This window comes from Nocardia sp. NPDC003183 (assembly GCF_053590715.1).
The window spans coordinates 55614-168129 of record NZ_JBSFTG010000012.1; the positions used below are offsets into that span (position 1 = coordinate 55614).

A 112516-nucleotide genomic window follows, 5' to 3' on the forward strand; every position below is an offset into this window, starting at 1 on the left:
CGGGAGTGTGGGGCGCGCGCAGTCGATCTGTGGATGAATCGGGCAGTTGTGGACAACGTCGGTGTCAGAGCACGGGAAGCTCGGTGTTCGCTCCGCACAGCACCACGATCGGCCGTACGCCGGGCTCGGGTGTGTACACACCGCTCTGCACGGCGGCCAGCGCGGCGGCACCTTCGAGCTCGACCACCACGCGGAACTCCCGCCAGAGGTATTCGCGGGCGGCGGCGACCGCGTCGTCGGCCACCGCGATCGCGGGCATCTGGTGCCGCTGGGCGATGTCGAAGGCGATGTCGCCGACCCTGGTCGCGCACAGCAGCTCGGTGGCGCACGAGGCCACGTCGATATCGACCGGCGTGCCCGCCGCGAGTGCCGCCGAGAGCACGGGTATGTGCTCGGATTCGATGCCGACGATCTCCCTGCGCTTGCCCAGTGCCGCCCCGAGGCCCGCGATCAGCCCGCCGCCGCCGACCGCGGCCAGCACCGGCGGCCTGCCGCGCACCTGTTCTTCCAGCTCGAGCCCGATGACGCCGGCGCCCGCCACCACGGCGGGCATGTCGTAGGCATGCAGATGGTCGGCCCCGCGCTCGGCGGCCAGGGTGAGCGCCCGGCGTTGCGCCTCGGCGTACGTCGTTCCGTGCCAGAGCACTTCGGCGCCGTGCGCCCACATCGCGGCCACCTTGGTGTGCGGCGCGGATTCCGGCACGACAACCGTGCATTCCTTGCCGAGCTGTGCCGCGGCCAGCGCCACCGCGATGCCCGCGTTGCCCGCCGAGGCGACAACCACGTGATCGGCGCCGCTGCCTGCCGACAACAGGGCGTTGAGCGCGCCACGCACCGTGAATGTGCCGCCGTGCTGCAGGAATTCCATTTTCAGTGACACCGGCACCGGCCCGTTCGGCCCGTCCACACTCGTGTGGAACACCGGTGTCTTGCGTACCCGCCCGGTCAGCCGCCGCCGCGCCGCCCGCACATCGGTGCGCAGCACCCGCTCCGGTTCGGCCCGCTCGGTCGATTCGCTCGACGGCACACCGAATCCGCTCACCGGCGGACCTCGCCGTCACGCCGCGCCAGCTCGGCGTACATCGCGTTGTAGGCGGTCAGGTCGGCGTCGTTGTCGCGATCGGCGGCCCGGTCGGTGCGCTTGGCCAGCTTGGTGTCGCTGCGTGACCACTGGATCAGCAGGGCGAGCATCACCACCACCAGCGGCACCTCACCGCTGGCCCAGGCGAAACTGCCGCCGTTACGCTGGTCGGCGAGCAGGTCGATGTTCCAGCCGAGGTCGAGGGTGCGATAGAACCAGTCGCCCAGCACGGTGGTCATGCTCATCAGCGCGATGCCGAAGAACGCGTGGAACGGCAGCGTGCCGAACACCATCGCGAGCTTGGTCAGCGGCGCGACCTCGCGCGGCTTGGGATCGATGCCGATCACCACCCAGTAGAACAAGTAGCCGCTGAGCAGGAAGTGCGTGTTCATCATCAGATGGGCGGCGTGCGAGTCGACGTAGGTGTCGAAGATTCCGCCCAGATACAGCGCGTAGAACCCGGCGACGAAGATCAGCGACGCCACCACCGGCTGGGTGAGGAACCGCGAGACCGGGTTGTGCACGGCCGCCAGAATCCACTCGCGCGGCCCCGGCACACCACCGCGGCCCGCGGGCGGGAGCGCGCGCAATGCCAGGGTCACCGCGCCGCCGAGGGCGAGCAGGATCGGCGCCAGCATCGACAACGCCATGTGCGCGCCCATGTGCACGCTGAACATCGCCGGCGCGTAACGACCGACCCCCGACGACGTGGCCAGCAACAACACCAGGCAGCCACTGCACCAGGCGATGGTCCGCCCGATCGGCCAGGCATCGCCGCGCTTGCGCAGCCGGTGGACGCCGAGCAGATAGAGCGCGGCGAGCACGATCGCCAGGGTTCCGAAGATCAGGTCGAAGCGCCAGTCGAACAGCAGGCGACTCACCGTCGGCGGGCCCGCGAGGGTGTAGCCCAGCTCCACTTCGACCGGCGTCGGCACCGTGGTCGGCGGCGGTGGCGGGGTGCGGCCGAGGCCGACTGCCAGGCCGATGGTCGCCGCGAAGATCAGCATCTCCACGCCGGCGAAACGGATGAGCGCGCCGCGGTCGCGCGAGTCGGCGGCCAGTGCGGGCAGCGCGGCCCGGCGCTGCAGGTAGCCGATGGCGCCCAGCACCAGCAGCGCGGCCGCTTTCGCGAGCACCAGCCTGCCGTACGTCGTGGTGAACAGGTCCGAAACGGGCACCCGCACCCAGGCATTCACGACGCCGCTGAGGCCGATCACCACGATCGAGATGGTCGCGGCCACCGAGAACCGGCGGGCGGCGATATCGGTGTTCGCGCCGCCACGCATCGCGTGCGCCAGCACCGCGATCAGCCCGCCGACCCAGACCGAGGCCGACACCATGTGCAGGATCAGGGAGTTGGTCGCCACGTCGTGGGAGCCACCGGAGGACGAGTGCCCGGTCAGCGCCAGCGGCATCATGGTCACCAACGCGCCTGCCAGCAGCACCGGCGTCCAGCCCCAGCGCAACGCGCACCGGCAGCCGATCGCCACGATCAGCGCGAACAACACTGTTGTCCGCCAGGCGCCCGCGACCTCGACCTGCGTGATCACCGGCCACAGCACTTCGGGTCGCCAGATGGCACTCACCGGCTGACCGGTCGTATCCGACACGGTCAACGGCACCAGCAGCGCCGCGCTCGCGGCCCACACCAGCGCGGCGTCGGAGGCGCGGCGCACCGCCCGATAACCGCCGACCTCGAGCAGCCCGCCGTCGCGCGGGGGCAGCAGGAACGCCGCGAACAACAGGGAGCCGACGGTCATCGCGGCGGCCAGATCGGCCACCGCGCGCAACGCGGGCAATCCATATGTTGTCAACGCCCCCGGATCGGGTATACCGAGCAAACTGAGCGCATGCGCCGCCGACAACCCGACCACCATGGCCGCGACAACCGCGGCGATACACCCGGCCACAACGCTGAGTACACCGAACGGCGCCGCCGGACCCGTATCCGCCGACGGTCCGCCGTCGACGGCGGGTCCAGCGGTGGGGTCCTGCGATAACGACATGACAACGAGGGTAGTTCGACGTGCCCAGCGACGCCCCGAGGGGGCGCTCACCCGAGCCTGCGCTCGACGATCCGGTCGGTCGCTATACTTTTCGAGCTGGACAGCGTGGCCGACTTCGGCCAAGGTTGATGCGACTGCCTCCGTAGCTCAGTTGGATAGAGCAAGGGCCTTCTAATCCCTAGGTCGCAGGTTCGATTCCTGCCGGGGGCGCAACCCTCCACCTGCGTTTCCGCAGGTGGAGGGCTTGTTTTAGCGTCGCAGGTTCGATCCACTCGGGAACCGTAACGTCGTTCGACCCACACTTTCACCGCAAATGCGTAGGTTAACCACTTCCTGGCACGAGCCGTCAGCAGACAAGAACCCGCGTCGACACGGGCGTCAGCGCGGCTCTATATCGCCACGGTCCTGCAGCCGGCTCAACAGCGCGGCCACCGTCCTGGCCTGCGCTGCAGCGATACGTTCACCTTCCGCACCACCGACGTACCGACCATCGAAGGACGCCGTGATCCCCGCCATACACCACGACGTCGAGAACTTCTTCGACCTCGGAAACGCGGGCACTACGCCAGTTGCTTGCGGTAAAAGGTAGGGAGAGTGCGTTATTGGAGCGGCATCAGACCTGATTCATTCCACCGTCTATGTAGAAGTTCGCGCCGTAGACGAAGCTGCTCAGGGGCGATGCCAAGAACGTGACGGCGGCAGCGACATCCTCCGGTTCGCCGACCCGCTGAGCGGGCAATCCCGACGCGATGGCCGCTTTCATCTCCTCGGCGCGCTCACCGAAGACATCGTCCCACAGCGGGGTATTCACCGGCCCGGGCGAGACGACGTTCACCCGGATGCCTCGACCACTCAGTTCGTTGGCCCAGGTGCGAGCGTACGCTCGCACAGCGGCTTTCGACGCCCCGTACGCACCGAAGGATGGCGCCCCGCTCTCAGCCGAAGTGGAGGCCGCGAGGATGACTGCGGCCCCCTCGTTGAGTAATGGCAGGGACTTCTTCACGGTCAGGAAGGTCCCCTTCACGTTGATGTCGAAGATTCTGTCGTGGTCTTCCTCAGTGAGGTCCTCGAGAGAGGCGAGGTGGTTGATTCCCGCGTTCGCGAACAGGATGTCCAGGCCCTGCCCGCGCTGACTCACCTGCTCATAAAGGCGATCCACGTCGGCTGAGACGCTGACGTCGCCGACCACTGCCGTCGCGTGGCCGATCTCGGCGGCGGCTTTCTCGAGCTCGTCTTTGCGTCGCCCGGTGATGAAGACGTGCGCGCCCTCAGAGGCGAGCTGCTTCGCCGTCGCAAGTCCGATACCCATACTGCCGCCCGTGACGACAGCCGTCTTATTTTTGAAATACCCCATGTGGTCTGTAACCATCTTCCGATTTATGTACCGGTTGGCACTAGGAACTCTTCAGCGATCTCGAACTGGCGACAGGAAAGTCGACGTGCACGCTGTGACGTCGATGCTCGCGCGATCACCTCGTGCTGCGCAGGGTTGTAGAGCTCGCGCCGGGCCTCAGTGAGCGCGCCGCCGACGGCCCCTGAGCCGTCGACAGCTCGCCAGTTCGCGTCCGACTCTGTAATCCAGTCCGCAATTCGTTGCCGCGCGACCTGGTCCGCATCGTCGGGTAAAGCACCGAAGGCCTTACGCAGCGGGGCTGACTCTTTCGAGATCATCGGCAACAGGTCGGGAAGCGCATCTCGCGCGGCGAGACTCGCATAGATCTGGAGGAATGATCGGTCGGGGCCGGAGAGCCCGCTCGCGACTGCTTCGAAGCCGCGCGGAGTGTCGAGTGGAGCATGTTCTCGAGCGATCGCAGCCACCTCGTCACGTACCCGCACAAGACGGTCGATACCTGCTCGCAGCTCCTCATCGAGCTCGCGCAATGCGTCGGAGCAAGTGACGTCTATCTCCGCAATCTGCGCGAGCGGTAAACCGATCTCGACCAGCCGGCGTGTACGCACCAACGAAATCAGGTGCCTTACGCGATATTGCTTATACCCGTTGTAGCGGCGTTCTGGTTCTTCCAGAAGTCCCACGTGGTGATAGTGCCGAATGGTGTTCACAGTCGTCCCCGTGAGGTCGGCCAGCTCGCGAGTACTCCATGTCACTGTGTCCTCCTCATGCGAATTGCGGCGCATACATGCGGTGACAAGTGCGGTTTCGATGCCATCCAGTCTTCGCGTGTGCTCACCCCCACCGTCTCAGAGTCACGACTCGATTCGCGTCGGTGACTATTACGTAAGTCCTCCGCGCCTGACCGTGTGCCGGCGTGGAGCGTCACAGGCTGCAGCGTGCGTCGGCGGGCGGGGTTTCGAGGTCGAGGAGATACGCGTCCACCACGTCGTCGACGCACTCGCTACCGCCGAGGAGGTAGGCGCCGTGCTGCTTGCCGTCGACGGTGAGCAGGCTTGCCCCGAGGGCTTGCGCCATCGCGATGCCGCCCTCGTGTGGCGTCGCGGGATCACCGGTGGTCGACACGACGAGTGTCGTGGGGAGGCCTTCGGCATCGGCGAGCCAGGGCTCCGCACGCGTGGGCGGTGCGGGCCACGCCTCGCACTCGCTGTGGTAGTTCCCCGCGGTGAAGACGTCGAGGTCGAACATCGGCGCGACCTGCCCGATCTCGCGTGCGAGCGCTGTGTGCTCCGCGGGCGCCAAGCGAGGCCAGTCCATGCAACGAACGGCGATGCTGGTGTCGAGGTCCGGGAAGCCGGCGCGCAGGGCGAGCGCTTCGTCGGCGCGCCCGGCCTCGAGCGCTGTCAGGGCGGAGATGACTTCGGGCCATTTCGCCTCCGCGTACAGGCCGCCGCTGATGCCGAGGTAGACGTCCCAGACGTTGGCAGCTCGGCCGCCGGCCGTCGGCGCCTGCGTCTCGATGAGAGGCCGCACGATCTCGTGCAGGCGATCGTTGGCGGCTGCGGGATCGGTGCCGAGTACACAGTCGGGTGATTCGGCGCAGAGCGCGGCGAGGTCGTCGAACCGGGCCTGCAGGCCTTTGAATTGGGACAGGCGGAATCGGCTCGCCGTCAGGTCGGGCGCGACGGCTCCGTCGAGGACGATCGCGCGGACCTTCTCGGGGTAGGTCGTGACGTACATGGCGCCGAGCTCGGAGCCGTAGCTGTAGCCGAGGTAGGTCAGCTGGTCGTCACCGAGCACCGCTCGCATGATGTCCATATCGCGCACAACGTTCGTCGACCCGGCGTTCACCAGGTTCGCGACGCCGCCGGAGCCGTCGGTGCAGCGCTGTGCGAGTTCGACTGCCTGCTCGGCGCTCGTGATGTCGTACACGGTGCCGAATCGCGGCCCGTCGCCGGCGTCGTATTCCTCGTCGGTGTAGCAGTCCAGGGCCGGGGTCGACGATCCGGTCCCGCGAGGGTCGAAGCCGACGATGTCGAAGCGCTCGTCGACGGGGCTCGCCTGCCACAGCGGCACGGTCGACGCGACGAGGCCGGTGCCGGAGCCGCCCGGGCCGCCCGGGTTGATCAGCAGCGAGCCCTCGGCCTCGCCCGTGGCGGGCAGGCGCAGGAGCGCGACCCGCGCCCTCGCACCCGCTGGCCTGTCGTAGTCGAGCGGCACCTCCACCGAGGCGCATTCGAGCGCGGGGTTCGCGAACAGCTCGGCGTCCGCCGCGCTCGTCGCGGTGCCCGCGCACCCGCCCCAGTCGAGCTCTTGCCCGAGGTAGGCGCCGAGGTCCGCATCGGCGCCGGAGCCCGGTGCAGCAGGCGTACAGCCGGCGAGTAGGAGCGTGGCGGCCGCGGCGAGCCCGGTCGTGAGGCGCCGGGATCGATTCGGGAGTCGAAGACGTGATCGCATGCGTTTCCTTTGTCGTGTCCAGGGCTGGATCTGGAACATCAGCTCCCGATCCCGTCGGTCTCGGCATCCAGGAGCCGGTGATGGCGGAAGGTGAGCGCTCGTTCGATTCCCGCGAGGCCCGCGCTGATGGCGAGAGCCGTGTTCGCCCATACCGGCAAGTCGACGGGCGAGACGAACGGGCTGCAGCGATCAGCCCAGAACCGCAGGTGGGTGACCAGCTCGAGCAGCTGTGGCGCGACGAGAATCAGATCGACCATCAGCACGATGACGGCGCAGGCGGCCAGCGTGCGCCCAACCCCCGGGTGTCGCCGGGAGAGCTGGGCGCGCCAGCGCTCGGGTGTCCCCGGCGCTGGATCGAGGCGTCGCTCGCTGCCGTCCGCACCGATCAGGTGGATCCGCCGCATGCCGTATCTGCTCGCGGCTACGACGATGGCTTCCGAGCCGAGCGGGAACCGGACCGGCATGTCGGAGGTCCGCACGTGCCGGTCGTCCCGATAGAGCGACGCTCGCCCCGACAGGTGATCGACATCGACCGTCGCCGTCGACGCATCGGGAAGGCCGACCGCGAATCGTGTGCGCTGCAGCGAGAGGGAGCGGCGGAACGGCGGCAACGATGCTCCCGGCTCCGGAGCCGGCGTCGACCACGCTCCCGCGTCGCCGTCGAACCCGTCGCAGCCGTCGATCCGGCCGTCGTTTCGAGAGCCCTGCCGCGCACCGTCCCAGGGGTCGCGCCAGTCGCTCACGTCGGGTGCCGTCCGAGGTCGGGACCATCGCAGCAGGATTTTTCTAGCATGACCATGCCAGAAAAATTAGCATGTACATGCTAAAAGCGCTACAGTCAGGTTCGTGCCCAAGAGAGTTGACCCGGATGTCCGCCGGGAGCAGATCGCCGACGCCGTGATCGACGAGATCGCCGAGCACGGGCTCCGCTCGGTGACCCTCGCCCGGATCGCCGCACGCACCGGCTTGGCCATCGGGAGCATCCGGTACTACTTCGGCGACACCGTCCGCGAGGTCATGCGCTTCACCTTGGGCGTCCTCATGCAGCGCGCCGTGGATCGCGCCGCGACGATGTCCGACGACCCGGCAACACGGATCGTGGACGTCATCGCCTTCGCCGCACCCACCAGCGAGCAGGAACGCAAGGAGAACATCGCCATGGTCGAATACCGCGTCATGGCGCGCACGGACCCCGAGCTCGCGGCCGACGTCGCTGCGACCTCTCTCGCGGGCGCGGAGGTGATCCGCTCGCTGATGCGTGAGGCGCTGGCCGACCGTGCGATCGATGAGGAAGCGCTGCACCGCGAGGCGCTGCTGCTGTTCGCCCTGATCGAGGGCTTCTCGTTCAGTTCGGCGCTGTTCTCCGCCCCGTTGCGCGAAACGGACATCCGTGCCGTGGTGACGGCGACCATGCTCCGTCTGCGCGGCGCCTATCCACCTTCCGAACAAGCCGTCCGGGAACGGGCCGCTCCGCAGGCCCCCTCAGGGGTTTAGCAGGTCGCGGAGCTGTTTGCGGGAGCTGATGCCGAGTTTGCGGTAGATGTTGCGCAGGTGCGCATCGATAGTGCGGGGACTCAGGAACAGCTGGGTAGCCACCTCCCTGGAGGTTGACCCCGTCGCGACGAGGCGAGCCACCAGCTGCTCGTGAGCGGTGAGTTCGGTGCCGGGTTCGGTTGAGCGATTGCGCGGATGCTGTCCAGTGGCGCGCAATTCCCGTGCAGCGCGCGCGGCGAACGCGTCGGCGCGCATGTCTGTGAGCATCTCGTGTGCGGTGCGAAGCTGTTCACGAGCCGACTGTCGACGTCCTTCTCGTCGCAACCATTCGCCGTAGACGAGGTGGGTCCGCGCGAGATGACCTTTCATTCTGCTGTTCTGAAGGTGGCGGATCGCCTCTTGGTAACAGGTCTCAGCGGTGGGATCAGTGGTGACGAGGGCACGCGAACGGGCGGCGAGCCCGAGCGCCCAGGCAGTGCCGCTGGCGGCAGCTCGCGTGGAGAGCTCGTCCGCCGCAGCGCTTGCCCCATCCGGGTCGTTCGCCCGAACCGACGCCTCGACCAGCTCGGGAAGGGTGAGACTGCTGTTCACGAGCTCGCCCATCTCGTTCGACCGCGCAGCAGCGTCGCGCGCAGCCCCATACTGGCCAAGACCGTTGAGAAGCACCGCGAGCGCGTAGTGTGCGGTCGCCGCTTCGGAGAGCCTTTCACCTGCGTTCGCGACACTGGCCTTGAACAACCTTCGCGTGTCGAGTTCGTGCCCGCCCCACGCGGCGACGTAGAGCTGTCCGTACAGCAGCGGTACGGCATCTGTCGCCGTGGTGATCGCAGCTTCCTCAGCCGCGACTTCCGCGGCGCGGGAGAGGTCGCCTGTCAGAACCAATGCCGAGGACAACGCGACGAGGGACAGTGGAAGCGTCGTCAGCGCGCCCGCCTCGCGTGCGAGCCGTACGTTCCTGTCGGCGAGCGTGATGCCGATGTCATCGTCGAAGAAAGCCGCCGCGGTTCGGGTCGCCAGCCATAACCACCGTCGGCTGCCCATCTCACCCGTCGCCTCCCCATCGAAGCCATGGTCGCGGAACGCTTCCATCGCGCGTCGAACAGGAGGGGCGCCCGCTGCGTACCCGATCGCGAATGTCGCCACCAACGCGTCGAGAAGCAGATCCGGCGGGCTCGGTTCACCCCGGGGTGGCGGCGCCGATCGCGCCACGCCGGCAACCTCGGCCACGCTGGAGGCGTCGACGACCAGGGCTGCGTCGATGGCGTGCAGGTAGGTTTCGCGCGCCAGTGCCGGGTCGAGAACCGTCAGGTTCCTGGCGGCTTCGAGCAACATCGCAGGAACGTCGTTGCTCTGGGTCAGATGAAAGGTGATTCGCGCTCGAAGTAGATCGACCCGGGCGCGCTGGAGCTCATCGAGCGGGCCCAGTTCGGCGACCGTGAGCAGTTCCTCGGCGGCCGCCGATGCTCCCGCGTCGTGTTTGGCGTGCGCAGCCGCCAGCGCTCGCCGTGCACGTACCGCGGGTTCAGGGGTGAGTTCCGTGGCGCGCTGAAGGAATGCCGCCGCCGCTGCGACGCCACCGCGGGCGCGTGTCCGTTCGGCGGATCGCTCGAGTTCGGCCGCTGCGTCCTCACTGGCCCCTACGACCCCGGATGCGTGGTGCCAGGCTCGGCGATCAGGATCGGTGTGGGGATCAGTCGCTGCGGCGAGTGCGCGGTGAGCGCGGCGACGAGTCTCCGGCGTAGCGGACCGGTACACAGCCGAGCGCACCAAGGGGTGACGAAACCGCACTCTGGTATCGACTTCTATCAGCCCGGTCTCCTGGGCAGGTTCGACGGCCGCCGGCGTTATCCCCAACTCTTCGGCTGCTCGCCACAGCAGCACCGCATCCCCGGTCGCGTCCGCTGCGGCGAGCAGAAGCAAGAGCTGGGCGTCTTCGGACAGCCCTGCCGAGCGACGCCGGAATCCCTCTTCGATCCGACGAGGAACGTTGAGCGCGCCGGGCGATTCGAAACCTCCCGCGAGTTCAGTCAGACGAGCGCGGCGCGGGAACTCCAGGAGCGCCAACGGGTTACCTCTCGCTTCTGCGAGGATCCGATCGCGCACTTTCTCGTCCACGGGAGCGTGTGCCCCCCGCATGAGCAGCGAGCGCGAGTCGGCATCCCGCAGGCCCTCCAGGCGCAACTCCACCGCATCGGCGGTCACGGGGTGGGGGCCGTCGGTCTCGAGCTCGCGTGAGGCGAACATCATCGCCACCCGCTCGTGTGCGATCCGCCGGCTCACGAACGCGAGGACCTGCGCCGACGCCGGGTCGAGCCACTGCGCGTCGTCGATGAGGCACAGCAGGGGCGCAGCTTCGGCAGCGTCGGTCAGGAGGTTCAATGTCGCCAGGCCGACCAGGAACATATCGGGCGCAGGCCCACTGCGACTGCCGAAAGCCACATCGATAGCGACGCGCTGAGACTCGGGAAGCCGTTTCCCTTCGTCGAGCAGCGGCGCGCACAGTTGGTGCAGGGCGGCAAAAGCGAAGAGCGCCTCGGACTCCACACCGACGCAGCCCACCACGCGGAAGACCGGGCTGCCGGCTTCTCGGGCATAGTCCAAGAGCGCCGTCTTGCCGATCCCGGGTTGCCCGCGCAGGATGATCGTCCCGCTGTTACCCACGCGCGCGGCCTCGAGCAGCTTTTCGACCGCCTCGCGTTCCGCGCGACGGCCCAGCAGCGTCGTCAGCTTCATAGGCGTCCGATCCGCAAGTATGTCCTGCACCGCAGGGTACACAACACCCCGCGTGGTTCATGACGCACGAGAGTGGGCCCGCTGCCACCCCGGTCGAGCCTGCACGGGTGCGCGGACGTGGACATCTTGACTGTGTGGTGACCACACGGTGTTGGCTCGCTGGCAGGACTCGATCGCCGTGGACGTGGCATCGAGTGCGCTCGCGACCGAAGACGAAGGAGATCCACGATGACCGCGCACCTCAGCCACCCCGACGGCCTGCTCCAACAGAAGGACTACGCGCCCGTCGCCACGACCACCGGGTCCCGGCTGCTGCTGCTGGCCGGACAGCTGGCCGTGACGCCTCTCGGTGAAACGACGGCGACCGACCTCGCATCGCAGGTCCATGACGCCCTTCGCAACGTCGCGACAGCGGTGAGGGGCGCGGGGGGCGATGTCACCGACATCGCCCGATTGACCTTCTACGTCGCCGGCTGGACCACCGACATGGCCGACGAACTGTGGGAAGGCACTTCACGCGCCCAGGAATCCGACGGCTTCAGTGCGCCGCTGCCTCCTGTCACCGTCATCGGCGTACAAACCCTGTGGAGGCCCGACCTCCTCGTGGAGATCGAAGCCACTGCCGTCCTGGACTGATCCATCAGGATGGCCACGGTCGGCAAACGCCGACCATGGCCATCGGCCGCCGACCTCGTCCGGGCCCGCGAGCTGCGGCCGTTCAGGTTCTGCGCGAGATGACCATGATGTATTCACAGGGCGCGTCCGTTCGGTTGGCGAAGCCGTGGTCCGCGTCGGCCTGGAAGAACAGGGAGTCGCCTGTATTCAGGATTTCGATGATCCCGCCGATCGCGACGGTGAGGGTGCCTTCGAGTACCACGAGTTGCTTCTCCGTACCCGCCGGATACGCGGGCAGCAACCCGGTAGAGACCTGTGCGGGCAGGTAATGGACAACCATCTCGCCGCCTCCCGCCCCCGGGGCCGCCGACACCATGTGCCGTTCGAAGCCGGTTTCCGGGTCACGGAAAACGGGGCGATCGTTCTTGCGCAGGACAACGGCCACACCGGACGCGGCCGCAGCTGCTCCACCGACCAGGTCCGAGAGCGACGCGTCGAGCGCGTGGGCGATCCTGGACGCGACACCAATTGTCGGGCTCTTCTCACCGCGTTCGACCTTGGACAGCATCGCCCGGCTGACCGACGACTGTGTGGACAGCTGTTCCAGCGTCAGGCCCGCTTCCTCACGGCGTCGCCGTACGTTACGGCCGAACGCGCCTGCCAGGTCATCACGATCCTGTGATTCGGCCACGTTTGCGTCTTGCTCGACCACCGTGCTCCTCGATCGATGGATACCTCGCTGCAGTGTAGACTTTCTCCTAAAGAAGATTTAGTCTTCCATCGGAGAGGCGCGATACGCGCCCAACACGATGGAGGCTCCATGCGTTTGATCTCGAGTGGCCGGCACCATGCCACGTTCGAATTCGGCGGTCTGCAGGTGATCTCGTTGCGAGACGGGTACATCGACATGCCACCGACACGGCTCCGCGGCGAGGACGGGCGCCCGCTCCCCGCGCTGCCGACCGCCGTGCCGCTGGCCGGCGACAACTTGCGGCTGTCGGTCAACGCCTTCTTCGTCACCGACGGCACGCGGTCGGTTCTCATCGACACCGGCGCGTCCGACGTCTGGCACGACCCCACCATGGGATTGATCTACGACGCACTCGACGAAGCGGGAATCGACCGGGCGCAGGTCACCGATGTCGCCATCACCCACAACCACGAAGACCACGTGAGCGGCCTGATCACGCCGGACGGTTCGGAGGCGTTCCCCGAACTCGAGCGGGTGTGGATCGGCGCGGGCGACACCTCGGTGTTCACGGGGCGGCTCGAGCCGATCCGCGACCGGGTCGTACCCGTGTCCGAGAAAGTCACGATCAACGACTGGGTCACCGCGATTCCGACACCGGGCCACACACCCGGTCACACCGTCTACGACGTCAGCAGCGCCACCGGCCACCTTCTCGTCTGGGGTGACACCGTCCACGTCCCCACGCTCCAATTCGATCAGCCGAACGTGACCTGGGAGTTCGACGGCAACCAGTCCCAGGCCCGCGCCGCGCGAGCGGCCCTGCTCGAACAGCTGACTCAACCGGACCACTTCGTGGCAGGCGCCCACCTCGACTCACCCGGCATCGCCCGCGTAACCCCCTCCGGCGATGGTTACGCGCTGGAATATCTCGCACCACCGATCGGCTGATCGAGCCTGTCGGCGCGGGGCCACGCTCGTCATGGCGGCCCAGGAGGCCGAACTCGCCTGCCAGCCGAGACGAACCGGGAACAGTTGGACTTCACCGGGCCTATTGACGAAATCGACGTCACGGGAGCGTCCAGAACACCCTTGTCACCAGATAGAAGAAGATCGCGGCGAGCGTCAGGAAACCCACCGAGCAGGCGAGTCCGACCAGGTCGGTGCGGGGATCGGGGCGGGGGTCCGATCGCATCCAGAATCCCAGCGCGCGGGTGACGACCGGCATCACCACCCAGGTCAGCAGGCTGACCGACAGGATGTTCCCGACCAGCAGGCTGATCCACAGCTGCGCGCCGGGCCAGATCTCGGCGATGATCACGGTGAGGATCACGACCGTCGGATACAGCCCTACCAGGACCGACAGGGCCGTCTTCCACGATGCCGGACCGCCGTCCTCGCCGGTCCGGCTCGGCGGAAACCACGACCCGTAGGGGTTGGCGATTCGGTGAACCTCGAAGTCCCTGAAGTCCGGCGCCTCTTCGAGCAACGCCTTGCGCTGGGGCGATTCGAGCCAATGGTCGAGATGTTCGGCCGAAGCGAAGGAATAGATGATCGTCCAGTCACTCTGAACACCGGGGATCGGCCGGTGCAACCCGGATCCGCGAAAACCTCGAAATGTCCGTTCGACCTCGGTCATCCGGTCCTGCCACGCGATGAATTCCGTTTCGCGGTCGGCCGCCACGGGATGCGAGACGACGACGGTCGCTACCTCTTCGGCCGGCTCGTCGACCAGCACATGCTGCGTCGACGGCCGTTCGAACAGCCCGGTTCCGCGGGCGAGAAGTTCGTCGCGCGTATCGCTGGCGAGCCAGCGCTTGAGGTTGACGATGTCGTCGAACCGATAGACGACCGACCAGTCGGACTGAGCGTCGCCCGGTGGCGTCACGTCGGCGCCGAGGAATCCGGGGAAGGTCGCCGCAGCGTCGTTCACCTCCGCCTGCCACCGCCGGAACTCGCTCTCGCGGCCGACTCGGGGCTGCTGAGTGATGACCACCGTCGCCGCGGCGGGCCGCGGCGACGGTGCCTTCGAGGCCGTCATGTCAGTACGGGTGCTTATCGGCCTTTTCGGCCCAGGTCTTGTACGCTTCGGCGCCCAGATCCCTGCGGAACTGTTCGATTTTCACGGACCGCTCGGGCAGGGGCCTGGTGAAGTCCTCGTATTGATACGCGTCGTCGAAGCCGATTTCGCTGGTGTCGGCCAGGTCGCTCGCGAAATGCACGGCGTCCAGACGTGCCCAATAGATTGCGCTCATACACATGGGACACGGTGCGCCGCTGATGAATATCTCCATCCCCATCAACATCTTCGCGCGTTCCGGGACCTTGTCGGGAGATCCTTCAGGTCGCGGGACCAATTCGAGCGTCGACTCGTTCTGATGCTCTTTGGAAATACTCGGGGCCTCGCCGTTGAGGACCTGGGTGGCCTTGCGGATGGTTTCTATTTCGGCGTGTGCGGTGGCATCACCGGTGAGCAGCACCCGATTCTGCCCGCGCGCGACGATCACCCCGTCCTTCGCGATCACCGCGCCGAACGGTCCACCCCAATCGTTGTCGACAGACTCTTTCGCCAGCCTGCATGCTTCTTCCATGAGTTCATCCGGTGTCATAGGTATTGCACCTCGAATGGTGGTTCGGACGTACTTCATAAGCCTCTGCCGCATACCGAATCTACCTCCGGCCCGATCCCCACGGAACAGCGTGCGCAATGGCGACGCATTCGTCTGGCTTTGGAAACCACTCCGTGTCCTTGGAGCAGATCGCGGCCGACAGCAACCGTGCCGAGTTCGCCATGTTCGGCCGACTCACCCTTTTCGGGTGAGCCGCACACGCCGCCGCTGTGTGACTCTCGCCATCGCGGCACTGTTCTGCGATCCAGCGAACCGGCCGAACCGCAGCTCTTCCGCACGACCCACTGTCCGGCATTCACACACAAGGAGAATCCGTTGAAACTCAGAAACAGCGTCTGTGGGATCGCCTCGATCGCGGTGGTCCTGCTGATGACCGCGGCGTGTAGCTCCGATGACGACTCCTCCGCACCGGCAGCCACCACGACCACCCAGACCACCCAGACCGACGCCATGCGCAGCAGCGTCGCTGCGACGGCATCCTCGATGATGAGCACGGTGCGCGACACCGCGGAGCAAGCGGTGCAGGACGCGATCAACACGGTCTTGGCCGCCGCACCGATCACCTTCGACGCGGGTAGTTCCGATCTCAGCACGGCTGCCGTCGCGACTCTCAAAGCGGTAGCCGTCCCGTTGCGGGGCAACGACACCGAGATCCAGATCACGACCTACGCCGAGGATTCGAATACCGCCTCGGCGAAATCCCTGGCCGAGGCGCGCGGTGACAACATCGCGGCCGCCCTCGAGAGCGACGGCATCGACAAGTCGCGCATCACGGTGAAGGCCGACGCGAACCCCTCCGACCCGGAGGTCGACGCCAACGAGGCCGCGATCACCGTGGTCGACAAATAGCGGGCTGCCGCCGACCTCCCAGACACCGCCGTGACCTGCACTGATGCCGGTCACGGCGGTGCGATGCCGGGGTGGTGCCCCCGGCCGGGTAATCTTTCGCCCCATGTGGATCATCCTTGCCATCTCCGTGGTCAGCTCGGTCGCCATCGCGATCTTGTTCGCGACGGGCTTCCCCAAGGACTGAGCATGTGCCGATAGCCCGGTGCGCGGCGGGCGTCGGCGATCCGTGCCGTTCTCGTCCTGATTCGTGGCGATCGGCCTAGAGTTGACTGATTGTGCGGGGCAATGTGGCGGGGGATGGTGGGCTTGCCTTCGCGGTGCGGCGACGTCGCAAGCCCGGGGCTTTCCGGGTGTATTGGACGCTGGCGCGGGCGGGATTCAAGCGGCAGGCCCAATACAAGCTGGCGATGTTCGCCGGGCTGTTCACCAACTGTGTGTTCGGGTTCGTTCGTGCGGCGGTGATGGTCGCGGCGGTGCGTGCCGCCGGTGATTTCGGCGGGTACGACGAGGGCACCATCGGGGCCTATGTGTGGTTGTCGCAGGCGTTACTGGGCGCCACTCAGTTCATGGGACCGCAGATCGACCTGGTCGACCGGATCAAGACCGGTGACGTCGCGATCGATTTCCTGCGTCCGATCGACGTGCAACTCGGCTACCTGGCCACCGACATGGGCCGCGCCGCCTGCACGATCCTGCCGCGCGGGGTACCGAGCATCGTCATCGGCGCCGCCACCTTCGGTTTGTCGATGCCGAGTACGCCGGTGGCCTATCTGCTCGGCCTGATCAGTGTGCTGCTCGCGGTGGCCCTGTCGTTTCTGTGCCTGTTCGCGGTGGCGCTGATCGGGTTCTGGGTGGTCGAGATCCGCGGCATCCGGGTGCTGTATCAGATCGTCGGAACGTTCCTGGCCGGGCTTTTCGTCCCGGTGCACATGTTCCCCGACTGGTTGCGTGTCGTCGCCATGTCTACGCCGTTTCCCTCCATCCTGCAGGCCCCGATCGATACGCTGTCAGGGCGCGCCGCCGGGTCGGATGCCTTGATCATCGTTGCGATACAAGGCTTCTGGGTGTTGGTGATCGGACTGCTCGGCAGGGTGTTGCTGCGGGCGGGACAACGCAGGCTGGAGGTACAGGGTGGCTGAACCGGATTCCGCGCGCGTTGTTGCCGGGACCTGGTTCACTCCCTATCTCGCAGTATTGCGTTCGCGTGTGAAAGCACAGCAGGTGTACCGCCTTTCGTTCGCCACCGAGGTGTTCAGTGCCTTCCTGATCGGGCTGGTGGAGTTCGCCGAGGTGTGGGTCATCTTCCACAACGTGAAGACCCTCGGCGGCCTCGATGTGGATGCCGCGCTGCTGCTGTTCGGGCTGTCCAACACCTCCTTCGCGCTGGCCCAGGTCGCGGTCGGGCATCTGGATTCCCTGCCCTCGATGATCAGGATGGGCACCCTCGACGCGTATCACCTTCGCCCACAACCGTTGCTGTTGCAGCTGGTGACCAGTGACATCTCGTTACGCAGACTCGCGCGAGCCGCGGTCGCGGTGATCGTGCTCGGGATCGGGCTGTGGCGCAACGATATCGACTGGGGCATCGCCCCGGTTACCTTGATCGTGATCACCCTGATCAGTGGAATCGCGCTGTTCTGTGGCCTTTTCGTATGCGCGGCCGGACTACAGTTCTTCTTGATCGACGGTGCCGAGCTCACCAACAGCTTCACCTACGGCGGTTCGTTCGCCGCGATGCAGCCGGCCTCGGTGTTCCCGACACCGCTGAAACTGTTGTTCGGGTTCGCGATTCCCGTCGCGTTCACGGCATACGTGCCGACGATCGCCCTGCTCGGTTTGCCGGGCCCACCACTGTTGCCCGCGTGGTCGGCGTGGCTGACGCCACTCGCCGCGGCGTGGGTGTGGCTGCTCGCATCGGCGGCATGGCGGATCGGTACGAGGCACTATCAGGGAGGAGGGGGATAACGATGGACGAGCACGAGCACCAGGATCCGATCATCGACATCGATGACCTCACCCGGCAATTCACCGTCTATCGCAAGAACGGCAGCCGCTGGCGCCGACATCGCGACACCATCACCGCCGTCGACCGGATGAGTTTCCGGATCGAACGCGGCTCGGCGGTCGGCTATATCGGCGCCAACGGCGCGGGCAAGTCGACGACCATCAAGATGCTCACCGGCATCCTGGTGCCGACCACCGGAACCGTGCGTACCTGCGGCCTCGAGCCGGTGCGTCAGCGTAAGGAGCTCGCCTCGCGCATCGGCGTCGTGTTCGGGCAGCGTTCGCAGCTGTGGTGGGACCTGCCGCTGCACGAATCGTTCGCGATCCTGGCCGCGATCCATCGCCTCGATCCCGATATCGCCGACAAGCGGACCCACGAACTGGTGGAACAGCTGGAAATGGCCGACACCCTCGACACCCCTGTCCGCCAGCTCTCGCTCGGTCAGCGCATGCGCGCGGAAGTTGCGGCCGCACTGTTGCATTCGCCCGAGCTGGTGATCCTGGACGAGCCGACGATCGGCCTGGATGTGCTGTCCAAACAACGATTACGGGAGTTCCTGCGCGCCGAACGGATCGAGCGCGGCACCACGCTGCTGCTCACCACCCACGATATGGGCGATATCGAACGACTCTGTGATCGGGTGCTCGTCGTCGATTACGGCAGGCTGGTGTACGACGGTTCACTGGCCGGGCTCGGCGCCACCGTCGGCGCGCGCCGGGTGCTGGTGGTCGACCTGGCTGCTCCCGCACCGGATCTCGATGATCTGCCGTGTGGGGCACAGTTGCTGTCCAGCGAGGCGGGCGGCATGCGCCAGCGCCTGGCGTTCGACGCCGAGAAGACCACTGCCGCGGCTTTACTGGCGGCGGTGTCGGACCGGGCGCAGGTGCGCGATCTGTCGATCGAGGAACCCGATATCGAGGACGTGGTCCGCCGGATCTACGAGTCGACCCGCTGAATTCAGCTCGGTCCGTCCGGGTTTCCCGAGTACATCCTCACCTCGCCGCCCTCCCCCAGGAAGGCGTTGACCAGCATGATCCGCTGCGCGCGTAGTTCCTCGTCGTCGGGGGCTCCGGTGGTGATCGAAATCTGCGGGATGGCAGCCCAGTTCACGACGTAGCGCTCGGGGGGTCCGTCGTCGTCGGACAGGCGCGCGAGCCGGAACACCGATACCGCACGGCGTTCCATGAGGCCGCGCACGACATCGGCGATGCGCTCCGGGTCCTCCAGGGCGAACAGGAACCCGAAGGTCAGCTCGGGCGATGAGACGTAAGCGGGCACAATTATCGAGGTTAGTGCATTCGGCGCCGAAATGATTGCCGGAAATGTGCCACCGCGGTTACCCGGGAGTGCTCGTGGGGAGACCCGGCCGTAATGGTGGATAACAATTTCCGCCGACCACCGGGTTTGTCCACCACGCTATTGCGCGTCGGCGCCGAATCGCGCTTTCCTGAAAGGGTCCCGATTTCCCCCGGGCCGTCTTCTCCACCCGCAGCGTCGCGGACTCTTGTCGACGTCCGGGCGGGGCTACGCCGGTGCCGGGGAGTGCACCCCCACACCCATCCTCCTCGGCTCTGGCGTATCCATGCACAACAGTGTTATCAGGGGGCGTGCCCATGCCGATCGATCACGGCCACCGTTTGGATGCCGCACAGCTGCCGACTCCTTCAGCGCTGTTGCGGGCCTTTCTGGAAACCGACCACCCCGACCCGGCACCGCACCGGGTTCTCGACGCCGCCCGCGGGCTCGCGAGCTGCCACGATCGCCGGCGCAGAGTGCTGGAGCAGGCACGCGACCCCGCCGCCTCGAGCAGCACCGGGGCGGCGTGCGCGCGCCTGGTCGACGACATCGACAACGACCGCGGCGCGCTGATCGCCCGCATCGACGGCTGGGTCGCCGCCCATGTGGAACACCGCGACGGCGCCTCGCTGCACACCGAGACCCTCGGCGCGGTGATCGACCGGATGGCGGCGAAATGGATCGCCGCCCAGCAGGCCATCGCGGGACCGGCCCCAACGACAACGACACCACGGCAGCGGGAGGCTCGCACCCATCTGCAGTGGTGTCGTCTTGCCGAATTGACCGACGGCTACCGGGATCTGATCACCGATGTCACCGAACACCGCAGGCGGTTGCCGGTGTGGTGAATCGTCAGGCCTTGTCGCCCGGCTCGGCGAACACGGGCGCCGAATCGAGATCGCCGTCGGTCGCGGTGTCGAGGTCGACCGGGTCGGTCTCGACATCGCGCGCCTTCGCGAACTCCGCCTCGGCCCGGTCCTGCGCCGCGTCGCGACGAGCGGCGGCCGCGGCTTCTCGCATCTCGATCGCGTCGGTGACGAACTCACCGATCTCCCGAGCGACCTCGGCGACCGTTCCGGTGATCAGAGTCGCGATCTTGCCGACCCGCTGGGCACCGGAGGACGTCAGTTCCTGGACCAGATCCTTATTGCTTTCGAATTTGCCGACCATTTACACGCCCACTTCGGTTGCCTTCCGATTACGCATAACGATAACACCGGGCTTGGGCGCCCTCTTCACGAAACGATCGGGCAGCGCGAGCTGGAAGATCTTGACCCAGACCGAACCGATCTGCTTGGAGAAACGACCGGTGTTGTAGGGCAGGCCGTACTTCTCGGCCAGCGCCTTCACCTCGGGCGCGATCTCCGGGTACCGGTTGGCCGGGATATCGGGGAACAGGTGGTGCTCGATCTGGTGCGAGAGGTTGCCCGACATGATGTGGAACAGCCGCGAGCCGTTGATGTTGGCCGAGCCGAGCATCTGGCGCACGTACCACTCACCGCGGGTCTCGACCTCGGTCTCCTCCTTGGAGAACGTCTGCACGCCCGAGGGGAAGTGACCACAGAAGATGATCGAGTAGGTCCACACATTGCGCACCAGGTTCGCGGCCGCGTTGCCTGCCAGCGTGTGCAGGAACAGCGGGCCGGTGAGCGCCGGGAACATCACGTAGTCCTTGAGGACCTGCTTGCCCGCCTTCTTGCCCTGCCCCTTGAGCAGCGGCTTGAGGTCGGACCACTTGCGCTTGCCCTTGATGATGTTGTCGGCTTCGAGGTCGTGCAGCATCACGCCCCACTCGAAGAACGTCATCAGCAGGAAGGCGTAGAGCGGGTTGCCCAGGTAGTAGGGGTTCCACTTCTGCGCCTCGTCGATCCGCAGGATGCCGTAACCGATGTCGCGGTCCATGTCGACGATGTTGGTGTAGGTGTGGTGCATGTAGTTGTGCGAGTGCTTCCACTGGTCGGCCGGGCAGACCGTGTCCCAGTCGAATTCGCGGGAGTTGATGCCGCGCTCACGCATCCAGTCGTACTGGCCGTGCATGACGTTGTGGCCGATCTCCATGTTGTCGAGGATCTTCGACACACCGAGGGCGGCGACGCCGGCCAGCCAGAACGGCGGCAGGAAGCCCAGGTACATCAGGCCGCGGCCGGCGATCTCGAAGCCGCGCTGGGTCTTGATGATGTTGTAGATGTAGTCGCGGTCGCGTTCGCCGAGATCGTCGACGACGCGGGCGCGGATCGCGTCGAGCGCGGCGCCGAGTTCTTCGACCTGCTCCGGGCTCAGGATGACCGGACCGTCTTTGCCTTCGGTGAGGATCGTCATGGCTGTATCTCCCCTTGCTGGTATTTCGGTGTCGTTCTACAGTGCGATGTCGACGTCGCCGACAGCTGTGTTGATGCAGACCTGGATCTGCTTGTCGGGCTCGGCGTCGAGTTCGCCGGTGCGGATATTGCGGGTGCAGCCGGAGACCTTGGTCGCGGTGCAGGAGAAGCAGATCCCCATGCGGCAGCCGTATTCCGGGGTCAGGCCGGACGCTTCGGCCTGCTCGAGCAGCGTTGCTCCGGTGTTGTCGGCGGCGACGTCGCTGCCGGAGAAGGTGACGGTGCCGGTGGCCTCCGACGGATCCGACGGGACCGTGGTGAGTGTGAATTCCTCACTGAGCACCCGGTCTTGCAGACCCTCGGCCTCGAAGATCGTGTGCACCGCGCGCATCAGCGGCGGCGGCCCGCACACGAAGGTCTGCGCGTCGGCAAACCAGGGTGCCACCCGCTCGAGCTCGTCGTAGTCGAAGAATCCACTGCCGGTGGAGGTTTCACCGTCGATCACCGTGCCCGGCTCGACCGGGTAGCGGTATTCGATGCGGAAGTTGGCGCGACGCTGCGCGATCGAGGACAGCTCGGCCCGATGCGGCACCATCTCGGGCTGACGGGCGTAGTGCAGGAAGGTGACCTGCCCGGTGTATCCCTCGGCGTCGAGGGTCCGCAACATCGACAGTACCGGCGTGATCCCGCTGCCACCGCTGACCAGCAGCACCTTGTCGGGCCGACGCTCGGGCAGGTGGAACACACCGGAGGCGGGCGCCAGGTCGACGACCATGCCCGGTTTCGCGTTGGCGTGCAGGTAGTTCGAGACGAGCCCGCCCGGGTGCGCCTTGACGGTGAGCTGCAGGTAGCGCTCGCCACGACTCTCCGGGTCGATCGGCGAGTAGCAGCGGGTGTGGCGCACGCCGTTGATCGAGACGCCGATCTGCACGTACTGACCGGCGGCGTGGCCGCGCCACTGCCGCGAGGCGCGCAGGGTGAGCGTCACCGAGCCGGGCACCGCGTGGGAGACATGAGTGACCTCGGCGCGCAGCTCCCGAGCGGTGAGCCCGGGGCGGACGAGCTCCAGGTACCGGTCCAGCGGGTGCGGCGTCGTCAACGTCTGCACCAGATCGATCAGTCCCACCATGTCGTGTTGCCCCTTATTGCGAAGTACGGAGAAGTCCTGCGACGTGCGCTTCAAATTTCAGTGCACGTCTGTACACTCACCAGTGTGCCCGATGACCCCGGGCCACTGTCAACCGGCAATAATGTGAGGCGGACAACATCATGACGAAGGCCGCTATGGTGAACGGATGTATGCTCACCGATGTGACTGAGCAGGCAGGAACCCGCAACGAGCGCAAAGCGCATACCCGGGCAGCCCTGCTCGACGGCACCCTGGCCTTGGCCTCGGAGCGCGGATTCGCGGCATTGAGCCTGCGTGAGATCGCCCGTTCGGCCGGCATCGTGCCCACCGCCTTCTACCGCCACTTCGCCTCGCTCGACGACCTCGGCGCGACCATCGTCGACGAGGGCGTCACCGCGCTGCGGCTGGCATTGCGCGAGGTCAGGCGGAAACCGGACGCGCATCTGGCCGATACGGTCCGCTTCGTCTTCGAGCAGGTTCGCGCCAAACGCGCCCTGTTCGGTTTCCTCATTCGCGAGCGTCACGGCGGGCCTGCTCCGCTGCGTCAGGCGATCGCGATGGAGATGCAGCTCATCGTGCGCGAGATCGTCGCCGATCTGTCGCGCCTGCGTGCACTGGATTCGTGGAGCACCACCGAGCTGGAGATCGCCGCGGATCTACTGGTCACCACCGTGACCGACGGTATCGCTGCGTTCGTCGCGTCCACCCCCCGTGAGGAATCGGCGATCGTGGAGCGCACCGTGATGCAGATGCGCCTGATCGCGTTGGGCATCGCGGGCTGGGTACCCAAAAACGCGGACTGAACTCAGCGTACGGGCGTACACACAATTCGACGGGCGCCCCATCGGTGAGGTGTCACATATCGGCGGATACCGCGCGCGAGGGCGCACGTACCGGGAGCAGCACCAGCAGACCCGCCGCCAGCACGACCAGAAGTCCGGCGATGCCGGCGCGATCGCTGTGGAAGGTCGAGACGAACACCCCGAACAGGGCGGGCGCCAGGAACGACACCGCCCGGCCGGTCGTGGTGTACAGACCGAACAGCTGACCTTCCCGTCCCGGCGGTGCCAGTCGCGCCAGGAACGAACGAGCCGAGGCCTGCGCGGGACCGACGAACACCGTGAGCGCGAGCCCGAAGATCCAGAACATCGTCGAGCCCGACACCATCAGCAGCGCGAGACCGCACCCGAGCATCCCGACCAGTGACGCCACGATCACCCGCTTGGGCCCGATCCGGTCGTCGAACCGCCCGGCCACGACCGCGGCCGCCCCCGCGACGACGTTCGCGGCGATCCCGAACAGCAGCACATCGGCGTCGGCGAACCCGTACACCGTCACCGCGAGCACCCCGCCGAAGGTGAACACGCCTGCCAGACCGTCCCGGAACACCGCGCTGGCCAGCAGGAAGTACACCGTGTGCCGATCCTGACCCCACAGCTCCCGCACGTCCCGGGCGAGCACCCGGTAGGAACCGAGGAAGCCGACCTTCGCGGCGCCGGGGTCGGCGCCGGTGCGCGGCATCTCGGGCACCGCGAACAGCACCGGCAGCGCGAACACCGTGAACCACACCGCCGCGAGCACGATGACGAGCCGGACATTGAGGCCCTGATCGGTGGGCATCGCGAGCAGTCCGCGGGTGTCGCCGTCCCCGGCCAGGAACCCCGCGTAGCAGATCAGCAGCAGCACGATGCCACCGAAATAGCCCATCGCCCAGCCGAATCCGGAGACCCGCCCCACCGTGGCAGGTGTCGACACCTGCCGCATCATCGCGTTGTAGGGGACGCCGGCGAGTTCGAAGGTGGCCGAGGCGAACGCGAGCAGTGCCAGGCCGAGCCAGAGATCGTGATAGTCGTCGCGCACGAAGAACATCAGCGACATCGCGCCGACCGTCAGCGCCGTCAAGGTCGCCAAGGCCCGTTTACGGGAACCGACCGCGTCGAAGTACTGCCCGCAGACCGGCGCGGTCAGCGCGACGATCAGTCCCGCCCCCGCCAGCGCCCAGCCCAGCCACGCGCTGGCCGGGGTCGTGCCCGGTAGATCCTCGCCCACCTTGTCGGTGAGATACACCGCGAAGACGAAGGTCAGCGTCACGGCCTGGAACGCCGACGATCCCCAGTCCCAGAGTCCCCACGCCAGCACCTGCCCGCGTCCGGCCGCCTCGCCGACGGTTTCGGCCGCGTTCACCTCGGTCATAAGCCGAAGAGTAACGGCGAACCGGCACCCACGCCGTCTATTACATCCGCGCCGTCAGTTCATATGAACCTGGTTGCATAGTACCCAGCGTTCCGGATACTCTCGTGCCATGGCACTGGAGCACGCGCTACTGGTCTCGCTCACCGAGCGGGCCGGGTCGGGGTATGAGCTCGCTCGCCGATTCGACAAGTCGATCGGCTACTTCTGGAGTGCTACCCACCAGCAGATCTACCGGGTGCTCAAGCGGATGGAGTCCTCCGGCTGGGTCACCGTCGAATCGGTGAACCAGCAGGGCAAACCCGACAAGAAGGTGTACTCGGTGGCTCCGGCCGGTCAGGCCGAGATCGCCCGCTGGCTCGCCGAGCCCACCGATGCCACCCCCGCCCGCGACGAACTGGGCGTGAAGATCCGCGCCGCCGCGTACGGCGACATCGATGCCGTCTGCGCCGAGGTGCAGCGCCATCGCGGCCAGCACGCCCAGCGCCTGGACGAGTACCGCCTCAGCGAAAAGAAATTCTTCCCGGTGCCGGACCAGCTCTCCGGCACCGCTCTGCACCAGTATCTGGTGCTTCGCGCGGGCATCCGCGCGGAGACCGGCTACCTCGAATGGTGCGACGAAGTACTGCAGGCCCTGCGACCGCGAAAAGGTGACGACCGCCCATGACTGCCTATCCCCATCTGTTCGAGCCACTCGACCTCGGCCACACCACGCTGCGCAACCGCGTGGTCATGGGCTCCATGCATACCGGTCTCGAGGACCGTGCCTGGGACACCAACAAACTGGCCGCCTACTTCGCCGAGCGTGCCCGCGGCGGTGTCGGCCTGATCATCACCGGCGGCTACGCCCCCAACCGCACCGGCTGGTTGCTGCCGCTCGGCGGCAAGCTCACCAACAAGACCGAGGCGTACCGGCATCGCACGATCACCAAGGCGGTGCACGCCGAGGGCGGCAAGATCGCCGTCCAGATCCTGCACGCGGGGCGCTATTCCTACATGCCGACCAGCGTTTCGGCGTCGGCGATCAAGTCCGCGATCAACCCGTTCAAGCCTCGGGCGCTGTCGTCGAAGGGCGTGGAGCGCACCATCGACGATTACGCGCGCTGCGCGGGCCTGGCCAAGTTCGCCGGGTACGACGGCTGCGAGATCATGGGCGGTGAGGGCTATTTCCTCAACCAGTTCCTCGCACCGCGGGTGAACAAGCGCACCGACAAGTGGGGAGGCACCCCGGAGAACCGGCGTCGGCTGCCCGTCGAGATCGCCCGCCGCATCCGCGCCGAGGTGGGCCCCGATTTCATCATCGTGTTCCGGTTGTCGATGGCCGAGCTCGTGGAGAAGGGCCAGACCTTCGACGAAATCGTCGCCCTGGCACAGGAATTGGAGGCTGTCGGCGTCGACATCCTCAACACCGACATCGGCTGGCACGAGGCGCGGGTGCCCACCATCGTCACCTCGGTGCCGCGCGCGGCGTTCGTGGAGTTCACCGCCAAGATCGCGCGCAAGGTGAACATCCCGGTCTGCGCCTCGAACCGGATCAACATGCCCGAGGTCGCCGAGGAGATCCTGACCCGCGGTGACGCGGCGCTGATCTCCATGGCCCGCCCGCTGCTGGCCGACGCCGAATGGGCCAACAAGGCCGAGCAGGATCGGGCCGACGAGATCAACACCTGCATCGCCTGCAACCAGGCCTGCCTCGACCACGCCTTCGGCAACAAGAAGGTCTCGTGCCTGGTCAACCCGCGTGCGGGCAGCGAGACCACGTTGAACTTGCTGCCGACTCGGCGCGCCAAGCGAATCGCCGTCGTCGGTGCGGGCCCGGCCGGGCTGTCGGCCGCGGTGAGTCTGGCCGAGCGCGGCCACCGCGTCGACCTGTTCGAATCCGACGACAAGATCGGTGGCCAGTTCGACATCGCCCGCCGCATCCCCGGCAAGGAGGAGTTCGACGAGTCGATCCGCTATTTCCGCCGCAAGATCGACGTCACCGGCGTCACCCTGCATCTCCAAAAGCGGGTCACCGCTGAGGAATTGATCGCGGGCAAGTACGACTCGGTGATCCTGGCGACCGGTGTGCGTCCGCGCATTCCCAACATCCCCGGGATCGATCACCCGATGGTGCTCTCCTACGCCGAACTGGTGAAGGAGGAGAAGCCGGTCGGCAAGAAGGTCGCCGTGATCGGCGCGGGCGGCATCGGCTACGACGTGAGCGAATACCTCACCGTCGAAGGACATCCCACGCTCAAGCTCGACGAGTGGAAAGAGGAGTGGGGCGTCGATTCCGAGAACGAGCAGGCGCCCGGCCAGCTCAAGGAGCCCAAGCCCTCCCCCGCGGCGCGCGACGTGGTGCTGTTGCAGCGCAAGTCGACCCCGTTCGGCAAGGACCTCGGCAAGACCTCCGGGTGGGTGCACCGCGCGGCCCTCAAGGCCAAGGGTGTCGAGCAGGTCGGCGGCGTGAACTACGACCGCATCGACGACGCGGGCCTGCACATCAGCTTCGGCGAGAAGCACGAGAACCCGCGGGTGATCGAGGTCGACAACGTGATCGTCTGCGCCGGACAGGAATCCGTGCGCGAACTCGAAGAGCCACTGCGCGCCGCGGGTGTCGACCTGCACCTCATCGGCGGCGCCGACCTGGCCGCCGAACTGGATGCCAAGCGCGCGATCAACCAGGGCACTCGCCTGGCGGCTGTGTTGTAGGAGCGCTGGCGCGCTCGAGCGCGGCCCCTGAGGGCCGCGAGTTAGCCACCGTTGCTGGCGGCTGCGCCGCGGACGCAACGGTGGCTAACTCGCGGCCGGGCCGCTGCGCCGCTGCGCGGCGGACCCTCCTCGAGGTCGGGTCGTGCGGGGCTGGGAGTGCGGTCATGGCGGATCATGGGTGTCGTCGGGGGGTGGCGGGGGTGAGTGTCGCCGGAAATACGGTCGGCGGTGCCGGGTGCGGTCAGCGCAGGGAGGCGTCGTGAATCATGTCGCGTAGTTCGCGACCCTCTGCTGTCTCGTACCAGCGCAGGTGACCGAGAAGCCAGTCGTAGTAGGCGATTTCGGCGTTGCGTGGGTCGTGGGCGATGGTCAGGAAGTAGTCGATTTCGGAGAGTTCGTAGCCGATGTGCACGAGCGGGAGCAGGTCCGGGAGCAGGCGCTGTTCGGGGACCGACAGCGGTCGAACCGACTGATATCCCTGGATCAGCGCGGAGATCTGGTCTGCTCGGACGTGTGCGGGTCCGCCGTCACGCAGCGAAACCCAGTCGATGGCGGCGCGCTCGATGGCGGTGGCGAGGTCGAAGACAGCCGTCGTCCGGTCGGCCAGGCCGAAATCGATCACCGAGGTCACCTCGTGGTCGTTCCACAGCAGGTTCGTCGCGTGCCAGTCCCCGTGCGTCCACAGTGGCGCGACGCCGGAAAGGTCGGCGTGAAACTGGGGAATGTCAGCGCGCCAGTCTCTCGCACCGAGGAATCGGGCGACCGACGGCCGTCGGGCGATGTGCCATTCGAAGGCGCACGCCACGTCATTGTGCATGCTCGCCAGCAGCGGTCGCGCGGGTCGAGCCGGTGCATCGAAATCTGCTGCGGCCGAATGCAATCGGCCGAGCATCGCCCCAGCGCTCCCCGCATCGTCACGGTCGCGATAGGGCGACCAGGAGAAGTCCGCGCGATACCGATCCTCCCCCATCCCCACCCGATGCACCTCGTAGACGAACGCGCCTGTCGCGCCATCACGGTCTCGGCCGGACTCATCGCTCACCCAATCCCCCACGGTGGCACGCACTTCGGGCACCGGAATATCCCGAACCCGCAGGTGCCGGATGAACCGATGCTCCTCACCCAACGCCACCACATCGCGTAATCGCGTGGGCATCCGCTTCACCACGAGCCGATCCCCACCGTCCAACCGCACCCCCACCGTCGACGACAACGGCCGCGCACCCCGCCATTCGATCGCAGCGGGCGAACCGCCCCAGGTCGCGGCGACCGCGCGAGCGATCTCGTCGTCGGTGAGCGCGGGCCACGTCGGCTCGGCCAGCGGGTCGTCGCCCATCCCGAACACCTGCTCGTCAGCCATCGGTCCAGTATCGATGGCGCCGGACCATTCAGCGTCGAACCCCCTCATCGCGCTGCCACCCCGTCGATGCGGACACCGCACGGCCGTAGCCGATCCCCTAAGCTCCCCTCGTGAGCTTGCCCTCCCCCACTGCAGACAATCGTGCCGTCGTCACCGGCGCGTCCTCCGGCATCGGCACCGCGCTGGCCGCCGAACTGGCCGGGCGCGGCTATTCGCTGATCCTGGTCGCGCGCCGCGGTGAGATCCTCACCGAGCTGGCCCAGCGGTTGACCCTGGCCCACGGCATCACCGCCGAGGTCCGCGCGGTCGACCTGGCCGATCGCACCCAGCGGGCCAGCCTCGTCGACGAGCTCGCGGTTCGCGATATCGCCGTTCTCTGCAACAACGCGGGCATCGCGACGTTCGGTCCGGTCGCCGAACTCGACTTCGCCTACGAGCGGATGCAGATGGAACTCAACGCCACCGCCGTGCACGACCTGAGCCTGGCGGTGCTGCCCGGCATGATCGAGCGCAAGGCGGGCGGGATCCTGATCAGCGGTTCGGCGGCGGGCAATATGCCGATCCCCAACAACGCCACCTACGCGGCGTCGAAGGCGTTCGCGAACACCTTCTCGGAGTCGCTGCGCGGCGAGCTCAAGGGCAGCGGCGTGAACGTCACCCTGCTGGCGCCCGGTCCCGTCCGCACCGAAACCCCGGCCCCCGAAGACCAGTCGATCGTCGACAAGATGGTTCCCGACTTCCTCTGGGTGTCGTCGGAGTACACCGCGAAGGTCTCCATCGACGCGCTGGCCCGCAACAAGATGCGCATCGTCCCCGGCCTGATCAGCAAGGGCATGAGCGTGGCGGGCAATTACGGCCCCCGTTCGTTCACCGCACCGATCGCGGGCGCGTTCTACAAGAAGCTGGGCGGCTGACACCCACGTCAGCAAGTCGTCAGGAACGGTCGCCGGGTGGTCAAGGACCCGTAAAGACCGAGTTCGGCTGCCCGCGAGCGGCGTAGTCCTGGAAGTGGCCCCGCCGTCCGAGTGCGGGGGCGTCCTCCTGGAGGAGACCACCGTGACGTTGCTCGATATCTTCCCGTCCCTGCGTGCGAGTGCGGTCCCCCGACTCGACCCCGCGGTGTGGCCCGCCGACACCCACTACGACGGTGACGGCCGGATCACCCTCGGCGGCGTGGCCCTGCACGATGTCGCCGACCAGTACGGCACACCGGTGCGTGTGATCGACGAGACGGAGGTGCGGGAACGCTGCCGCGCCTACCGCAAGCACTTTCCCGACACCGAGATCGTCTACGCGGGTACCGCCCTGATGCTGCGCACAGTTGCCCGCTGGGTCGCCGAGGAGGGCCTCGCCGTGCAGGTCGGTTCGACCGGTGAACTCGAGGTGGCGCTCGCGGCGGGCATCGACCCACGCCGGATCGTCCTGCAGGGCAACGGGGCTCCCTTCGACGAGCTCCGCGCCGCGGTAGGCGCGGGGGTCGGCCGCATCGTGGTCTCCACCCTCACCGAGATCACCCTGCTCGCCTCGCTCGCGACCCGCCCACAGCAGGTGCTGTTGCGGGTGGCGCCCGGAATCGAGGTGCCGGGCAGCTCACGGTTCGGGTTCCCGCTCGGCAGCGATTCCTGCGCCACGGCCGTGGCCCGGATCATCGCGCAGCCGAAGCTGATCCTGACCGGACTGCACTGCCACCTCGGCGCACAGATCCACGACCCCGACCTGTACGGCGAGGCGATCCGCCGGATGATCGGCGAGATGGCCTGGATCCAGGCCGAACACAGCACCCTGCTGACCCATCTCGATATCGGCGGCGGGCACGCGGTGGCGCTGCGCGGCGGCGATGCCGAGCTCAACCTGCGCGAACTCGCCGACATCCTCGATGACGCGCTCGACGCGGGCTGTGCGCGCCACCACTTCCCCCGCCCGGTCCTCGCGATGGAACCGGGGCGCGCGATCGTCGCGCGGGCGGGTGTCACGCTCCACCGGGTGCTCGCCGTCACCGAGGTCGCCGGCGGCAGGTGCGTGATCGTCGACGGGGATACCGACGGGCGCGACGATGGAGCGCGCTCGTGGTCAACCGGCATCCGGCCGGACCCCAGCTCACCGCATCGGTCGCGAGCAGGCACGGTGCCGCGGGCAGGCTCATCGCCGCCGAGGTCCGGATTCCGGCCGATCTTCGTGCCGGCGAGGTTCTCGCGGTGCCGTGCACCGGTGCCTATCACCCGTGCGCGGCCGGATATCGAACAGCGGGCAGGCCGCCGGTCGTCGCGGTCGCCCACGGCCGCACCGAGCAGCTGCTCCGTCGCGAGACGACCGCCGACCTGCTGATGCGCGAGCTCGCGCGGTGACTGGCTGATCCCGGGACTCGGGGAGTGCGGCCCGCCGATCGACAGGCCGCACTCGATCACCGGCGGCGGGTGCCGAAAATACTGCGGCTGATCTCGCGCCCGGCTGCACTCGCCGCCGACCGAAGGAAACTCTTCACCGCCGGATTCGCCATGATCCGTTCAGCGGCCGAATCCTCTTCCCTCCGGTCCGTCGAGCGCCCCGGCGCGGGGGCGGATTCGGGTACCGGCTCGGCGGCCGCCACGCTGGCGAGCAGCATCTCGTAGGCCGATTCCCGGTCGACGCTCTGCCCGTATCTGCCCTGCAGCGCGCTCGACAGTGCCTTGGACTTGATCGCCTCGTCGCCGATGGTGTCCATCAGTGAGCGCGGTGGCGCGATCTTGGTCCAGGCAACGGGCGTGGGCGCACCGGTTTCGGAGAGCACGGTGACGATCGCCTCACCGGTACCGAGCGAGGTCAGCGCCTCTTCCAGGTCGTACACCGACGACTTCGGATACGTGCGCACCGTCTTGGACAGTGCCTTCTGATCGTCGGGGGTGAAGGCGCGCAACGCGTGCTGCACGCGGGCTCCGAGCTGGGAGAGCACCGGGTTGGGGATGTCGGTGGGCAACTGGGTGCAGAAGAACACACCGACACCCTTGGACCGGATCAGCTTCACCGTCTGCTCGACCTGCTGCAGAAACGCCTTGGACGCCTCGGCGAACAGCAGATGCGCCTCGTCGAAGATGAACACGAGCTTCGGCTTGTCCACGTCACCCACCTCGGGCAACGTCTGGAACAGATCGGCGAGCACCCACATCAGGAACGTCGAGAACAACGCGGGCCGCGCCGCCTGCTGACCGAGCTCGAACAGCGTGATCACGCCGAGCCCGCCCGCGATGCGCAGCAGATCGGCCGGGTCGAGTTCGGGTTCGCCGAAGAACGTGTCGCCGCCGTCGGCTTCCAGATTCACCAGCGACCGCAGGATCACCCCGGCCGTCTGCGAGGACACCCCACCGATGCCCTTGAGGTCTTCCTTGCCTTCGGGACTGGTCAGGTGGGTGATCACCGCCCGCAGGTCCTTCAGGTCCAGCAGGGCGAGGCCGCGCTGATCGGCCCAGTGGAAGATCAGGCCGAGCGTCGATTCCTGGGTGTCGTTGAGGCCGAGCACCTTGCTGAGCAGGATCGGTCCGAACGAGGTGATCGTCGCCCGGATCGGCACCCCGATGCCGCCGGTGCCCAGCGATACGAACTCGGTGGGGAACGCACCGGGCGCCCAGTCGGTCGCGCCGGTCTCCGCCGCGCGCGCCCGGATCTTGTCGGTGTCGGCGCCCGGCTCGCTCAGGCCCGACAGGTCGCCCTTGACGTCGGCCATCACCACGGGAACGCCCGCGCGGGACAGATGTTCGGCGATGCCCTGCAGGGTCTTGGTCTTGCCGGTGCCGGTCGCACCGGCGACGAGACCGTGCCGGTTCATCATCCGCAGCGGAATACGCACGCGCGCACCAGGATCGGCCACGCCGTCGACCATCACCGTGCCGAGTTCCAGTGCGGGTCCGCTGAAGGCGTAGCCCTCGGCGAGCTGCGCGGCCGCGCCGGATGCCGCCGGCTTCGAGGTAGATTCCTCACTCGCAGAATCGGATTCGCCGCCCTCGGCCGCCGGTCGACTGTCCGTGGCCGGTGCCGCGCTCGCCGCCGCGGCTTCCTGCTCGGCGGCCTCCGCGGCCGCCATGGCCTCGGCGGCGACCCTGGTCGCGTCTTCGGCCGCCTTGCGTGCCGCTGCCGCCTTCTCCTGTGGGGTGGTCATTCGCGCGTCCTCCGTCTGCTCACTGGCACGTACGCAAGAAATGCTCGAAACGTCTGCGGTCAATTCCAGGCAAACTGTATCCGGGCACGTCACCCGGTCGGCAAACATCCGGGGATGTCGTCGGCAAACCCGGTCCGCCTCGCCCACGCGACACACCTGCCGACCAGGTTCCCGGGCCCACCATTAGGGTGGCTCCCGTGTCAGACAAACTCCTGGTCTGGATGGATTGCGAAATGACGGGGCTCCGTCTCGACAGCGACAAGCTGATCGAGATCGCCGCGCTCGTAACCGACAGCGACCTCAACATTCTCGGTGACGGTGTCGACATCGTCATCCACGCCGACGACGCCGCCCTGGCCTGCATGCCACCGGTCGTCGCCACCATGCACGCGAAATCCGGTCTGACCGAAGAGGTTCGGCGTTCCACCGTCACTCTCGAACAGGCCCAGCAGCAGGTACTCGACTACATCCGCGAGTACGCGCCCACCGCGCGCACGGTGCCGCTGTGCGGTAACTCCATCGGCACCGATCGCGGTTTCATCGCCCGCGACATGCCGGAGCTGGACGCGCACCTGCACTACCGGATGGTCGACGTGAGCTCGATCAAGGAACTGTGCCGACGCTGGTACCCGCGCATCTACTTCGGCCAGCCGGAGAAGGGTCTGGCCCACCGCGCGCTGGCCGACATCAAGGAATCCATCCGCGAACTCGAGTACTACCGCCGCACCGCGTTCGTCCCGCTGCCCGGGCCGTCGACCGCCGAGATCGCGGCGGCTGCCCAGGAGGCTACCGAGGCCGTGGATGTCACCGGTTCGAGTCATCTACCAGCGGATTAGGGGTTGACACTACACACACGCTAATATCGACGGCGCCGGTGATTCACCGGTGATGGTGACCGTAGTTCAGTTGGTAGAGCACCAGGTTGTGATCCTGGATGTCGCGGGTTCGAGTCCCGTCGGTCACCCCGAAGAGAAGGCCCGGTCCACAAGGACCGGGCCTTCTTTGCTGTCTCGGCACCCCGCGGCTACGGACCGACCTGGGCGGCACCGCTTTCGGCGCGGCTCGCCCGGTGCCGTCGGACGGCCGACCGGTTCGCACACGCCGGGCTACAGAAACGCTGCCTGCCGTTGCGTGAAATGTCGGCGTACACCTGTGAGCACCCGTCCGCCGCGCAGACGCCGAGACGGTCCATCCCCAGCCCGGTGAGGTGCAATGCGGTGCCGACGGTGATCAGCGCCGCGATCTGGCGGTCCGTCGCCACCCCCGGGTCACGGAAATGCAGATGCCAGCCGTCGCCCACATGGTCGGTCAAGCGGGGCGCGGAGGCGTACTCGGCCAGCAGCACATTGAGCCGGGCCGCACGTTCGGCGCGGTCCGCGCACTCCAGCACGCCCCGCCAGCGCCCCAGGAAGGCCGTTACCGACGTCAGATCGCCGTCGGACACCGGCGTGGACAGCACCAAGCCCGCCGCCGCGCAGCGTCGCGCCAACTCCGCGGCGTTCGAACACGGAACGTTGAGCAGGTCGACGCCCAGCAGCACCGGCTCACGCCCGTAATGGTTGTAATGCACAATGCCATTACATCAGACTCGAACCATGAACAGCCACCCCGCACACACCTGGCAGATCGAGTCACGCCACCGGACCAGCGAGGGCGTTGTGGCCTACCAACGCTGCCGCTGCGGCGCGCGCAGGGTGGTCGTCGACCAGCTGAGCGTCGCGTCCGAGATCCATCGCGACGAACCGGGGCTGGCCGCCGCCGGATAACTCGCACCACCATGACGAACATCACGTTTGACCGCTACACTTTGGACCGCTGCCCAGATGTGGGGCAGATCTCGCCATCGCGTCAGCGCTCGACCGGAAAGACCCCTTGATGAAGCGTTCCACCGTCGTCGCCGTCCTCGCGGCCGTCACCGTGCTCGGCCCCGTCGCCGGGACCGCCACGGCCTCGCCCGGCCTGCCCCTCACCGACTTCACGGCGGAGACCCCCATCGGCGACTTCGGCCTGCCGAGCGATCAGCCCGAATCCGGTTCGGCGCAGAGCGGCTCCACCACCGGCGTCGAAACCACCGGGTCCTCCGGGACCGGCTCGGCCGGCCTGCCCAACCTCGACCGCCTGCTGTTCGGCGGCCGCATTCTGTGCGGCGCCTTCGGTAGCGCGCTCGCGGTCGCGGGCGAGGCGATGATGGACTGCAGCGAACTTCCCACCCCGCTCTGAGCGGTCCACAGACACAACGAAGGGGCACCGGAAAATCCGGTGCCCCTTCGTTTTTCGTCTGTCGCGCGCCTACGGAGCGTCGGCGTTGCCCGCCTTCCATTCCGGCCACGCGATGTTCCAGTCACCCAGCCCGTCGACACCGGACAGGGTGCCGCCGACCGTGTTCTTGATGACGGTGATGTCACCACGCTTGGCGTTCTCGTACACCCAGCGCGCGTTCGCCGGACTCAGGTTCAGGCAGCCGTGACTGGAGTTGGAGTAGCCCTGCTGCCCCACCGACCACGGTGCCGAGTGGAAGAAGATGCCGCTGTAGGAGATTCGCGTCGCGTAGTCGACCGGCGTGCGGTACCCGTCGGACGAGTTCACCGCCACACCGTAGGTCGAGGAGTCCATGATGATCTTCTCGTGCCGGTCGCTGACGATGTAGACGCCGTTGTCGGTGGGCGTGCTGTCCTTACCCATCGAGGTGGGCATGGTCATGATCACCTGACCGTTCTTCTCCACCACCACCTGCTTGGTGTTGTCGTCGGCGGTGAAGACCACCGCGTCACCGATGGTGAAGAACGAATGGATGTTGTCCTGGCCGTACAGACCCTTGCCCAGGTCCTTGCCGTAGACGTTCACATCGATGGTCACCTTGGTGCCCGGTGTCCAGTAGTGCTCTGGGCGCCACCGCACTTCGCGATTGTTCACCCAGTAGAAGGCGCCCTCGACGGCGGGCTCGGTGGTGATCTTGATGGCCTCTTGGGCGGCACGGCGATCGGGGATGTTCTCGTCGAACTGGATCGCGACCGGCTGACCGATTCCCACCACTTCGCCCTCGCCGGGCAGCAGGTACGGCTTGGTCTGGCTCTTCGGCGAGCTGGTGGTGAAGCTCAGCGTCGAGGAGTTCGCGCCACCGAGCCCGATGGCCGAGGCCGTGAGCTTGTAGGTCTTGCCGTAGCCGAGCACCTCGGCGGTCGACCAGGAGCGCCCGTCCGCGGCCAGCTGACCCGCTACCGCGGCGCCCTGCTGGTTGGTCAGCGTGACGTCGGTGAACTTGCCGTCCTCGACCTGGAAGGCCATGGGCATGCCGGGCGAGACGCCGACCTGCCCGTCCTTGATGGTCGAGACGAGCTTCGGCTTGATGAGCTCGGCGAGGGGGTTGCGATCGATCGCCACCTCCACCCCGGTGCCCTCGGCGGCCGAGCAGGCCGACGCGCCGAGCGCGAACACCGCCAACAGCACCATCGGAACGATCGTCCGTAGCGACCGAGGTCGCCCCCGCTTCTTACCCATGTCAACCCCGTTTCCGTACCGACGCGATTACAGTGCGCCGCAGATCCCACCGACCCGAATCGCTAGAGCCATCCGTGTAGGCGGGGGGCGTTACGAACTCGACGTCTCGCCCATTCTGCCAGCTGACCCGGCCGGTTCCAACGGGAAAGCCCCCGCGACACGACCAAGTCACAATCGTTAGATAGGTCCGGAGGTCGTCGGCGTTAACAACGCCAGATGTGCCACATTGTTGCTGGTCAGCGCCCGATTTCACTTTCCGCCCCACGGCCTGCTAATGTTTGTTCCGCACCGGAGACGGGGCAAAGAACAAAGACATGCGCCATTAGCTCAATTGGCAGAGCAGCTGACTCTTAATCAGCGGGTTCGGGGTTCAAGTCCCTGATGGCGCACCACAACGAAGCCCCTGACCAGGTCCCATGGTCAGGGGCTTCGTTCGTTTCGGCCGCCGGATAGGCCGTCACCGTTCAGTGATCTCGCTCACGAGGGGCAGAGTTGGCCACTGGCGCGACGCGCTTGCTCTCGGCAGTGTCACGGTGCCATGCGGCAGCACTGACAGCGATACCGAGAACAGTGACAGCGGCGGCGACCAGGTACACGACGCGCAGTCCGGCAGAGTCGATCACCTGCCCGCCGAACCAGGCCGCGAAGGCCGCGGCGAGCTGGTACGCCGAGGCGTTGACCGCGATAGCGAGCGTCGGGGCCTGCCTCGCGGTGTTCAGGACACGGGCCTGCATTCCCGGGATCACCGAGAAGCCGAGTGCACCCACCAGGAACACCATCACGCCGATGAGCACGGTCTGGCCGCTCACCGCCCACATCAGCAGCAACGCACAAGCCAGCAACACGAGCAGACCGAGCTGCGCACGTTTCGGTGAGCGGTCGGACAGTCTGCCGCCGACGACGTTGCCCACTGTGGCGCCGAGGCCGTAGACGAGGAGCATCACCGCCACAGCGCTGGAGGCGAACGTCGCGACCTCGGTCAGCAACGGCGCGAAATAGACGAACACCATCAGCACGCCCGCACTGCCGATCGCCGTCACGGCAATGGCCAGCTGAACGTCGCGATCGCCGAACACCCGCAATTCCGACCACGCCGAACCGCCGGAGTTCGCCACCTCCGGGACCGAGCGCAGAACGAGCACCAAGCCGAGAGCGCATACCGCCGCAATCGCGAAAAACGGTGTACGCCAATCGAACCGATTGCCCAGCAGCGTCCCGATCGGTGCACCCAGCACCATTGCGATGTTCATCCCGAAGACCAGTTTCGAGACCGTGGACGCCCGCTTGTCCGGCGGCGAGGTCGCGGTCGCGATGACGATCGCGTTCGCGAAGAACGTGGAGGTGACCAGCGCGGTGACAACGCGGGCAACGAAGAGGAACTCATAGGAGGGCGCCAGCGCGGAGGCGACGTTGCCTGCCACCGCGATCAAGAGCAGCACGCTGATCAACGGTTTGCGCGAGTAGCGCGCAGTGAGCGCGGTGACGACCGGCCCACCGAAGATCATCCCGACGGCATAAGCGGTCACCAGAAGCCCGGCCGCCGAAATGGAGACGCCGAATTCAGCCGCGACATCGGGAAGGATTCCCGCGATCACGAATTCACCGGTCGTAATACCGAAGACGCACAATACGAGTGCGGCGAGACTTTGTCGCATGATTCCTATTCCTGCTGGTCGATCCGTGGCGGCAGCGAAATAAACCTTGCCAGCCCGGGCGATGCCTCACAACGGTGTAACTATCAGGATCTCGCCGTCATCGATAGAGTGTGGGTTATGGATGGGACAGGCTCGAGCTTGCAGGGCGACGACCCCACACCCCACCAACTCCGCCTGCTGCTGGTTCTCGCCGAGGAGCTGCATTTCGGCCGGGCAGCGCGCCGCGTGTACCTGACTCAGCCCGCACTCAGCCAGCAAATCCGGGCACTGGAGCAACGACTGGGAGTTCGGCTCTTCGATCGAACCAGCAGACGGGTAGAACTCACTCCTATCGCGCTGAAATTGCTGCCGCTGGCTCGTTCGATAGTGGATTCCTCGGAGCAGTTGAGAGAAATGGCGAATCACGCCTCGACAGAGGCGAGAATATTGCGGATCGGGGTGTGCGAGAGTTTTACGGCACTCGGCCCGACCCGCCAGATCATCGATGGAATATCGACACGTTTTCCGGAACTGGGCCCTCGTGTGCAGGTGATCGACACGTTCACCGAGCAGCTGGCCGCGCTGGAGCGCGGTGAAATCCATGCGGCGTTCGTCCATGTGCCTGTTCCGTCGCATCTGCACGTCGTTCCACTCGTGGTCGAGCGCCGGGTCGCGTGCCTGGCCGCGACGGATCCGCTGGCGCGACGAGAGTCGCTGCGCCTGGCCGATCTCGCACACCACGCGGTCGTCACGATGGTGCCCGAGTCGTTCCCGGAGGGACGTGCGTACTGGGCCGCCGACCCGCGGCCCGACGGCCGAGCCGTTCGCTATGCCACGGCCATGGGCACGACGTTCGAGTCGATGCTCGCGACCGTCGCACTGACCGGCGCGGTCGCCTTCGTCCCCGCCTCTGCCGCACAGTTGTACCCACGCCCCGACCTGCGCTTCGTGCCGGTCGACGCACTTGCCGACTGCACTTTCGGCATCGTATGGCGTTCGAGCGAGACGGACGAGCCCCGCATGGCCGGTCTGCGAGAGGTGGTAGCCGCAGTTGCCGGGCAACGGTCACGATCTCGTTATCGGACTGCCATGGACAATCCGGCGTGCTAGCGCTCAGAGCCCGATTCGGACTCGCTCTAGCTGCGCAAACCCCCGCAAAACCTGATTCGGGCAAACTTTTTCTGTGACGGCCGCCACGCAGATCAGAGTCGCAAACCTCCTGCATAGATAACGATTCTGCAACTGCCCGGCAATGAACCAAGATCGGCAGCGTTTGCCGTTCAGGTTTCGTTCACCTTGCGTTAACCCGTCGTGACCATTCTGTCATCAGGTCACAAACGGACCTGCGGTTTGGTTAGCCCGGAAGTATCCAACCTCCGATAGCACCGAACAGCGCGTGGTCTCCCCGCAGCCAGCTGTGGAGCACCGTGCGACGCCAGCGATGAACTGCCATCGAGCGTTCGTCCCCCGACAGTGTCGCACCTTCCCATACAGACAGAAACAACGCATCGCCTGACCGGCGTGTACTCCCGTGCGCGCTGCGCGATCCATCGCGCCCTGATGCAGGGCCTGCGTCGCCAGACAGAGATGAAGGAACAGAAAAGCCATGCTCAACAAAGACAAGCTCAGCACCGTTATCGGCCGTCGCTCGCGCCGTGAGGCGTTCACCGTGGCAGTCGCCGCGGTCGGCCTGGTCGCCGTAGCCGCGTCCTCCGCCGTCTCGTTCGCCGACGACAGCGTTCCCGAGCGTGCCGCCATGGTCGTCGAGCAGGCGGAGAACATCCCCGCCGTCGGCGCCGCCCCCGCCATCCAGGCCATCCCGGCGCCCGCGCCGCAGGCCGCTCCCGCCCCGGCACCGGAGGCCGCCCCGGCTCCCGAGGCCGCCCCGGCCCCGATGCCCGAGGTGAAGTCCTACGAGGACAACCTGCACGGCTGGATCACCGAAGCGCTCGACATCATGGCCGCCAAGGGCATCCCCGGCAGCTACGAGGGCATCCACCGCAACATCATGCGCGAGTCGACCGGCAACCCCCAGGCGATCAACCTGTGGGACTCCAACGCCGCGATGGGCATCCCCTCCAAGGGCCTGCTCCAGGTGATCGACCCCACCTTCGCGACCTACCACGTCGAGGGCACCCCCTTCGACGTCTGGAACCCCGTGGCCAACATCGTCGCGGCCTGCAACTACGCGGCGCAGCGCTACGGCTCCATGGACAACGTCAACTCCGCTTACTGAGCAACCTGACGGGTGAACGCCCGCGCCCCGGTCATCGCCGACCGGAGCGCGGGCGTTCCGTCGTAGAATCGCCGTCGTGCCAGACAGCGCCGATCAGGCACCCGATCACGCGCATTCCGACGCGGCCACCGCCAGCCGCGTCGCCAAGGCCCGCCGCATGGCCGCCTACGTCTGGTCACGCGATATCCGCAGCGCCGAACTGCTCGCCCTGCCCGCGGCCACCCTGCGCAAGCTGGCCCGCGCCGCCGACACCAATCCGCCGAGCACCGGCGAGACCTGGCAGGTGGTCGCCGACCTCCTCGACCAGAAGGACGCCTGGGCGGCCCGCAACCCCGGGCACGCCGCCGCGGTGCGCACCCACGCCGACGAGAAGCTGCTGTGGGTCAAGCCCCCGGTGAAGCCGTGGGAGTCCTAACACCGCGCCTCAGGCGAGCAGCAGGCCGACGGCCAGCGCGAGCATGACCACGGCGATCAGCGAATCCAGGACACGCCACGCGCTCGGGCGCGCGAAGAGCGGACCGAGCCGGCGAGCACCGTAGCCGAGGGCGCCGAACCACAGGACGCTGGCGAGCATGGCTCCGGCGGCGAGGAACCAGCGGTCGGGCGCCGCGTAGGTGCTGGCGAAGGAACCGAGCAAGACCAGCGTGTCGAGATACACGTGCGGGTTGAGCCAGGTCAGCGCCAGACAGGTGAGTACGGACGCGCCGACGGCCACCGAGGCACCCGCCGCGTCGGTGATCAGGGTCGACGAACCCAGGGCGCGCCGAGCCGCCAGCAGCGCGTAGCCGACCAGAAAGGCCGCCCCCGCGTACCGGGCGACGGTCAGCACCGCCGGAAACGACTCGACGACCGCCCCGAACCCGGCCACGCCCGCGCCGATCAACACGATGTCGGACACCGCGCACACCGCGATCACCGGCAACACGTGCTGCCCACGCACCCCCTGACGCAGCACGAACGCGTTCTGCGCGCCGATGGCCACGATGAGCGAGAGCCCGAAGCCCAATCCGGAGAGGGCGGCCGACGCCGCCGATGATGCCGTCACAGCTCTCGACGTTAAGAGGTCGTCAATTTTCAGTCCAGCTAATGATTCTTCACTACCATTAGAGTTACTTCAGTGGATTTCCAACTGGACCAGCTGCGCGCGCTCAACGCCGTCCTCACCGAGGGCACGTTCGACGCGGCCGCCCGTCGGCTCGACCTCACCCCGTCGGCCATCAGCCAGCGAATCAAAGCGCTAGAGGAATCGGCGGGACGCGTGCTGGTGCAACGCTCGAAACCGGTGCGCCCCACCGAATCCGGGCTCGCGGTGCTGCGTCTGGCCCGGCAGGTGGAATTGCTCGCGGGCGACACCGCGCGCGAACTCGGCGATGCCGACCGCCCCGCCGACCGGCCGATCCGCATCCCGATCGCCGTCAACGCCGACTCCCTCGAATCGTGGGTCATGCCCGCGCTCGCGAGCGTGCCCGCCGGGATCTCCTTCGACCTGCACCGCGAAGACGAGGAACACACCACCCGGTTGCTGCGCGACGGCACGGTGACCGCCGCGATCACCGCCACCGCCACACCGGTGCAGGGCTGCACCGTGACCCCGCTGGGGGCGATGCGCTACCGCCCCACGGCGACACCGCGGTTCGTCCGCACCTGGTTCCCCGACGGCCCGACCTCCGCCGCGTATGCCCACGCGCCCGTCGTGCACTTCGATCGCAAAGACGATCTCCAGCTCCGCCAGCTACGCCGGCGCACCCGTCGCCAGGTCGATCCGCCGGGTCACTACGTGCCCTCGTCGAGCGCGTTCGCCGAGGCGGTGCGGCTCGGCCTCGGCTGGGGCATGCTGCCCGACCTGCAAACCGGGAAAGACCGCACCGCAGGCACTTTGGTCAACATCGACGGTGATTCCCACATCGATGTCCCGCTGTACTGGCAGCAGTGGAAACTACACTCCCCCGCCCTCGCCGCCGTCGCCACCGCGATCGCCGCGGCCGCCGCGTCGGCGCTGACCACGAGCTGACCGGCCCTCGGCTCAGGCGTCGTCGAGATCCGGGACCAGGCGCAGTCCCCACTGATTGGCGCAGTTGGTACACACCCACGTCCCGTTCATCTCCCGATAGGTGAACGTGTCGTCACAGGCGGGGCAGTTCGGCGAATCGGTCATCGAAGATCCTTGTGAGTGGTGAATTATCGAGCAGCGGAGAGGAATTCGATCAGGATGCGGTTGACCTCGTCGGGCCGCTCCAGATATCCGTAGTGCCCACACCGTTCGATCTCGGTATAGGTGGCGGTCGGGATCGCCTCGGCGACCTCCCGGCAGAACCGCGGCGGCACCATCTGATCATCGGCGAACCCGACCACCAAGCTGGGCACCGAGATCCCGCGATACGCCTGCCGCCGGTCCTGCGACCGATCCATTGCCGCTTGCGCCCGAGTGCCGGGGGTTCCCTTCCCCGAGGTGAATTCGAAGATATCGAGCCACTCCTGCGCCTTGGCCGGATCGGCCAGAGTGTGTGGCGACAGATTGATCATCGCCTTGACGGCGGCCGCGTATTCCGGCGGTAGCTGAATCCCCTTGTCGAACAACGCCTGCTCGCCCTTGCTGAGGGTGCTCGTCACCGGATACGGCCGCGCGGTGGCGGCGAACATGACCGCCCGGCGCAGCAACTCCGGCCGGGCCAGCGCGAGTTCGGCGACGATCCGCGAGCCCATCGAGGTGCCGACCACATGCGCCGGAGCCCCTAGGTGCTCGATCAGCGCGGCGGTATCACCGACCAGCTGCGCCATGGTGATCCCCGATGCCGACTCCGACGACGGCGCGATCCCCCGATTGTCGACAGTGGCGACGGTGAACCCCGCCTTGACCAGGGCGGGCACCTGATAGGTGCGCCAGACACGTCCAGGACTCCCACTACCCATCACGAGCAGGACAAGCGGTCCCGAACCGGTGACGTCGTAGCTGAGCTGGATGCCGTTGAGCGAGGCGATGGGCATATCTCAACGTACCGCCACGACAGGGCGGGCTCGACATCGAGGACGGCCACGCACCTGCCTCAGCTCACCGCGGCGAAATAGGCGGTGCGAACGGCGACAGTCGCGGGCGCGGGGAAGTCGGGTGCGCCGGATCCGAGTGGCCCGATCCTGACCTGCCAGGTGCTGGTCGAGGTGTCGATGGCGGTGCGGGCGGTGGACGGCTGGAGGACGACGTCGTTGCCGCCGTCGCAGGAGTAGGCGCCGACCAGGCCGTCGGAGCGGCCGCCCCAGGCGCCGCCGACGCGGATGCGGCAGTGGCGGCCGTCGGCGAGTTCGAGTGCCCACGGCTCGGGCGACGCGGTTTTGCCGATATCGGCGACCGGCGGGTCGACGGTGTACCGGCGCAGTCCGCGCTGCCACGGATCGTTCGCGCACAGCAGGGAAGCCTTGTCGGGAGCCGCCCAGCACACGTTGGCCGAGTCGGCGGAAGCACCGCATTCGTAGATGCCCGCGGTGGTGGCCGAGCGGCTCGGCGACATGTGGGAGCAGTCGAGGACGCCGACCGGAGTGGAGCCGGACACGGTGAAACCGTTGGACGGCTGACCCGCGGCGTCGACGGCGACCAGCGAAACGACGTCGGTCGCGACCGGCGGCTGTGGCGCGGTGGTGCCGGGGAGGCTGCTCGGTGCGCCCTGACCGGTCGGGCGAGGGCCCGGCGTCGTCGGAACGACGGTGATCACCGGCGACCGATCCGGCGTGGTCGTCGGACCGCCCGCACCGGGCAGTTCGGTGGCGGGCGCGCCAGAACCCCACGAGCCACCGCGAGCGGTCGTCGTCGCCGGTTGCGCGGTGCCGTCTTCGGTCGAGCACCCCGCGACCGACAACGCACACAGCATGCCCATCGAAACGATGTATCCGGCTGTCTTCATGCCACCACCCCTGCGTGCGAAGTTCGAGCCCTGTCTACTGCGCATCGGGTCGGTGGCCCGAATCGTTAACCGGCCGAATCGCTTCGGGCCTCACTCGCCGCGATCACTTTGCCTGCCAGCGAGCGGATCGCCGTGCTCTCCGCGTCGGTCATCCGGTCGACGAACACCTCCCGCACCAATTCGACATGCTCGGGCGCGGCCTCGCGCAACACCGTGCGGCCTGCCTCGGTCAGCGACACGACGATTCCGCGCGCGTCGTCCTCGGCCTGCACTCGATCGACGAGTCCGCGAGCGGCCATGCGGGCCACATGCTTGGACAACCGGGACTTGTCCCAGCAGACCTGGGCGGCCAGCTCCTTGGCTCGCAGGCATCCGTCGGGTGCCGCCGACAGCGGGACCAGCAGCTCGTAGTCGGCCATCGATAGTCCGTATTCGCCCAGACCCGCGGCCAGGACGGCGTCGAGTCGCTGACGCATGAGGATGTAGGACTGCCATGTCTGCTGCTCTTCTTCGGACAACCATCTGGGCACGGGAATGATTCTAGAACTCTGTTGGTTGACATGGAAACCAACAGCCTGACGAAGCTCCCAGGAGGCACCCCATGCCAGCTATCACCGTCGACGACATCATGGTGCTGCCCCGGCTGCCCCGCCCCGATGTCACCGAGACCCAGCGCCCGGTACGCCAGATCGTCACCGCCGCGCGCCAGCAGGAGGGCGCCGGCTTCGAGGTGACCCGGCCGTTCCCCAGCGTCGACCTACGCTCGGCCGACCCGTTCATCCTGCTCGACCAGATGGGCCCGGTCGCCTACGAGCCGTATGCGGCCAAGGGCGCGCCGTGGCACCCGCACCGTGGCTTCGAAACCGTCACCTACATGCTCGACGGCACCATGGTCCACCACGATTCCCAAGGTGGCGGCGGCGTCATCGGCGAGGGCGACACCCAGTGGATGACCGCGGGCTCGGGCATGCTGCACGACGAACTGCCCGAGGAGAAGCTCGTCATCTCCGGCGGCACGTTCCACGGAATCCAGCTGTGGGTGAACCTGCCGCGGGCGAACAAATTCGCCACCCCGCGCTACCAGGACCTGCGCGCGAGCGAACTGACCCTGGTGAGCTCGCACGACGGCGGCGCGCTCGTGCGCGTCATCGCCGGCGAGTTCGCCGGTTTCTCCGGCCCCGGCTCCACCTACACCCCGATCGCCTACGCGCACGCCTCGCTCGTCCCCGGCGCCCAGCTGGAGACGCCGTGGCCGAAGGACTTCACCGCGATGGCCTATGTGCTGTCGGGCAGCGGCACGGTCGGCGTCGATCGCAGGCCGATCAGCGCCGGGCAACTGGTGGTCTTCGGCAAGGGCGACGCCCTCACCCTGACCGCCGATCTCACCCAGCACAGCACCACCGGCGATCTCGAGGTCCTGCTACTCGGCGGAACTCCGTTGCGCGAACCGGTGATTCAATACGGGCCGTTCGTGATGAACACTCGGGAGGAAATCATCGAGGCGATGGAGGATTTCAACGCGGGTCGCATGGGCACCATCCCGGCCGAACACCTGACCGGGCGCAGACTGGGTGAATAACCGACCGAGACTCCCGGCGAATCCTCGGGTCGCGTGCGGTTGACAATCGGTCGCCCCGTCACAAAGGTGGACGGGGCTACCGGCCACATCGTGGCCGTGACCACACCCGAACCGCAGCAGACATAGAGGAATTCATGAACGTTCGTCGGCTCACCGTCAGCCTTGCCGCCGTAGGGCTCGCCCTGATCGCCGCTCCCGTCTCCCACGCCGACCCGGTATCGGGCTCGGCGGGTACCGGTTCGTCCAGCTTCGACTCCATCCTCGGAGCGACCGGCTCGGCCAACCTGGTCCAGTCCGGTTCGGCCGGTGGCGCGTTCCGCAGCTGCGACGACGCGATGGCCGCAGGCCGCGCGCCGCTGTTCCGTGGCGAGCCGGGCTACTCCCCGCACCTCGACCCCGATGGCGACGGCCTGGCCTGCCCCACGCAGTAAAGCCACAAAAAACACCCGATGTGACTCGTTGGCACATCGGGTGTTTTTTGTTGTCCGGCCGACTGATTCAGCGGCGGAAGATCTTGATCAGCACCAGGCCGGCCACGAGGGCGCCCGCTCCGATCAGCGTGTATTTGACCTTCGGCTCGTTCAACTTGGCGACCACCATCGTCTTGGTGTCTTCCGCGATCCGTTGCGGATCCGCGCGCACCGCCAGTTCGTCGAGCGTGGTCGCCAACCGGGTACGCGCGATCTCGATCTCGCGTTCGATCCGGTCGGTGTCGTCCTTGGCCACCGTCACCTCCAGGTATATGTCTTGCTGCTCGTCACCGAGTCTATCCATGCGCCTCGCGGACCCGGTCGGTTACCGTGCGGTGGTGACCGACAACCATCGCCTCTCCCCCGGAGACACCGCCCCCGAATTCACGCTGCCCGACGCCGACGGCAAGGACGTGTCGCTGTCGGATTACCGCGGCCGCAAGGTGATCGTCTACTTCTACCCCGCCGCCAGCACCCCCGGCTGCACCAAGCAGGCCTGCGACTTCCGCGACAATCTGGCCGAGCTGGGCGGCGCGGGCCTCGAGGTGCTCGGCATCTCTCCCGACAAGCCCGCCAAGCTGGCCAAGTTCCGCGACAACGAGAACCTGACCTTCCCGCTGCTCTCGGACCCCGAGCGCGAGGTGCTCAAAGAATGGGGCGCCTTCGGCGAGAAGATGATGTACGGCAAGACCGTGACGGGTGTGATCCGCTCGACGTTCGTGGTCGACGAGAAGGGCAAGATCGAGGTTGCCCAGTACAACGTCCGCGCCACCGGGCACGTCGCGAAGTTGCGCCGCGACCTGTCGGTCTAGTCGCCGAAGGTGGCGATGAAGACCTCGTAACCGTCGAGCAAACGGGCGAGGCCGAACTCGAAGTCGGCCCTCTCCCAGTCGATATCGTCATCGTCGAACGCGGCATTGGAGAGGGCGGCCGACACCGAGGGGAAGCGCTGCGGGTCGAGCACCCTGGCCATCACCGAGGCGAAGTCGCCGCCCTCTTCCTCCTGCAGATCCCGGAGGAACCGCCGTTTACCGACCACGAACATCGACACGTTCATCACCAGCTGGAGCTTGATCGGCTCCGGCACGGCCGCTTCGGCGAGAACCTGCAACGCGGTTTCGAGCCAGGCCATGTTGTTCGGCCCCATCGGCGGCCTGCTCAGCGGGATGTCCAACCACCACAGATGACGGCCGAGCCGCTCGAACTCGGCCAGCGCCCACCGCTCGAGACCCACCCGCCACGGCGTTCCCGCGGCGATCTCGGGCGGGGCCCCCACCACGCGATCCATCAGCAGGTCGACCAGCGTGTTCTTGCTGTCGACGTACCGATACAGCGACATCGCGGTGAAGCCGAGCTGCTTGGCGACCCGATTCATCGACAGCGCCGCGAAACCCTCCGCATCGGCCACTTCGGTCGCGGCGTCGAGGATCTGATCCAGGGTGAGCCCGCGTTTGGGCCCCCTGCCGCCGGGTTGCTCGCGCCCCCACATCAGCTCGACCGCTTTCGGTAGCGCCATGTCGCCGGACGTCGTCATCTGCCTCCTCTGCTCGCCTCGACTCTAACCCGCGCACTCTTGCGCGCAAGAACTGTTTAGCCTATAAACTGTGTTTATTACATAAACAGTTTCTCGATCGGAGAGAACTCATGACATCGCCACCACCGCCCGCACTCTCGATCCGCCGATTGCACAAGACCTACGGCTCCCATGTCGTCCTGGACGACCTCGACCTGGACATCACCGCGGGCACCGTCTTCGCCCTGCTCGGACCCAACGGTGCGGGCAAGACCACGCTGGTCCGCATCCTGGCCACCCTCAGCAAGCCCGATCGCGGCGACGTCAGGCTCTTCGAACACGACCTGGCGCAAGCCCCTGATACGGTCCGGCGCCTGATCGGCGTCACCGGTCAGTACGCCGCCGTCGACGGGGTACTCACCGGCGCCGAGAACCTGCGCCTCACCGGCAGGCTGCTGCACCTCGGCAAGGACGAGACCCGACGCCGTGGCGACGCACTCCTGGAACGCTTCGACCTGGTCGACGCCGCCGACAAACCGGTCGCCTCCTACTCGGGCGGCATGCGGCGCAGGCTCGACCTCGCGATGAGCCTGATGGGTGAGCCACGCATGGTCTTCCTCGACGAACCGACCACCGGCCTCGACCCACGGAGCCGACGCGATCTGTGGTCCGCCATCAGGGAATTGGCGGCCGAGGGGACAACCATCCTGCTCACCACCCAGTACCTGGAGGAAGCCGATCAGCTCGCCGACCGGATCGCCGTACTCGACCACGGCCGGATCGTCGCCGACGGCACCCCGGACGAACTCAAACGCCTCGTGCCGGGCGGCCACATCCGGTTCCGCTTCGCCGATCGCGGACTGCTGACCGCCGCGACCACCGCGCTCGACACCGCGACCGGCGCCCACCCCGATCCCGAACAGCTGACCCTGCAGGTGCCCTCGGACGGCAGCGCCGTCGAGATCAAGCGGCTACTCGACCGTTTCGCCGAACTCGATATCGCGATCGAGCAGCTCACTGTCCACACCCCCGACCTCGACGACGTGTTCTTCGCGTTGACCGGTCAGCCCGGACGAACCGAGGTCGCGGCATGAACGCCACGCGCACACTGCAGGATTCGGCCACCATGCTGGACCGCAATATCCGCCACACCCTGCGCAGCCCCGACACCATGATCATGACGGTCGTGCTGCCGGTGATGATCCTGCTGATGTTCGTGTTCGTCTTCGGTGGCGCCATGGACGTGGGTCCCGGTGCCTACATCGACTACGTGGTACCCGGAATCATCCTGCTGTGTGCGAGTTTCGGGGCGTCCACCACGGCGCTCGCGCTGTCCACCGACGTGGCCGAGGGCATCATCGACCGGTTCCGCACCATGGCCATCGCGCGGTCGGCGGTACTCACCGGGCATGTCGCCGAGAGCGTGATCCGCAATCTGATCACCTCCGCGATCGTGATCGGGGTGGCGGTGGTGCTCGGTTTCCGCCCGACCACCGACCCACTGCGCTGGCTGGGCGTTTTCGGTGTGCTGGCGATGTTCGTGTTCGCGCTGTCGTGGTTGGCGGCCGCGTTGGGCCTGCTCGCCCCGAACCCGGAGGCGGCCAACGGCTTCACCTTCGTGTTCATGTTCCTGCCCTATGTGAGTTCGGCGTTCGTGCCGACCTCGTCGATGCCGACGTGGCTGCACTGGTACGCCGAGAATCAGCCGGTGACCCCGGTGATCGAGACGCTGCGCGGGTTGTCGATGGGCACGCCGATCGGCAACAGCTGGGTACTCGCGGTGCTGTGGTGTGCCGGCATCGGGCTCGTCGGGTACATCGCGGCGGGGGCGCTGTTCCGTCGGCAGAGCAACGTCTGAGAACCACGAAGGGGCAGCGCGTGCGCTGCCCCTTCGTGGTGGAGACGATCAGTCGGCGGACGCCGTGTGCGGGCCCTGCGGCATGGGCGCCTGCGCGGGCTGCATCCCGAGCGGAATGCCGGTGCCGGGCAGGGTCGGTGCGGCGGCGGGAATCTGCGGAACCACGGGAACAGCGGGTTCGAGCGGAAGCGGGTCTTCCTGTGGCGCGTCCCCGTACAGCTGGGTCGGGTAGTCGAGCGGGAACTCGCCCGGGTTCACCAGTTGCGGATTCGGCGACACCGTTTCGTACGGCGACGTGGGCGATTCTTCCACCGGACTCACCTGCAACCCGCTACCGGAACCCACACCGCCGCTCGACCCGGACTCCACCGAGGCGGCTTCATGTGTCTGGGGGGCTTGCGGAATGACCGGCGCCGACGCGGCACCGGGCTCCGACGACACGGCCGTGTTGTCGACCGCGGGCGGCCCGCTGTTGATCACCGCGTACGAACCACCCGCCACGAGCCCGCCCGCGAGCACACTCGCCGCCGCGGCGACCATCGCCGTCCCACGCTTGGACCGCGACCCGGTCGAGATCGGCACCACGACGGTATCGCCGAGCGCGACCAGCGCGGCACCGGCGGCGGGCGCGAACGGCGCCAACCGGCACGGCAGCACCGGCACCCCGAATCCGGCGACCGCGTCGCGCACCGCGGGTGCGTCCGACGACGAGCCGACCAGCACCACCGCGGCCGGCTTCACCGACGCCGCCTCGAACTGATCCCACCCCGCCGACACTCCGGCGCGCAATGCGTCGGGTGTGGGTGCGCCGGTCTGCGAGTAGGCGGCGAGCACACGGTGCCGACCCTGGTCGATCAGTGTCATCGCCTGGTAGCCCGGCACCGCCTCGTAGACGAGCAGATTGTCGAACTCGTCGAGCCAGGTCATCGCGCCCGCGACGAACAGATGCGACGATTTCGCCGAAACCAGCGAGGCCGTGCGCCATTGGGTCTCCGCCAGGCGGGTCACGATCGCGCGCCGTTCGACGGCGTCGCGGTAACTCACTGCCACCCCGGCGATCTCGTGCTCGTCGTCGAGCTCGGTCGCGATCGCATCGAGGGCGGTGTGTACCGCTGCCGCCACTTCGGCCTTACCGTCTCCGTTGGCACGGACGGTGCGCCGCAGCAGCATCCGATCCGTGAGAGTGACGCCCGATTCGGCGAACGCCACCGCGTGCACGGCTCCCCGTTCGGTGCTGACGCCGAGGGTTACCACAGATCCTGCTGCCACAAGTCTTGCCTTCCCCTGTGCGAAACGGTGCGGGACGGGACCACGCAGGGTCCGTCACTTCGCGGTAGGTCTGGTGCGGCGTGAGCTGGCTAGCCGCGAATAAGCGTGCAGATAGACGCACACTTATCTGATGATTCGTCACCGGTCAGGGCATGGATGGGTCGGGATTTCAGCCAGTTGTTGACACGCTGTCGGTAGAGGCGTGTCGCGGATCTGTGTATACCGCTAGCCTGGATGGGTGGAAGTACACGCGCAGGCCCGGTCACCGCAGAGCCGTCCGGACCCTGCGCTGGAATTGCAGGACGACCCCCAGGAGTTGATGCCGCGCAAGCGGCCGACGCAGGAGCGCAGCAAGCGCAAATTCGACGCGCTGCTGGCGTCCTCGCGCGAGTTGCTGGTCGAGGTGGGTTTCGAGTCGTTCACCTGTGAAGAGGTCGCCCAGCGCGCCGAGGTGCCCATCGGCACGCTGTATCAGTTCTTCGCCAACAAGTACGTGATCGTCTGTGAACTCAATCGGCAAGACCTGGTTGCGGTTTCCCGCGAGCTGGCCGACTTCCACGGTGAAGTGCCCTCACTGGACTGGTTGCGGCACATGAACCAGTTCGTCGACCACATGGCGAACCTGTGGACCACCGACCCGTCACGGCGCGAAGTGTGGCTGGCGATGCAGTCGACCCCGTCCACACGCGCGACAGGCGCGTTGCACGAAAAGGAATTCGCCGCGGTCGTCTCGCAGATGCTGCGGCCGCTGACCCCGCGCACCCCGCGCGCCCGGCGCACGATGATGGCCGAAGTGCTGGTGCACGTCGTGTACTCGATGCTGAATTTCTCGGTACAGGAAAACCAGTCGAATACCGACGCGGTCGCCGAACTCAAGCGCCTCATGGTGGCGTATCTACTGGTGGCGGAAAAAGAATCGCGAACCGCCGAGGAACACTAGCGGTTCGCGATTTCTAGCCCCGGCCGTCGATCAGATCGGCCAGTTCGCCCGGGTCTTCCAGCACCACCATCGCCGCGGCGGTATCGCCGTCGTGGGTCAGGGAGAGGTGCACTCGGACGCGGGGCAGGAATTCCGCGGCGAGGCCGTGGAGTTTGATGCTGGGCCTGCCCCACGCGTCGTTGACGACTTCGATGAGCGGATACGGGTTGTCGCCGATCTGCGGACTGCGGGCGAAACGAGACGATGCCCAAGCTTTGAGCACCGCCTCCTTCGCGGCCCAGCGTGCGGCGAAGCTGCGGTCCGGGTCGGTCTGCTTGCTCTGGCAGTAGCGACGCTCACCAGCGGTGAATGTCTCCCTGAGCATGGTCGACCCGGGCCGTTGCAGCTGTTCGGCGAACTCGGAGATGGTCACCAAGTCCAAGCCGATACCGAGAATCGTCACAAAGCGGCAGCCTACGACGCTTCGGTCGGCTGCGGGGTGATTTGCCCGGTGCCGCAACCCCATCCGCTCGCGCTGTAGACGCCGTCGCTGTCCAGACGCGCCTGCGGCGAGAGCAGCATGTCGGCCTCGAGCTGACGGATCTGCTTGGCCGGCGTGCCGTCGGCGCCCAGTCGACGATCAGCGGGCTTCTCGTACAGTGCCGACCCGCCGCACATGGCCTCGGCGAACCGCTGCCTGCCCGCGAGCTGACGCGTCTGCGCCCGCTCCTGGTACTCCGCCCGCGCGGCCGGTTCGATGGCGGCCAGGAACGCCTGCGGATGCACCACCGCGAGCAGACCGGACACGTGACCGAAGCCGAGCGAGGTCACCAGACCCGCCTTCAGCGCGAACTTCTCGCCGAAGCGCAGCGGCTCACGCGCCCACACCAGGTGCGGGTAGCCCGCCATCTTCTCGTCGACGCAGTCCAGGCTCCGGTTCGGCGGCACCACACCGTTTTCCAGCACCTGGCACAGGCCGATGAGCTGGAACGCCGCCGCGCCCCCCTTGGCATGTCCGGTGAGGCTCTTCTGCGAGACCACGAACAGCGGTGCGCCCTCGGTACGACCCAGCGCGCCCGCCAGCCGCTCGTGCAGCTCCGACTCGTTGGGGTCGTTGGCCGCGGTGGAGGTGTCGTGCTTGGAGATCACCGCGATGTCGTCGGGGGTCACGCCGAGCTTGCGCAGTTCGGCCGCCAGTCGCGACTCGCTGCCGCCGCGCCCCGCACCCAATGCGCCGAGACCCGGCGCCGGGATGGAGGTGTGCACGCCGTCGGCGAAGGACTGGGCGAAGGCGACGACGCCGAGCACCGGCAGACCCATCTGCACGGCCACGTCACCACGGGCCAGCAGCACGGTGCCGCCACCCTGCGATTCCACGAACCCGCCGCGGCGGCGATCGTTGGCGCGGGAGAAGTAGCGGTCGCTGATTCCCTTGGCGCGCATGCTCGCCGAGTCGGCGGTGGCCGACATGTCACCGAAGCCGACGATGCCTTCGATACCCAGGTCGTCGAAGCCGCCGGCGACCACGACCTCGGCCTTGCCGAGCCGGATCTTGTCGACGCCTTCCTCGACCGAGACCGCCGCCGTGGCGCACGCCGCGACCGGATGCACCATGGCGCCGTAGCTGCCGACGTAGGACTGCACCACATGCGCCAGGGCGACGTTGGGCAGTGCCTCCTGCAGGATGTCGTTCGGGCGCGGTTCGCCGAGCAGGTTGTCGACATAGAGCGAGCGCATCGAGGACATGCCGCCCATGCCGGTGCCCTGGGTGTTGGCCACCAGGCTCGGGTGCACCCAGCTCATCAGCTCGTCGGGGCTGAAGCCCGCGCCGACGAACGCGTCGACGGTGCAGACGATGTTCCACAGCGCGACCCGGTCGATCGAGGCGGCCATGTCGGCCGAGACGCCCCAGATGGTGGGATCCCAGCCGGTCGGGATCTGACCGCCGACCACACGCGACAGCTTCGCCTTGCGCGGCACCCGGATCTCGGTGCCCGCCTGACGAGTCACGGTCCAGTCGCTGGAATCGGCGACCGGCGCGATGACGGTGTGCTCGGGATCGGCGGTGTGGAAGGCGCGTGCCTCCGCCTCGCCGGCGACGGTGAACGACAGGTCCTGATCGAGGAACACCGAGGTGAGCAGCGGGGCCGCGTTGTCGAGCATCGCGCCGTCGTCTTCGTAGCGGCGCACACCGCAGCGTTCGACCACGGTGTCGTGGTAGCGCTGCGCGACCTCCGATTCCGGCACGAAGTCGCCGGATTCGGTGTCGTACCAGCCGGGCTTCGGTTCGTTCTCCCAGCGGATCAGACCGGTGGTCCAGGCCAGCTCGAGCACGCCGGCGGCCGACAGTTCGTCTTCGACCTCCATCTCGAAGCGGGTGCGCGAGGAGCCGTACGGCCCGAGCTCACCGGCGCCGACGATCACGACCATGTCGCTCAGCTCCGCGGTGACCGGGGCCCATTCCGGCACCGGCAGTGCCGAACTCAGGGTCGGCGGGGCGGGCAGTGCGGCGATCGTCGCGACGGTGGCGGCTTCTTCGACCTTCTCGGCCGCGGCCTCCTGCGCCTGCTTGGCGAGCGCGGGCAGGTCGAGCTTGGCACGCGCCAGACCACCGGTGAGGTCGATCTGCTGCGGGCCGGTGATGGTCACCTGGCGGGCACGCGAGGTGCACCACTTGAGCAGCTCGTCGGCCATCTCGTCGGTCGACCAGGTGTGCACACCCGCCTTCTCGACGGCTTCGACCATGGGGTCGTTGTGGCCCATCAGCCCGGTGCCGCGCACCCAGCCGATCAGCGCGTGCACCAGGGTGACGCGTTCGGCCCAGGACTTCTCGGCCTTCCATTTCAAGACCACCGCGTCGAGGGCGGCCTTGGACTCGCCGTACGCGCCGTCGCCGCCGAACAGGCCACGGTTGGGCGAACCCGGCAGCACCACATGCAGTTTCGCGTCGACGTCGTGGTCGGCGCCGAGGGCGGACAGGCCGCCGATCAGCCGTTCCACCGACCACAGCAGCACGCGCATTTCCATTTCGGCCCGAGCGCCCGCGTCGGCGAGGTCACCGGCGACGCGCGGCGCCGCGAACGGCAGCAGCATCGTCGGGGTCATCGCGTCCTTGACCTTGATCTTGGCGCCGCCCGCGTTGTCGACCTGTTCGGTGCCGACCCACTCGATCAGCGCGTCGAGGTCCTGGTAGGAGGCCATGTTGGCCGGGACCACCCACAGCGCCGCACCGTGGCGGGCGTTGTCGCGGTAGAGCGAGCGGTAGAACCGCAGCCGCTCGTCGTTGAGACCCGACGTGGTAACCACCACGGTCGCGCCGCCGGACAGCAGCTTGCCGGTGACCGCCGCCGCGATGGAACCCTTGCTGGCGCCGGTGATCACGGCGAGATCGTCGGACCACAGACCTGGCTCGGTGGTGTCGAGCGCGGTCTTCGCGATCTGCGCGTACACCCCGGCCAGCACCGAACGGGCCTCGTGCATGGCCCGCTGCCGCCACCAGTTCGCCTGGGCGGCCACGGCTTCACCGGCGCCGGCGAATCCGTCGATCGACTGTTCCGCGGTGGTGGCGTCGTCGCCGAGCCACATCTTCGCGAGATCCTCGCGGGCGGTGGCCCACCGGTCATCGATGAGAACGGCCTTGCGGGCGTCGAACGCGGGCGCGACCAGACGCGGCCAGTCCGAACCCAATTCGGCCGAGACGAGGTCCGCGAGAGTGTCGGCAGTCGCCTCGGGAGCGCTGATCTTCTCGCTGAGGCCGAGTTGTTCGAGTACCACCCGCGCCGCGGTGGCGAGCACGCCGTCGCGTCCGGTGATCTGCTCGGTGAACTCGCCGAGCGCCGCCGCGTCGACGGTGCCGCCTGCCGCGCCACCCGCCGAGGGCATCGAGACCGAGACACCGCGCCGTGCCGCCACGGCCTGCACGGCCGCGTCGATGGCGGCGTCGACCGATGCGGCGTCACCGAGCGCACCACCGGCGAGACCGCCGAGGTCACCACCGCGCACGCTGGCGCCTTCGCGGGTGCCGAGCGAGACCTCCGCGGTGACGTGGCTCGCCCAGCCGTCGCCGAGTTCCCAGACCTTCTTGACCCGGTCGGCGATGGCGGCGGGCCGCTTGCCCGACGGTCCGAAGACCTTGCGCAGGTGGTCGCCGATGGAGTCGGTGAGCACGCTGCCGAACGGCTTGTAGGTGCGGGCCAGGCGTTCGACCGTGGCCGCCAGCGCGCCCATGTCGGCGTCGGCGGCACCGTCGATGGCGCCGAGGGACAGTTCGGCGCCGAGGTCGACGAGCAACTGGTTGCGGCGCGAGGAGACACCGTCGCACAGGCCCTCGATGGTGTCGACCGGGCCGATCTGGTCCATCCGCAGCTTCGTCCACAGCGCGATGAGCACACGGGTGGCGTCGGCGGCGCTGAAGGCGATGTCGTCGGGGCGCGGGCCGCCGGTCGCCACCGGAGCGGCGGCGGCGACGGGTGCCGCCGTGGCCGGCGCGGCCGCGGCTTCGACCGGGGTCTCGTCGATGTCGTCGACCGGGGCCGGATCGGTATCGGTGGAGTAGACGACCGCGGCGTCACGTTCGACGTTGACGACCTCCACGGTCGCCCCGCCGAACGCGGGCAGCTTCAGCGTCTGCGAGGCCAGGTTCGCCACCGTCGGGGTGGCGCCGAGGCCGATTTCGACGAAGCGCTCGACCCCGAGACCGCCGTGCGCGGTGTCGGTGAACAGCAGATCCTGGGTCTCGATCCAGCGCACCGGGCTGGCGAACTGCCAGGCCAGCAGCTCGATCAGCACCACCCGGCACAGCTCGGCATCGCGCGTGGCCCAGCTGTCGAAGTCGGCCAGCACGGCTACGAGCGGCTCCGAGGGCACGAGTTCGGCGATCTCGGCGAGGAACGCGCGATCCAGGGAGAATGGGCGTGGCACCAGGTTCGGAATGTAGCGTCCGACCAGGACTTCCGGGTGCACCTCGGCGGGCAGCAGCTGCTCGAGCTTGTGCCGGAACTCCGGCACACCGTCGCGCAGCACCGAGGAGTGGAACGGCACGTCGATGCCAGGCACCAGGATGAAGGCCCGCTTGCCACCGAATTCCGCACGGCGGCGATCGATTTCGGTCTCGAGCGCTTCGAGCCCGGCGACCGTGCCCGCGATGGCGTACTGGGAGCCGCGCAGGTTCAGGTTCACCACTTCGAGGAACTCGCCGGTCTCGGCGCCGATGCCGTCGACGAAGTCGATCACCTCGGCGTCGGGCAGGCCGATCTGCGACGGGCGGATGGCGGCCATCCGATAGTCACTGCGGCCCTTGGCATCACGCGGTACCAGCTCGTGCATGGCCGAGCCACGCTGGAACACCACCTCGAGCACGGCCTCCAGCGGCAGCACGCCGGCGACGGCGGCGAGGGCGTTGTACTCGCCGACCGAGTGACCGGCCAGCATCGCGCCTTCGACGAACGCGCCCGCTTCCCGCAGTTCGGCGACCTGGGCGACACCGAGGGTGGCCATGGCGACCTGGGTGAACTGGGTCAGGTGCAGCACGCCGTCCGGGTGCCGATGTTCGACACCGCGCGCCTTGAGGTAGGTCGGGTTGTCGCGCACCACCGCCAGGATCGAGAAACCGAGGGCTTCGCGGGTGTGCGCGTCGGCACGCTCCCACACCCGCTTGGCCGCCTTCGAGCGGGTCAGCGCGTCCAGGCCCATCCCCTTGCGCTGGATGCCCTGGCCCGGGAAGGCGTACACGGTCTTCGGGGCGGCGGTGCGCCCGGTCGCGGTCATGACCAGGTCACCGTCGACGCGGCAGGAGACCTCGACGATCTCGGCGCCCGCGTCCACCGCGATCCGCTCCACCCGCACGTCCACGGTCGCGCCGGGGCGCACCATGCCGAGGAACCGGGTGGTCCATGCCGTGAGAGTGCGTGCGGGAACGGAGCTTTCGGGATCCACGGCGACCACCGCGTGCTGGGCGGCGGCCGAGAGCCACATACCGTGCACGATCGGGCTGCCGAGGCCGGCCAGCTTGGCGGCGGCCTCGGAGGTGTGGATCGGGTTGTGGTCACCGGAGACCGCGGCGAAGGCGTGCATGGCGCGCGGGGCGGCCATCTGCACGTCGCGGCGACGGCGGCGCGGGGTGTCGGTGGCGGTGCCGGACACCGCACCGGCCGCACGCGGCGGATCGGTGAGCTCGCCCGCACCGTTGCGGCCGCGGATGGCGAAGCGTTCGACGAGGCGGGCCAGCGGGGTGGCGTCGAGTCCCTGATCCAGGATCAGGCCGATGTTCACCACGACCTCGACCACGCGGCCCATGTCGGTGTCGACCACCGCGCCACCTTCGGCGCGAACGACAAGAATGCTTGTCTCGGAGGGCAATTCGTTCAGCAGTTCGACCTGGTGATCGAGGTGGACCAGGTCGAGCATGCCCTCGATGACACAGCCGCCGACCGGGGTGCGAGCCGCGCCGAGCACCGCGAAGACCGCGGGCCAGCAGGCGCCGACGAGCACATCGGGGGCGGTGCGACCGAGGGTGCTGAGGGTGTCGGGCAGGCCGGAGCCGGTGACACCGGCGTGGTCGGCGATCAGGTCCGGCATCCACGCCAGATTGAGGTGCGCCACACCGGCTTTCACCTCGGGCAGCGACTTCCCGGCGGCAACGCCGAGCAGTGCCGACATCGCGATTTCGGCGTCGGCGTCGGTGATCACCGGCGCGCCACCGGAGTACACGCTCGCCGGCACGGTGATGCGGATCCGCACGGAGTCGCGGGCCAGCGGCACCGAAAGCTCCACGTAGCTGAATTCGCTTTCGGGCCCGGTGGTTTCGGTCAGCGTGGCACCGGTGCTCTGATGCACCGCGCTCCCCTGCTCGACGGTCCACTCCGAGACGTCACCCAGGCGGTGCACCGGGTTGACGGTGGTGCGACCGGCCCACTGCACATCGGGGGCGGCGAGCACGGTGTCGATCGCTCCCGCCACCACACCGGCGACGCGACGCGCGTCCACCGGTTCGGGGACGACACCGGCCCTGACCAGGCTGTACGCGGTGTCCTGTTCGAAGCGGTCGAGCAGTTCGCCGACCGGCTCGTCCACGCGGGTGATGCCCGCGACAGCGACGGTGCCGGGGATGACGCACACCTGATCGGCCGAGTAGCGCGGATCATGGGCCTGCCACAGCGAGTCCGAACGCCACCAGCGGCGCACATCGGCATCGACGACGGGCACGAAGTTCACCGGCTTGCCCGGCGTCTTGCACAGGGAGACGAAGAACGGCACGTCGGCCGGGTGCAGCACAGTGTCCGCGACGGTCGGGTACTGCTTCTTCAGCTCGCACAACGCCTGCACGGGGTGCTCGAAGGCGTCGTCGTCGGCGAACAGGGTTTCGATCTCGCCGCTGTCGGCCGGGTTGAGCCGGGATTCGGTGCGGCGCATCATCTCCGCGAACCGGTCGCGCCAGCTGATGTCGAGCCAGTCCGAGCGGGTCGCGTCGCGGATCGCGTCACCGATATCGCTGCCGCAGTCGAACGAGATCGGCACCTCGCTCGACACAGCCAGCGAGACGTAGCGTTCCAGCCACTGCTGGTAGGTCATGGTGGCGATGTCGCCGAAGTAGGGCTTGGCGGTGGCGTCGAGCGCCGCGATGATCTCGGCGCGACGGCTCGCCACGGCCTCGGCATCGCCCGCGACCTCGTCGAGCAGGCGGCCGGTGCGCGAGGCGGCGTTGTCGATCTCGTGGATGTCGGCGCCCAGCTGGCTGCGCCCGGAGGCCATTCCGCCGCTGGCGGTGCCCGCACCGACCCAATCGGGGGTGCCGGGGGTATCGACCAGCAGCTGCTTCACCGCGGGGGCGGTGGTGGCTTCCAGGGTCGCCATGGCCGCGGTGCCGACGAGCACACCGTCGAGGGGCATCAGCGGGTAGCCGTGGCCGGTGGACCAGGTGCCGGTGAGGTAGTCGGTGGCGCGCTCGGGGGTGCCGATGCCGCCGCCGACGCAGATCACCACATTGGCCTGGCTGCGCAGCTGAGCATAGGTCGCCAGCAGCAGGTCGTCGAGGTCTTCCCAGGAGTGGTGCCCGCCCGCCTTGCCGCCTTCGATGTGCATGATCACCGGGTAGTCCGGGACAGCGTCGGCGATGCGCAGCACGGCCTTGATCTGGGCGACGGTGCCCGGCTTGAACGCGACGTGGCTGATGCCGGCCTCGGACAGCTCGCCGATCAGCGCGACGGCCTCGTCGAGTTCGGGGATGCCCGCGGTGACGATCACGCCGTCGATCGGCGCACCCGCGGCCCGCGCCTTCTGCACCAGGCGCTTGCCGCCGAGCTGCAGCTTCCACAGGTAGGGGTCGAGGAACAGCGAGTTGAACTGCACCGCGCGGCCCGGGTGCAGCAGCTGACGCAGCTCGCTCACCCGGTCGGCGAAGATCTGCTCGGTGACCTGTCCGCCACCGGCCAGCTCGGCCCAGTGGCCTGCGTTGGCCGCGGCCGCGACGATTTTCGCGTCGACGGTGGTCGGGGTCATGCCTGCCAGCAGGATCGGCGAGCGACCGGTGAGCTTGGTGAACGCGGTCTCGACGACGATGCGGCCGTTGGGCAGACGCACCGGCTTCGGCGCGAACGCCGACCACGGCGTCGACGCCTCGGGCGCGGCGCCCGGGGTGAGCAGGCTGCGCTGACCGGCGCGAGTGGCGGCGGCGACTACACCGACACCGGTGCCCTTGAGCGAGCCGCCGGTCACCCGCGAGAGCAGGTCGCCGGGGCCCAGGTCCAGGATCCACTGCGCGCCCGCGTCGACCACGGCGTCGACGGTGGCGACCCAGTCGATCGGGTCGACGAGCACCTGCTGGGTCAGAGCGGCGGCGAGGTCGGCGTCGATCTCGCACTGACGGGCCCAGCCCGCGACCAGTTCGACCGTCTCGGCGAGTGCCGGGTGGTGGAAGGCGACGTCGACGGCGATGTCCTCGAACACGGGCGCGAAGACCGCGCCACCGCGGGCCTTGCTCTCGCGCTCACGGGTCTGCTCGTCGTGCAGCTGCGCGCAACGCGTGCGCACTCGATCGATCTGCGCGGGCGCACCCGAGAGCACGACGCGCTTGCGCCCGTTGCGGATCGACACGACCGCGGCGACCGCGGGGTCGACTCCTTCGGCCACCTCGGCGACGATCGCCCGCAGCTCTTCGGGATCCACGTTCGACACCGCGACCATCGGCGAGCGCTCGCCCACCGGCATCAGTCCACGCCTGCGCGCGACGAGCCCGGCAGCGGCGCCGACGAGCTGGGCGATGGCCAGCAGCTCCGCGTCACGCGTGCCGCCCGCTTCGACCGCGGCGGCGGCGAACAGCCCCTGCGAGTGTCCGACGATGGCGACGGGAGCGTGCTCGACCGGGTCAAGGCCCTGCAGGCGCAATGCCCTGGTCGCGGCGAGCTGGGCCAGCAGTACGCCGGGCATGGACACAGCCACCGAGCGCAGCACCGCGTCCGAGGGCGCCGAGGACGGCTCCTCCGGCTCGTCGAGCTCGCTCTCGAGCACCCAGCCCATCGGGTCGAAACCGCCGGGGCGCACCACCAGCAACTGCGTCGCAACCGGCTCGAGCAGCACGGCCGCGTCGTTGACCAGCGCGGTCAGCTCGGGCTCCAGCGCGCTGTCGCGCCCGATCTCCTCGAGCTCGCGCAGCCACTGCGCACCCTGTCCACCGAACGCCAACGCGTATCCCGCCCCGTTGCGCAGCTGCTCCAGCAGCGCCGCGCGGACACCTCTCGCCTGGCCACGACCATTGGCGCTCGCGGTCGCTCCCATGCCGATTTCGGTGCTCTCGTTGATCGTCAAGACGCTCGACTTCCTTCTCCTGGCGTGTCGCCCACCGACGGCACGCACACGTTTCCGGCAGCCCCTCGGGCCTGTTGAGAGCCACAATCGCACAAAATCATGAGGAAAGCCTCACGTTTCCGGCCCGGTAGCGGGCTACTCCCCAGTATTTCTGTACGCCCGTACCGAAATCTTCTGAAACATGACGCAGCCTCATGTTTGAACGCGCAGGTCCGGCCTGTTACCCGAGTTCTCAAACATGAGTGCCCCTCACATTGAGAGTTACTGAATCGTTATAACCCCAGGTCGTGTTACCCACGAGTACGCCACGCCGCCCCAACGCTTCGCGAAGCCCGATTCGCCCGGTAGAGTTTGGACGGTCGTACACATCCAAGCGCGAGTGGCGAAATTGGCAGACGCGCCAGATTTAGGTTCTGGTGTCCACGGACGTAGGGGTTCAAGTCCCCTCTCGCGCACAGATTTGTGGCATCTATGCCACTTTTCAGCCTGTTCGGCGCCCTCTGTGCCGGGTGCGGCGAACGCTGGTGATCGAGCCCGTCGTTCCGCCGCAGACCCCGCTCCAGGAACGCATCCACGGCCCGCTGCCGGTGCGTTTCATCCCCCGCACAACCGACCCGGAGATCATCTACGGCTTCGCTGTCGTGGGTGATGCGGGCCGTGTCACCGATCGCGACGACTACATCTGGGGACGGGTCAGCGAGTCACTGCCCTGGGTGGCCACGCAAGGTGTTACCGCCCACTGGCTGCGTCACACCACGTTGACCTGGGTCGAACGAACTTTCAGCTATGCCGTGGCCCGTACTTTCGCCGGACACCGTGGTAAGAATTCCGGCACTACCGACACCTACGTCAAGTCGTACTTGGACGAAGTCGCTGCCGCGCTCGCGGTACTCACCGGCGAGCCGCACCCGCTTGCGCGCGGTGTCGGGCACCCGGCTGCGACTGTCGAACTCGGCCACCGGACCATCTGAAAGGCATTGCTACGCCTGAGACGGTAAGCAACACGGACCGGCGGGTGTTGCCCGCCGATCCGTGTTGCTTGGTTGGGGATGAATGTCAGTGGGGGCTGGAACAGTTGTCGCTATGGATGTACGAACCGTCGTTGTCGCAGGTGCCTCGCTATCCGTTGAACTTTCCGGGCGAAAGACGTTGCCCCCGCTTCTGCTCCTCCACGGCGGAATGGGGAGCACCGCCGATTTCGCCGAACTCGTGCCCCTCCTTGCACATGACCGCCGGGTGATCTGCCTGGACAGTCGCGGACACGGACGCTCCACCCTGGGCGACGTGCCGTTGAGCTATCAGCGCCTCGAGTGGGATGCGCTCGCTGTCCTGGACGAGCTCGGCGTCGCGCGTGCCGACGTGATGGGATTCAGTGACGGAGGCATCGCAGGGCTCCGACTCGCCGCGCATCACCCGGAAAGGGTCGGGATGCTGTTCACGATCGGTTCGGACTGGACCTTGCCGGAGGCGAGCCGCGCGTTCCTGTCGCAGGTCACCCCGCAAGGGTGGTGCGACCGCAACCAGAATGGCCCGTACTCCGAGGCGGCCTACACCGCGAAGAACCCGGAGCCTGACTTCGAACGGCTGGTCAGGGAGAACGTGACCATGTGGATCGACGACACCAACGCGACCGGATACCCCGGCGAGGACATCCGGAAGATCAGCGCCCCGATCGTCATGATCCGCGGCGCCGACGACCGCCTCTCCAGCCACGATCTCGCCGTTGCTCTACTGCAGATGCTGCCAGGGTCCGCGCTGCACGAACTCCCTGACGCCGGACACGAAGTCGCCGCCAGCCGACCCGCCGCCGTCGCCGAGATCGTTCGTCAAGACCAGACTCACACGGTCTGAGAATTGCCTCGTGATTCAAGAACTGTCGCTGCATTGATGTTCAGCGGTTGCTCAGTTACGTGGTGGTGGTCGGCGAGGATTCTTCCCATGGAGTTCCTCTGCCACCACCATGACCGAACCGGATCGATGACGCTCCGACGCGAGCTGCTGGCGCAGCCTTGAACGTAGAAGGATCAGTTCGATAATGTGCCACCCCATGGCAATTGGCCAGCAGACTACTGGCCAATTGCACCGTCCACGAGTGCTACTTTCAAAACGCAAGGTGCGGTGAGCGCTGGTCATCCCGCCGCAAGCCCCGCTTCAGGAATGTATCCACGGCCCGCTGCCGGTGCGCTTCATCCCCCGCAACCGTCCCCGGAGATCATCGACGGCATAGCGGTCGTGGGTGATGCGGGGCCGTGTCACCGAACGCGCGGTGCTCTCGACGCTGGGATGGCTACCGGGCAGCGGCTGGCAGTGTCGCGCCGAGAGAATCGACTGATTCTCGTATGCGAGACGACCGATGGCGACAAGTTCGCTGATCACAGGTCGACGGTGACTCGACGTCCTCGCGCACGGTCGGTGCACAGCAGCATCGTGTCGGGTTCGTCGAGGAACCGCGCGGTCCCCCGGCTCTCGACGGCACCGGCAAGCACCTTGACCCGGCAAGTGCCACAGAAACCTTGCTGACACGAGTAGGCGGTGCCCGGCCGGGTCGCGCGCACCGCGGACAGGGCTGACTGGTCCGCGGCGACCTCGACCTCGGTATCGGTGCGCGCCAAACGGATTCGGAACTGCTCGCCACCGATCACCGGTGGTGCCGAGAAGCGTTCGAAATGCAGTCCTGCCGCGCCTGTTTCGGGCAGGAACGCACGAAAAGTGTCGTGCAGCACGGGCGGACCGCAGTAGTAGATCGACGAGCCGGCGCGGACGTCGGCGAGCAGCTCGGCAGGGTCGGGGCGGCCGTTGCGCTCGGTGGTCAGCACGCGGATTCGATTCCGGTCCGTGGCGGCGAGCTCTGCCAGGAACGGCAGGGTCGCCTCGTTGCGGCCGAAGTAGGTGAGGGTCCAGTCGAGGCCGGAGCGGTGGGCGTGGCCGATCATGGGCAGCAGGGCGGTGATCCCGATCCCGCCGGCGACGAAGGCGATATTGTCGACGCCGGCCTTCGACAGCCCCGGGTCAGCGAACGGAAAAGCATTGCGCGGCCCACGAATCGACAGGATCGAGCCTTCGCCTACGTCGTCGTGGATCTCGGTCGACGCCGTTCCGCCGTCGATCCAGCGCACCGCGATCCGGTACGTCGTCCGGTCGTCGGGATCGCCGCACAACGAGTACTGGCGGACCGTCCCCGACGGCAATGTGACATCGATGTGCGAGCCGGGATGCCAGCGCGGCAGCTCGGTTCCGGCACAGGATCGCAGCGTCAGGCTCACCACGCCCAGCGCCTCGGTCGTCTTCTCCACGACCCGGACCGCGATGCCACGCTCCACGACCGCGGGCCCGGTCGCGGGCAGGCGCATGTTGCTGAGCGCACTGTAGAAGCGCAGCAGGGAACGGTAGGCCCGCATGACCCGGTCGGGCCGGTTCGGATCGGTGAAAGACGGTGGGATGCGGCGACGGTCGAGCACGACGCCGACCCGGTCCGCGGTGGTCCGGATCTCGCTCATGACGCGGCCAGTGCGGCGGGAGAGGCCGCGAGGTAGGCGACCGCCTGCGAGGTCGAGCCGTAATTGCGGGGATGGTAGGACGGCCTGAAGTACTCGATGGACATCTTCGCGAGGCTGCCGGGTGACGGCACCATCCCCGCGCGCCAGGCGCGGCGCGCGGCCCGCACTGTCGCGAACAGTCCGCGTTCGGCGACCGGATCGTCGTTGAGCAGCAGCCGCATTCCGCGCAAGTGCAGCAAGGCGAAGGTGGGCATCGCGACCAGATAGGCCCTGATGCGATGCCAATAGCTGCCGTCCAGATGCGTGAACAGGTCGTAGGCGACGTGCCGATGTTCGACTTCCTCGGCAAGGTGCCACAGCACCAGGTCGAGCACTCGCGGCTCGATGGTGCCTCGGCGCCACGCGTCGGCGTTGAGCGCCCAGTCGCCCAGGTACGACGTGAAGTGCTCGAGCGCCGCGACAACGGCGACACGTTCGAGCAGCCAGTTGTGCGCACGCCGGTCGGTCAGTTCGCGCTCGCCGAGCAGTGCCCGGAAGAACCACCGGATCTGGTCGGTGAACCGGGTGGAGTCGAGCCCGTGCAGGTCGAGGTAGTCGACCAGGCTCTGATGCGCGGACGAGTGCGTGGCCTCCTGCCCGATGAAACCCACGACGTCCTCGTGGACCTCGGGATCGGTGATCAGCGGCAACGCCTGCTGAAAAACCTGGACGAAGAACACCTCGCCCTCGGGCAGCAGCATGTTGAAGCTGTTGATCACATGAGTCGAGAACGGGTCGTCGTAGACGTAGTGGAACGGCAGACCGGTCCAATCCCATTCCACGGCACGTGCTTTGAGTGCGACTTTGTCTTGATCATGCAGAGTGCTCACGGGGTTCTCCTGCCTGGGTTGCGGTGGTGGCTGCTTCGACGGCGTCGACGAACGCGCGGATGCGGTCGGCGATCTCGGCGGGGTTGAACGCCGGGGCCCAGTGGCCGCCGTCGACATCGTGGACCTGCCACTGGTCGGCGACGTGGGCCACGTCGCGCTGTGCGGCGGGCGTGATGAAGATGTCGCGACGCGGGGCGAGCACCTGCACCGGTACACCGACCCTGCGCAGGTGGGGACGGAGCAGCGTCGGTACCAGATTGGCGCTGTAGATCTTGAGGCCGGCGCGGTTGTCGCGCGCCCGGTGCGGCGAAATATTCGGTGCCACACCGGCTTCCAGTCGGTGCGCGAGCCCGATCGCGGCGTCGACGAGGCCGAGCCTGCACAGCAGCGCGCCGAGCACGGGGGTGGCCAGCGCGCCCATGTAGAGCGGGGACTTCCACATCGTGGCGACCGCACGCCATCCGGCCGGTCCGGCGGCGAGGCTGCTGCGCAACCAGTGCGGGACACCGTCCAGACAGGGCCCGGAGATCGAGGTCAGGGAGGCGATCGCCGAGCGCGTCGCCGGGGCCGCGGCGGCGTGCCAGGCCTGCACCGCGCCCCAGTCGTGGCCGACCAGGTGCACCGGCCGGTCGGGGGAGACCGCCGCGGCTACCGCGCCGATATCGGCGGCGAGCTGATCCTTGCGATAGGCGGAGATCGCCCGGGGTTTGTCCGAATCGCCGCTGCCACGTACGTCGAACGTCACGGTGTGGAACCGGTCCGACAGCACCCGCGCGACGCCGTTCCAGACCGTCTGGTCGTCGGGGAAGCCGTGTACCAGCACGACGGTGGGCCGGGCGAGGTCGCCGGCCGTGGTGACGACCAGGCGATGTCCGTCGGTCGTCTCGATGGGGAAGCTCATCTGCGAATGCCCTTCTGCCTCGGATCATCGGTGATCCGAACGAGCTCGTCGTCTATGACGCGCTACATAGTGGGATGCCAGCAATGTAGCCGTAACTGCGTGTTACAGTCAATGGCGAATGAGTTTCCACCTGCGTAACCCAGGGGGAAATGGTGCGCGAACGGGATCGTGGCAGAATCTGGATATGATGATAGACATAGGATGGTGACGCGGTGACCGCAGAGAACAGCGCGGCCGGAGTGACAGCGTCGGCCCGCGACAAGATGCTGATCGGCGCCGCCCTGCTTTTCCGTGAGAAGGGCATCGAGGGCACTTCCTTCGCCGACGTGATCGCCCGCTCGCAGGCGCCCCGGGGCTCGATCTATCACCACTTCCCCGGCGGGAAGGCACAGCTGGCCGAGGAGGCCACCCGGCACGCCGGGGCGCTGATGGCGTCGATGATCCTCAACGATCTGGCCACGAGTGGCCCCACCGCGACGCTGTCGCACATCGTCGACCTCTTCCGGCGCCAGCTCCACGACACCGATTTCGCGGCAGGCTGCCCCATCGCCGCGGGCGCGCTGGAAAGCGGCGATTTCGCCGAGGCGAAGAACGCCGCGGGCGAGGCCTTCGCGTCCTGGGAGTCGCTGATCACCGTCGCGCTGTGGCAACAAGGGGTACCGATGCCACGCGCCCAATCGCTGTCGACCACCGCGATCGCGGCGATCGAGGGCGCGATCCTGGTCGCCAAGGCGCAGCGATCGACCACAGCCCTGGATCGGGTAGATGCCGAACTCACCGCATGGCTGACGGCAGTACTGCCTACCGCGCGCACCGAGAACGACGTATGACCGACACCGCCACTGACGGGCGAGCACCGTTGCGAGCCGCGTCCACTACAGATTTCTCGCCGGAGGCCACCACCCCATGTCGACCACCACGCTGAACCCGATCGATGTCGCCTTCCTCTGGGGGGAAACCGACTCCAACCTGATGAACATCGCACACCTCGACATCTTCCGGCTGCCACCGGACGCGGGCCCGGACTTCGTCGCGGACCTGCTCGACGACCTACGGACCTACACCGGTGCGACCAGCCCCTTCGACCGCCGCATCGACTCCGCGCTGATCGCTCGTGTGCTCCCACAATGGGTCAGCGTCGAAGCGCCGGACCTCGACTACCACCTCCAGCACCATGTACTGCCCGCGCCGGGCGGACAGCGTGAGCTCGGCGCCCTCGTCTCGCGCCTGCACGGTGTACCGATGGATCGGTCGCACCCGCTGTGGCAACTGCACGTCATCGAGGGCCTCGACGACGGACGCCTGGCGCTCTACGTCAAGGGACACCACGCCCTGCTCGACGGCGTCGCCACCGTGCGGCTCGCCCGCAAAGTGATGTCGAACGATCCCGACGAACGCGGCAGGCCGGCGATCTGGGCCTATCGGGAAACCCGGAAGCCCCGGCCCCGCCCCACCCCGGATTCGGCAGGTGCGGGCGCGAGCCCGGTCTCCTCGCTCCGGCGACTGATGAACGCTCCGATCCGGGGAATCGCCGATCAGCTCACGGGTGTGCAGGCGATCTCACGCATGTACGGCGGGCTGTTCGAATCCGACGCGGCCCTGGTCAAGCCGTATTCCGCGCCGGCATCGATCCTCAACGGCGCGATCACCGCCGAACGCCGGATAGCCACCCAGTCGTTCGATCTGGCGCGCATCACCGCGCTCGCTCAGCGATGCGGGGGAACGATCAACGACGTCATCCTCGCGATCTGCGCGGGCGGCCTGCGCCGCTACCTCGCCGAGATCGACGCGCTGCCCGCGGACTCACTGATCGCCGGCATGCCGATGTCGTTCCGCCCCAAGGACAGCGACGACGCCGAGGGCAACGCGACGACCATGGCGCTGGCCACCCTCGCGACCGACATCACCGATGTCCGGGAACGCGTCTCGGCGATCGTCGCCTCGACGGTCGCTGCCAAGGAACACATGAGCCGGATGTCGGGCGCGGCGGTCATGGCGTACACGGCGATGCTCATGGCGCCCTTCGGCGCGAGTCTGGTACTCGGCGTGAGCAGCCGGATCACGCCGATGTTCAATGTCGTCATCTCCAATATGCCGGGCCCGAGCCGGCAATTGCACTACAACGGTATGACCCTGGAGGAGTGGCACGCGGTATCGATCCCGCTCGACGGTCAAGCACTCAACCTGACGATCCTGTCCTACGCGAATCGCCTCAACCTGTGTGTGACCGCGTGCGCGACCGCACTGCCCCATGTCCAACGGGTCGCACCGTACTGCGGTGACGCGCTGGCCGAACTCGAACGTGCCTACGGGCAATAGCGACAACGAAAGGCAATGGCATGGAATTTCTCCGCACCGACCGGAACGGCCCCGTTCAAACCATCTGGTTGAACAACCCGCCCTACAACTTCCTCACCGATGCTGTGATGGGTGAACTACTCGACCTCCTGCGCGCCATCGACGGTGACGACGGAGTCCGTGCGGTCGTGCTCACCAGCGCCGTCGACGGGGTCTTCGTCAGCCATTACTCGGTGTCGGAGATCCTGGAGGGCGTCGAGGCCGCACCGCTGACGCTGAACGCGCGCACGGCCGGCGCAGCGCTGCGGATGAGTTCCTTGGCCGACCGTGTTCCCGGCGGGCAGTCGGGCTTGGCCCGGGCCGGTGCGGGCGGTGTCGCGAACCTCCGCCGCTATCACGAGGTGTGCCGACTGATGCGGGAGTCCAGCACCGTCTTCATCGCCGCGCTCAACGGCCGCGCGCTGGGTGGCGGTTGCGAGCTGTCGCTGGCTTGCGACCTGCGCCTGATGGCCGACGGTCCCTTCGAAATCGGGCAGCCCGAGATCCTGGTCGGCATCATCCCCGGCGGCGGTGGCACCCAGATGCTGACTCGCGTGCTCGGCGCGGGGCGTGCGCTCGAATTGTGTCTCGAGGGCGCTCCGATCACCCCGAGCCGGGCACTGGAGATCGGGCTCGTGCACAGATTGATCGACGCCGACGAGCTGCTGACCGAGGCGCAGGCGACGGCTGCCAGGTTGGCGAAGCGCTCCCCCACTGCGGTCCGTGGTATCAAACACGCTGTCTACCAGGGTGGTTCGACCTCACTCGAGAAGGGCCTGCACATCGAACGCGCCCACTTCCTCACCGCGGCGTCCACGCCGTCGGCCAAACGCGCGATGGCCACCTACCTCGCCGACGTCGAATCGACGATCGACGCGGGCCGCGACATGTCCGACTTCGTCGCGGACAGCCTGCCGGGCTGGATCGACGGCACCAAGGTCGACTTCACCGAATAGCGCGGCCAGGCTGCCGCTGCCGATCGCGGTCCCTGCCTGCCGATGACGACGTCACGGGTGGCTCGAACTCGAAGAGTTGCTCGCTCAGGTCGGCTGTGGCTGCCAACCGGGACCTCGGAACAGGAACCCGAGCTTGTCCGAGAATTTCGCCGCGTTCTGCACGTCCTGCCAGATCGCGACTATCTCGCGGGCGTTGATCTTTGCGATGTTGTAGGTGTCGACGTTCTTGGTGAGGCCGTAGATCGCCTGCTCGCCCTCCGGTTCGAAGGAGCCGAAGACGCGGTCCCAGATGATGAGCACGCCACCGTAGTTGCGGTCGAGGTATTCAGTGTTGGAGCCGTGGTGCACGCGGTGGTGGCTCGGTGTGTTGAACACGAATTCGATAGGCGCCCAGAGTTTGCCGATGGCCTCGGTGTGGATGCCGAACTGGTACAGCAGGTTGATCGCGTAGGAGGCGGCGATGATCTTGCCATCGATTCCCGACAGCGCCAGCGGTGCCAGGAACGGCAGGGACGTGACAACCAGCCATGGCGTACGCAGTGCTGTGGTGAGGTTGAAGTTCTCGCTCGAGTGATGCACGACGTGGACCGACCAGAACACCCGGATTTCGTGGTGCGCGCGATGAAACCAGTAGTACGCGAAGTCGACCCCGATCAGCGCGACGGCCCACGCAACCCAGCCCTCGAGGTGCCACGGCACCAGCGAGGAAACAGTTGCGAAGATCGCGAGCTCCGCCAGCGCCCAGGGAATGTTGAGCACTTGATACCCCACACCGGCGGCGATGGAGGTAGCTGAGTCACGGTAGTCGTAGGGCTTGCCGTGACGCTTGATGTACACGAACTCCGCCACGACGGCGACAAGGAAGACCGGAATCGCCAGCCAGATCAGCATGGTCGAGACATCCGTGCCGGACATCGCGGACGCAAGTCGGGGCAAGACGACTACGGCAGCCGTGCTCAGTCCCGCGAGGAGCACTCCGAACGCCACGACGAACCTGGTCCGGCGGCGGGCCCGGAACTTCTCCCGCCACACCTCGGTAGTCGATTTCGCGCCACTCATAGGTAAACCATCGTCTGGAGCCGCACTCCACACCAGGGACCCCAGGTGTGGCTGATCGCCACCTTGTTGCCGGCAGGGCCGAATGCCCCGCCGATATCGCGACCGGGATCAGGACGGCTTCGGCACGGCTTCCGGGATGCGTCTCATCCGGAACGAGGTGAACAACCCGACGAGACCGGCCAGGAGCGGAACCAGTAGTGCCACCTGCAGAGCTAAGGGCCGAGCCTCGGTGTTGATGCGAACGATCTCGTCGCGGATCTGCGGCGGTTGGTCGACGAGCAGCTGATCGAGCTGGGTGTTGCTCATGATCTCGGCGTCGTCCTCCAGCACCTGCGCCACCTGTTGTTGCTGTGCCTGTGGGAGCACCGTGCTCGATTCCGCCATGCTCGTGAAGGTGATCGACAACGTCGCCAGCATGATGGCGCCGGCGAACGCCAGCCCGAAGGACAACCCGAACGACCCGGCCGCCGAATTGACGCCGGCGGCTTCGCTGATCCGCTCCTCCTCGATCGGGGCCAGTGTGTAGTTGTTGAGCTGGGACACCAGCAGACCCAGCCCTGAGCCCGCGATGATGAGCGGAAGGATGAGCCCCCAGCCGAATTCCGCGCGGGGCACGATCGGAACGAGTACCACCGTCCCGACCGTCAGGAGCACGAATCCCCACCGGATGATGGTGCTCGCGGGCCGATCGCCCGCGTATCTGCCGGCGAGCAGCGCTACGGCGAACATGCTCAACGACAGGGGCGCGATGGACAGTCCTGCTTGCATCGCGTTGTACTCGAGCACCATCTGCAGGTAGATCGGCAGGGCGATCATCGTGCCGCCGAGGGCGATCTGCTGCAGCATCTGTCCCGAGATGCCCAGCCGGAAGGCCTTGGAACGGAACAGGTCCGGGTCGAGCAGTATCGATTTGCCCGCACGCTTGCGCCGAACGAGCCAATAGGCGAGGCCGGCCAGCGCGACGGCCCCGAGGGCCAGGAGGGCGCCGACCGCTTCGCCGCCTTCCTGCCACACCAGGATTCCCAGCACGATTCCGCCCATACCGAGTACCGACAGCACCGCCCCGACCAGGTCGACGCTGCGCGGGCCGGTATAGGACACATCGCGGACGATGCCCATCCCGGACAGCACGATCGCGATAACGACGACCTCCAACACGAACCCGACGCGCCACGACAGGTAGGTGGTGATGAATCCGCCGAGCAGTGGGCCGATCGCGGCCGCGATCGCGGCCGCCGCGCCGACCAGGGCATAGACCTTCTTCTGCGCCGCGCCTTCGAAGTTGCCGTGGATCAGCGATTGCATGGCGGGCAACAGCAGCGATGCGCCGATCCCGCCGAGCACCGCCCAGAAGATGACGATCGCGATCAGGCTCTGCGCGAACGCCATCGCCGTCGCCCCGATCGCGTAGCCGATCAATCCCAGCGCATAGGCACGCTTGCGTCCGATCAGGTCACCTGCTTTTCCGCCGATCAGAATAAATGCGGCCGAAACCAGCGCTTCCAACGCGATCGCCGCTTGGACCCCGCTGACGGTCGTGTCGAGATCTCGCACCACCGCCGAGATCGACACGTTCATCAGCGATGTATCGACGACGAGCACGAACATCGCCATCGCCAGCAACACCGCCAGCAGTCGCTGTGTGCCGCCCGTCTGCCCAGCCGAATCGTTGCTCATCGACGCTCACCATCCCGGCAGTCGTGACGTACTTCTGCTGTTTGCTATGACCGGAATCCATTGCAACACGGAATTCACCGTGAACGTCGGACCGACGACGCCGTGACCTCGACGAGAAGACCTGATCCGAGCGACACTCACCCGTCCCGAGCCGGCACCGCCTTCGTGACCGGTGAGTCGCGTTCAGCCAGCGCGGGCCGTGCCACCAGTTCCACCACCAGCAGGGCTGCCACCGCGACGAGCACGGTCACCACCACGACCACGCCCGACGGGTACGGCCAGAACACCAGGGTCGTCACCGCGATCACGATGATGACCACCCGCAGCGGGATGCGGAACCGCGCGACCGCGGACTCGATCGGATTCGGGGCCCGCCCGTGCTCGGGGCGCAGCGCGTCGAGCGCCCGAGTACCAGCGCCACGGACCGCGGCCGCCGATCCCGACGATCCGGTGAGGTAGCCGACGACCGCGATCACCACGGCCAGCACGAACACCGCCCGCAACGCGGTGCGCAGCGGAACCAGCACGGTGTCGATCAGCACCGTGGCCGCCTGCGCGGAGAGCACGTCCGCAGGGACGGCCCCCAGATACCACGACCGGCCGAGGGCGATCGCCACGGCCAGCAGCGCCATCGCGATCGCGATGCTGACTCCGACCAGCGCAACGGCGCGTCGGCGTGCGCCGTTCGGCGCCACCCACACGGCACCGACGGCGGCCAGCAGGGTCAGCCAGGGCAGCACCGCGGAGGCTTTGTCCAATGCCGAGGTCGCCCGCTGCGCCTTGACGAGTTCGGGCGATTCGAACAGCACGAACGACTTGTCGACCGTGGGGACCTTGTCCGCGAACGCGAACCCCCGATCGATCAGCGCGGCCCGAACCCGGTCGATGATCGGGGCCAGCGAGATGCTGACCACGCCCTGATCGCTGACATCGACGCCAGGCCGGGTCTGCCCGGTCAGCACCGCGACCAGCGCCTGATGCGCCTGCTCGTTGGCCTGGATCCACAGGGCTTCGAACTGGTCGGACGCCACGAACGATGCCACCGTCCGGTGCACGAACGACTCGGCCTGATCGGCGATCACCGGCGCCAGCCCGACCACGGCGGGCGGCACGCGGGGAGCGTCGTCGGCGATCGACCGCAGCGCGTCGGCGGTGATCGCCTCGACATCGAGGCGCGTCATGACCTCATCGGTGATCTGATCGGTGAGTTCGCCCTGCAGCACCGGGTCCGACCCCAGCGCGGCCATTGTCCGGACATAGCGGTCGGTGTCGAGGACCTCGCTGTGGGCGTAGCGGGCGAGGACCGCGGAAAAGGACAGGACGGCGACCAGCACGAGCAGGACCGCCGCGCCCGTCCAGCGCAATTTCCGGTGACCGGAGGGACGTCGGCCCTCGGCCGGAGCAGCGTTCGGCGATTCCTCATCGCGGGCGCGACGAAGTTCGGTCAGTTCCTGTCGCAGGCGCTGTAGTTCCGCGCGCTCAGCCGCGTCGAGTGGTTCGTCGGCATTCACAATGCTCCTCCGATACAGCCCGAAGGCCGGCCGGGAGTTGCCGCTCCGCGGCCGGATGTTTCGTCGTTCAGACCAACTCGGGGACGCGCAGATGGGCGAAGCCGAGTCGGAACTCCGCCACCTCGAGGACCTCGGCTCCCATGGTGCGGACGGCTTCGGCGCGCATGCGATCCACCAGGGGGCGGCTGTTGTCCAATTCCTCTCGGCTTGCCCAGACCGTGGATCCCACCCCTCGGCCGGTGTCCCGGTCGACGAACAGGCTGGCGCTGCGGAATCCATCGATCTTCTCGAATTCCGGCAGCAAGCTGGACTTGAATGTGTGGATCGCCAAGTCGACTGCCGTCGGGTCGACCTGGATCCAGGTGCATCGGGTGCAGGCACTCGCGCCGGCCAGGTGATCGCGGTGCATGACCGCGACTTCCCATTCCTCGATGTGCTCGACCTGTCCGTTGAGCGCTTCGGCCAGACCGTCGCGCAGCGATCGGACGCGCATCCTGCTGTCGTGCAGGGCGTCCTCCGATTCCCACGCGGTCGTGGCGATGCATCGGCCTGTCGCCCTGTCCACCATCAGTGACATACCGACCCACCCGTCGATTTCGGGCATATTCGGCATCACCGCATTGTGGAGGTATGCGATACCACGGTCGATCGACGACCGCTGGGCAGCGAATGTGCTGGAACGTGCGTACACGGGCCACCTCCTACTCCAGGAAGGGCGGCGCCCCGGCGGGCGCCACCGGACATATCCACTGTCCTCCGAAAAGACCGTCCACACAATGCGACGGCCGTCGTCACCACGTTCGAAATCAGGCAATATTCGACAGCGCGAAGGTATTGACATCGAGCAGATCCGGAGAAGACTGGATATACACCGGAATACCGGAATGAGCCGCACTGCCGACGAAGACGTTCGCCGACGGTAGTGACGACATTTCAGGATCTGGCTAAGCCCCCGGCAAGCCAATCGAAAACCGGAGTTGTCAGCGACGACTGAGCTCATGGTTTCGATGGAGACTACCGGGGACTGTTCTGTTTACGGCCGAAATTCTCGGCAGTGCAATGAATTCGAACGACGGAGCCGCGCGTGGCGGGGAGGCCCCGCCTAGGCGAGGGTGATGTCGACGGGCACCGCGGTGCGCACTGTGTGCCCCACCGGCGAGCTGGACAGCACCTTCGTGTGCAGGTCCTCGAGCTGCTCCCGGGAAGCGTCCGAATCGATCGACACTGTCGCGGTGATGGACTCGAAGCCCGCGTGTCCCTGGGCGAGCCCGAGGAAAACGTGCAGGTCGAGGTCGCCCTTCACGTCGATGCGCAGATCGTCGATGCGGATGCCGGCGATCGTGGCGTTGGCCGCGTAGCCGACCGCGAGGCAGTTGCCCAGGGCCGCGAGAAGCTGTTCGACGGGGTTCGGGGCGGTGTCGGCGCCGCCGAGAGCCGACGGCTCGTCCGACGGGATCGGCGCGAACTTGCGGACGCGCGCCTCCGAGGCGAACCCGCCCTTCCACCCGACATGCGCCGCCCAGGTGGTCTGCCCCTTGGCCGGATCGGCTCGAACAGCCGCCACGAGACCACCGACGGCGTCGATATCCACGTTGTTGAGTCGGGTACTGGCTTCGACGGTCATGAGAGTCTCCTTGCGGCAGCGAGCGGGAATACTCGAACCACCACAGGGTCCTCGCCGCAGCCGCACTCCCAACAGGGTTTGCCGCACGATGAATCCAGCGCCGGACCGGTCAGTACTCGCCCTTGATGACGAAGTAGGAACCGCGAATGGTGCCTGCGAGCTTCGACTTCTGCCGTGCGAACTTGAACGAGTCGAGCTCGGCGGGTACTTCCATTCCGTCGCTGAGCTTGAACCCGACCGCCCGCTTCTTCGCATCGTCGATCGAGTACATCACGTTGATCGACAGGCCGCTTTCGTAGAAGACATAGGCCATACGAATGTTCTCGACCTGGAAAGCGGTAGCTTCGAGCGGGCGCGAGGCGATGACGATGTCACGTTCTTCGGCGAGTATCCGGCTCACCCGGTCGACAGCCGATGTCGCCTCGCTCGCGGGCTCCACTGTGAAGACATGATCGTATTTGTTCTTGAAATACCTGGCCTCGTTCGCCCGCAATCCCGCGAGCGCGTCGGCGACCGGCGACGACTCCAATCCCCGGGTCGAAACGGTCTCGAAATCCACGATGTAAGCCACGGCGAACTCCTCAGCGGGTACGGCCGGGTGCAGCCCGGCGAGCTGGCCGGGACCCATACTGCACCAGCACAACCCATCGCGCCCCCTGACAGGCCAGGGTGCGACGCGCGAGTTTCGCTGCGTCAGTGCGAGTAGTCGCGGAAGGTCATGACACCGCCGACCAGGACTACCACCGCCGTGAGGATGTAGACGGTGACGCGAAACCAGGTCGGCCCGTAGTAACTGACCGCCATCGACGCGCCCAACGCTGCGAGAATCAGCACCACCCCGTAGAAGGGTGTGCGTTGCTCCCTGTCAACCATTCCTCCAGTGTCCGCCGACTGCGCCGCGGGTGCCAATGCCGATCTTGCCGATCACGGTTGCCGCACCGCCGCGACACTTGTTTATACGTATACTTCTACGTATAGTCACAAGCGTTGTCCGGCAGCACCGCCGGGTCCGCACGCTCGATCGGAACGAACATGACCGTCTCGCAGATCACCCGCCCCGGAATGCTGCCCACCAGCAACTACGCACCGTGGGTCGGCTCTGCGTCGCACGTCGACCCCATCCGTGTGCTGCGATTCCTGCGCGGCGATCACGCCCTCGCTCAGCTGATCCGGTTCGCTCTGGTCGGCGGTGCCAGCAACATCGCCTATGTGCTGTTGTTCATGACCATGCACGACAGCGGTCCACTGGTCGCCAATGTCGCCGGGTCGATGGTGAGCACCGTGATCGCCAACGAATTGCACCGCCAGCTCACCTTCCGGGCGGGAAGCAGGGTCGGCGGATTCACCGCGCAGTGGGAGGGCGGCGGGCTGGCGCTGCTCGGCCTCGGCATCAGCACGGCGGCGCTGGCCGGGCTGGATTTCCTGGCGCCGAATCTCGGGGAGGTCGCGCAGGCGGGTGCGGTGATCGCCGTCATGGCCGCGGTCGGCGGTCTGCGGTTCCTGGTTCTGCGCAGTCTCGTCTTCGGAAACTAGGCGAGAGATGCGCCGAATCATTATCAGTGGCACCGTTTCCCTTATCGTGCCAGGACGAATTCTATTGGGCAGCAGGCGTTTACGCGTCGATCGCACAATCGATACCCCCACATAATTTCGCCCTGTCAGAAATGTCTGATGAATGACGGGCCCTGCAGACCGGGCGGGACAGTTCTGCTGACCGGGCTGCCCAGTTCGGGAAAATCCACCATCGCAGCCGCCACCCGGCAGCGGGTGGCGGCCGCCGGGCATCGGGTCGAGGTACTCGACGGCGACGACGTGCGCGGGCGGCTGTGGCCCGAACTCGGCCTCTCCCCCGGCGACCGCACACAGAATCTCGGCCGGATCACCACCCTCGCGCTGATGCTGGCCGGGCACGGCGTGCTCGTTCTCGTGGCAGCCATCGCGCCGTACGCCGCCGATCGCGCGCTGATGCGGGTGCGCCACGACGACGCCGGCCTCGACTTCGCCGAAGTCCACGTCGCGACAGCGCTTTCCACCTGCACACAACGCGACGTCAAGGGCCTGTACGGGCGCCGATCCAGAGGCGAGCTCACCCAGCTCACCGGGGTCGACGCGGCCTACGAGGAACCGCTGTCGCCCGCTCTGCGGATAGACACCACCGCCGAGCCGGTCGCCGAATCCGCCGATCACGTCCTCGATCTCCTGATCCGCCGGGGCCTGATCACCGCTGTGCTGCCGAGCCCACGCCCGTGAGGCAGACGACGGCGAACCGCCTCGTACCCGCGCCGATCTTCATCCTGTCCGCGCCCCGATCCGGGTCGACCCTGCTGCGGTCGGTCCTCGACAGCCATGCACGCATCCACGCCCCACACGAACTCCACCTGAACCTGCTGACCGTCCAGGAACTGGAGTGGGCCGCCGATGACATCACCGAGCGCTACGCGAGTATCTCGCTGGACGCGCTCGGCCTGACGATCCGTGAACTCGAACATCTCCTCTGGGACCGCCTGCTGCACCACGAGCTGGAACGCAGCGGGAAGGACCGGATGGTCAACAAGACGACGAGCAGCGTGCTGACCTGGAGACGGATCGCCGCGTGCTGGCCCGACGCCCGCTACGTGTTCCTGTTGCGCCACCCGGTCCAGATCGCCGACTCGCTGGGCCGCGCGTGGGCGGATCGCCGTGAGATCGACCCGGTGCGGCGGACGCTGGAGTTCGTCGCGGCGATGAACGAGGCCAGGGCGACGCTGGACGGCCACGAGATCCGCTACGAGGACCTGACCCACCGCCCCGAGGAAACCGTGCGCGGCCTGTGCCGGTTCCTCGACGTCGAGTGGCAGCCCTCGATGCTGGACTACGGCCGTTTCGACCACGGCAGCTACATTCGCGGCATCGGCGACTGGAGCGACACCATCCGCTCCGGCGCCATCCAGCCTGCCCGGCCACTGCCCGCCGACGAGACGATCCCGGACGCGCTGAGGACGGCGTGCCGAGAATGGGGCTACCCGGCTCGCGCGGAGCAGGACCACCGAGATGCCGCGCTGAGCTAGCGACTCAGATCCCGGAACCGCTTCACTGCCAGCGGGAAGAACACCGCGATCAAACCGAGCGGCCATGCCACCGCCAGCATTTCGGCGTGTGCCCCGGCCCAGGAGTCGCCGACCGCACCCGGATTGCCCAGCAGACCGCGCACCGCCGTGGCCGTCGCCGACATCGGGTTCCACTCGACGACCGCACCCAGCCAGGACGGCATCGACTCGGGCGAGGCGATGGCATTGGAGAGGAAGCTGATCGGCCAGACCAGGATCTGCACCGCCTGCACCAGTTCGGGCTTGCCCGCGACCATCGCCAGGTAGATGCCGATCCACAACATCGCGAAGCGGAACAGCAACAACAGCCCTACCGCCGCCAGGAACGAGGCGGCACCATCGTGCCAGCGCCAGCCGATCGCGTACCCGACCGCGATCATCACGATCAGCCCGACCGCCGACTGCAGCATGTCGGCGACGCTGCGACCCACCAGGACCGCGGCCGAGTTCATCGGCATCGAGCGGAATCGATCGATGACCCCCTTGCCGAGGTCCTGGGTCACCGCGAGCATGGTCGCCTCGAGGCCGAAGGCCATTGTCATGGTGAGGATTCCGGGGACCAGGTAGTCCTTGAAGTCACCGTCGATGCCGCGCCCGCCGCCGATCAGGTAGCTGAACATCAGCAACAGCATCACCGGGAACACCAGCCCGACGACCACCTGGACGGGCTGGCGGGCCCAGTGCGCCAGCTCGCGTCTGGTCATCGTCCAGGAATCGGTGAGCGCCGTGCTCAGGGTCCGGTTCGTCGAATATGTCGCGCTCACGCCGCGTCCTCCTTGGTCAGCTGCATGAAGACTTCGTCGAGCGTCGGCCGTCTGATCGCGATGTCCTCGGCTTCGATGCCGTTGGTCTCCAGCGCCCGGACCGTCTCGGTGAGTGCCGCCATCCGGTCACCGACCGCGGCGCTGACCATCCGCCGGTCCTCGTCCACCACCGCCTCGCCGGGGATGAGCGCGGCCGCGAGGGCCAGCTGGGTGGAGTCGTGCAGGACTACGTCGATGCGGTCGCCGCCGGTCTTGGATTTCAGCTGGTCGGCGGTGCCCGCCGCGATGACCTTCCCGTGGTCGATCACCGAGATCTGATCGGCCAATTGATCGGCCTCCTCCAGGTATTGCGTGGTCAGCAGCACGGTGGTGCCGCCGTCGACCAGGGAGCGCACCGAACTCCACACCTCGGCGCGACCGCGGGGATCGAGCCCGGTCGTGGGTTCGTCCAGGAACAGCACCTGCGGTGCGGAGATGAGCGACGCCGCGAGGTCGAGCCGCCGGCGCATACCGCCGCTGTACTGCTTGACCGCTTTCTTGCCGGTGTCCGCGAGACCGAATCGCGCGAGGAGTTCGTCGGCCCTGACACCCGCGCGCCGCGCGCCCAGGTGGTAGAGACGCCCGAACATCTCCAGGTTCTGCCGACCGCTGAGTTCCTCGTCGACAGCCGCGCTCTGGCCGAGCAGGCCGATGCGTGAACGCACCTCGTCGGCTCGCGTGCGCACGTCGATGCCCGCCACCTCGACCCGCCCTTCCTCCGGCCGGAGCAACGTGGACATGATGCGCACGGCCGTGGTCTTTCCCGCGCCGTTCGGGCCGAGTACCGCGTGCACGGTACCGGCCCGAACAGCGAGATCGAGTCCGTCGAGGGCCTGCTTCGCCCCGTACTTCTTGCGCAGGCCTTCGACGACGATCGAGAGATCGTGGTCAGTCAAAACACCCTCCATCAACCAGTGATCAAATTTGACTAGATGGCTAAGGTACCGGGGCCGGTTCAGTTAGTCAAACTTGAATACTGCTATTTTGATCGCACTCGCTCGGAAGGGAGACGTCCATGTCAGCGATCCGGTTGCTGGTCCTCGGCGCGGTCCGTCAGCACGGCCGAGCGCACGGTTATCAGGTGCGCAACGACCTGGAATTCTGGGGCGCGCACGAATGGTCCAACGCCAAGCCCGGCTCGATCTACCACGCGCTCAAGCAGATGGCCAAGCAGGGACTGCTCCTCGCGCACGAGGTCGCCCCGAGCACCGTCGGCGGTCCGCCCCGCGTCGAGTACGAGGTCACCGACAAGGGCACCGAGGAGTTCCTCACACTGCTCCGCGAGGCTCTGACCTCGTACGACCAGCAGATGGACATGATCTCGGCCGCCATCGGTTTCATCGTCGACCTACCGCGCGCCGAGGCGGTCGCGCTCCTGAAGCAACGAATGATCGGCCTCGAGCAGTGGCGTGCCTCGGTCACCGAGTACTACACGCCGGAGCAGGGTCCGGGGCAGCTCGGACACATCGGCGAGATCATGAACATGTGGGTGCACTCCGCCGACAGCGAAGCAGCCTGGACGCACGGCCTGATCGACCGCATCGAAGGCGGCGCGTACACCTTCGCCGACGAGGGCGAACCTTTCGTGGGCATCCTCGCCGAGGACGAGCCGAACCCGTTCGGCACCGGCCCGCACCCCGACGACCTCCGCTGACCGGGGTTTCACCAGCTCAAGGGCGAACCAGGACTTCGCTCGGCCGCTCGGCCGGGGCGGACGATTGCCGTTCGATCAAACCCAGTGCGACGCCGGCGACGATGACCGCGCCGCCCGCCACCTGGGCGAGCCGGAACGGCTCGCCGTTGATGATCACGGCGCTGAGCACGCCGAAGACCGGGACCAGGTTGAGAATGTTCACCGCGACGCTCGGCGCCATCCTGCGCAGGCCGTAGTTGTAGAGCAGGAACCCGCCGACCGAGCACGCCACGGCCAGGTAGACGAGCAGCGACGACGTGGTCACGTCGGGCATGCGCCAGCTGCCGGCTTCCAGGAGCGCGATCAGGACGAATCCGCCCGCCCCCGCCATGGTCTGGTAGTAGGTGACGGTCAGGGCGCCGTGTCCGGCACTCGCCCGCTTGCCGAGCACGTTGTAGCCCGCCCAGGCCAGTCCGCCGAGCAGCAGGATGATGTCGCCCAGCCACCGTGCGCTGCCGCCGATCCGGGCACCGTCGTGGACCACGAGAACGGCACCGGCGGTGGCCAGCAGCACGCCCGTCACCCGCAGCGGCGGCAGCCGGACGCGCAGGACGGCCAGCTCCAGCAGCATCGTCATCAGCGGGTACGTCGCCACGATGAGAGCCGCGTCGGAGGCTGTGGACAGATCCACGCCGACGTTCTCGAGGACGAAATAGACGGTGATGCCGAGTAATCCGCACAGGTAGAGCAGGCGCCGCTGCCCGGCATCCGGCCGGTCGCCGCGGTGGCGGTCCAGTCGCACCATCGCGGCGAGCAGCAACGCCGCCATGGTGAATCGGGCGGCCCCGATACTGAGCGGCCCGAGGTCGGCCAACAGCACTTTCGTCACCGCGTAGGAACTGCTCCACAACAGCGCGGCCGCGACCACCGCGCCCACCGCCCCCACGCTCGGCCCTCGTTCACGCACCGGAAGGCACCTCTTTCCGAAGTATCGCAGCCGAACGAAAATCAGCTGACCGGCGAGACGCTAGCAATATAGTCAGCAGCTATGCGTACACTCCGAACTAGATTCGGAAATTGATAGAGAGAGGCGAGCGTGGACGAACTAGATTCGGCGTTGGTACGGATGCTCCAACAGGATGGTCGGCGCACCAATCGCGACATGGCCCAAGCGCTCGACATCGCCCCCTCGACCTGTCTGGAGCGGATCAGATCGCTGCGCGAACGCGGCATCCTGACCGGGTTCCACGCGGAGGCGGACCTCGCGGCGATCGGGCGCGGGTTGCAGGCCGTGATCGCCGTGCGCGTCCACCCACCGACCCGCGCGGTGATCGAGGGCTTCCAGGCGTTCCTGGAGCAGATGCCCGAGGTGATCTCGCTGTTCGTGCTCACCGGCAACGACGATTTCCTCGTGCACGTGGCCGTCCGCGACACCGACCATCTGCACGGGGTGGTCCTGGACAAGCTGACGACGCGTCCGGAACTCGCCAACGTCCGCACCTCGGTGGTCTACGGGCACCAGCGCAAGAAGGTGATCAGCCCCACGTGAGCGGTGCCGCGGTCACGGCGCGGACGTGTTCCTCGCGCACGCCCGGTGCGCATTCGCGCAGGACCAGACCCGTCGGCTCGACGTCGATGACAGCCAAGTCGGTGATGATCCGATGCACGACGCCCGCCCCGGTGAGCGGCAAGGTACAGGTCGGCACGATTTTCGGGGTACCCGCCTTGTCGGTGTGCGTCATCACCACGATCACGCGACGGGCGCCGTGGACCAGGTCCATCGCCCCGCCCATCCCTTTGACCATCCGACCCGGCACCATCCAGTTGGCGAGGTCGCCCGCGGCCGAGACCTGCATGCCGCCGAGGACCGCGGTGTCGATGTGGCCACCACGGATCATGCCGAAACTGAGCGACGAATCGAAGAACGAGGCGCCGTCGGCGACGGTGACGGTTTCCTTGCCCGCGTTGATCAGGTCGGCGTCGACGTCGTCGTCGCGGGGGTAGGGACCGGTGCCGAGGATCCCGTTCTCCGAATGCAGCGTCACCGCCACACCCTCGGGCAGGAAATTGGGGATCAGGGTCGGCAGCCCGATACCGAGGTTGACGTACTCGCCGGACCGTAGTTCCCGCGCGGCGCGGGCGGCCATCTCGGTGCGCGTCCAGCCGAGCGCCACCGTCGATGCGGTCATGACACGGTCCGCCTTTCGATGAGTTTGGTCTGCGGCCCCGTGTGCACGATCCGGTCGACGAACACGCCGGGCAGATGCACCTGCGCCGGATCGAGGGAACCGGCGGGCACCAGCGTCTCGACCTGGGCGATACACACCGTGCCCGCCATCGCGGCGAGCGGGTTGAAATTGCGGGCGGCCTTGTTGAACACCAGATTTCCGTCGGTGTCGCCGATCAGGGCGTGCACGAGCGCGTAGTCGGCGGTGATGGATTCCTCGAGCACGAACCGGCGACCATGGAAGGTGCGGACCTCTTTGGCGGGCGAGGCGATCGCGACGGACCCGTCGGACCGGTACCGCCACGGCAATCCCCCGTCGGATACCGGCGTCCCGACACCCGCCGCGGTGAAGAAGGCCGGAATCCCGGTCCCGCCCGCGCGCAGTTTCTCGGCGAGGGTGCCCTGCGGTGTCAGTTCGACTTCCAGTTCACCGGACAGATACTGGCGCGCGAACTCGGCGTTCTCCCCGACATAGGACGCGGTGATCCGACGGATACGCTTCTGCGCCAGCAAGATCCCCAGCCCATGACTGTCGGTGCCGCAGTTGTTCGAGAAGATCTCCAGCTCGTCGGCCGCGCCCGCCGCCAGTGCGGCGACGAGTGCGTCGGGAATGCCGCACACCCCGAAACCGCCGACGGCGAGCGAGGATCCGGACCCGATATCGGCGACCGCCGCGGCAGCCGTGGCGAACACCGTCGTCATCGGGCGAGCTCCCCGGTGAGGTCGAGGAGTTCGTCGAGCAGTTCCTGGGCGCGCGGCCACGGACCGTAGCCCGCCGCCGGATTCAGATGCCCGACGTCGCCGAGGTCGACCAGCCTGCTCCCCCATACCTCGGCCATGCCCGCGACGCGACGCGTCGTGGCCAAGGGGTCGGTGCTGCTCGCGGCCACGATGCTCGGGAACGGCAACTGCCGCCGCGGGATCGGTGTCCAGCCGTTGGCCGCCAGTTCCTCGGCGGTCGGATAGCCCGGTGGCAGCGGGGTTTCGAAGTCGGGCGGTGTCGCGAGCAGCGCGCCGCGCACCGGCCGGTCGGACTGCTGAGCCCAGTGGACGGTGATCATTACGCCCGCGCTGTGCGCGACCAGGACGACAGGGCCGTCGATCTCGGCGAGCACTGCCTCGAGTGTGGCGACCCGCGCGGCCAGGCTCAGCCCGTCGCGCTCGAGCGGCGGCACGATCGCCACCTTGTCGAGGGTGTCGGCGAGCAGCGTCTGCCAGTGGCCGGCGACATGGTCGCGCAGACCGGGCACGATCACGACGGTGGGTTCGGGGAGGGAATTCATGTGTGCGGTAATCCTTTTCGACGGGATCAGTGCGGAGCCGAGGCATGGACGGAGGCGAGCTTGCGCAGACCGATCGGGTACATCCGGCGGCCGAGGAGCAGGGCGGCGATGGCGAGCACCGACACGACCGGGGTGATGCGCAGCGCGTCCCGCAGCCCGAGATGATCGGCGAGCACGCCGACGACGAACGGGCCGAGCGCCAGTCCGAGCAGACTGTTGGCGAGGGTGAGGGTGCCGAACGCCGAAGCGCGAACCGAAGGGTGGGTGAGGTTGGCGACCATGGCGACGGTGGGACCGGCCGAGCCGCCGGAGAAGAACGCGCCGATGCCGAGCAGAATCAGTTGCGGGGCACCGGTACTCAGGCTGAATCCGATGCCGAGGGTCACGAGCGAGGTCAGGCAGAACACGATCGCGGTGGTCCACTTGCGGGCCATCTCCGAACGCCCGACCCGGTCGGTGATCACCCCGCACACCACCATGCCTGTGCCGACGAGTGTCACGATCACGGCCGCCAGACCCGCGGCCCGGTCCGGGGCCAGCCCGTAGTAGCGGTTGAAGAAGCTGGGCATCCACGACAGCAGCACCGCGGCGGTGAACATCTGCAACCCGCTGCCCACATAGGCGCACAGCACCGCCGGATTGGTGAACAGCGTCGAAATCGGCGCCCGGAAGGCGACTTCGGGAGTGGGTTCGGCCGCGTGTTCGGCGTTGCGCTGCTCCTTGACCACCACCCAGAACGCCACGGCCAGCACAAGCCCGAACACCGCCATCGTCGCGAATGACCACCGCCACCCCAGGTGCACGGCGATCACGCCACCCGCGGCGACACCGAGCACCGATCCGAACGAACCACCGGCCATGAACGCGCCGCTCAGCGCGGCATGCCGCCGCGCGGCGAACACACTGAGCACCAGCGCGATGCCGACACTGCCGTACGCGGCCTCCCCGACGCCGACGAAGAAACGCGCGGCCAGCATCTGCGGATAGTTGTCGGCCAGTGCGCACACCAGCGTCGCGATACTCCACACCACGGCCATCAGCACCAGGCTCTTGACCCGGCCCCACCGGTCGGCCAGCACCGACAGCGGCAGGGTGAGCAACCCGACCATCAGCGCGACCACACTGCTCAGCGACGCCAACTGCGAATCCGACAGCGTCCATTCGGTTTTCAGGAACGGAAATACCGCGCTCAGCACTTGTCGGGACATGTAGTCGGCCAGTAGCAGGCCGAAAGCCAGTGCAAACACCAGCCAGGGATAGTTGCGGCGAATGGTCGAGGAACGGCTCGGCGCCGGCGCGGGCTTCGCGGCGGTGGTGGTGAGGTCCATGGGTGCTCCTGCGAACCGGTGGACGTCGTCGCTGACGTCCACCGGGTTGTCGAGAAGGGGAAGGGTCAGGCGTGGTGGGTGAACCCGACCTGGCCCGGCTGGCGATTCGGGGCGAACCCGAGCTTGGCGAGCGTCTCGTCGGCGTCGGCGTAGTGCTCGTCGAGTTTGTAGATCTCGCGCGCTTCCTTGCCGGTGGCGACCTCACGGCCGAGCTCACCGGCGATCCGGACCAGCTGCTGGACCTGCTGGACCGAGGTCATCTTCTCGCCCTTGCGACCCCACAGGGTGTCCTCGTTGCCGCAGCGCGCGTGCAGACCCATGGCGATGGCCATCGTGTTCACCGGCAGCACGCTGCGCATCAGCGTCTCCAGGGTGAGCACGGCGCCGTCGGGGGTGCGGCGGATGAACTCCATCATGTTGTAGGGGTTCGGCCCGTCGAAGCCGCCGCCGATGCCGACCCAGGTGAGCATGAGCGGGCCGGTGTAGACGCCGCGCCGGATCAGCCGCTCCACGGTCTCGAGCTGCGGGATGCTCGACAGCTGGAAGTGCGGCTGAATGCCGTTGGCCTGCAATCGCTTCAGGTGTTCGGCGACCCAGGTCGGACCCGCCGGGACGAACATCTCGCGATAGGCCTCGTACACCTCGGGCCGCTCGAAGGAGGTGCCCGCGATGTCGTCCTCGGTCATCAGCTCGACGATGTTCATCTGACTGGTGTTGATCGCGATGGTGACCTGATCGGGCTTGGGATCGAGCTCGGCCAGCATGTGCCGGGCATCGTCGGTGAGCCATTTCGCGTCGGCGCCTTCACCTTCGGGCGAGAACGAGATCGAGCCGCCCACCTGCAGGATCATGTCCGGCACGGCCTCGCGCAGGCGGCCGAGCAGCTCGTTGAACTTCGACAGGCGCTTGGAGCCCTTGCCATCGAGTTCACGCACATGGATGTGCAGCACGGTGGCGCCGGCTTCGTAGCAGTCCACGGCCGCCTGGACGTGCTCGTCCATGGTCAGCGGCAGGTCGTCGCGGAAGTCGTCGAGTTCCCATTCCGGGCCGTACGGTGCGACGGTGATGACCAGCTTTTCCTGGTTTTCGGGGAACAGTGCGTCGTCGTGAAAATGCATGGGGGTACTCCGATCGGAATTGCGGGGTTATCGAAAAAGGGAATGTCAGAAGGGACGGTCGCCGACGATCCCGGCACGTTCCATCTTGCGGACGGCGGGCCAGTAGTCCTGGACCGCGTAGTGCTGGGTGCACCGGTTGTCCCAGATCGCGAAGCTGTTCTCGGTCCAGCGCCAGCGCACCTGGTATTCGGGGATACTCGCCTGGCGCATCAGGTAATTGAGCAGTTCGCTCGCGCCCGGCGCGTAGTCGGCGCCGAATCGGATGTTCTCCGGCGTGTGGTAATTGACCAGATGCGTCGTGAAGGAATTGACGAACAGAATGTCCTCGCCGGTGTCCGGATGAATGCGCACCACCGGATGTTCGGCATCGGGGAAACGCTCGTGCAGGGCGAGCCGCTTCTCCTCGGTGAGCGCGGCGCCGAAACTCGCCTCGATACTGTGCCGGGCCCGCAGATGCGCGATCTGGGATTTCACCGACTGCGGCAGCCGTTTGTACGCCTCGACCATGTTCACCCAGATGGTGTCGCCGCCGACGGGCGGCGTTTCCACGCAGCGCAGCACGGCGCCCATCGGCGGATTGACCCGCCAGGTGGCATCGCAGTGGTAGGCGTTCTCGTAGTGCTCGGGCGCACTGTCGAGGTCCTTGTAGATGCGGACGAGACCAGGGTGGTCGGGATCGCTGCCGAGGGCCGGGTGGTCCTCGAGCGGGCCGAAACGTTCAGCGAGGGCGACGTGTTCGGCGCGGGTGATGTCCTGGTCGCGGACGAAGAGCACCTTGTGGCGCAGCAGCAGGGTGCGCAGTTCGGCGAACAGGGCGTCGTCGACGGCGGCCTCGGCGAGGTCCACCCCGTGCAGTTGCGCGCCGATGGTCGCGGTCAGCGGCACCGCGTGGATCGCGGTTCGAACGGTCATTGGCTTGTTCCTTTCCGGTGGGCGCGTCAGATCGCGAAGACCGACGCGCCGACGCTGCGGCCCGCTTCGAGGTCGCGATGGGCCTGGACGGCGTTCGGGAGTTCGTAGCGCTGGTTGATCTCGACCCGCAGGCGCCCCGCGGTGAGGTGGTCGTGCAGTTCACCGGCCAGTTCGGCGCGTTCGGCCGGGTCGGCGATGTAGTCCGCGAGCGCGGGCCGGGTGACGTACAGCGAGCCCTTCACGGCCAGCTGCATCGGTTCGATCGGCGGCACCGGACCCGAGGCGGTACCGAAGCACACCAGCAGACCGCGCCGGGCGAGGGAGTCGATCGAGGACTGGTAGGTGGTCTTGCCGATGCTGTCGTAGACCACGGGAACGCCCGCGCCGTCGGTGATTTCACGGACCCGGGTCGCGACGTCCTCGCGGGTGTAGATCACTACGTGGTCGCAGCCGTTGGCGCGGGCGACCGCCGCCTTCTCCTCGCTGGAGACGGTGCCGATCACACTGACCCCGAGCAGTTTCGCCCACTGGGTGAACAGCTGACCGACCCCACCCGCCGCCGCGTGCAGGAGCACCGTGTCGCCGGCGCGCAGCGGATGGATGCGGCGCAACAGGTAGGCGGTGGTCAGGCCGCGCATCGTGGTCGCGGCCGCGGTGTCGAACGCGATGGCATCGGGCAGGGCGATCAGGTGCTCGGCGGGCATGATCCGTTCGGTGCTGTACGCGCCGAGCGGGCTGCCGGTGTAGGTGACGCGGTCACCGGGCGCGAAATCGACGCCGGGGCCGACGGCTTCGATGACGCCCGCCCCCTCCACACCGAGGCCCGCCGGCAACGCCGCCGGGTACAGACCGGTGCGGAAATACGTGTCGGCGAAGTTGAGACCGACCGCCTCGTGCCGGATCCGGACCTGGCCCGGCCCCGGCTCACCGACCTCGGTGGACTCCCACCGCATCACGTCGGGACCACCGGTTTCAGCGAATCGAATTGCGTGTGCCACTGCCATCTCCTCCTGTGTGATGCAGCTAACTGTAGGGTGGGTCACACCGAGATATTTGCCCTCACGGGACAGAAAACTATTCATTTCGGGACAGCGAGGAGGTGTCGGATGAAGCCGTTGTCCAGGTACGCGTCACTGAACGACTACGTCGAACTGGCGCGCTCGCTCGGGCTCGAACCCGCTCGGCTGATCCGCGATTGCGGACTCGACCCGGCCGGTTTCGGCACGCAGGACCGCTGGATTCCGGCCGAAGCCGTCGCCGAGCTACTGGAACGCTCGGCCGCCGAATCCGGCCGCGAGGACTTCGGTGTGCGGTTGGCGCAGCTGCGCCGCTTCTCCAACCTCGGCCCGTTGAGCCTGGTCATCCGCGAGGAACCGGACGTGCGCAGCGCGCTGCGGTTGCTGTCGCGCCACGAGCACATGTACAACGAGGCGCTGCACACCGAGGTCATCGAGGCGAACGGCATGGCTACCATTCGGGTGAGCGTGGACGTCGGCCGAGCGGTGCCCGTACGGCAGGCCGTCGAACTCACCACCGGGGTGCTGCACGGATTGCTCCGCGGTTTCGTCGGACCCACCTGGCGGCCGATGCAGGTGTGCTTCTCCCACCCCGCCCCGCGCGAGAGCACCACCTACCTCAAGATGTTCGGCCCGCATGTCGAGTTCGATCAGGATTTCGACGGAATCCTCACCTACAGCAGCGATCTCGACGCGGAGAACGCGATGGCCGACCCACTGCTGCACGCCTACACGCAGCAGTTGCTCGGCGCGATCGCGCCCTCGCGGGAGGCCACGGTCGCCGACCGGGTCCGCGAACTCGTCGAACTGCTGTTGCCGACGGGCCGGTGCACCGTCGAACAGGTGGCGCGCAGCCTCGGGGTCGACCGGCGCACGGTCCACCGCAAGCTCGCCCAGGACGGCACGACGTTCACCTCGATGGTCGACGAGATCCGCGGGGCACTGGCCGAGCGGATGGTGGCCAACCGCCGCCACTCCCTCACCGAAGTAGGTGACCTGCTCGGCTTTTCGTCGGTGAGCAACTTCTCGCGGTGGTTCAGTACCAGGTATGGAGTCAGCCCCCGGCAGTGGCGGCAACGCGAGTGAGCGCGCCATCGCCGCAACTCAACGGTGAGTGGCCAGTTCGGCGATGGTCGTACGGACCCCGCGCACGGCGGGAACCGCGGCGAATTCGGCTGCTTCGTAATGGAAGTCGCGCAGGCGGGCGGTAGTGCGGGCAGGCATCTCGGCCCCGTGCGTCGCCAGTGCCTGCTCGATCTGTGCGGCGGCCTGCTCTGGTTCGCGGAGCATCAGTTGGAGTCTGGCCGAGAAGATCAACGCCATCGCGGCCGGGATGAAGCTGTCGAGCCGCGGTGCTCGAATATGGGCCGAGGCGGTACGAACCAGATCCGGGCGGGTGACGGCAAGGTCCCGGTAGGTCGGACCTAGTAATTGGGACTGCCGGCCGGGGCCCGGCCAATCGCGGCGTGGGCCGAGCACCATGCTGAACGCGACGGCGGCGAGACTGGTATCGCCCGGGACCGGCTCACGTACCACCTCGTTCGCCTCTGCCCGACATTCGGCGGCGACGATGCTGGCCCGCAGGCACGCGGCCCGGTCACCGAGGATGCCGTGCGCGCAGGCCTCGAGTTCGGCGAGGATCGACCGCAGATGTGGAGTCGCGGTGCGGCGCGCGATGTACTGCGCGAGCTGGACGATCTCCAGCCCCTCCGCAGGACAGCCGTTGTCGAGGCACTGCCAGGTTGTCTCAGCGAGGACGGCGCCGGTCAGCGCCGGGTCGCCGGCGGCGTGCGCCAGCCGCGCGGCGGTGACGAAGTAGCGCCGCGCGGCCCGGTTGTCCTCCACATCCCAGCTCATGGTGGCCGCGATATCGGCCAGTTCGGCACCGATGAGCAGCGCAGGCGCATTCGAGGTTCCCGGCGAAAGGCGTCGTAACCGAGGAATGTTCATCGCCAACCAAGCGGTCACCGGCGCTCGCGCCGGTGACTCGTCGTCCCACTGTCTGGCGCGGGCCCACCGCGCCAGCTCCTCGGCCGCGTCGACTTCCTCGGGCGCGAACCCGTCGCGCGAACGGGTCGGCGGCGGCTGCCGCAACAATTGCCTGAACTGCGCGGGCAGGTCCGCGTCGGGCAACAACGACAGCAGCGGCGCCAACTGGGCGGGCAGGTCTCGCGCGACGCCGACCGATTCGACGGCGAGCCGGTCGTGCAAGTCCCACAGTGACGTGTGCAGCACGGACTCGTACGCGGCGACATGCTCGGCTCGCACCATCCGCACGCCGGTTTCGAGCTGGCCCAGGTACGGCTTCGAATAGTTCGTCCGCGCGGCCATCGCCTGCAGGCTCAGGCCCGCCGCCGTGCGCGCGGCCCGCAGCGCGCGCCCGACCTCGGTCATGAGGTCGGCCTCGCGGCATGAGTCGGGTCGATCATCGTTGGAAGCGTACGTCGCCGTGCTGGTCCGCGTGCGGGGTCTGCAACTGTCTGCAGAAGGGGCGTGGCCGAGCTCCTCCTGCCCTGGACGGACCTAACGTCCACGATCGTGAGCACAACCCTGCTCGCCGTGCGGATCTACCAGCTCGAAATCTCTATCAGCTCGAACAACGGAGCGTGGCCATGTCCACCAGCACCATCCAGCCCGACAACGACACCGGAAGGCTCGAAGGCGCCTCGCGCGCACGAATTTTCACGGTGCTAGCGGTGATCGTTCTCTTCTCCGAGATCGCACCCATGCAGTACACGATCGTCGCGGCAGCGCTACAGAAGATCGCCCCGAGCTTCCCCGGCGTCGGCGCCAACATCAACTGGGCCATCATCGTTTTCGGATTGATCGGCGCGGCCGCGTCTCCGTTGATCGGCAAGATGAGTGATGTCTGGGGCAAGAAGCGGATGTTCCTCATCTGCGGCGCCCTGTTCGTGATCGGCTGCGTACTCGACGCGACCACCTCGAACTGGGGTGTGTTCTTGTTCGGTCGCTGCCTGCAAGCCACCGCCATCGCGACCGCGGTGATCGCCTACGGCCTCATCCGGGACCTGATGCCGCGCAAGATGGTTCCGCTCGCGCTGGGTCTCACCGCGACCGGCTTCGGCGTCGCCTCCATCGCGGGCCCGCTGCTGGGCGGCTACCTCGTCGACAACCACAGCTGGCGTGCCATCTTCTGGGTACTGGGGGCATTCACTGTGGTGATGCTGCCGCTGGTGTGGTTCATCGTGCCCGAGTCCAAGCTCCGCGTGACCGAGCGCATCGACATCGTCGGCGCCGCACTGCTCGCCGGTGGTGCCGCGCTCACCCTGATCTACGTCGACAAAGGCCACGACTGGGGATGGTCGAAGCCGACCACGCTGGCCTGGCTGATCGCGGGCCTCGTGCTGCTCGTGCTGTTCGTCCTCGTCGAAAAGCGGGCCACCACACCGATCATGGACATGCAGCTGCTCTTCCATCCGCGCGTGGCGCTGGTCCTCGCCGGTGCGCTCTTCGCGTCCCTGCAGATCGGCATCGTGTCCTACGCCATCGCCTACATGTCCCAGACCCCGCCGGAGTCGACCGTCGTCGACGGTGTCGCGCAGGGCACCCTGGCCCAGATCCAGCAGCTGACGGGTCAGGCGCTGCCGATCGAGGCCGTGCAGGTAACCCTCGATCCCGGCTATACCTACGGCAGTGGATACACCCTGCTCGAGTTCGCCGTCCGGATCGCGCTGCTCGGTTCGGTGGTCACGATGATCTTCGGCGCGGTCGCGGGCCTGCTGGCCAGGCGGGTCGGTGCCCGGCTGCCGCTCGTCGCGGCACTGGTCATCTTCGCCGCAGCGGCCGTAGCGTTCGCGGTCCTGCCGCTGACCGCCACCAACTTCCTGATCGTGAACTCGATCTTCAGCATCGGCTTCGGTATGTACTACGCCTGTATGCCGATCCTGCTGGTGGAGGCGGTTCCGCAGGAACAGCAGGGCGTCAGCATGGGCATGCTCGGCGTGATGCAGTCCATGGGTGTCGCGATCGGTCTCGCGATCGTCACTGCCTTCCTGCACAGCAACGGCATGAGCGCCCTGGTGAGCGTCGGCGGCCAGGCTCAACCGGCCACCCCGCTGCCCGACCTGTTCGGTGATCGTGGCTACCAACTGGGCTTCTGGGTCTGCGCGGCGGCCTCGGCCGTCGCCCTCACCCTCGCCCTGGTGATGAAGCACGGCCGCACCCCGGCCACGGGCGGCACCGCCCACTGATCCGGGTTCGACCAGCCGGTGGTGTCTCCCGCCGGCTGGTCACCTCGTGGGCCAGCCGCCGTTGCGGTCGCTCATGTCCGGCTCGTCGTCGTCACCGACCAGGTGCTGGATGCCGAGCTTCTCGGCGAACAGGTGGCGCTGGGTGATCCAGCCGAGGATCGACAGACCCACCCAGGCCAGGGTGGCGGTGACCTGCTGCCAGCCGGGCTCGGGGTCGCGCAGGAACGACAGCGAGTCGCTGAACAGCGCGACACCGCTGCAGATCATGCTCGCGCCGCCGATCGAGGTCAACCACAGCAGTGCGCGGGCCCGGAACTTCTGTGCCAGGAACGCGCCTGACACGCCCACCGCGAGCGCGACGATCATGCTCAGGGCGACGTTCTTGTCGCCGGGCTGCAACACCGTCGCCAGCTTGGTGCCGATCATCACGCCGGTCAGACCGCCGATGAAATAGGAGGCGAAACGGAACACCAGCGAGGTGACCACCCAGACCGACACCGCTCCGATCAGCGCGGCCAGCAACAGCCACCAGAAGCTCGCGTTGAACAGGTCCGCGATCAGCCAGCCGAGACCGAACCCGATCGCGAGCAAGCCCAGGTGGACCGAGCGAATCCCGTAGAAGCACAACAGCGCTCCGACGAGAGCGACCAGAATGCCGTTCATCTGCGTTCCTTTCGGCAGGCGAGCATGTTCATGAGCCGGACAGTGCCGCGGCCGCGGCGGCGACGGTGGGATAGATCGGGACCGGGACATCACCGTGCTCGGCCGAGCCGAGGGCGTCACCGAACTGGGCGACCGGTCGCGCGATCGCGAACCCGATGCGCCGGGCGGCCAGCGTGTCACGCAGGGCGAGCAGCATCGCCGCGGCGGTCACGTCGACCGAGGGCGAGGTCTCGGCGTCGAGGACGACCATCCGGGTGCGGTCGGTGCACAGCCCTTCGATCTGGTCCTTCACATAACCGGAGTTGGCGAAGAACAGCCCCGACTCGACCCGGACGACCAGCAGATCGGGGCGCGTCGCCGCGTCCGGGTGCCGGACGGCGGCGACCCACAACGACCCTTCCTTACCGAGCTCGGCCACATGCGGTTGCGAGGCCCGGTACACCAGCAGCAGCATCGACACGCCGATACCGATGAGCAGGCCGGGCAGCGTATCGAAGATCAGCACGCCCAGCATCGCGGCCATCGCGGCCAGGAAGTCGGCGCGTGCCGCCTTGCCGTAGATGCTGGCGAGCATGTGGGTCCAAACCCGGTAGAGGCGACGCAGGGCGGCGATGTCGACCAGCTCGATGACGGCCGCGATCACGACCGCCGCCAAGGTGGCCTCCGGCAGTTTCTCGAACAACCCGGTCAGGAACAGCAGCGTGACGACGGTGAGCCCGGCCACGACAAGCCCGCTGAGCTGGGTCTTCGCCCCGGCGCCACCGTTGACCGCCGTCTTCGACAAGCTACCGTTGACGACCATCCCCGAACTCAGCCCCGAGCCGAGATTGGCGGCGCCGAGGCCGAGCAGCTCCCGATTCGCGTCGATGGGGTAACCCGCCTTGGCCGCATAGGTTTTCGCGGCGCCGAGGCCCTCGGCGAAGCCGATCAGCAACACCCCCACGGCGGGTCCGAGCAGATCGAGGTAGTCACCGAACGACACTCCCGACGGCAGGCCGAGCGTGGGCAGTCCCGAGTCGATATGACCGACAATCGAGACACCCTTGTCGTCGAGTCCGAACACGGTCACGACGACGATGCCGAACCCCACCGCCACCAACGCGCCCGGAACGAACGGCAGCCAGCGGCGCAGTGCGAGCACCAGCGCGAGGCTGATCAAGCCGACCGTCACGGTGCGCCACTGGGCATGGCCCAGCTCGGTGATGATGCCCCACGCCTGCCGGAAGAAGTTGCCGTCGTGTTTGTCGACGCCGAGCAACTTGGGCACCTGCCCGATGATGATGACCAGGGCGAGTCCGACGATGAAGCCCTTGAGTACCGGTTCGGAGATGAACGCGGCGATGAAGCCGAGCCGGATGAGACCGGCGAGCAGACCTACCAGGCCGGTCGCGATGGCGAGTGCGGCCGTCAACGCGATGTAGCGGCCGTTGTCGGCGCCCGCGAGCGGGGCGATGATCGCCGCCGACAGTGCCGCGGTCGCCGACATCGGCCCGACCACCAGGTGCCGCGAACTGCCTGCCAGCGCGTAGAGCACCAGCGACGGCACCGCCGCGTACAGGCCGACCACCGGCGGCACCCCGGCGATCGACGCGTAGGCCAGCGCTTCGGGCACGAGCACCGCCCACACTGTGAGACCGGCGATCACATCCGGCCGCAGCCACGCCCGCCGATACCCCTGCAGTGACTCGAACACCGGTATCGACACCGCTACAGCCCGCCGATGCCCTTGCCGACGACCACAGCGCCCATGATCAACAGCACGATCGCCATCACCGCATGGTTGTTGAGCTGCAACCACTCCCGCAGGCTGTCGAGCATCGGACCGAGCTTGTCGGCCGCGAGCATGTATCCCACGACCACGGCCAGCACGGTGACCGAGGCGAGCAAGGTGAACACCACGATCGCGACCAGGTCGCCCCCCGCGCTCAGACCGCCTGCCCCGATCGCGACACCCGCCGACACACACAGCAGCAGATTCTTCGGATTGACGCCCGACAGCAGCGCTCCCAGCCCCAGCGCCTTCACCGGTGTGAGCGTGTCGATCGCCTTCATCCAGCCGGGCACCTCGGTCTGCGACCGTTCCTGCCACTGGATCACCGCCAGGACCACCAGCGCGACGCCGAGAATGATCTTCACGATCGAGGCGCCGGTCGACGGTTCGCTGTCCGTGCCGCCCAGTGTCCCGGCGAGCATGGTCATCACGCCGGTCACGACGAGGATGCCGGCCACCCACCCCACGGCGAAGCCCTTCGCGGCACCGCCCGCGTTCTTCGACAGGATCATCAGAATGGCGGCGATGATCGGGATCGGCGAGACCGCCACACCCACCGCCAGTGGCAGGAGACCGCCGATTACTGAGCCCATGCCACGACGCTAAGCGGGCCGATCCCGGCGCGCCTCACACTTTCCGGGTGAACTGCGCGCTCGCTGTTTCATCCGAATCGGGTGAAGCGGCCCAGCACTCGCCGGGGGCACGATCTGCCCATGGGATCACCAGCAACGCTCGGACCGGTCGAATTCCTTGTGCTCACCTTTCCCGGCACCGAGATCGACGAATCCGTGTCCGCGGCACTGGCCGAGATCGTCGCGAAAGGCACGGTCACGCTGCTCGATCTGATCGTGCTGTCCATGGACGACGCGGGCGCCATCACCGAACGCGAGATCGACGACGACATCTCCGCGGTGGGTCTGACGGGTCTGACGGCGGCCGACATCGACCTCGTCAGCGACGACGACCTCGACGTAGTCCGGGCATCGATGGAACCGGGAACGACCGCCGTCGTCATCGTTTTCGAGGAAACGTGGGCGCTGCGCCTGGCAGGCGCGGTGCGCGCGGCCGACGGTGAGGTCGCGCTGCACGTGCAAGTACCGCGCGATGCCGTCGACGCCGCGCTCGCCCTCGCCTAGGAAGGAATCGATATGCCACTTCGCCGGGGTCGCGTCGGGCGACCGGGACTGATCGGCACCATCGCCAGAACCGCGGTCGTCGCGGGTACCGCGACCGCCACCTCGAACGCGATGAACCGGCGCGGCGCGCAGCGGGCCGCCGAACAACAGGCCTACGCCCAACAGCAGGCACCGCCTCCGCCGCCGCAGCAACAGGCTCCCCCGCCGCCCGCCGCCCCGAGTGTGGGCAACGACACCGTCGCCCAGCTCGGCAAATTGGCCGAGCTGCATTCCGCGGGCGCACTGTCGGACGCCGAATTCGCCGCCGCGAAAGCCAAACTGCTCAGCTGAGTTTCCGGCGAACGCCGCCCCCGGCCACGGTGCCGGGGGCGGCGGGTTGTGATCACTGCACACGACCACCGACCGTGTGGATGATGACCACCTTCGGGTCCCACGGCACGAGCTCGTCCACCTTCCGCTGCAACTCCTCGCGCGGCGGCAACTGCGCGGGGCCCAGCACCGAGACGGTCGCGATATCGCTGTGCAGGGTGACGTCCATGACCTGCGCGTCCGGAGTGTCCCGGAGCCAGTCGCCGGCCGCGTCGGCGATCTGACCGGTCCACAGAGTCGACAGCGAGTTGAGCACCATCGGGATCGCCACCAGCACCAGCGCCGCGCCGAGCACCAGGTAGGCCCTGCCTCGCCGCATCGTCGCCGGATCGGCCTCGCCCGCGTACCCGGCGATGAGCAGCACGATCGTCGACGTGATGATCATCGCGACCACATTCGACGCGAACAGCACGAACGCGCCACCGGCGAGGGCGGGTGCGTGCGATCCCAGGCACACCCCCACCACCCCGAGCGGCGGCACCAGCGAAATCGCGATCGCCACCCCGGGCAGCACATCGCCCACGTCACGCCGGGTGATCGCGATCGCCGCGACCAAGCCGGTCGCGATCGCCGCGGTCAGGTCCATCAATTTCGGCGAGGTCCGCCCCACGACCTGGGCGTTGGACAGCACATTCACCGGATTGGGCAGCACCTGCGCGAAGAGGAACCCCAGCGCGACCACCACCACGATCCCCGACAGGACCAGCAGCAGACTCCGGCCGAGCAACGGCCCGCGACCGGTCACCACGCCCAACGCGACACCCAGGATCGGTATCGACAGTGGCGCGACGATCATCGCGCCGATCACGGTCGCGGTGGAATCGCCGATGACGCCCGAAATAGCGATCACCGCCGACATCACCAGCATGATCCAGAACGCCGAGCGCTTCGACGAGACCTGGCCCACCGACAGATCCAGCTTGTCGGTCAGCTCGTCCATCGATCGACGTTGCTCCTGCGGGACAAGAAAGCTCAGCATGGCGGTCCTTTCCGAAAAGTCACCTCAGCCGGCGAGGTTGACGATGCCGCGAGCGGTGAACAGGGCACCGAATCCGAGCAGTACCGACAACGTCAGCATCCGGCTGTGGCTCAACATCCACGCCTGCGCGACCGCCAGACTGTGCTCGGCCCGTTCGCCCATCGCGAGATAGATCCCGATCGGAATCAGGAAGTCGACGACCGCCGCGACGAGCAGGATCGCGGTCGCCAACAGCGCGTCGGCCAGGCCGACGGCGGAGCTGGCGATCACGCTCATCCCCGACATCATGATGAACAGATTCGGGTTCAACACCCCGAGTACGACCCCGATCGCGAAGGCCTTGCGCGGGCCTGCGGTGGCGAGTTCATCGAGCACACGTGGCTTTTCGCCGGTGTTCCGGCGGGGCCGCACCAGCATGACGACGCCGAGAGCCAGAAAGATCAGACCGACCACGAGTCCGGCGATGTGGGAGGTCTGGGCCGTGGTAGCTCCCGGGTCCGGCGCACCGCCGATGCACGCGGCGAGCGCGACGATCGAATACACGACCAAGAACCCGAGCCCGAACATCGATGCGTTGCGCACCGGGTCGCGCGAGCGCAGCAACAGGACACAGCCGATCACCGCGCCCGGCGTGACCATCAATCCCACGATCTCCGGCAACAGCAATGCCATCAGTCCGCCCACGTCACGCCCTCCGCTCTCGGTGGATCCGAACCTCGGCATCGGCGTAGGCGGCAAGTGTCGACTCGCCGAGTGTGCTTGTCGCCGGGAAGAATTCGATGTGCAGGCCCTGTGCGTGCAGCAGGTCGTCGGTCCAGACGTCGCGAATGTGCGGGTCGACACCGCTGAGGTAGAGGCGGCCACCGAGCGAGTCCAGCCGGCGCGCGTAGTCGCCGACCACGTGCAGGAAGGTCGCGCTCACGCTCGTGCGCCCTCGCAGGCGCAGAATGACGACGGGCTCGTGCGCGCCGTCGGGGTCGGGCAGCTTGGCCTGCAGCGTGCGCGCGCCCGCGTAGAACAGGCTGCCGTAGACATCCAGGATCACGACCTCGTTGTCGGACAGTGAGGTCGGGGCCTTCGCCTCGACGAGATGCTCACCCTCGACCCGTAACCGCACCACCTTCAAATCGATGGCCTCCTGGTTCAGCTGCAGCAGCAGCGACAACCCGACCCCGACACCGACTGCCGCCGTCACGGGCAACAGCAGGGTGGCGAAGAAGGTCACCAGCAGCGCGATCCGTGAGATCGCGCCGCTGCTCCAGATGGCGACGAGGCGGTCCGGATCGATCGACCGCGCTGCGGCGACCATCAGTATCGCGGCCAGCGTGGGCAGCGGCACCCTGCCCACCGCCCCGGCCAGCGCGACCAGGATCACCAGAATCCAGAGCCCCGACCACATTCCGCCCCAGCGGCCACGCGCACCGGAGGAGACGTTGATCGCCGTCTGCCCCACCGATCCACCGACCGGCATCCCCCGAAACAACCCGGCGAAGACATTGCCGATGCCTTGCGCCGTGAAATCACGATCGACCGAGCTTCGCGTCCCGCCGGGGTTGGGTGCCGACTCCGCAACCCCGGCCCCCTGGACCAGCACGATCAGCGTCACCGCCAACGCCCCGGCGACCAACGACAGCGACAGCGTGCTCGAGTCCGGCAGGTGCGGCAGCGGAATCCCGGTGGGAATCTCGCCTGTGTCGGCGACCGTGCCGACTTCGCTCCAGCCGAAAGCGAGCACGACGATCATCGGCACCACCAAGGCGAACAGGGCGGCGACCGTGCGCAGCCGCGTGTGTGCCAACCCGATGAGCAGCATCATCGCGAGTACGCCGACAACGGCTGCCCGCCAGTCGAAGTCCAACGGATGCAGCACCACGTGCAGCGCCTTCTCCGCCGCGATCGACCCCCGCACCGGCGCACCGAGCAGACTCGGCAACTGGCCGAACAGGATGTTGGCCGAGATGCCGAGCAGGAACCCGGTCATCACCGAGTGTGAGACGAACCGGGTGTACTTGCCCAGCCGCAACATCGCGGCGACGATCATCATCGCGCCCGCGACCAGCGTCAACATCACGATGGCGCCCGACCGCTGATCCGGTTCGACATCGGTCAGGGTCGAACCCACCGCCAACGCGGACGCACTCGTCGTGGTGACCACCATCAGCTGCGTGCTGGTACCGAACCCGCCGAAGAATCGCCCGGCCATGCTCGCGTAGAGCCCGTGCACCGGACTCACCCCCGCGAGAACACCCGCCGCCATCCCGTCCGGCACCCCGCCGATCGCACCCGGAATCCCCGCGACGACATCGGCTTTCGACATGCGCTCGGTCACGAACCACCGTCGTACCCGCCGCACGATGTCAGTCACCGGTCCGCCGCCGCACCGTCGCCCTCGCGCCCATCGCAGCTCCTTCGACGGCGGACCGGTGGATCAGGGGGTGACGATCGCGAAATCCGGGTCGGGGGCGTCGAGGTAGCCGACCAGTTCGGCCAGCTTGGTGGGATCGCCCTCGGCGGTGACGCGACCGTCGCCGATCATCTTCGCCAGATCCTGGCCACCGAGCAGTGCCGCGCGCAGGTCCGCTTCGGTGAGCGTGAACGTCGCCTGGGCGGGCGGGGGCTCGCCTTCGACGTCGAAGTGCACGAGCAGTCCGTTGCGCAGCTCGGTGCGGTGCACCGTGCCGGAATCGGTGATGCGCCAATCGATGACGATCCTCGCGTCCCACGCGCGCGGGCCGTCGACGCGCAGCGCGATCGCGTCGAACAGCTGCTCCACGGAGAGGGCGGCGGAAATATCGGCCGACGACGTCGCCAGCGGAGTACCGACATTGCCGTTGCGCAATTCGTAGGCGCCCATCAGGAAGAAGTTGCGCCAGGTGCCGTTCTCCGCGCCGAAGCCGAGCTGTTCGAGCGTGTCGGCCTGTAGCGCTTTCGCCTCGGCATTATCGGGGTCGGCGAAGATGACGTAGTTGAGCACCTGGGCCACCCAGCGGAAGTCGCCCTCGTCGTAGGACTTTCGCGCCTTGGCGACGGCTTCGTCGGCACCGCCCATGAAATCCACATGGCGCCGGGCGTTCGCGACCGGCGGGTGCTGCCACAGCGTGGCGGGATTGCCGTCGAACCAGCCCATGTATCGCTGGTAGATCGCTTTGACATTGTGGCTCACCGACCCGTAATAGCCGTGGGTCGACCACGAGTTCACGACGGCGGGCGGCAAGGGCAGGTCCTCGGCGATCTCGATGCCGGTGGAGCCCTTGTTCAATGCCCGCAGAGTCTGGTCGTGGAGATAGCCGTAGAGATCGCGCTGTACCGAAAGGAATTCGGTCAGCCGATCGGTTCCCCAGGTCGGCCAATGGTGCGAGGCGAACACAACATCGGTGCGGGCGGCGTATCGGTTGATCGCCTGCGTGAGGTAACTCGACCACACGTGCGGATCGCGAACCAGCGCACCGCGCAATGTCAGCAGATTGTGCAGGGTGTGGGTGGCGTTCTCGGCCATGCACAGCGCCCGCCGGTCGGGGAAGTAGAAGTTCATCTCCGATGGCGCCTCGGTGCCCGGCGTCATCTGGAATTCGATGCTCACCCCGTCTACTGTCACGTTCTGCCCGGTGTGGTCGATGTAGACCGTCGGCGAGATCAAGGTCGGGGTACCGAGCGAATTCGTCGGCCCGAGGCCGGCACCGACCGACCCCTTCGGTCCGCGGGGAAGTGCGGCGCCGTACATATAGGCCGCCCGGCGCGCCATCGCGGTGCCCGCGTACACGTTTTCCTCGACCGCGTGTTCGGTGAAACCGACCGGCGCGATGATCGGGCAATGCCCGGCCGCCACCTCTTCTTCGGTGGTCACCCCCTTCACACCGCCGAAATGGTCGATATGGGAATGCGAATAGATCACTCCGGTCACCGGGCGGTCGCCGCGATGCTCGCGGTACAGCGCGAGCCCGGCGGCGGCGGTCTCCTCCGAGATCAGCGGATCGATCACGATCACGCCGGCGTCGCCTTCGACCAGCGTCATATTGGACAGATCGAATCCGCGGATCTGGAAGATGCCGTCGGTGACCTCGTACAGGCCTTGCTTCACACACAGTTGCGACTGCCGCCACAGACTCGGATTCACCGTGGGCGGGCACTCGCCGTCGAGGAACGAGTAGGCGTCGATGTCCCACACCACCTTGCCCGCGGCGTTCTTCACCACCCCCGGCGTCAGCGCCGCGACGAACCCACGCTCGGCATCGGCGAAATCCTGGTTGTCATCGAACGGTAGCGTGCGCAGCAACGTCTCGTTGTTGGCTTCGACGCTGGCCGAGGCATCCTGCTGACTGGTCATCAGATGGTGTTCCTGTCTATGAGCGACGCCGGATCGCGCAGTCGTTCGCGGATTTCAGGAGAGAGCCTTGGCCTTGAGTTGCTGGAATTCCGCCTCGGTGATGGCGCCGGCGTCGAGCAGCTTCTTCCCGTCGGCGATCTGGGCTGCGGAATTGGTGCCCGCGGCCTGCCTGATGTAATCGTCGGTCTCCGTGCGTGCCTGCTTCTGCGCTTCGGCGGTCCGTTCCGCCATGCCGCTACCGCGGAAGATCAGATACACCAGTCCGGTGATCAGCGGGAACAGGATCAGACACACCACCCACACCGCTTTCACCCAGCCCGAGGTGGACCGGTCCCGGAAAAGATCGGTCAGCAGGTAGAACATCAACATCAGGTAGGCGACAAAGCAGAAGCTCACAATGATGACCCAGAGAACGTCCCACACCGACGACATGATTCGACCTCACTTCTGTGATGCGTGACCACCGGGCGGCGGTTACGGTTCAACCCTTGCCGCCATCGTCGCGAAGCCCGTGCCCGCACACATCATCCGAATCGGGTGAATCCGTCCGCACCGCTCGACCTCACCCATAACGGGGGATCCGGATCGTCCCCGACAGCCCCTACCGTCGAATCCATGACGATCACCTCGCATCCCGTCCGCCAGGGTCTCGCGGCGGGCGTCACCATGCTCGCGGTGATCATGCTCCTGGTAGCAGGCACACTGAGCATCCTGCGCGGTATCGCCGACGTCACCGAGGACGAGCTATTCCTGATCCCGAGCGAATACAGCTACCAGCTCGACGTCAGCGCCTGGGGCTGGATCCACCTGGCGCTGGGTGTACTCCTCGTAGCCGTCGCCGTCGGGATGATTCTGACCGCGTCCTGGGCCCGTTTCGCTGCCTACTGTCTGGCCGCCCTCTCGATCATCGCCAATTTCCTGTCCCTGCCGTACTGCCCGTGGTGGTCGGTGATCATCATCGGCATCGACCTCGTCGTCATCTGGGCCATCTCCACCTGGAACCCCCGACCGAGTCTGAGCGTGCAGGTCGTCCCCGTGACCGAGATGGCTACGTCTTCGTAGCGGTGATCTGGGTCAACACGCAGCGCCATCGGCCGTCGGCGTGGATGAAGGCGTCGGTGGTCCATTCGTCGGCGTCGAATCGAATGCCCTGGTAGTGAGCGGTATTGGTGACCCTGGTCGTCAGCAGGGCGAGTTCGCCGTGGTAGCGGATTCTGGGCTCACCGACGCGCTCCATCGCCGAGTGTGTGAGGTCACCCGATCGGACGAAGGCCAGGAACTGTTCGGCGGTGGTCATGCCGTTCTCGGAGACCATGATCCACTCGTCGGCCATATAGGAGCCGATCCGGTCCGCGTCGTTGGCGACGATCGCCACCTGCCACTCGTCCAGAACGGCCAGGAGTTGGTCATCGACCGTGCGACCGGAAGAAGTTCGTGTTGTTGCCATGCGGCAACGCTAAGACTGGGCGCGGTCGGCGGTCTTGGACGAATGGAACGCGCTGCCCGCGGCCCTGACCGGCGATGCGGCCGCGCCCAGCTTCGGCGGCGGCCGCATCGACGCACGGTTACGGTGTCACGACCGCGAAATTCGGGTCGGGGGTGTCCAGGAGACCGAACAGTCGCTGGAGGACGCCGGGGTCGCCGGTGTGGTCGATCCCGGCCAAGCCCTTGCCCGCGAGAATGCCGAGTAGTTGTGGCTTGGTGAGAGTGACGGTGAGGTCGATATCGGCCTTGGACCGTGGGTCGGGCGTCTGGATGAGGACGCCGTTGGACAGGGTGAGACGCACGACAGAGTCCTGGTCGGTGAAATGCCATTCGATCCGGAACGAATCCTTCGCCGCGCGTGGACCGTTCACCCGGATGGCGATCGAGTCGAACAGCTGGTCCACCGACAGTGCCGCGGCCATCCCGCCGCCGAGGTCGAGCTCGGTCCGTTGGATTCCGTGCCGCAGTTCGTTGTCGCCGGTGAGGTAGAAGCAGCGCCAGGTGGCGTTCTCGGCCCCGAAGCCGAGTGTTCGATAGGTCTGGGCGAGTGCGTCTTTCGCGGCTTTGTTGTCCGGCTCGGCGAACACGGCATGGGTGAGCAGCTCAGCGGCGAAGCGCAGATCGCCCGCGTCGGCGTAGGCACGTCCCTTCTCGATCACCGCGTCGATGCCGCCGATGGTCTCGACGTACCGGACCGCTTTCGCCGTACGCGGGTGCTCCCAGAGCGAGGTCGGGTTCCCGTCGAACCAGCCGAGATAGCGCTGGTAGACCGCCTTGACGTTGTGGCTCACCGACCCGTAATAGCCACGGGCGCTCCACGCGTCGGCCAGGTTCGGCGACAACTCGAACTGTTCGGCGATCTCCGGGCCGTTGAGTCCCTCGTTCATCATCCGCAGTGTCTGATCGTGCAGGTACATGTACAGGTCGCGCTGCACCGACAGGAATCCCATGATGTTCTCGGCACCCCAGGTGGGCCAGTGGTGCGAGGCGAACGCGACATCGGCGTCGACGGCGAACATCTCGATCGCCTCGTCGATGTAGCGCGACCAGATCCGCGGATCGCGCACCTGCGCGCCGCGCAGGGTCAGCAGGTTGTGCAGATTGTGGGTCGCGTTCTCGGCGAGACAGAGGGCGCGGTGGCGGGGAAAATAGAAGTTCATCTCCGCGGGAGCCTCGGTGCCCGGGGTCATCTGGAAGACGATCGGCACGCCGTCGACGGTCTCCTGCTGGCCGGTACGCGTGATGTCGACGGTGGGCGGGATCAGGCCGAACGTGCCATGGGAGGCCTGGATGCCCAGCCCGGTGCTGCACTGGCCTTCGGGTCCGGGCGTCATCCCCATGCCGTACATGTAGGTGCCGCGCCGCGTCATCGCGACACCCGCATAGACGTTCTCCGAAACGGCCTCCGCCATGAAACCGGCCGGCGCGAGAATCGGCACGTCACCACGGCCGTCGGGCAGCACGCCGTCGACACCGCCGAAGTGGTCCCCGTGGGAGTGGGTATAGATGACACCGGTGACGGGCCGGTCGCCGCGCTCCTCGCGATACAACGCCAACCCGGCCGCCGCGCACTCGGCCGAGATGAGCGGATCGATCACGATGATGCCCGTATCGCCCTCGACGATCGTCATATTGGAGATGTCGAAACCACGGATCTGATAGATGCCGTCCACGACCTCGTACAGCCCGTTCTTCACACAGAGCTGGGCCTGCCGGAACAGACTCGGGTTGATCGTTTCCGGACACGGCCCGTCGAGGAACCCGTATCCGCTGGTGTCGAAAACGACCGTGCCGTCAGCCTTGGCGATCCGCATGGGCGTCAGGGTCTTGATGAACCCGCGATCAGCATTCTCGAAATCGGTGCGATCGTCGTAGTCCAATGCCATCGCAAATCAGCTCCTCAGCTCGGTCGACGCGTCGACTCGATGCTCGGCGCCCCGCAGGCTCGCCACCTCACCCGCAGCGGGTGAATTGCGCACGCGAGGTCGGCGGCGCCACGGCGGGGTCGTGTCGAGCATCCGCCTAAGCTGCGGGTGTGGCAGATCCGGTATCGGCTGAGAATTCGTCGGGAGACGCGATCGCGCGGGCGTTGCGCGCGGAGATCCTGGCCGGTCGGCTCGTAGCCGGGGAACGGCTGGTCGAGGAAGCCCTGGCGAAACGGTTCGGGGTGTCGAGGATTCCGGTACGCGAGGCACTGGCCCGGCTGCAGACCGAAGGTTTCGTCACCATCGTCCGCCATCGCGGTGCGACGGTGTCGTCGTCGTTGATCCACGACGGTCGCGAGCTACTTCAGGTGCGGCGGGGTCTCGAGGTGCTGGCGGCGCAGCTCGCGGCGGAAGGACGGGGTGGCGTGGTCGCGGACGACATCTCGCGGGTCGCCGACGGCGAGACGGACACGCAGACGCCGTTCCACGAGCTGGTCGCGACCGCCTCGGGCAACGAACAGCTGCGCGAGATGCTCGCCACGCTGAACCAGCGGGTGCAGTGGAGTCTCGGCCACAACCCGGAGACCTCGGCCGACGATCATCGCGCGGTGGCGATCGCGATCCGTAACGGAGCGGCGGTCCAGGCGGGCTATCTGATGGATGAGCACCTGCGCCGGGACGAACAATTCTTCTCGGCGGAGTTCGATCGTTAGCTACAGCCACTAGTTGTATACAGTCTAGCTGGATATATCGATGGCTTAACATGAAGTACGGGGAGCGAAACTCGTACGTCACAGGAACTGTATACAAATTAGGCAGTGCGATTCCAGTTCCACGCTGTAGTCGGCTCGCCGATACGACCGTTGTCGGCGTCACACTCCCGTACCCGGAGTTCCGACATGTCCCACACCGCCCCCGGCGAACTCACCGCCGTCACCGTCCCCTCTCCGTCGCCTGCCACCGAACCCGGAGTCTCCGCCGGGTTGTCCTCGGCCTTGGACCGCATCGGTTTCGGCCGAGTACAGATCGTCGTCATCTCGCTGCTGATGGCGGGCCTGTTCTTCGATTCACTGGAACAGAATTCGACCGGTGCGATGGGTCCGCTGCTGAAGGAATCCTTCGGCATCGACAACGCGCAGCTGACCATGATCAACACCGTCACTGTGCTCGGCGGCCTGGCCGGTCGACTCATCGGCGGCTACCTCGCCGACCGGTGGGGCAGGCGCGCCGCGCTGAGTCTGAACCTGCTCGTCTACACCCTCGGCGGCCTCGTCAGCGCGGTCGCGGTGAACTACGAGATGCTGCTCGCCAGCCGATTCGTCGTCGGCATCGGACTGGGTGGCGAATTCACCGTCGGGTTGGCGATTCTCGCCGAGATCGTGGCCACGCGTCATCGCGGCACACTGCTGGCGACGCTCAACATCTCCTCCGGTGGCATCGGCAACATCGCGTCGTTCGGGTTCTTCTGGCTGGTGCTCAGCCCGTTGAACAACGTCCTCGGCGGGAACGACAGCTCCTGGCGCTGGACCTACGTGATCCTGGCCGTGCCGGCCGTGCTGGTCGTGTTCTTCCGCCGCTACCTGCCCGAATCGCCACGGTTCCTGCTGTCGAAGGGCAACATTCACGCGGCGAACGTGAGCCTGTCGAAGCTGGGCAGCGGCAGTGTCGCCGGACTGCGTCATCCCGGCGTCGTCACCCCGTACGTCACCGAAGCCGACATTCCGGTTCCCACGAAGTCGTCCTATCTCACCGTCTTCCGGGGTCGCAATCTCCGCAACACCGTGGCCATCGGCGCTGCCTCCTGGATGTCGTTCGGCGCGCAGGTGACACTGCTGTTCCTGATGCCGATCCTGCTGGTATCGCGCGGATATTCGCTGTCGGACTCGCTGGCCTTCACGATGATCATGAATGTCGGCAGCCTGCTGGGCGCCTGCGCGGCGTCGTATCTCGCGGGCCGGGCGCCACGGCGCCGCACGGTGATGTCCGCCGCGGTGCTCGGCTGCGTCTCCGCGATCACCTTCGCCACTTTCGCGAACTCGACCGCGCTGATCCTGGTGCTGGGCATGATCTTCCAGTTCTTCACCATGATGCTCAACACCATGCTGTCGGTGTGGTCGCCGGAGCTGTTCCCGACTTCAGTCCGGGCCATGGGCACCTCGGTGGTCAACGGCATCGGCAATGTGGCCGGCGCTGTCATGCCGTTCGCCGCGCTGTTCTTCTTCGACCTCGCCGGCGTGCCCGGCGTGTTCTTCATGATCGCGGTCATGTACGCCCTGCTGGTGGTGGCCGCCCGATTCGGACCCGAAACCTTCGGTAAGTCACTCGAAGCCGTCACCGAACAACCCCGCTGAGGAGCCGACCCCATGCTCGACCTGACGATATCCGCGACCGCACACGGCTTGAACTACCTGCCGGAGTACTACGCCGATCACCTCGGCCTGTTCGCGGAGCACAACGTGAAAGTCACTGCGACAGCGAAGGATCCCTGGACAGGGGTGCTCGACGATCTCGACAGCGGAGCGGCGGATATCGCCCTGGGCGGGCTGTGGGTACCCGGGATGTACTGGGGAACTCCGCGCGAACTCACGGTGTTCGCCCAGCTCAACCACCAGTTCCCCAAGGCGCTGGTGACCCGTCCCGGTACCGGTGCCATCGACTGGGCCGATCTCACCGGCCGCACCGTCCTCGCGCCGGGGATCGGCGGCAGCGCCCCGTACGCCTTCACCGCGGGACTGATCCGCGAGTCAGGCGTCGACCCCGCGGGCATCACCTTCCTGCGTGATCTGTCCACCCCGATGTTCGTCGAACTGTTCGAGGCCGGGCTCGGTGATGCGATCGTCCTCGATATGACCACCGCGCAAGTGCTGCAGGACAATGGAACCGGCACCATCGCGATCGACTACGCCGAAGTCGGCGGTCTCGGCCCGAACAGTGTCTATTACTGCCGGACCGACCGCGTCGAGGAGCTCTTCGACCGGCTCGTCGGCTTCACCTCGGCTCTGGGCGAGTCGATGCGGCGGTTGCGGACGACGACGGTCCCTGAGCTCGAGCCACTGCTCACAGAGCACTGGCCCCACCTCGCCCCGGCGACCCTGGCTCGCTCCTGCGAGCGCATCAAGGATTCTCGAACCTGGGACACTGTGCGCATCGACGCCGAGGCCAGCGACCGATGGATGCGAATTCTCCACCAGGAAAGAATGGTTCGCACACCACCCCCGTTCGCAGAACTCGTCGACACGCGCATCGTCGACAGCGCCGAGCTCACCGTGGCGTACAGATAGCGCGCTGGTCAGCTGCGTGGGCGTCCCGGATTTCGGGGGTTCCCGCAGCTGACCGGCAGTGCTGGTGCCTCAGAGGTTGACGCCGAAATCGCGGGCGATGCCTTCCAGGCCGGAGGCGTAGCCCTGGCCGGTGGCGCGGAACTTCCACTCGGCGCCGTTGCGGTACAGCTCGCCGAAGACCATGGCGGTTTCGGTGGACGCGTCCTCGGAGAGGTCGTAGCGCGCCAGTTCCTCGCCGTTGCTGCGGTCGAGGACGCGGATGTAGGCGTTGCGCACCTGGCCGAAGGACTGGTTGCGGGTGGCGGCGTCGTAGATCGAGACCGGGAACACGATGGAGTCGATCGTGGCCGGGGTGTTGGCCAGGTCGACGTTGATCGTCTCGTCGTCACCGTCGCCGGCGCCGGTGGTGTTGTCGCCCGCGTGCTCGATCGCGCCCTCGGGCGACTTCAGGTTGTTGAAGAAGACGAAGTGCCCGCTCGACACCACCTTCTTGTCGGCGCCGAGGCCGATGGCGCTGGCGTCGAGGTCGAAGTCCGTGCCCGTGGTGGTCCGCAGATCCCAGCCGAGGCCGACCGCGACGGCGGTGAGGTTCGGCGCCGCCTTGGTCAGTGAGACATTGCCGCCCTTGGACAAGCTGACACCCATATCGAATCCCCTTGCTCATCGCGGCACGAAGCGCGCCGACGACCACACCCTAACGTTCGACTCTGAACGTTTGCTGTGATCAATCCTGTTCGGCCGCACCTGTTTCCACGGGCATGCGGTCGGCGCCCCAACTGCGCCGGAGATAGCCGATCACCCGGTCCAGCTCCGCGCGCTCGACGGCGGCCAGCTCACCCGGCTCGAGCGGGTCGAAATGGAAGATGTAGAGCCGCGAGGCGAATTGCTCGAAGGGCAGCGACGCTTCGCCGAAACGCTCACCGTGCCCGGCTGTTCCGACGACGACCCCGTCGCCCCAGTCCTGGCCGCTGTCGTTGTTCGGGTTGTAGAAGTACACCCGCATCACGTCCTGCGGGTCGAGGCTGACGCGCAGCACGGTGATCGCGTGCCAGCCGACGAAGCGGGCCGCGCTGTCGGTGACGGCGATACCGGCGGGCTGCGGGTGGATCACCGGCTGGTTGCCGTTGTAGAAGGGGTGATAGCCCGCGTAGAAGTGGCGCAGGAATTCGTCGAGGTCGGTCAGCAAGCCGGTGGCGACATCGACATTGATCCGGAAGCCGCGGCCGGACCACCAGCCGTGGAATTCCGGGTTGATCCAGCGGTGCGGGTCGCCGTCGCGGCCGATACAGCGCCGTCCCATCTGCGCGTAGATCCGGTCCAGGTGCGGTACCACCAGCAGCGAGACCGGGTCCAGATCCAGTTGCAGCGCGGTCGATTCCGTGTCCTCGGTCTCGCGCGAGGAGATCGGCTGCCCTTCGAAGTGCATCACGATCTCGTCGTCGCGCGCGGCCCACACCAGCGTCTGCAGCAGATAGTCGGGGTCGTTGTAGGCCCACATCGACAGTGCTCGCGCCGATTGGCAGGTGGGGTTGTCGCCCTGCCCGATTCCCAGCGGCAGGCCGAGAACCGACAGCATCCCCGACAGCAGCCACGCCCGCGGCTCCGGCGTCGGCCCGAACACCTGGGTCAGCCGCCGGCGCGAGTGCGGTGAAAGCCGCAGTGCCAGTTGGCGCCACAGCGCGGGCGCGACCGGTGGCTGATAGAGGATGCCGCGTTCGAGCAGCAGGGTGAGTCCGTACACGCACTGCGCCGTTTCGACGTGCACGGCCTGCTCGATGAGACTGTGCACGAGTTCGTGATAGCAGAGCAGGCTGTCGCGGCCGGTGCTGGACAAGCCCATCGCCTCGCCGAGCAGATACTCACCCTTGGTGAGCAGAAAGCGCAGCAGCACAGCGTGATACGGCGAGACCAGCCCGGTGTCGTGCATGGACCGCGCGAATCCCGTTGCCTCGTACTGCAACGCACTGTCGTCCATCGATTCCAGCCGCGTGCGGTAGATCTCGACCCCGGGGTCTTCCCGGCACCCCTCGGTGGTTCCGTAGAGACTACTGATCAGCCGGTCGGCGCCGAGGCCGCTGGCGCCGAGATCCACGTCGGGATTCGCCCGGGCGACGGCGATCTGGGTGATCATCCGTTTGACCCCGTCGACCTGGATGGGCCGCTGCCGCAGAATGCGCCAGATCTCGTCGACCAGGTTCTCCAGCACCTTCTCGTACCCGACCTCGGCGACGAGGTAGTGCAGCAGCTCGCGCGAGACCTGGGCCATCCGCCCCTGCTGTTCCCGCTCCGCCTCGGTGGGCGGGGAGAACAGCAGCGACAGATTCACCGCGAGCACCTGCGACAGGTGATCCTCGGCCTCTTCGGCCGACACCAGCGCATGCTGATATTCGCCCTTGGCGACCGCGAGCAATCGCAGATCGCTCACCGCCTCCAACACCATGGTGTCGGCGTTGGCGCTGCGCAAGGAGCCGGTACTCAGCGCCGGGATGAGGATCTGCGGCTGCGCCCAGTCGGTCCCGAGGAAAAGGCCCGCGGTCTCCAGCTTTTCGGCCCGTTCACGCACCGCCGCGCAACCACCGGGCAGCAGCAGCACCCGCCGCAGCGAGTCCATCACCCTGGGCAGCTTGACCTGCTTACCGAAATCGCCCGCGTCCGCGAGGGACTGTATGGCGTGGTCCACCGTGGCGAGACGCCGGTCCAAGCTCGCCGGGTCGTGGCCGTCCGGACTCAATCGCCGATCCCTTCGCACTCCGCTGCCCCTGGCAACGGATCAAATATAGAAGTCGAGCTCTTCTTGTCGCTTCAACAGATCCCGCAGAGTGTACGGGTCCTCGCCGAAG

Annotated in this window: 107 protein-coding genes, 4 tRNA genes and 1 pseudogene (1 of these 112 running past the window's edge); 48 read left to right on the forward strand and 64 right to left on the reverse strand. The window is 67.2% G+C overall.

Annotated elements, in window-relative coordinates:
* Positions 1-64: 64 nt before the first annotated feature.
* Both ACWDXS_RS26745 and ACWDXS_RS26750 read right to left on the reverse strand, forming a co-directional pair.
* The gene (locus tag ACWDXS_RS26745; RefSeq protein WP_449969710.1) at positions 65-1042 is read right to left on the reverse strand and encodes a serine/threonine dehydratase; all 978 of its coding nucleotides are present in this window, start codon (positions 1040-1042) and stop codon (positions 65-67) included.
* Positions 1039-3087, reverse strand: coding sequence for a cytochrome c oxidase assembly protein (locus tag ACWDXS_RS26750; RefSeq protein WP_378995547.1), 2049 nt, complete (start codon positions 3085-3087; stop codon positions 1039-1041). The genes ACWDXS_RS26745 and ACWDXS_RS26750 overlap by 4 nt, the downstream gene beginning before the upstream one ends.
* Positions 3088-3223: 136 nt before the next feature.
* Between ACWDXS_RS26750 and ACWDXS_RS26755 the strand changes: the two genes are divergently transcribed.
* Positions 3224-3297 (forward strand) — tRNA-Arg (locus ACWDXS_RS26755).
* A 403-nt stretch (positions 3298-3700) separates the two neighbouring features.
* Here ACWDXS_RS26755 and ACWDXS_RS26760 read toward each other — a convergent pair.
* The 4 genes from ACWDXS_RS26760 to ACWDXS_RS26775 form a co-directional block, all read right to left on the reverse strand.
* Complete coding sequence (locus ACWDXS_RS26760) at positions 3701-4456, reverse strand: SDR family NAD(P)-dependent oxidoreductase (RefSeq protein ID WP_449969713.1); 756 nt, start codon at positions 4454-4456, stop codon at positions 3701-3703.
* Between the two features lie 8 nt (positions 4457-4464).
* The gene (locus ACWDXS_RS26765; RefSeq protein WP_449969716.1) at positions 4465-5193 is read right to left on the reverse strand and encodes a MerR family transcriptional regulator; all 729 of its coding nucleotides are present in this window, start codon (positions 5191-5193) and stop codon (positions 4465-4467) included.
* 169 nt (positions 5194-5362) lie between these two features.
* On the reverse strand, positions 5363-6895 hold the full coding sequence (locus ACWDXS_RS26770) for an alpha/beta hydrolase (RefSeq protein ID WP_449969719.1): 1533 nt from the start codon (positions 6893-6895) through the stop codon (positions 5363-5365).
* 38 nt (positions 6896-6933) lie between these two features.
* Positions 6934-7638 (reverse strand): hypothetical protein, encoded by a 705-nt coding sequence (locus ACWDXS_RS26775; RefSeq protein WP_449969722.1) that lies wholly within the window; start codon positions 7636-7638, stop codon positions 6934-6936.
* Between the two features lie 103 nt (positions 7639-7741).
* On the opposite strand from ACWDXS_RS26775, the gene ACWDXS_RS26780 reads away from it, so the two are divergent.
* On the forward strand, positions 7742-8389 hold the full coding sequence (locus ACWDXS_RS26780; RefSeq protein WP_449969725.1) for a TetR/AcrR family transcriptional regulator: 648 nt from the start codon (positions 7742-7744) through the stop codon (positions 8387-8389).
* Here ACWDXS_RS26780 and ACWDXS_RS26785 read toward each other — a convergent pair.
* Positions 8378-11122, reverse strand: a complete 2745-nt coding sequence (locus ACWDXS_RS26785; RefSeq protein ID WP_449969727.1) for an AAA family ATPase — start codon at positions 11120-11122, stop codon at positions 8378-8380. The two genes, ACWDXS_RS26780 and ACWDXS_RS26785, sit on opposite strands and share 12 nt — an antisense overlap.
* Before the next feature lie 228 nt (positions 11123-11350).
* Between ACWDXS_RS26785 and ACWDXS_RS26790 the strand changes: the two genes are divergently transcribed.
* Positions 11351-11758 (forward strand): RidA family protein, encoded by a 408-nt coding sequence (locus tag ACWDXS_RS26790; RefSeq protein WP_378995532.1) that lies wholly within the window; start codon positions 11351-11353, stop codon positions 11756-11758.
* An 82-nt stretch (positions 11759-11840) separates the two neighbouring features.
* Here the strand turns inward: ACWDXS_RS26790 and ACWDXS_RS26795 are convergent, their stop codons facing one another.
* Positions 11841-12449 (reverse strand): helix-turn-helix domain-containing protein, encoded by a 609-nt coding sequence (locus ACWDXS_RS26795; RefSeq protein ID WP_378995530.1) that lies wholly within the window; start codon positions 12447-12449, stop codon positions 11841-11843.
* 108 nt (positions 12450-12557) lie between these two features.
* On the opposite strand from ACWDXS_RS26795, the gene ACWDXS_RS26800 reads away from it, so the two are divergent.
* Positions 12558-13376 (forward strand): MBL fold metallo-hydrolase, encoded by an 819-nt coding sequence (locus ACWDXS_RS26800; RefSeq protein WP_387445210.1) that lies wholly within the window; start codon positions 12558-12560, stop codon positions 13374-13376.
* A gap of 118 nt (positions 13377-13494) precedes the next feature.
* On the opposite strand, the gene ACWDXS_RS26805 is transcribed toward ACWDXS_RS26800, so the two are convergent.
* Positions 13495-14466 (reverse strand): antibiotic biosynthesis monooxygenase, encoded by a 972-nt coding sequence (locus ACWDXS_RS26805; RefSeq protein ID WP_387445211.1) that lies wholly within the window; start codon positions 14464-14466, stop codon positions 13495-13497.
* A gap of 1 nt (position 14467) precedes the next feature.
* Complete coding sequence (locus ACWDXS_RS26810; RefSeq protein WP_378995523.1) at positions 14468-15034, reverse strand: nucleoside deaminase; 567 nt, start codon at positions 15032-15034, stop codon at positions 14468-14470.
* A gap of 336 nt (positions 15035-15370) precedes the next feature.
* On the opposite strand from ACWDXS_RS26810, the gene ACWDXS_RS26815 reads away from it, so the two are divergent.
* The 4 genes from ACWDXS_RS26815 to ACWDXS_RS26830 all read left to right on the forward strand — a co-directional run bounded on the left by ACWDXS_RS26815 (position 15371) and on the right by ACWDXS_RS26830 (position 18864).
* Complete coding sequence (locus ACWDXS_RS26815; RefSeq protein WP_378995521.1) at positions 15371-15904, forward strand: OmpA family protein; 534 nt, start codon at positions 15371-15373, stop codon at positions 15902-15904.
* 275 nt (positions 15905-16179) lie between these two features.
* A complete protein-coding gene (locus tag ACWDXS_RS26820) occupies positions 16180-17043 on the forward strand; it encodes an ABC transporter permease (protein WP_378995519.1) in 864 nt (287 codons plus the stop codon).
* Positions 17036-17869, forward strand: coding sequence for an ABC transporter permease (locus ACWDXS_RS26825; RefSeq protein WP_266298325.1), 834 nt, complete (start codon positions 17036-17038; stop codon positions 17867-17869). The genes ACWDXS_RS26820 and ACWDXS_RS26825 overlap by 8 nt, the downstream gene beginning before the upstream one ends.
* A 2-nt stretch (positions 17870-17871) precedes the next feature.
* Complete coding sequence (locus ACWDXS_RS26830; protein WP_378995517.1) at positions 17872-18864, forward strand: ABC transporter ATP-binding protein; 993 nt, start codon at positions 17872-17874, stop codon at positions 18862-18864.
* Positions 18865-18866: 2 nt separating this feature from the next.
* Here the strand turns inward: ACWDXS_RS26830 and ACWDXS_RS26835 are convergent, their stop codons facing one another.
* On the reverse strand, positions 18867-19187 hold the full coding sequence (locus ACWDXS_RS26835) for a hypothetical protein (RefSeq protein WP_449969736.1): 321 nt from the start codon (positions 19185-19187) through the stop codon (positions 18867-18869).
* Between the two features lie 335 nt (positions 19188-19522).
* Between ACWDXS_RS26835 and ACWDXS_RS26840 the strand changes: the two genes are divergently transcribed.
* Entirely contained in the window at positions 19523-20053 is a 531-nt protein-coding gene (locus ACWDXS_RS26840; RefSeq protein ID WP_378995515.1) for a DUF4254 domain-containing protein, read from the forward strand.
* Positions 20054-20057: 4 nt separating this feature from the next.
* Here ACWDXS_RS26840 and ACWDXS_RS26845 read toward each other — a convergent pair whose 3' ends face one another.
* From ACWDXS_RS26845 to ACWDXS_RS26855, 3 genes are read right to left on the reverse strand one after another with little or no spacing between them, the layout of a single operon-like run.
* Positions 20058-20375: a hypothetical protein gene (locus ACWDXS_RS26845; protein ID WP_378995513.1), complete on the reverse strand. Its 318-nt coding sequence runs from the start codon at positions 20373-20375 to the stop codon at positions 20058-20060.
* Positions 20376-21524, reverse strand: a complete 1149-nt coding sequence (locus ACWDXS_RS26850) for a fatty acid desaturase family protein (protein ID WP_378995511.1) — start codon at positions 21522-21524, stop codon at positions 20376-20378.
* Positions 21525-21560: 36 nt separating this feature from the next.
* Positions 21561-22652, reverse strand: coding sequence for a ferredoxin reductase (locus ACWDXS_RS26855; protein ID WP_378995509.1), 1092 nt, complete (start codon positions 22650-22652; stop codon positions 21561-21563).
* A 155-nt stretch (positions 22653-22807) separates the two neighbouring features.
* On the opposite strand from ACWDXS_RS26855, the gene ACWDXS_RS26860 reads away from it, so the two are divergent.
* Positions 22808-23455 (forward strand): TetR family transcriptional regulator, encoded by a 648-nt coding sequence (locus ACWDXS_RS26860; RefSeq protein ID WP_378630033.1) that lies wholly within the window; start codon positions 22808-22810, stop codon positions 23453-23455.
* Positions 23456-23507: 52 nt separating this feature from the next.
* Here the strand turns inward: ACWDXS_RS26860 and ACWDXS_RS26865 are convergent, their stop codons facing one another.
* Positions 23508-24845 (reverse strand): MFS transporter, encoded by a 1338-nt coding sequence (locus ACWDXS_RS26865; RefSeq protein ID WP_378995507.1) that lies wholly within the window; start codon positions 24843-24845, stop codon positions 23508-23510.
* 109 nt (positions 24846-24954) lie between these two features.
* Between ACWDXS_RS26865 and ACWDXS_RS26870 the strand changes: the two genes are divergently transcribed.
* The gene (locus tag ACWDXS_RS26870) at positions 24955-25509 is read left to right on the forward strand and encodes a PadR family transcriptional regulator (RefSeq protein ID WP_378995505.1); all 555 of its coding nucleotides are present in this window, start codon (positions 24955-24957) and stop codon (positions 25507-25509) included.
* Entirely contained in the window at positions 25506-27536 is a 2031-nt protein-coding gene (locus tag ACWDXS_RS26875; protein WP_449969741.1) for an FAD-dependent oxidoreductase, read from the forward strand. Before ACWDXS_RS26870 ends, ACWDXS_RS26875 begins: the two co-directional genes overlap by 4 nt.
* A gap of 241 nt (positions 27537-27777) precedes the next feature.
* Here ACWDXS_RS26875 and ACWDXS_RS26880 read toward each other — a convergent pair whose 3' ends face one another.
* Positions 27778-28896, reverse strand: a complete 1119-nt coding sequence (locus ACWDXS_RS26880; protein WP_449969743.1) for a phosphotransferase enzyme family protein — start codon at positions 28894-28896, stop codon at positions 27778-27780.
* A 110-nt stretch (positions 28897-29006) separates the two neighbouring features.
* On the opposite strand from ACWDXS_RS26880, the gene cmrA reads away from it, so the two are divergent.
* Together cmrA and ACWDXS_RS26890 are read left to right on the forward strand one after the other, a co-directional pair.
* The gene (gene cmrA, locus ACWDXS_RS26885) at positions 29007-29810 is read left to right on the forward strand and encodes a mycolate reductase (protein ID WP_378994513.1); all 804 of its coding nucleotides are present in this window, start codon (positions 29007-29009) and stop codon (positions 29808-29810) included.
* Positions 29811-29952: 142 nt separating this feature from the next.
* Positions 29953-31241 (forward strand): annotated as a pseudogene (locus ACWDXS_RS26890) (diaminopimelate decarboxylase family protein).
* 56 nt (positions 31242-31297) lie between these two features.
* Here ACWDXS_RS26890 and ACWDXS_RS26895 read toward each other — a convergent pair.
* Positions 31298-33025 carry a helicase HerA-like domain-containing protein gene (locus ACWDXS_RS26895; RefSeq protein ID WP_449969747.1) on the reverse strand — a complete coding sequence of 576 codons (1728 nt, stop codon included), beginning with the start codon at positions 33023-33025 and terminating at the stop codon, positions 31298-31300.
* Between the two features lie 197 nt (positions 33026-33222).
* On the opposite strand from ACWDXS_RS26895, the gene orn reads away from it, so the two are divergent.
* The gene (gene orn / locus ACWDXS_RS26900; protein WP_378994520.1) at positions 33223-33861 is read left to right on the forward strand and encodes an oligoribonuclease; all 639 of its coding nucleotides are present in this window, start codon (positions 33223-33225) and stop codon (positions 33859-33861) included.
* Positions 33862-33916: 55 nt separating this feature from the next.
* A tRNA-His gene (locus ACWDXS_RS26905) sits at positions 33917-33989 on the forward strand.
* A 60-nt stretch (positions 33990-34049) separates the two neighbouring features.
* Here ACWDXS_RS26905 and ACWDXS_RS26910 read toward each other — a convergent pair.
* Positions 34050-34595, reverse strand: a complete 546-nt coding sequence (locus ACWDXS_RS26910) for a CGNR zinc finger domain-containing protein (protein WP_378994523.1) — start codon at positions 34593-34595, stop codon at positions 34050-34052.
* 25 nt (positions 34596-34620) lie between these two features.
* On the opposite strand from ACWDXS_RS26910, the gene ACWDXS_RS26915 reads away from it, so the two are divergent.
* Together ACWDXS_RS26915 and ACWDXS_RS26920 are read left to right on the forward strand one after the other, a co-directional pair.
* Positions 34621-34791 (forward strand): hypothetical protein, encoded by a 171-nt coding sequence (locus tag ACWDXS_RS26915; protein ID WP_378994526.1) that lies wholly within the window; start codon positions 34621-34623, stop codon positions 34789-34791.
* Positions 34792-34900: 109 nt separating this feature from the next.
* Positions 34901-35245 carry a hypothetical protein gene (locus ACWDXS_RS26920; protein ID WP_378994528.1) on the forward strand — a complete coding sequence of 115 codons (345 nt, stop codon included), beginning with the start codon at positions 34901-34903 and terminating at the stop codon, positions 35243-35245.
* A gap of 69 nt (positions 35246-35314) precedes the next feature.
* On the opposite strand, the gene ACWDXS_RS26925 is transcribed toward ACWDXS_RS26920, so the two are convergent.
* On the reverse strand, positions 35315-36523 hold the full coding sequence (locus tag ACWDXS_RS26925) for a L,D-transpeptidase (protein ID WP_378994530.1): 1209 nt from the start codon (positions 36521-36523) through the stop codon (positions 35315-35317).
* A 316-nt stretch (positions 36524-36839) separates the two neighbouring features.
* Here ACWDXS_RS26925 and ACWDXS_RS26930 point away from each other — a divergent pair.
* Positions 36840-36915, forward strand: a tRNA-Lys gene (locus tag ACWDXS_RS26930).
* Positions 36916-36987: 72 nt separating this feature from the next.
* Here ACWDXS_RS26930 and ACWDXS_RS26935 read toward each other — a convergent pair.
* Positions 36988-38178: an MFS transporter gene (locus tag ACWDXS_RS26935; RefSeq protein WP_449969752.1), complete on the reverse strand. Its 1191-nt coding sequence runs from the start codon at positions 38176-38178 to the stop codon at positions 36988-36990.
* Between the two features lie 117 nt (positions 38179-38295).
* Here ACWDXS_RS26935 and ACWDXS_RS26940 point away from each other — a divergent pair, with 117 nt between their 5' ends.
* The 3 genes from ACWDXS_RS26940 (at position 38296) to ACWDXS_RS26950 (ending at position 40808) form a co-directional block, all read left to right on the forward strand.
* Positions 38296-39267, forward strand: coding sequence for a LysR family transcriptional regulator (locus ACWDXS_RS26940; protein WP_449969755.1), 972 nt, complete (start codon positions 38296-38298; stop codon positions 39265-39267).
* 496 nt (positions 39268-39763) lie between these two features.
* Complete coding sequence (locus tag ACWDXS_RS26945) at positions 39764-40393, forward strand: transglycosylase SLT domain-containing protein (protein WP_378659547.1); 630 nt, start codon at positions 39764-39766, stop codon at positions 40391-40393.
* A gap of 76 nt (positions 40394-40469) precedes the next feature.
* Entirely contained in the window at positions 40470-40808 is a 339-nt protein-coding gene (locus tag ACWDXS_RS26950; RefSeq protein WP_378994536.1) for a hypothetical protein, read from the forward strand.
* 9 nt (positions 40809-40817) lie between these two features.
* On the opposite strand, the gene ACWDXS_RS26955 is transcribed toward ACWDXS_RS26950, so the two are convergent.
* The gene (locus ACWDXS_RS26955) at positions 40818-41438 is read right to left on the reverse strand and encodes a LysE/ArgO family amino acid transporter (RefSeq protein WP_379313857.1); all 621 of its coding nucleotides are present in this window, start codon (positions 41436-41438) and stop codon (positions 40818-40820) included.
* A gap of 72 nt (positions 41439-41510) precedes the next feature.
* Between ACWDXS_RS26955 and ACWDXS_RS26960 the strand changes: the two genes are divergently transcribed.
* Positions 41511-42404 (forward strand): LysR family transcriptional regulator ArgP, encoded by an 894-nt coding sequence (locus ACWDXS_RS26960; RefSeq protein ID WP_449969760.1) that lies wholly within the window; start codon positions 41511-41513, stop codon positions 42402-42404.
* Between the two features lie 12 nt (positions 42405-42416).
* Here ACWDXS_RS26960 and ACWDXS_RS26965 read toward each other — a convergent pair whose 3' ends face one another.
* From ACWDXS_RS26965 to ACWDXS_RS26980, 4 genes are all read right to left on the reverse strand, one after another.
* Entirely contained in the window at positions 42417-42548 is a 132-nt protein-coding gene (locus ACWDXS_RS26965; protein WP_378994542.1) for a hypothetical protein, read from the reverse strand.
* Positions 42549-42571: 23 nt separating this feature from the next.
* Positions 42572-43378 (reverse strand): alpha/beta fold hydrolase, encoded by an 807-nt coding sequence (locus ACWDXS_RS26970; RefSeq protein ID WP_378994544.1) that lies wholly within the window; start codon positions 43376-43378, stop codon positions 42572-42574.
* A gap of 59 nt (positions 43379-43437) precedes the next feature.
* Positions 43438-44286, reverse strand: a complete 849-nt coding sequence (locus ACWDXS_RS26975) for a hypothetical protein (RefSeq protein WP_449969765.1) — start codon at positions 44284-44286, stop codon at positions 43438-43440.
* Positions 44287-44351: 65 nt separating this feature from the next.
* Positions 44352-44816, reverse strand: coding sequence for a MarR family winged helix-turn-helix transcriptional regulator (locus tag ACWDXS_RS26980; RefSeq protein ID WP_378994548.1), 465 nt, complete (start codon positions 44814-44816; stop codon positions 44352-44354).
* 71 nt (positions 44817-44887) lie between these two features.
* Here ACWDXS_RS26980 and ACWDXS_RS26985 point away from each other — a divergent pair, with 71 nt between their 5' ends.
* Both ACWDXS_RS26985 and ACWDXS_RS26990 read left to right on the forward strand, forming a co-directional pair.
* Positions 44888-45865 carry a pirin family protein gene (locus ACWDXS_RS26985; RefSeq protein ID WP_378629850.1) on the forward strand — a complete coding sequence of 326 codons (978 nt, stop codon included), beginning with the start codon at positions 44888-44890 and terminating at the stop codon, positions 45863-45865.
* Between the two features lie 134 nt (positions 45866-45999).
* Positions 46000-46296, forward strand: coding sequence for an excalibur calcium-binding domain-containing protein (locus ACWDXS_RS26990; protein WP_378629849.1), 297 nt, complete (start codon positions 46000-46002; stop codon positions 46294-46296).
* A gap of 67 nt (positions 46297-46363) precedes the next feature.
* Here ACWDXS_RS26990 and ACWDXS_RS26995 read toward each other — a convergent pair whose 3' ends face one another.
* A complete protein-coding gene (locus ACWDXS_RS26995; protein WP_379313854.1) occupies positions 46364-46639 on the reverse strand; it encodes a DUF3618 domain-containing protein in 276 nt (91 codons plus the stop codon).
* A gap of 34 nt (positions 46640-46673) precedes the next feature.
* On the opposite strand from ACWDXS_RS26995, the gene bcp reads away from it, so the two are divergent.
* Entirely contained in the window at positions 46674-47147 is a 474-nt protein-coding gene (gene bcp / locus ACWDXS_RS27000; RefSeq protein WP_378994552.1) for a thioredoxin-dependent thiol peroxidase, read from the forward strand.
* On the opposite strand, the gene ACWDXS_RS27005 is transcribed toward bcp, so the two are convergent.
* A complete protein-coding gene (locus ACWDXS_RS27005; protein WP_449969771.1) occupies positions 47144-47869 on the reverse strand; it encodes a TetR/AcrR family transcriptional regulator in 726 nt (241 codons plus the stop codon). The genes bcp and ACWDXS_RS27005 overlap by 4 nt on opposite strands.
* Positions 47870-47979: 110 nt before the next feature.
* Between ACWDXS_RS27005 and ACWDXS_RS27010 the strand changes: the two genes are divergently transcribed.
* Positions 47980-48942, forward strand: coding sequence for an ATP-binding cassette domain-containing protein (locus ACWDXS_RS27010; protein WP_449969774.1), 963 nt, complete (start codon positions 47980-47982; stop codon positions 48940-48942).
* Positions 48939-49706, forward strand: a complete 768-nt coding sequence (locus ACWDXS_RS27015) for an ABC transporter permease (protein ID WP_379313851.1) — start codon at positions 48939-48941, stop codon at positions 49704-49706. The genes ACWDXS_RS27010 and ACWDXS_RS27015 overlap by 4 nt, the downstream gene beginning before the upstream one ends.
* Positions 49707-49754: 48 nt before the next feature.
* On the opposite strand, the gene ACWDXS_RS27020 is transcribed toward ACWDXS_RS27015, so the two are convergent.
* Positions 49755-50975 (reverse strand): hypothetical protein, encoded by a 1221-nt coding sequence (locus tag ACWDXS_RS27020; RefSeq protein WP_379318487.1) that lies wholly within the window; start codon positions 50973-50975, stop codon positions 49755-49757.
* 319 nt (positions 50976-51294) lie between these two features.
* Here ACWDXS_RS27020 and ACWDXS_RS27025 point away from each other — a divergent pair, with 319 nt between their 5' ends.
* Entirely contained in the window at positions 51295-51915 is a 621-nt protein-coding gene (locus ACWDXS_RS27025) for a TetR family transcriptional regulator (RefSeq protein ID WP_378994773.1), read from the forward strand.
* Positions 51916-51928: 13 nt separating this feature from the next.
* Here the strand turns inward: ACWDXS_RS27025 and acpS are convergent, their stop codons facing one another.
* Positions 51929-52357 (reverse strand): holo-ACP synthase AcpS, encoded by a 429-nt coding sequence (acpS, locus tag ACWDXS_RS27030; protein ID WP_378994563.1) that lies wholly within the window; start codon positions 52355-52357, stop codon positions 51929-51931.
* A gap of 11 nt (positions 52358-52368) precedes the next feature.
* Positions 52369-61695, reverse strand: a complete 9327-nt coding sequence (locus ACWDXS_RS27035; protein ID WP_449969778.1) for a fatty acid synthase subunit beta domain-containing protein — start codon at positions 61693-61695, stop codon at positions 52369-52371.
* Between the two features lie 373 nt (positions 61696-62068).
* Here ACWDXS_RS27035 and ACWDXS_RS27040 point away from each other — a divergent pair.
* The 3 genes from ACWDXS_RS27040 (at position 62069) to ACWDXS_RS27050 (ending at position 63546) form a co-directional block, all read left to right on the forward strand.
* Positions 62069-62150 (forward strand) — tRNA-Leu (locus tag ACWDXS_RS27040).
* 69 nt (positions 62151-62219) lie between these two features.
* Positions 62220-62666, forward strand: coding sequence for a hypothetical protein (locus tag ACWDXS_RS27045; RefSeq protein ID WP_449969781.1), 447 nt, complete (start codon positions 62220-62222; stop codon positions 62664-62666).
* A 112-nt stretch (positions 62667-62778) separates the two neighbouring features.
* Positions 62779-63546 (forward strand): alpha/beta fold hydrolase, encoded by a 768-nt coding sequence (locus ACWDXS_RS27050; protein ID WP_449969784.1) that lies wholly within the window; start codon positions 62779-62781, stop codon positions 63544-63546.
* Positions 63547-64067: 521 nt separating this feature from the next.
* Here the strand turns inward: ACWDXS_RS27050 and ACWDXS_RS27055 are convergent.
* Genes ACWDXS_RS27055 through ACWDXS_RS27065 form a run of 3 tightly spaced genes read right to left on the reverse strand, consistent with a single transcriptional unit; the run spans position 64068 to position 66962 of the window.
* Entirely contained in the window at positions 64068-65192 is a 1125-nt protein-coding gene (locus tag ACWDXS_RS27055; protein WP_449969787.1) for a PDR/VanB family oxidoreductase, read from the reverse strand.
* Entirely contained in the window at positions 65189-66061 is an 873-nt protein-coding gene (locus ACWDXS_RS27060; RefSeq protein ID WP_449969790.1) for a metal-dependent hydrolase, read from the reverse strand. Before ACWDXS_RS27060 ends, ACWDXS_RS27055 begins: the two co-directional genes overlap by 4 nt.
* Positions 66045-66962, reverse strand: coding sequence for an alpha/beta fold hydrolase (locus ACWDXS_RS27065; RefSeq protein ID WP_449969793.1), 918 nt, complete (start codon positions 66960-66962; stop codon positions 66045-66047). The genes ACWDXS_RS27060 and ACWDXS_RS27065 overlap by 17 nt, the downstream gene beginning before the upstream one ends.
* A gap of 212 nt (positions 66963-67174) precedes the next feature.
* On the opposite strand from ACWDXS_RS27065, the gene ACWDXS_RS27070 reads away from it, so the two are divergent.
* The 3 genes from ACWDXS_RS27070 (at position 67175) to ACWDXS_RS27080 (ending at position 70255) form a co-directional block, all read left to right on the forward strand.
* Positions 67175-67792, forward strand: a complete 618-nt coding sequence (locus ACWDXS_RS27070; RefSeq protein WP_378994578.1) for a TetR/AcrR family transcriptional regulator — start codon at positions 67175-67177, stop codon at positions 67790-67792.
* Positions 67793-67868: 76 nt separating this feature from the next.
* Entirely contained in the window at positions 67869-69281 is a 1413-nt protein-coding gene (locus ACWDXS_RS27075; RefSeq protein WP_449969797.1) for a WS/DGAT/MGAT family O-acyltransferase, read from the forward strand.
* Positions 69282-69301: 20 nt separating this feature from the next.
* A complete protein-coding gene (locus ACWDXS_RS27080; RefSeq protein ID WP_449969800.1) occupies positions 69302-70255 on the forward strand; it encodes an enoyl-CoA hydratase/isomerase family protein in 954 nt (317 codons plus the stop codon).
* 84 nt (positions 70256-70339) lie between these two features.
* On the opposite strand, the gene ACWDXS_RS27085 is transcribed toward ACWDXS_RS27080, so the two are convergent.
* From ACWDXS_RS27085 to ACWDXS_RS27115, 7 genes are all read right to left on the reverse strand, one after another.
* A complete protein-coding gene (locus ACWDXS_RS27085) occupies positions 70340-71314 on the reverse strand; it encodes a sterol desaturase family protein (RefSeq protein WP_449969803.1) in 975 nt (324 codons plus the stop codon).
* A gap of 108 nt (positions 71315-71422) precedes the next feature.
* A complete protein-coding gene (locus ACWDXS_RS27090) occupies positions 71423-72991 on the reverse strand; it encodes an MFS transporter (RefSeq protein ID WP_449969806.1) in 1569 nt (522 codons plus the stop codon).
* A 137-nt stretch (positions 72992-73128) separates the two neighbouring features.
* Positions 73129-74502, reverse strand: a complete 1374-nt coding sequence (locus ACWDXS_RS27095) for a hypothetical protein (RefSeq protein ID WP_449969809.1) — start codon at positions 74500-74502, stop codon at positions 73129-73131.
* 67 nt (positions 74503-74569) lie between these two features.
* Positions 74570-75115: a hypothetical protein gene (locus ACWDXS_RS27100; RefSeq protein WP_378994591.1), complete on the reverse strand. Its 546-nt coding sequence runs from the start codon at positions 75113-75115 to the stop codon at positions 74570-74572.
* A 489-nt stretch (positions 75116-75604) separates the two neighbouring features.
* Positions 75605-76126 (reverse strand): OsmC family protein, encoded by a 522-nt coding sequence (locus ACWDXS_RS27105; RefSeq protein ID WP_378994593.1) that lies wholly within the window; start codon positions 76124-76126, stop codon positions 75605-75607.
* Between the two features lie 109 nt (positions 76127-76235).
* The gene (locus tag ACWDXS_RS27110) at positions 76236-76697 is read right to left on the reverse strand and encodes a phage tail protein (RefSeq protein WP_387445282.1); all 462 of its coding nucleotides are present in this window, start codon (positions 76695-76697) and stop codon (positions 76236-76238) included.
* A 122-nt stretch (positions 76698-76819) separates the two neighbouring features.
* The gene (locus ACWDXS_RS27115) at positions 76820-76999 is read right to left on the reverse strand and encodes a hypothetical protein (RefSeq protein ID WP_358068566.1); all 180 of its coding nucleotides are present in this window, start codon (positions 76997-76999) and stop codon (positions 76820-76822) included.
* 159 nt (positions 77000-77158) lie between these two features.
* On the opposite strand from ACWDXS_RS27115, the gene ACWDXS_RS27120 reads away from it, so the two are divergent.
* The 3 genes from ACWDXS_RS27120 to ACWDXS_RS27130 all read left to right on the forward strand — a co-directional run bounded on the left by ACWDXS_RS27120 (position 77159) and on the right by ACWDXS_RS27130 (position 79173).
* Positions 77159-77659, forward strand: a complete 501-nt coding sequence (locus ACWDXS_RS27120) for a GtrA family protein (RefSeq protein WP_449969815.1) — start codon at positions 77159-77161, stop codon at positions 77657-77659.
* 138 nt (positions 77660-77797) lie between these two features.
* The gene (gene cysC / locus ACWDXS_RS27125) at positions 77798-78376 is read left to right on the forward strand and encodes an adenylyl-sulfate kinase (protein ID WP_449969818.1); all 579 of its coding nucleotides are present in this window, start codon (positions 77798-77800) and stop codon (positions 78374-78376) included.
* Positions 78373-79173, forward strand: coding sequence for a sulfotransferase family protein (locus ACWDXS_RS27130; RefSeq protein ID WP_387445292.1), 801 nt, complete (start codon positions 78373-78375; stop codon positions 79171-79173). The genes cysC and ACWDXS_RS27130 overlap by 4 nt, the downstream gene beginning before the upstream one ends.
* Here the strand turns inward: ACWDXS_RS27130 and ACWDXS_RS27135 are convergent.
* Together ACWDXS_RS27135 and ACWDXS_RS27140 are read right to left on the reverse strand one after the other, a co-directional pair.
* The gene (locus ACWDXS_RS27135) at positions 79170-79976 is read right to left on the reverse strand and encodes an ABC transporter permease (RefSeq protein ID WP_387445293.1); all 807 of its coding nucleotides are present in this window, start codon (positions 79974-79976) and stop codon (positions 79170-79172) included. The two genes, ACWDXS_RS27130 and ACWDXS_RS27135, sit on opposite strands and share 4 nt — an antisense overlap.
* On the reverse strand, positions 79973-80911 hold the full coding sequence (locus ACWDXS_RS27140; RefSeq protein ID WP_378994609.1) for an ATP-binding cassette domain-containing protein: 939 nt from the start codon (positions 80909-80911) through the stop codon (positions 79973-79975). Before ACWDXS_RS27140 ends, ACWDXS_RS27135 begins: the two co-directional genes overlap by 4 nt.
* A 119-nt stretch (positions 80912-81030) precedes the next feature.
* Between ACWDXS_RS27140 and ACWDXS_RS27145 the strand changes: the two genes are divergently transcribed.
* Positions 81031-81669 carry a PadR family transcriptional regulator gene (locus ACWDXS_RS27145; RefSeq protein WP_449969823.1) on the forward strand — a complete coding sequence of 213 codons (639 nt, stop codon included), beginning with the start codon at positions 81031-81033 and terminating at the stop codon, positions 81667-81669.
* Positions 81670-81685: 16 nt separating this feature from the next.
* Here ACWDXS_RS27145 and ACWDXS_RS27150 read toward each other — a convergent pair whose 3' ends face one another.
* Positions 81686-82615: a DMT family transporter gene (locus tag ACWDXS_RS27150; RefSeq protein WP_449969826.1), complete on the reverse strand. Its 930-nt coding sequence runs from the start codon at positions 82613-82615 to the stop codon at positions 81686-81688.
* A gap of 129 nt (positions 82616-82744) precedes the next feature.
* Here ACWDXS_RS27150 and ACWDXS_RS27155 point away from each other — a divergent pair, with 129 nt between their 5' ends.
* A complete protein-coding gene (locus ACWDXS_RS27155; protein ID WP_378994618.1) occupies positions 82745-83197 on the forward strand; it encodes an Lrp/AsnC family transcriptional regulator in 453 nt (150 codons plus the stop codon).
* Here the strand turns inward: ACWDXS_RS27155 and ACWDXS_RS27160 are convergent.
* From ACWDXS_RS27160 to ACWDXS_RS27190, 7 genes are all read right to left on the reverse strand, one after another.
* Positions 83184-83837, reverse strand: coding sequence for a CoA transferase subunit B (locus tag ACWDXS_RS27160; RefSeq protein WP_449969829.1), 654 nt, complete (start codon positions 83835-83837; stop codon positions 83184-83186). The two genes, ACWDXS_RS27155 and ACWDXS_RS27160, sit on opposite strands and share 14 nt — an antisense overlap.
* The gene (locus ACWDXS_RS27165) at positions 83834-84577 is read right to left on the reverse strand and encodes a CoA transferase subunit A (protein ID WP_449969831.1); all 744 of its coding nucleotides are present in this window, start codon (positions 84575-84577) and stop codon (positions 83834-83836) included. Before ACWDXS_RS27165 ends, ACWDXS_RS27160 begins: the two co-directional genes overlap by 4 nt.
* Positions 84574-85158 carry an RBBP9/YdeN family alpha/beta hydrolase gene (locus ACWDXS_RS27170; protein WP_449969834.1) on the reverse strand — a complete coding sequence of 195 codons (585 nt, stop codon included), beginning with the start codon at positions 85156-85158 and terminating at the stop codon, positions 84574-84576. Before ACWDXS_RS27170 ends, ACWDXS_RS27165 begins: the two co-directional genes overlap by 4 nt.
* Positions 85159-85184: 26 nt before the next feature.
* Complete coding sequence (locus tag ACWDXS_RS27175) at positions 85185-86486, reverse strand: MFS transporter (protein ID WP_449969837.1); 1302 nt, start codon at positions 86484-86486, stop codon at positions 85185-85187.
* Positions 86487-86551: 65 nt separating this feature from the next.
* A complete protein-coding gene (locus ACWDXS_RS27180; RefSeq protein ID WP_387445301.1) occupies positions 86552-87604 on the reverse strand; it encodes a BKACE family enzyme in 1053 nt (350 codons plus the stop codon).
* Between the two features lie 45 nt (positions 87605-87649).
* Positions 87650-88516, reverse strand: a complete 867-nt coding sequence (locus ACWDXS_RS27185; RefSeq protein WP_378994636.1) for a TauD/TfdA dioxygenase family protein — start codon at positions 88514-88516, stop codon at positions 87650-87652.
* A gap of 26 nt (positions 88517-88542) precedes the next feature.
* Positions 88543-89514 carry a quinone oxidoreductase family protein gene (locus tag ACWDXS_RS27190; RefSeq protein WP_449969841.1) on the reverse strand — a complete coding sequence of 324 codons (972 nt, stop codon included), beginning with the start codon at positions 89512-89514 and terminating at the stop codon, positions 88543-88545.
* 108 nt (positions 89515-89622) lie between these two features.
* Between ACWDXS_RS27190 and ACWDXS_RS27195 the strand changes: the two genes are divergently transcribed.
* Positions 89623-90618: an AraC family transcriptional regulator gene (locus ACWDXS_RS27195; protein ID WP_449969844.1), complete on the forward strand. Its 996-nt coding sequence runs from the start codon at positions 89623-89625 to the stop codon at positions 90616-90618.
* Positions 90619-90636: 18 nt separating this feature from the next.
* Here ACWDXS_RS27195 and ACWDXS_RS27200 read toward each other — a convergent pair whose 3' ends face one another.
* A complete protein-coding gene (locus tag ACWDXS_RS27200; RefSeq protein WP_449969847.1) occupies positions 90637-91926 on the reverse strand; it encodes a helix-turn-helix domain-containing protein in 1290 nt (429 codons plus the stop codon).
* Positions 91927-92144: 218 nt separating this feature from the next.
* Between ACWDXS_RS27200 and ACWDXS_RS27205 the strand changes: the two genes are divergently transcribed.
* Entirely contained in the window at positions 92145-93743 is a 1599-nt protein-coding gene (locus tag ACWDXS_RS27205) for an MFS transporter (RefSeq protein ID WP_387445305.1), read from the forward strand.
* Between the two features lie 39 nt (positions 93744-93782).
* Here ACWDXS_RS27205 and ACWDXS_RS27210 read toward each other — a convergent pair whose 3' ends face one another.
* From ACWDXS_RS27210 to ACWDXS_RS27220, 3 genes are read right to left on the reverse strand one after another with little or no spacing between them, the layout of a single operon-like run.
* Positions 93783-94406, reverse strand: coding sequence for a DUF4203 domain-containing protein (locus ACWDXS_RS27210; RefSeq protein WP_378994651.1), 624 nt, complete (start codon positions 94404-94406; stop codon positions 93783-93785).
* 28 nt (positions 94407-94434) lie between these two features.
* Positions 94435-96099 carry a SulP family inorganic anion transporter gene (locus ACWDXS_RS27215; RefSeq protein WP_449969851.1) on the reverse strand — a complete coding sequence of 555 codons (1665 nt, stop codon included), beginning with the start codon at positions 96097-96099 and terminating at the stop codon, positions 94435-94437.
* A 14-nt stretch (positions 96100-96113) separates the two neighbouring features.
* Positions 96114-96770 (reverse strand): GAP family protein, encoded by a 657-nt coding sequence (locus ACWDXS_RS27220; protein ID WP_378994656.1) that lies wholly within the window; start codon positions 96768-96770, stop codon positions 96114-96116.
* 120 nt (positions 96771-96890) lie between these two features.
* On the opposite strand from ACWDXS_RS27220, the gene ACWDXS_RS27225 reads away from it, so the two are divergent.
* A complete protein-coding gene (locus ACWDXS_RS27225) occupies positions 96891-97313 on the forward strand; it encodes a DUF6325 family protein (protein WP_378994659.1) in 423 nt (140 codons plus the stop codon).
* Positions 97314-97325: 12 nt separating this feature from the next.
* The gene (locus tag ACWDXS_RS27230; protein WP_449969855.1) at positions 97326-97643 is read left to right on the forward strand and encodes an SHOCT domain-containing protein; all 318 of its coding nucleotides are present in this window, start codon (positions 97326-97328) and stop codon (positions 97641-97643) included.
* Between the two features lie 52 nt (positions 97644-97695).
* Here the strand turns inward: ACWDXS_RS27230 and ACWDXS_RS27235 are convergent, their stop codons facing one another.
* The 5 genes from ACWDXS_RS27235 to ACWDXS_RS27255 all read right to left on the reverse strand — a co-directional run bounded on the left by ACWDXS_RS27235 (position 97696) and on the right by ACWDXS_RS27255 (position 103417).
* Positions 97696-98661, reverse strand: a complete 966-nt coding sequence (locus ACWDXS_RS27235; RefSeq protein WP_449969858.1) for a DUF389 domain-containing protein — start codon at positions 98659-98661, stop codon at positions 97696-97698.
* Between the two features lie 24 nt (positions 98662-98685).
* The gene (locus ACWDXS_RS27240) at positions 98686-99345 is read right to left on the reverse strand and encodes a GAP family protein (RefSeq protein WP_449969861.1); all 660 of its coding nucleotides are present in this window, start codon (positions 99343-99345) and stop codon (positions 98686-98688) included.
* Between the two features lies 1 nt (position 99346).
* Positions 99347-100990, reverse strand: coding sequence for a SulP family inorganic anion transporter (locus ACWDXS_RS27245; RefSeq protein ID WP_449969864.1), 1644 nt, complete (start codon positions 100988-100990; stop codon positions 99347-99349).
* Positions 100991-101089: 99 nt separating this feature from the next.
* On the reverse strand, positions 101090-102985 hold the full coding sequence (locus tag ACWDXS_RS27250) for an alkyl/aryl-sulfatase (RefSeq protein WP_449969867.1): 1896 nt from the start codon (positions 102983-102985) through the stop codon (positions 101090-101092).
* Positions 102986-103039: 54 nt separating this feature from the next.
* Positions 103040-103417 carry an SHOCT domain-containing protein gene (locus ACWDXS_RS27255; protein WP_378994671.1) on the reverse strand — a complete coding sequence of 126 codons (378 nt, stop codon included), beginning with the start codon at positions 103415-103417 and terminating at the stop codon, positions 103040-103042.
* Between the two features lie 183 nt (positions 103418-103600).
* On the opposite strand from ACWDXS_RS27255, the gene ACWDXS_RS27260 reads away from it, so the two are divergent.
* Positions 103601-104047 (forward strand): DUF7144 family membrane protein, encoded by a 447-nt coding sequence (locus ACWDXS_RS27260; RefSeq protein WP_449969872.1) that lies wholly within the window; start codon positions 103601-103603, stop codon positions 104045-104047.
* Here ACWDXS_RS27260 and ACWDXS_RS27265 read toward each other — a convergent pair.
* The gene (locus tag ACWDXS_RS27265; RefSeq protein ID WP_387445318.1) at positions 104034-104432 is read right to left on the reverse strand and encodes a nuclear transport factor 2 family protein; all 399 of its coding nucleotides are present in this window, start codon (positions 104430-104432) and stop codon (positions 104034-104036) included. The genes ACWDXS_RS27260 and ACWDXS_RS27265 overlap by 14 nt on opposite strands.
* Before the next feature lie 118 nt (positions 104433-104550).
* Positions 104551-106356, reverse strand: coding sequence for an alkyl/aryl-sulfatase (locus ACWDXS_RS27270; RefSeq protein ID WP_449969876.1), 1806 nt, complete (start codon positions 106354-106356; stop codon positions 104551-104553).
* A gap of 149 nt (positions 106357-106505) precedes the next feature.
* Here ACWDXS_RS27270 and ACWDXS_RS27275 point away from each other — a divergent pair, with 149 nt between their 5' ends.
* The 3 genes from ACWDXS_RS27275 (at position 106506) to ACWDXS_RS27285 (ending at position 109676) form a co-directional block, all read left to right on the forward strand.
* On the forward strand, positions 106506-107108 hold the full coding sequence (locus ACWDXS_RS27275; RefSeq protein WP_449969879.1) for a GntR family transcriptional regulator: 603 nt from the start codon (positions 106506-106508) through the stop codon (positions 107106-107108).
* 186 nt (positions 107109-107294) lie between these two features.
* On the forward strand, positions 107295-108746 hold the full coding sequence (locus ACWDXS_RS27280) for an MFS transporter (protein WP_449969882.1): 1452 nt from the start codon (positions 107295-107297) through the stop codon (positions 108744-108746).
* A 12-nt stretch (positions 108747-108758) separates the two neighbouring features.
* A complete protein-coding gene (locus ACWDXS_RS27285) occupies positions 108759-109676 on the forward strand; it encodes an ABC transporter substrate-binding protein (RefSeq protein ID WP_449969885.1) in 918 nt (305 codons plus the stop codon).
* A gap of 69 nt (positions 109677-109745) precedes the next feature.
* On the opposite strand, the gene ACWDXS_RS27290 is transcribed toward ACWDXS_RS27285, so the two are convergent.
* The 3 genes from ACWDXS_RS27290 to ACWDXS_RS27300 form a co-directional block, all read right to left on the reverse strand.
* Positions 109746-110321 carry a TerD family protein gene (locus ACWDXS_RS27290; RefSeq protein WP_067457219.1) on the reverse strand — a complete coding sequence of 192 codons (576 nt, stop codon included), beginning with the start codon at positions 110319-110321 and terminating at the stop codon, positions 109746-109748.
* A 79-nt stretch (positions 110322-110400) separates the two neighbouring features.
* Positions 110401-112407, reverse strand: coding sequence for a hypothetical protein (locus ACWDXS_RS27295; protein WP_378994686.1), 2007 nt, complete (start codon positions 112405-112407; stop codon positions 110401-110403).
* 39 nt (positions 112408-112446) lie between these two features.
* Positions 112447-112516 carry the end of an ATP-grasp domain-containing protein gene (locus ACWDXS_RS27300; RefSeq protein ID WP_449969890.1) on the reverse strand. Its footprint extends 971 nt past the window's final position, so 70 of the gene's 1041 nt are visible here — the last part of the coding sequence; its start codon lies beyond the right edge, outside the window; the stop codon is at positions 112447-112449.

Bases quoted from the DNA above. Each gene is read 5' to 3' on its own strand.
- ACWDXS_RS26750 (WP_378995547.1), bottom strand. From the start codon at position 3,087: ATGTCGTTATCGCAGGACCCCACCGCTGGACCCGCCGTCGACGGCGGA.
- ACWDXS_RS26760 (WP_449969713.1), bottom strand. From the start codon at position 4,456: ATGGTTACAGACCACATGGGGTATTTCAAAAATAAGACGGCTGTCGTC.
- ACWDXS_RS26770 (WP_449969719.1), bottom strand. From the start codon at position 6,895: ATGCGATCACGTCTTCGACTCCCGAATCGATCCCGGCGCCTCACGACC.
- ACWDXS_RS26785 (WP_449969727.1), bottom strand. From the start codon at position 11,122: ATGAAGCTGACGACGCTGCTGGGCCGTCGCGCGGAACGCGAGGCGGTC.
- ACWDXS_RS26790 (WP_378995532.1), top strand. From the start codon at position 11,351: ATGACCGCGCACCTCAGCCACCCCGACGGCCTGCTCCAACAGAAGGAC.
- ACWDXS_RS26800 (WP_387445210.1), top strand. From the start codon at position 12,558: ATGCGTTTGATCTCGAGTGGCCGGCACCATGCCACGTTCGAATTCGGC.
- ACWDXS_RS26805 (WP_387445211.1), bottom strand. From the start codon at position 14,466: ATGACGGCCTCGAAGGCACCGTCGCCGCGGCCCGCCGCGGCGACGGTG.
- ACWDXS_RS26810 (WP_378995523.1), bottom strand. From the start codon at position 15,034: ATGACACCGGATGAACTCATGGAAGAAGCATGCAGGCTGGCGAAAGAG.
- ACWDXS_RS26830 (WP_378995517.1), top strand. From the start codon at position 17,872: ATGGACGAGCACGAGCACCAGGATCCGATCATCGACATCGATGACCTC.
- ACWDXS_RS26840 (WP_378995515.1), top strand. From the start codon at position 19,523: ATGCCGATCGATCACGGCCACCGTTTGGATGCCGCACAGCTGCCGACT.
- ACWDXS_RS26845 (WP_378995513.1), bottom strand. From the start codon at position 20,375: ATGGTCGGCAAATTCGAAAGCAATAAGGATCTGGTCCAGGAACTGACG.
- ACWDXS_RS26850 (WP_378995511.1), bottom strand. From the start codon at position 21,524: ATGACGATCCTCACCGAAGGCAAAGACGGTCCGGTCATCCTGAGCCCG.
- ACWDXS_RS26855 (WP_378995509.1), bottom strand. From the start codon at position 22,652: ATGGTGGGACTGATCGATCTGGTGCAGACGTTGACGACGCCGCACCCG.
- ACWDXS_RS26860 (WP_378630033.1), top strand. From the start codon at position 22,808: ATGGTGAACGGATGTATGCTCACCGATGTGACTGAGCAGGCAGGAACC.
- ACWDXS_RS26865 (WP_378995507.1), bottom strand. From the start codon at position 24,845: ATGACCGAGGTGAACGCGGCCGAAACCGTCGGCGAGGCGGCCGGACGC.
- ACWDXS_RS26870 (WP_378995505.1), top strand. From the start codon at position 24,955: ATGGCACTGGAGCACGCGCTACTGGTCTCGCTCACCGAGCGGGCCGGG.
- ACWDXS_RS26875 (WP_449969741.1), top strand. From the start codon at position 25,506: ATGACTGCCTATCCCCATCTGTTCGAGCCACTCGACCTCGGCCACACC.
- ACWDXS_RS26880 (WP_449969743.1), bottom strand. From the start codon at position 28,896: ATGGCTGACGAGCAGGTGTTCGGGATGGGCGACGACCCGCTGGCCGAG.
- ACWDXS_RS26895 (WP_449969747.1), bottom strand. From the start codon at position 33,025: ATGACCACCCCACAGGAGAAGGCGGCAGCGGCACGCAAGGCGGCCGAA.
- ACWDXS_RS26915 (WP_378994526.1), top strand. From the start codon at position 34,621: ATGAACAGCCACCCCGCACACACCTGGCAGATCGAGTCACGCCACCGG.
- ACWDXS_RS26920 (WP_378994528.1), top strand. From the start codon at position 34,901: ATGAAGCGTTCCACCGTCGTCGCCGTCCTCGCGGCCGTCACCGTGCTC.
- ACWDXS_RS26925 (WP_378994530.1), bottom strand. From the start codon at position 36,523: ATGGGTAAGAAGCGGGGGCGACCTCGGTCGCTACGGACGATCGTTCCG.
- ACWDXS_RS26935 (WP_449969752.1), bottom strand. From the start codon at position 38,178: ATGCGACAAAGTCTCGCCGCACTCGTATTGTGCGTCTTCGGTATTACG.
- ACWDXS_RS26940 (WP_449969755.1), top strand. From the start codon at position 38,296: ATGGATGGGACAGGCTCGAGCTTGCAGGGCGACGACCCCACACCCCAC.
- ACWDXS_RS26945 (WP_378659547.1), top strand. From the start codon at position 39,764: ATGCTCAACAAAGACAAGCTCAGCACCGTTATCGGCCGTCGCTCGCGC.
- ACWDXS_RS26965 (WP_378994542.1), bottom strand. From the start codon at position 42,548: ATGACCGATTCGCCGAACTGCCCCGCCTGTGACGACACGTTCACCTAT.
- ACWDXS_RS26970 (WP_378994544.1), bottom strand. From the start codon at position 43,378: ATGCCCATCGCCTCGCTCAACGGCATCCAGCTCAGCTACGACGTCACC.
- ACWDXS_RS26975 (WP_449969765.1), bottom strand. From the start codon at position 44,286: ATGAAGACAGCCGGATACATCGTTTCGATGGGCATGCTGTGTGCGTTG.
- ACWDXS_RS26985 (WP_378629850.1), top strand. From the start codon at position 44,888: ATGCCAGCTATCACCGTCGACGACATCATGGTGCTGCCCCGGCTGCCC.
- ACWDXS_RS26990 (WP_378629849.1), top strand. From the start codon at position 46,000: ATGAACGTTCGTCGGCTCACCGTCAGCCTTGCCGCCGTAGGGCTCGCC.
- ACWDXS_RS26995 (WP_379313854.1), bottom strand. From the start codon at position 46,639: ATGGATAGACTCGGTGACGAGCAGCAAGACATATACCTGGAGGTGACG.
- ACWDXS_RS27005 (WP_449969771.1), bottom strand. From the start codon at position 47,869: ATGACGACGTCCGGCGACATGGCGCTACCGAAAGCGGTCGAGCTGATG.
- ACWDXS_RS27010 (WP_449969774.1), top strand. From the start codon at position 47,980: ATGACATCGCCACCACCGCCCGCACTCTCGATCCGCCGATTGCACAAG.
- ACWDXS_RS27015 (WP_379313851.1), top strand. From the start codon at position 48,939: ATGAACGCCACGCGCACACTGCAGGATTCGGCCACCATGCTGGACCGC.
- ACWDXS_RS27025 (WP_378994773.1), top strand. From the start codon at position 51,295: ATGCCGCGCAAGCGGCCGACGCAGGAGCGCAGCAAGCGCAAATTCGAC.
- ACWDXS_RS27050 (WP_449969784.1), top strand. From the start codon at position 62,779: ATGGATGTACGAACCGTCGTTGTCGCAGGTGCCTCGCTATCCGTTGAA.
- ACWDXS_RS27055 (WP_449969787.1), bottom strand. From the start codon at position 65,192: ATGAGCGAGATCCGGACCACCGCGGACCGGGTCGGCGTCGTGCTCGAC.
- ACWDXS_RS27065 (WP_449969793.1), bottom strand. From the start codon at position 66,962: ATGAGCTTCCCCATCGAGACGACCGACGGACATCGCCTGGTCGTCACC.
- ACWDXS_RS27075 (WP_449969797.1), top strand. From the start codon at position 67,869: ATGTCGACCACCACGCTGAACCCGATCGATGTCGCCTTCCTCTGGGGG.
- ACWDXS_RS27080 (WP_449969800.1), top strand. From the start codon at position 69,302: ATGGAATTTCTCCGCACCGACCGGAACGGCCCCGTTCAAACCATCTGG.
- ACWDXS_RS27085 (WP_449969803.1), bottom strand. From the start codon at position 71,314: ATGAGTGGCGCGAAATCGACTACCGAGGTGTGGCGGGAGAAGTTCCGG.
- ACWDXS_RS27090 (WP_449969806.1), bottom strand. From the start codon at position 72,991: ATGAGCAACGATTCGGCTGGGCAGACGGGCGGCACACAGCGACTGCTG.
- ACWDXS_RS27100 (WP_378994591.1), bottom strand. From the start codon at position 75,115: ATGCCGAATATGCCCGAAATCGACGGGTGGGTCGGTATGTCACTGATG.
- ACWDXS_RS27105 (WP_378994593.1), bottom strand. From the start codon at position 76,126: ATGACCGTCGAAGCCAGTACCCGACTCAACAACGTGGATATCGACGCC.
- ACWDXS_RS27115 (WP_358068566.1), bottom strand. From the start codon at position 76,999: ATGGTTGACAGGGAGCAACGCACACCCTTCTACGGGGTGGTGCTGATT.
- ACWDXS_RS27120 (WP_449969815.1), top strand. From the start codon at position 77,159: ATGACCGTCTCGCAGATCACCCGCCCCGGAATGCTGCCCACCAGCAAC.
- cysC (WP_449969818.1), top strand. From the start codon at position 77,798: ATGAATGACGGGCCCTGCAGACCGGGCGGGACAGTTCTGCTGACCGGG.
- ACWDXS_RS27145 (WP_449969823.1), top strand. From the start codon at position 81,031: ATGTCAGCGATCCGGTTGCTGGTCCTCGGCGCGGTCCGTCAGCACGGC.
- ACWDXS_RS27160 (WP_449969829.1), bottom strand. From the start codon at position 83,837: ATGACCGCATCGACGGTGGCGCTCGGCTGGACGCGCACCGAGATGGCC.
- ACWDXS_RS27165 (WP_449969831.1), bottom strand. From the start codon at position 84,577: ATGACGACGGTGTTCGCCACGGCTGCCGCGGCGGTCGCCGATATCGGG.
- ACWDXS_RS27170 (WP_449969834.1), bottom strand. From the start codon at position 85,158: ATGAATTCCCTCCCCGAACCCACCGTCGTGATCGTGCCCGGTCTGCGC.
- ACWDXS_RS27175 (WP_449969837.1), bottom strand. From the start codon at position 86,486: ATGGACCTCACCACCACCGCCGCGAAGCCCGCGCCGGCGCCGAGCCGT.
- ACWDXS_RS27180 (WP_387445301.1), bottom strand. From the start codon at position 87,604: ATGCATTTTCACGACGACGCACTGTTCCCCGAAAACCAGGAAAAGCTG.
- ACWDXS_RS27185 (WP_378994636.1), bottom strand. From the start codon at position 88,516: ATGACCGTTCGAACCGCGATCCACGCGGTGCCGCTGACCGCGACCATC.
- ACWDXS_RS27195 (WP_449969844.1), top strand. From the start codon at position 89,623: ATGAAGCCGTTGTCCAGGTACGCGTCACTGAACGACTACGTCGAACTG.
- ACWDXS_RS27200 (WP_449969847.1), bottom strand. From the start codon at position 91,926: ATGACCGAGGTCGGGCGCGCGCTGCGGGCCGCGCGCACGGCGGCGGGC.
- ACWDXS_RS27205 (WP_387445305.1), top strand. From the start codon at position 92,145: ATGTCCACCAGCACCATCCAGCCCGACAACGACACCGGAAGGCTCGAA.
- ACWDXS_RS27210 (WP_378994651.1), bottom strand. From the start codon at position 94,406: ATGAACGGCATTCTGGTCGCTCTCGTCGGAGCGCTGTTGTGCTTCTAC.
- ACWDXS_RS27220 (WP_378994656.1), bottom strand. From the start codon at position 96,770: ATGGGCTCAGTAATCGGCGGTCTCCTGCCACTGGCGGTGGGTGTGGCG.
- ACWDXS_RS27225 (WP_378994659.1), top strand. From the start codon at position 96,891: ATGGGATCACCAGCAACGCTCGGACCGGTCGAATTCCTTGTGCTCACC.
- ACWDXS_RS27230 (WP_449969855.1), top strand. From the start codon at position 97,326: ATGCCACTTCGCCGGGGTCGCGTCGGGCGACCGGGACTGATCGGCACC.
- ACWDXS_RS27235 (WP_449969858.1), bottom strand. From the start codon at position 98,661: ATGCTGAGCTTTCTTGTCCCGCAGGAGCAACGTCGATCGATGGACGAG.
- ACWDXS_RS27250 (WP_449969867.1), bottom strand. From the start codon at position 102,985: ATGACCAGTCAGCAGGATGCCTCGGCCAGCGTCGAAGCCAACAACGAG.
- ACWDXS_RS27255 (WP_378994671.1), bottom strand. From the start codon at position 103,417: ATGTCGTCGGTGTGGGACGTTCTCTGGGTCATCATTGTGAGCTTCTGC.
- ACWDXS_RS27260 (WP_449969872.1), top strand. From the start codon at position 103,601: ATGACGATCACCTCGCATCCCGTCCGCCAGGGTCTCGCGGCGGGCGTC.
- ACWDXS_RS27265 (WP_387445318.1), bottom strand. From the start codon at position 104,432: ATGGCAACAACACGAACTTCTTCCGGTCGCACGGTCGATGACCAACTC.
- ACWDXS_RS27270 (WP_449969876.1), bottom strand. From the start codon at position 106,356: ATGGCATTGGACTACGACGATCGCACCGATTTCGAGAATGCTGATCGC.
- ACWDXS_RS27280 (WP_449969882.1), top strand. From the start codon at position 107,295: ATGTCCCACACCGCCCCCGGCGAACTCACCGCCGTCACCGTCCCCTCT.
- ACWDXS_RS27285 (WP_449969885.1), top strand. From the start codon at position 108,759: ATGCTCGACCTGACGATATCCGCGACCGCACACGGCTTGAACTACCTG.
- ACWDXS_RS27290 (WP_067457219.1), bottom strand. From the start codon at position 110,321: ATGGGTGTCAGCTTGTCCAAGGGCGGCAATGTCTCACTGACCAAGGCG.